75 protein-coding genes (1 of these 75 cut by a window edge) are annotated in these 83270 nt (G+C 69.5%); 35 read left to right on the top strand and 40 right to left on the bottom strand.

Annotation, left to right across the window (positions count from 1 at the left end; translation table 11 throughout):
• Window positions 1-535: 535 nt before the first annotated feature.
• Window positions 536-1357 carry an ESX secretion-associated protein EspG gene (locus tag ABEB12_RS35855; RefSeq protein WP_185065251.1) on the top strand — a complete coding sequence of 274 codons (822 nt, stop codon included), beginning with the start codon at window positions 536-538 and terminating at the stop codon, window positions 1355-1357.
• Between the two features lie 41 nt (window positions 1358-1398).
• Here the strand turns inward: ABEB12_RS35855 and ABEB12_RS35850 are convergent, their stop codons facing one another.
• Together ABEB12_RS35850 and ABEB12_RS35845 are read right to left on the bottom strand one after the other, a co-directional pair.
• Window positions 1399-1947, bottom strand: coding sequence for a GNAT family N-acetyltransferase (locus tag ABEB12_RS35850; protein WP_185065250.1), 549 nt, complete (start codon window positions 1945-1947; stop codon window positions 1399-1401).
• The gene (locus tag ABEB12_RS35845; RefSeq protein ID WP_185065249.1) at window positions 1944-3215 is read right to left on the bottom strand and encodes a helix-turn-helix domain-containing protein; all 1272 of its coding nucleotides are present in this window, start codon (window positions 3213-3215) and stop codon (window positions 1944-1946) included. The genes ABEB12_RS35850 and ABEB12_RS35845 overlap by 4 nt, the downstream gene beginning before the upstream one ends.
• A gap of 482 nt (window positions 3216-3697) precedes the next feature.
• On the opposite strand from ABEB12_RS35845, the gene ABEB12_RS35840 reads away from it, so the two are divergent.
• The gene (locus ABEB12_RS35840; RefSeq protein WP_185065248.1) at window positions 3698-3949 is read left to right on the top strand and encodes a hypothetical protein; all 252 of its coding nucleotides are present in this window, start codon (window positions 3698-3700) and stop codon (window positions 3947-3949) included.
• Window positions 3946-4362 carry a hypothetical protein gene (locus tag ABEB12_RS35835; RefSeq protein WP_185065247.1) on the top strand — a complete coding sequence of 139 codons (417 nt, stop codon included), beginning with the start codon at window positions 3946-3948 and terminating at the stop codon, window positions 4360-4362. The genes ABEB12_RS35840 and ABEB12_RS35835 overlap by 4 nt, the downstream gene beginning before the upstream one ends.
• Window positions 4363-4782: 420 nt before the next feature.
• Here the strand turns inward: ABEB12_RS35835 and ABEB12_RS35830 are convergent, their stop codons facing one another.
• Window positions 4783-6840: a BTAD domain-containing putative transcriptional regulator gene (locus ABEB12_RS35830; protein ID WP_185065246.1), complete on the bottom strand. Its 2058-nt coding sequence runs from the start codon at window positions 6838-6840 to the stop codon at window positions 4783-4785.
• Here ABEB12_RS35830 and ABEB12_RS35825 point away from each other — a divergent pair.
• Window positions 6830-7651, top strand: a complete 822-nt coding sequence (locus ABEB12_RS35825) for a hypothetical protein (protein ID WP_185065245.1) — start codon at window positions 6830-6832, stop codon at window positions 7649-7651. The two genes, ABEB12_RS35830 and ABEB12_RS35825, sit on opposite strands and share 11 nt — an antisense overlap.
• Window positions 7652-8108: 457 nt before the next feature.
• Here ABEB12_RS35825 and ABEB12_RS42300 read toward each other — a convergent pair whose 3' ends face one another.
• The 4 genes from ABEB12_RS42300 to ABEB12_RS35810 all read right to left on the bottom strand — a co-directional run bounded on the left by ABEB12_RS42300 (window position 8109) and on the right by ABEB12_RS35810 (window position 11311).
• A complete protein-coding gene (locus ABEB12_RS42300) occupies window positions 8109-8714 on the bottom strand; it encodes a DUF3558 domain-containing protein (protein ID WP_185065244.1) in 606 nt (201 codons plus the stop codon).
• Window positions 8711-9253, bottom strand: coding sequence for a PE domain-containing protein (locus tag ABEB12_RS35820; RefSeq protein WP_185065243.1), 543 nt, complete (start codon window positions 9251-9253; stop codon window positions 8711-8713). Before ABEB12_RS35820 ends, ABEB12_RS42300 begins: the two co-directional genes overlap by 4 nt.
• Window positions 9254-9822: 569 nt before the next feature.
• On the bottom strand, window positions 9823-10569 hold the full coding sequence (locus ABEB12_RS35815) for an ANTAR domain-containing protein (RefSeq protein WP_185065242.1): 747 nt from the start codon (window positions 10567-10569) through the stop codon (window positions 9823-9825).
• Window positions 10570-10582: 13 nt separating this feature from the next.
• Window positions 10583-11311, bottom strand: a complete 729-nt coding sequence (locus ABEB12_RS35810; protein WP_185065241.1) for a GAF domain-containing protein — start codon at window positions 11309-11311, stop codon at window positions 10583-10585.
• Between the two features lie 494 nt (window positions 11312-11805).
• Between ABEB12_RS35810 and ABEB12_RS35805 the strand changes: the two genes are divergently transcribed.
• Together ABEB12_RS35805 and ABEB12_RS35800 are read left to right on the top strand one after the other, a co-directional pair.
• Window positions 11806-12114, top strand: a complete 309-nt coding sequence (locus ABEB12_RS35805; protein ID WP_185065240.1) for a hypothetical protein — start codon at window positions 11806-11808, stop codon at window positions 12112-12114.
• A gap of 487 nt (window positions 12115-12601) precedes the next feature.
• Window positions 12602-13687, top strand: a complete 1086-nt coding sequence (locus ABEB12_RS35800; RefSeq protein WP_425572305.1) for an RNA polymerase sigma factor — start codon at window positions 12602-12604, stop codon at window positions 13685-13687.
• Between the two features lie 514 nt (window positions 13688-14201).
• Here the strand turns inward: ABEB12_RS35800 and ABEB12_RS35795 are convergent.
• Entirely contained in the window at window positions 14202-14564 is a 363-nt protein-coding gene (locus ABEB12_RS35795; protein WP_185065239.1) for a hypothetical protein, read from the bottom strand.
• Window positions 14565-14747: 183 nt separating this feature from the next.
• Between ABEB12_RS35795 and ABEB12_RS35790 the strand changes: the two genes are divergently transcribed.
• Window positions 14748-16205 carry an amino acid permease gene (locus ABEB12_RS35790; RefSeq protein ID WP_185065238.1) on the top strand — a complete coding sequence of 486 codons (1458 nt, stop codon included), beginning with the start codon at window positions 14748-14750 and terminating at the stop codon, window positions 16203-16205.
• Window positions 16206-17203: 998 nt separating this feature from the next.
• Window positions 17204-17608, top strand: a complete 405-nt coding sequence (locus ABEB12_RS35785; RefSeq protein ID WP_185065237.1) for a hypothetical protein — start codon at window positions 17204-17206, stop codon at window positions 17606-17608.
• A gap of 556 nt (window positions 17609-18164) precedes the next feature.
• Here the strand turns inward: ABEB12_RS35785 and ABEB12_RS35780 are convergent.
• From ABEB12_RS35780 to ABEB12_RS35760, 5 genes are all read right to left on the bottom strand, one after another.
• Window positions 18165-18542: a DUF6401 family natural product biosynthesis protein gene (locus ABEB12_RS35780; RefSeq protein WP_185065236.1), complete on the bottom strand. Its 378-nt coding sequence runs from the start codon at window positions 18540-18542 to the stop codon at window positions 18165-18167.
• Between the two features lie 157 nt (window positions 18543-18699).
• Window positions 18700-19593, bottom strand: a complete 894-nt coding sequence (locus tag ABEB12_RS35775) for a mechanosensitive ion channel family protein (RefSeq protein ID WP_185065235.1) — start codon at window positions 19591-19593, stop codon at window positions 18700-18702.
• Between the two features lie 607 nt (window positions 19594-20200).
• Window positions 20201-20584, bottom strand: a complete 384-nt coding sequence (locus ABEB12_RS35770) for an STAS domain-containing protein (protein ID WP_185065234.1) — start codon at window positions 20582-20584, stop codon at window positions 20201-20203.
• 443 nt (window positions 20585-21027) lie between these two features.
• Window positions 21028-21480, bottom strand: a complete 453-nt coding sequence (locus tag ABEB12_RS35765) for an ATP-binding protein (RefSeq protein ID WP_185065233.1) — start codon at window positions 21478-21480, stop codon at window positions 21028-21030.
• 90 nt (window positions 21481-21570) lie between these two features.
• On the bottom strand, window positions 21571-21969 hold the full coding sequence (locus ABEB12_RS35760) for an anti-sigma factor antagonist (protein WP_185065232.1): 399 nt from the start codon (window positions 21967-21969) through the stop codon (window positions 21571-21573).
• Between the two features lie 183 nt (window positions 21970-22152).
• On the opposite strand from ABEB12_RS35760, the gene ABEB12_RS35755 reads away from it, so the two are divergent.
• Together ABEB12_RS35755 and ABEB12_RS35750 are read left to right on the top strand one after the other, a co-directional pair.
• Window positions 22153-22320, top strand: coding sequence for a hypothetical protein (locus ABEB12_RS35755; protein ID WP_185065231.1), 168 nt, complete (start codon window positions 22153-22155; stop codon window positions 22318-22320).
• Between the two features lie 328 nt (window positions 22321-22648).
• Window positions 22649-23092, top strand: a complete 444-nt coding sequence (locus ABEB12_RS35750; protein ID WP_345703430.1) for a hypothetical protein — start codon at window positions 22649-22651, stop codon at window positions 23090-23092.
• Between the two features lie 245 nt (window positions 23093-23337).
• Here ABEB12_RS35750 and ABEB12_RS35745 read toward each other — a convergent pair whose 3' ends face one another.
• The 10 genes from ABEB12_RS35745 to ABEB12_RS35700 form a co-directional block, all read right to left on the bottom strand.
• On the bottom strand, window positions 23338-23505 hold the full coding sequence (locus ABEB12_RS35745) for a hypothetical protein (protein ID WP_185065229.1): 168 nt from the start codon (window positions 23503-23505) through the stop codon (window positions 23338-23340).
• A gap of 464 nt (window positions 23506-23969) precedes the next feature.
• Complete coding sequence (locus ABEB12_RS35740; protein ID WP_185065228.1) at window positions 23970-25883, bottom strand: amino acid permease; 1914 nt, start codon at window positions 25881-25883, stop codon at window positions 23970-23972.
• Window positions 25884-25981: 98 nt separating this feature from the next.
• Window positions 25982-26773, bottom strand: a complete 792-nt coding sequence (locus tag ABEB12_RS35735; protein ID WP_185065227.1) for a DUF4118 domain-containing protein — start codon at window positions 26771-26773, stop codon at window positions 25982-25984.
• Entirely contained in the window at window positions 26709-28166 is a 1458-nt protein-coding gene (locus ABEB12_RS35730; protein WP_185065226.1) for an NlpC/P60 family protein, read from the bottom strand. Before ABEB12_RS35730 ends, ABEB12_RS35735 begins: the two co-directional genes overlap by 65 nt.
• Entirely contained in the window at window positions 28163-30088 is a 1926-nt protein-coding gene (locus tag ABEB12_RS35725; protein WP_185065225.1) for a TraG/VirB4 family ATPase, read from the bottom strand. The genes ABEB12_RS35730 and ABEB12_RS35725 overlap by 4 nt, the downstream gene beginning before the upstream one ends.
• On the bottom strand, window positions 30085-31200 hold the full coding sequence (locus ABEB12_RS35720) for a PrgI family mobile element protein (protein WP_185065224.1): 1116 nt from the start codon (window positions 31198-31200) through the stop codon (window positions 30085-30087). The genes ABEB12_RS35725 and ABEB12_RS35720 overlap by 4 nt, the downstream gene beginning before the upstream one ends.
• Window positions 31201-31309: 109 nt before the next feature.
• Window positions 31310-32677: a hypothetical protein gene (locus ABEB12_RS35715; RefSeq protein WP_185065223.1), complete on the bottom strand. Its 1368-nt coding sequence runs from the start codon at window positions 32675-32677 to the stop codon at window positions 31310-31312.
• Between the two features lie 464 nt (window positions 32678-33141).
• Complete coding sequence (locus ABEB12_RS35710; RefSeq protein WP_345703429.1) at window positions 33142-33720, bottom strand: hypothetical protein; 579 nt, start codon at window positions 33718-33720, stop codon at window positions 33142-33144.
• Between the two features lie 155 nt (window positions 33721-33875).
• Window positions 33876-34517, bottom strand: coding sequence for a hypothetical protein (locus ABEB12_RS35705; RefSeq protein WP_185065221.1), 642 nt, complete (start codon window positions 34515-34517; stop codon window positions 33876-33878).
• A 708-nt stretch (window positions 34518-35225) separates the two neighbouring features.
• A complete protein-coding gene (locus ABEB12_RS35700) occupies window positions 35226-35387 on the bottom strand; it encodes a hypothetical protein (RefSeq protein ID WP_185065220.1) in 162 nt (53 codons plus the stop codon).
• A 4-nt stretch (window positions 35388-35391) separates the two neighbouring features.
• Here ABEB12_RS35700 and ABEB12_RS35695 point away from each other — a divergent pair, with 4 nt between their 5' ends.
• From ABEB12_RS35695 to ABEB12_RS35685, 3 genes are read left to right on the top strand one after another with little or no spacing between them, the layout of a single operon-like run.
• Complete coding sequence (locus tag ABEB12_RS35695; RefSeq protein WP_345703428.1) at window positions 35392-36789, top strand: hypothetical protein; 1398 nt, start codon at window positions 35392-35394, stop codon at window positions 36787-36789.
• Window positions 36786-36983, top strand: coding sequence for a hypothetical protein (locus ABEB12_RS35690; protein ID WP_185065218.1), 198 nt, complete (start codon window positions 36786-36788; stop codon window positions 36981-36983). The genes ABEB12_RS35695 and ABEB12_RS35690 overlap by 4 nt, the downstream gene beginning before the upstream one ends.
• Complete coding sequence (locus tag ABEB12_RS35685) at window positions 36980-38593, top strand: type IV secretory system conjugative DNA transfer family protein (protein ID WP_185065217.1); 1614 nt, start codon at window positions 36980-36982, stop codon at window positions 38591-38593. Before ABEB12_RS35690 ends, ABEB12_RS35685 begins: the two co-directional genes overlap by 4 nt.
• 51 nt (window positions 38594-38644) lie before the next feature.
• On the opposite strand, the gene ABEB12_RS35680 is transcribed toward ABEB12_RS35685, so the two are convergent.
• Window positions 38645-39904, bottom strand: a complete 1260-nt coding sequence (locus tag ABEB12_RS35680) for an IS110 family RNA-guided transposase (protein WP_185065216.1) — start codon at window positions 39902-39904, stop codon at window positions 38645-38647.
• 177 nt (window positions 39905-40081) lie between these two features.
• On the opposite strand from ABEB12_RS35680, the gene ABEB12_RS35675 reads away from it, so the two are divergent.
• From ABEB12_RS35675 to ABEB12_RS35630, 10 genes are all read left to right on the top strand, one after another.
• Window positions 40082-40891 carry a hypothetical protein gene (locus tag ABEB12_RS35675; RefSeq protein ID WP_185065215.1) on the top strand — a complete coding sequence of 270 codons (810 nt, stop codon included), beginning with the start codon at window positions 40082-40084 and terminating at the stop codon, window positions 40889-40891.
• 209 nt (window positions 40892-41100) lie between these two features.
• Window positions 41101-42171, top strand: a complete 1071-nt coding sequence (locus ABEB12_RS35670; protein WP_345703427.1) for a replication-relaxation family protein — start codon at window positions 41101-41103, stop codon at window positions 42169-42171.
• On the top strand, window positions 42168-42617 hold the full coding sequence (locus tag ABEB12_RS35665) for a hypothetical protein (RefSeq protein ID WP_185065213.1): 450 nt from the start codon (window positions 42168-42170) through the stop codon (window positions 42615-42617). Before ABEB12_RS35670 ends, ABEB12_RS35665 begins: the two co-directional genes overlap by 4 nt.
• A gap of 635 nt (window positions 42618-43252) precedes the next feature.
• Window positions 43253-44002 (top strand): hypothetical protein, encoded by a 750-nt coding sequence (locus ABEB12_RS35660; RefSeq protein WP_185065212.1) that lies wholly within the window; start codon window positions 43253-43255, stop codon window positions 44000-44002.
• Window positions 44003-44047: 45 nt separating this feature from the next.
• The gene (locus ABEB12_RS35655; RefSeq protein WP_185065211.1) at window positions 44048-45025 is read left to right on the top strand and encodes an ArdC-like ssDNA-binding domain-containing protein; all 978 of its coding nucleotides are present in this window, start codon (window positions 44048-44050) and stop codon (window positions 45023-45025) included.
• A 193-nt stretch (window positions 45026-45218) separates the two neighbouring features.
• Window positions 45219-45863, top strand: coding sequence for a hypothetical protein (locus ABEB12_RS35650; RefSeq protein ID WP_185065210.1), 645 nt, complete (start codon window positions 45219-45221; stop codon window positions 45861-45863).
• A gap of 325 nt (window positions 45864-46188) precedes the next feature.
• Window positions 46189-47562 carry a PLL family lectin gene (locus ABEB12_RS35645; RefSeq protein ID WP_185065209.1) on the top strand — a complete coding sequence of 458 codons (1374 nt, stop codon included), beginning with the start codon at window positions 46189-46191 and terminating at the stop codon, window positions 47560-47562.
• 373 nt (window positions 47563-47935) lie between these two features.
• Window positions 47936-48160 (top strand): hypothetical protein, encoded by a 225-nt coding sequence (locus ABEB12_RS35640; RefSeq protein WP_185065208.1) that lies wholly within the window; start codon window positions 47936-47938, stop codon window positions 48158-48160.
• 1183 nt (window positions 48161-49343) lie between these two features.
• Window positions 49344-50273 carry a hypothetical protein gene (locus ABEB12_RS35635; protein WP_185065207.1) on the top strand — a complete coding sequence of 310 codons (930 nt, stop codon included), beginning with the start codon at window positions 49344-49346 and terminating at the stop codon, window positions 50271-50273.
• Window positions 50274-50888: 615 nt separating this feature from the next.
• A complete protein-coding gene (locus ABEB12_RS35630; RefSeq protein ID WP_221498755.1) occupies window positions 50889-51134 on the top strand; it encodes a hypothetical protein in 246 nt (81 codons plus the stop codon).
• A gap of 62 nt (window positions 51135-51196) precedes the next feature.
• Here the strand turns inward: ABEB12_RS35630 and ABEB12_RS35625 are convergent, their stop codons facing one another.
• The 8 genes from ABEB12_RS35625 to ABEB12_RS35590 form a co-directional block, all read right to left on the bottom strand.
• Window positions 51197-52057: an alpha/beta fold hydrolase gene (locus ABEB12_RS35625; protein WP_185065206.1), complete on the bottom strand. Its 861-nt coding sequence runs from the start codon at window positions 52055-52057 to the stop codon at window positions 51197-51199.
• Window positions 52058-52517: 460 nt separating this feature from the next.
• Window positions 52518-54344: a hypothetical protein gene (locus tag ABEB12_RS35620; RefSeq protein WP_185065205.1), complete on the bottom strand. Its 1827-nt coding sequence runs from the start codon at window positions 54342-54344 to the stop codon at window positions 52518-52520.
• A 435-nt stretch (window positions 54345-54779) separates the two neighbouring features.
• Window positions 54780-55754, bottom strand: a complete 975-nt coding sequence (locus ABEB12_RS35615) for a hypothetical protein (RefSeq protein WP_185065204.1) — start codon at window positions 55752-55754, stop codon at window positions 54780-54782.
• Window positions 55755-56347: 593 nt separating this feature from the next.
• Window positions 56348-57892, bottom strand: a complete 1545-nt coding sequence (locus tag ABEB12_RS35610) for a recombinase family protein (RefSeq protein WP_185065203.1) — start codon at window positions 57890-57892, stop codon at window positions 56348-56350.
• Between the two features lie 75 nt (window positions 57893-57967).
• The gene (locus ABEB12_RS35605) at window positions 57968-58999 is read right to left on the bottom strand and encodes an aminotransferase class V-fold PLP-dependent enzyme (RefSeq protein WP_185065202.1); all 1032 of its coding nucleotides are present in this window, start codon (window positions 58997-58999) and stop codon (window positions 57968-57970) included.
• A complete protein-coding gene (locus ABEB12_RS35600) occupies window positions 58999-63471 on the bottom strand; it encodes a hypothetical protein (protein ID WP_185065201.1) in 4473 nt (1490 codons plus the stop codon). Before ABEB12_RS35600 ends, ABEB12_RS35605 begins: the two co-directional genes overlap by 1 nt.
• Window positions 63472-63496: 25 nt before the next feature.
• On the bottom strand, window positions 63497-64303 hold the full coding sequence (locus tag ABEB12_RS35595; protein ID WP_185065200.1) for a hypothetical protein: 807 nt from the start codon (window positions 64301-64303) through the stop codon (window positions 63497-63499).
• Window positions 64303-65769: a hypothetical protein gene (locus ABEB12_RS35590; protein WP_185065199.1), complete on the bottom strand. Its 1467-nt coding sequence runs from the start codon at window positions 65767-65769 to the stop codon at window positions 64303-64305. Before ABEB12_RS35590 ends, ABEB12_RS35595 begins: the two co-directional genes overlap by 1 nt.
• A 45-nt stretch (window positions 65770-65814) precedes the next feature.
• On the opposite strand from ABEB12_RS35590, the gene ABEB12_RS35585 reads away from it, so the two are divergent.
• Window positions 65815-66225, top strand: coding sequence for a secondary thiamine-phosphate synthase enzyme YjbQ (locus ABEB12_RS35585; protein WP_185065198.1), 411 nt, complete (start codon window positions 65815-65817; stop codon window positions 66223-66225).
• 50 nt (window positions 66226-66275) lie between these two features.
• Window positions 66276-67298 carry a hypothetical protein gene (locus ABEB12_RS35580; RefSeq protein ID WP_185065197.1) on the top strand — a complete coding sequence of 341 codons (1023 nt, stop codon included), beginning with the start codon at window positions 66276-66278 and terminating at the stop codon, window positions 67296-67298.
• Between the two features lie 316 nt (window positions 67299-67614).
• Here ABEB12_RS35580 and ABEB12_RS35575 read toward each other — a convergent pair whose 3' ends face one another.
• The gene (locus ABEB12_RS35575; protein WP_185065196.1) at window positions 67615-69363 is read right to left on the bottom strand and encodes a proline--tRNA ligase; all 1749 of its coding nucleotides are present in this window, start codon (window positions 69361-69363) and stop codon (window positions 67615-67617) included.
• Window positions 69364-69420: 57 nt separating this feature from the next.
• Between ABEB12_RS35575 and ABEB12_RS35570 the strand changes: the two genes are divergently transcribed.
• The 6 genes from ABEB12_RS35570 to ABEB12_RS35545 all read left to right on the top strand — a co-directional run bounded on the left by ABEB12_RS35570 (window position 69421) and on the right by ABEB12_RS35545 (window position 75806).
• Complete coding sequence (locus ABEB12_RS35570; RefSeq protein ID WP_425572304.1) at window positions 69421-69792, top strand: VOC family protein; 372 nt, start codon at window positions 69421-69423, stop codon at window positions 69790-69792.
• 10 nt (window positions 69793-69802) lie between these two features.
• On the top strand, window positions 69803-70558 hold the full coding sequence (gene yaaA, locus ABEB12_RS35565; protein ID WP_185065195.1) for a peroxide stress protein YaaA: 756 nt from the start codon (window positions 69803-69805) through the stop codon (window positions 70556-70558).
• A 154-nt stretch (window positions 70559-70712) separates the two neighbouring features.
• Window positions 70713-71420, top strand: coding sequence for a PIG-L deacetylase family protein (locus ABEB12_RS35560; protein ID WP_221498909.1), 708 nt, complete (start codon window positions 70713-70715; stop codon window positions 71418-71420).
• Window positions 71421-71632: 212 nt separating this feature from the next.
• Window positions 71633-72604, top strand: a complete 972-nt coding sequence (locus ABEB12_RS35555) for a serine protein kinase RIO (RefSeq protein ID WP_345703426.1) — start codon at window positions 71633-71635, stop codon at window positions 72602-72604.
• 113 nt (window positions 72605-72717) lie between these two features.
• Entirely contained in the window at window positions 72718-74082 is a 1365-nt protein-coding gene (locus tag ABEB12_RS35550) for an FAD-dependent oxidoreductase (protein WP_185065193.1), read from the top strand.
• A 431-nt stretch (window positions 74083-74513) separates the two neighbouring features.
• Window positions 74514-75806 (top strand): diguanylate cyclase, encoded by a 1293-nt coding sequence (locus tag ABEB12_RS35545; protein ID WP_185065192.1) that lies wholly within the window; start codon window positions 74514-74516, stop codon window positions 75804-75806.
• Between the two features lie 5 nt (window positions 75807-75811).
• Here ABEB12_RS35545 and ABEB12_RS35540 read toward each other — a convergent pair whose 3' ends face one another.
• A complete protein-coding gene (locus ABEB12_RS35540; protein WP_185065191.1) occupies window positions 75812-76519 on the bottom strand; it encodes an alpha-ketoglutarate-dependent dioxygenase AlkB family protein in 708 nt (235 codons plus the stop codon).
• Window positions 76520-76557: 38 nt separating this feature from the next.
• Here ABEB12_RS35540 and ABEB12_RS35535 point away from each other — a divergent pair, with 38 nt between their 5' ends.
• Window positions 76558-77043 carry a hypothetical protein gene (locus tag ABEB12_RS35535; RefSeq protein ID WP_221498754.1) on the top strand — a complete coding sequence of 162 codons (486 nt, stop codon included), beginning with the start codon at window positions 76558-76560 and terminating at the stop codon, window positions 77041-77043.
• Between the two features lie 349 nt (window positions 77044-77392).
• On the opposite strand, the gene ABEB12_RS35530 is transcribed toward ABEB12_RS35535, so the two are convergent.
• Both ABEB12_RS35530 and ABEB12_RS35525 read right to left on the bottom strand, forming a co-directional pair.
• Window positions 77393-78061 carry an FCD domain-containing protein gene (locus tag ABEB12_RS35530; RefSeq protein WP_185065190.1) on the bottom strand — a complete coding sequence of 223 codons (669 nt, stop codon included), beginning with the start codon at window positions 78059-78061 and terminating at the stop codon, window positions 77393-77395.
• A 2-nt stretch (window positions 78062-78063) separates the two neighbouring features.
• Window positions 78064-78588 carry a peptide deformylase gene (locus ABEB12_RS35525; protein ID WP_185065189.1) on the bottom strand — a complete coding sequence of 175 codons (525 nt, stop codon included), beginning with the start codon at window positions 78586-78588 and terminating at the stop codon, window positions 78064-78066.
• A 24-nt stretch (window positions 78589-78612) separates the two neighbouring features.
• Between ABEB12_RS35525 and ABEB12_RS35520 the strand changes: the two genes are divergently transcribed.
• Complete coding sequence (locus tag ABEB12_RS35520) at window positions 78613-79566, top strand: pyridoxal-phosphate dependent enzyme (protein WP_185065188.1); 954 nt, start codon at window positions 78613-78615, stop codon at window positions 79564-79566.
• Here the strand turns inward: ABEB12_RS35520 and ABEB12_RS35515 are convergent.
• From ABEB12_RS35515 to ABEB12_RS35505, 3 genes are all read right to left on the bottom strand, one after another.
• Window positions 79563-79829: a hypothetical protein gene (locus tag ABEB12_RS35515; RefSeq protein ID WP_185065187.1), complete on the bottom strand. Its 267-nt coding sequence runs from the start codon at window positions 79827-79829 to the stop codon at window positions 79563-79565. The genes ABEB12_RS35520 and ABEB12_RS35515 overlap by 4 nt on opposite strands.
• A 630-nt stretch (window positions 79830-80459) precedes the next feature.
• A complete protein-coding gene (locus tag ABEB12_RS35510) occupies window positions 80460-81146 on the bottom strand; it encodes a hypothetical protein (RefSeq protein WP_185065186.1) in 687 nt (228 codons plus the stop codon).
• A 127-nt stretch (window positions 81147-81273) separates the two neighbouring features.
• Window positions 81274-81585 carry a hypothetical protein gene (locus ABEB12_RS35505; RefSeq protein ID WP_185065185.1) on the bottom strand — a complete coding sequence of 104 codons (312 nt, stop codon included), beginning with the start codon at window positions 81583-81585 and terminating at the stop codon, window positions 81274-81276.
• A gap of 150 nt (window positions 81586-81735) precedes the next feature.
• Between ABEB12_RS35505 and ABEB12_RS35500 the strand changes: the two genes are divergently transcribed.
• Together ABEB12_RS35500 and ABEB12_RS35495 are read left to right on the top strand one after the other, a co-directional pair.
• On the top strand, window positions 81736-82071 hold the full coding sequence (locus ABEB12_RS35500) for a carboxymuconolactone decarboxylase family protein (RefSeq protein WP_185065184.1): 336 nt from the start codon (window positions 81736-81738) through the stop codon (window positions 82069-82071).
• A complete protein-coding gene (locus ABEB12_RS35495; protein WP_185065183.1) occupies window positions 82061-82642 on the top strand; it encodes a carboxymuconolactone decarboxylase family protein in 582 nt (193 codons plus the stop codon). The genes ABEB12_RS35500 and ABEB12_RS35495 overlap by 11 nt, the downstream gene beginning before the upstream one ends.
• Here ABEB12_RS35495 and ABEB12_RS35490 read toward each other — a convergent pair.
• Window positions 82639-83270: the 3' portion of a TIGR03084 family metal-binding protein gene (locus ABEB12_RS35490; RefSeq protein WP_185065182.1), read on the bottom strand. 157 nt of this gene lie beyond the right edge of the window; only the last 632 of its 789 coding nucleotides appear in the window; its start codon lies off the right edge, out of view — the gene reads right to left on this strand; it ends in the stop codon at window positions 82639-82641. The two genes, ABEB12_RS35495 and ABEB12_RS35490, sit on opposite strands and share 4 nt — an antisense overlap.

The raw sequence follows: 83270 nt of genomic DNA, 5'->3' as shown, positions 1-83270 counted from the left end.
GCGCTCGATGATCAGCTAGCATCGCTCCAACAGGCTGGTGTTGCGTCCACCGGTTGAATTCGCCAAGTGGAAATGGCTCAGTGTGTCCACCCCTTGTGGAGAAAGGTGTGTGTCGTCATGAACCGGCCCCCTGACCGCCTTCCCGCAGCCCCGCCCCGGCCGCTCACGCACGACCCGACTCCCGCCGCGCCCCGGCCCGCGGGCGCACCGGGCTACCAGGTGACCCCGGAGCTGCTCATCCAACGGGCGAACAGTTGCGTGAGGACGCGATCCGACCCGACGACCCGGACATGCCGCTATTGACCACGTTCCCGGACCGCTCAAGAGGCATTCTTAACGGTACTTAGATCCGCACGCCTCTGACCTGGACGTCCGTTGAGTTGGCGCCGGGCATGAAGTCCATTTCGGATGCGTCGTTGGTGGTTGCCCCGGGCTCTCTTAAGCTCATCCCCTCCCGCCCTTGAAGGGCGAGCGAGAAGCTAACTACGTGGCCAAACGGCCCAACTGATCAATGCCGCTGGACGATACTGCTGGCATGACCAGCCCAGCAATATCTAGCGCGGCCGCTGAGGGTGACGTGCTGCTCTCCGATCTGGAGTTTGACATCTGTTGGGAGCTGCTCAGGCTTGGGACCACCCCGGCGACGCTTGAGCTGCCGAGCCCGGGGCGAACCTGGCCGGAGCGTCGTCAACTCGTCCACTCCGTCCTTGAGGCGCTTCGGCGCCGGGACATGGCGGGGCCGTCTGGGCTGAGCGCCCGCCTGGCTAGTGCTCTGCGGCTGCTCGCCGCCCCGACGCTACAGCTCGACCTGCGCCTACAGGCGGTTCACGGGGACTCGACGGTTGTCATTGGCGCAGTGGCCGATAGCCAAGGCGTGTTGGTGACCAAGCACCGCGACGAGATCACCTTGCAACCGATTCGAGCGCCGCGGCTGGCGACCGAAGTGACCGAGAGAATCGGCCCGATCAACGTCGGTATCGGCCGCACGGTCCACTTGCCGACCGAGGTACTCGACGCTGCCCGGGAGGCAACGGCCGGCGACTCCCTGTGGGCCATGGCTGACTACCTCGCCGATGAGCTGGGAGTGACAAGACTGGACGCGCGCGCGTGCGCGCGTATGTGCACCGACGTCGAGGTACTCGGTCAGATCGGCACGACGTTCTACACCAATGGGACGCCGTGGGTCGGCCCGTGGGTGATCGGCTTTCACCGCACCCGCACCGGCCACTACCTGCAACTTCGTAAAGCGGGCACAGTCACGGTCTGTCCCCTGAGCGATTCGCTGCTTGCACAGGTCCTTGACCAACTCATCGCCGAGGGTCCCGCAGCAGCGCTCAGGGCGTCGGGCCGATCATAGGGCGAGGCCCATTCGCGGCAGCTTGCCAGGCGGCCGCCGATTCAGGACTGGGTCAGGTCAAGGATCAGCGCGTCGTAATGGGGGGAATCCGGGAATGGCTGAAGCTTCCCGAGCTTTCGCCACCCCCACTTGAAGTAGGCCGCGCGGGCGCTCTCGTTGTCCTCACGGACGAGCAGCGTCGCACGGCGTTCGGGGCGGTTATGTAGGAGTTCGTCGTGGACCTCATGGGCGATCCCTCGGCCCTGCCAGTCCGGGTGAGTCATGATCTCGCACAGCGCGAATGTCCGGGTGCCGTCCTCGGTGATGAACTCGGCGTCGACCGGAGTAGTAAGCCCGTCCCACCAGCGCGCACCGGTCGGCAGTGTGTAGCCGAGTGCCAGCCCTACCGGCTCAGCCTCGCGATAGGCGACGACGAGTTCGAAACCCGGGGCTCGGGCGTAACCACGTATTCGCTCAACGAACCGGTCGGCCGAGTAAAACGACGTGTCGAGCACCTCGCTGTGCGTGGCTACGTATAGCCGGGTGACCGCGTCTTCAAGCTCCGTCATGGCGTCCGAACCGAGGTGAGCAAAAGTGAGTGCCTCGGTCACGCGGATGCTCCGAGCAGTTCACGGGCCTGCCTTACCTCAGGAAGCCCGGCCGCGCGTTCAGGCAGCGCACGTAGAGCGCGTACTGCCGAAGTCTTTACAAACCCACGCCGGAATGACGGGTCGAGCGATTCGAGCACGTCCACCACGTGACGGACTCCGGTTGTCGGATCACCGGAGACGATCATGGACATGGCCTGGTGACAGCGAACCTGCGCTGCCCCCAATGAGCTGGGGTATGTGTAGAGCGCGAGCGCCGCGTCTTGGGCGTCGGCGGCCTCTCGCGCTCCGAGATGTGAGTGTACGAACGACTGCACGTGGCGCAGCCTGGTCTCGGGCCAACTCCATTCCCTGTGCCCAGGGCCTCGCGTGACATCGTCGTCCAGTCGGTCGAAGACCGCCTCAAGATCGTTTAGAGAGTTGCGTGCTCCAGCGCGGTCGCCTTGCATCGCGAGCACCTGGGCGCGGGTAGCGAGTGCGCTCGCCGTGCCGGCATTCGGCTGGCCGTCACTCCAGGCCAGCGCGTCAGATGAAAGGGCAAGCGCCGTGTCCGGAGTGCTGCCGGGCGCGTAGAGACTGAACACTGAGCGGCGGCCGCCGATCACGCAACTCAGCGTACGGTCGCCGCTCAGGCGGGCAGCGCGTTCGGCGAGCCGCCAGTACCGTCCGGCTTCACGCCAGTAGCCCGCGCCGACCAACGACAGGGCCGCAATCCCGCCGAACAGGGCGCACACCCGCGCGAGCCGCGGCTTGAGCCTCTCCGGTGCGCGGTCGAGGTGTTGGCGGGCGTCGTCTAGGTCGACCAGCAGTTCCGGAAGGAGACGCTGCGCAGGTAGTTGGTTGACCAGTAGGGCATATTCGTCGGCCGCACGTTCCCACTCAACGGCGTCATGCTCGGCGACCGGGCCACCGAGCGCGGCCTCGGTGTCGCGGCGTACTGGGTCCAGAGCGCTCAACGCGCCGCCAAGCACGGCACCGCCAGCGCCCGCAAGCAGGGCTCGTCTGCGCATGTCCTCCTCCTCTCCAGGGTCATCCGGCCACGACAAGGACTGGGCCTGATCGGCTAAGGCGCGCAGGGCGCCACCAGCGTTGAGCAGGTCGTCCAAGCGCGAGGCTGTAACCAGATCAACAGACTGTGAGCCGGATTCATAGCGGGACAGACTCGCTTGGGAGACGTGGATCTGGCCGGCGAGCTGAGGCTGGGAGAGGTTCGCCCGACGACGAAGTTGCCGCAGAGCACTCCCGAATAGCTTTCGGGTGGCCTCGTCCATGTCGACCTCTCAGCGGTCGCCAGCCCCTGTGGCCCGGTAGTGGCAGGTACCGGGCGTTCCTATGAACGGGGATCTTACCGGGATGGCGATCCCAGGGCCGTTGTTGATCTCCGAATAGTTATACGTGATCTATACACATAGCCGCGTAACCCCTGGTCAGCGGGCTACTTCGGCTCTTAACGTCCCGGTTCATGGTGGACCACGGGGTGATGACCACCCGCGAGTTACTACGGTATGGCGTCGGCGTTCGCCTGGACTCCTGGCTTGGTCGGCGCGCACGGGCGCGGGCGGAACGGCGCGAGGCGCATTGTGCAAGGAAGACCGGCGGGCGCGTCACTGCTGACTACCCACTGGTCCTGGTCCGGGTGCGGAGGACCTGGTGGTGGCGTGGTCCCCGTGGGGTGTGCCGGTGATCGCGTCGAGTGTCATGGGGGAACAGGCCAGCCTCGGCAAGGCCGGCATAGCGGCGGGGTGGGCCGGCCGTGCCTGATCGGGATAGCGAAATGGTCGTATCGTCGCCGGTCGAGGAGTTGCGTGCGATGGCTGACGGCGTGATCGCGTTGCTCGTCGAACGCGGCGAGGCGGAAGCGGACAAGGTGATCACAATTCACTCTGTCCGCGGCTACGGGGATCTGTGCTTGAGCTGCCACTCGCCGAAGAATCCATGCAATTGGTATGAGTGGGCGACCGAGGCGAAACGACGCATATACAGCGAGTCGGACGCGGGAACGTGAAAGCTGATTGGAAAGGTGTCGCCGAGGAGGGCGCATTCTCGGACACCGCGTGGCGCGCTGCGTTCGAACAGGTCCTCCGGCACCCGTTTGCGCCCCAGTTTCTGGCGCTCAACGAGTTCAACAGTTCCGACCGACTGGTGGACGGCACGGCCGGGGAATGCGGGAAACGGCGCTACCGGTCGCGTGATGCGACGGAGCGAGCAGCAAGAGATTTCGAGATCGACACGGGTCGACCGAACGGCGTGATGACGATCTATCGCTGTGATAGTGGCTGCCCGCCGGGCACCTATCATCTCCGTAATCAGTCGAAGAAATACCGAGGAGTCGACGGCCGGCATTACCGTCGCCTGAGTGGTGATCTGTCGCTCGGCTCGCGGTTAGCCCCGACAGTCTTGGCGGCTATCAGCGCTTGAATTTCTGACCTGCCCAATAGCTGATCCAATTCAAGATGGCCTTTGCGCTAATGTCCACGTGGGAGCTTTTGATGGGTGAAGACACTTCTCCTGGCCGTTCCGAGCCTGCTTTCGGGATCTATGGGTCGCCCAATCCTGAATGGGTTTTGTACATGATGGACTCGGTAGCCTTCGGTCTGATCACGCGGGGACAAGTGGATCTTGTGCTCGACGAAGTACATGCGGTCGATGAGAGCGGGTGCTGTGTGCGTTGTGGCCTAGTGGGGTTGTTCGGGGGACCGTGTTGGATGCACCGGATAGCGAGCTACGCGCGTTATCTGATCGAGGCGGGAGTGGACGTTCAGAGATGGGGGCGAGCGATATAAGCGGGGGTGTCGGCCGGGAATCGGCAGTTTGAGCGGCCGGCTGTCGCGGTCTCGGTCATTGCCACAGTAGGCGGGTGGTTTCGGGTAGCGGTTCGATGCCGAGTTCGCGGTCGAGTTCGCGTTCCAGTGTCTTGTATCGCTGGATAGCCGCGTCGCGGCGGCCGAGTTTGAGCAGGAGCCGGATGAGGTGCTGATAGATCGGCTCGTGCACGGGGTCAAAAGCGACTGCTTGGTCGAGTACGGCGAGCGCGGTTTCAGGCTCGTCGTGGTTGTTGGTGAGTTCGTACGCGAGGTTGATCGCGGCTTTGAGCGCTTCCTGTTGGGTGTTGGCGCGGTGCTCGGTGATCCACTCGTCGTGGATGTTCCCGGCGAGGTCCCCCTTATAGCTGGCGAGCGCGTTTTGGTAGGCGCGGGCGCGGTCCGGCGCGTCAGCGGTGCTGCGCGGGTCGGTCGCGTCCTGGAATTCCCAGTAGTCGACCTGGAACAGGTCGGGCCGCAATTCACATGTGCCGTCCTCGTGGTCCTGGATCAGGTCGGTGATCGCGCCGTTCGTTTCTTTCTGGATGAACTGACGCAACCGGGTCCGGTAGCTGTTGAACGTGTTGGTCGGCCGGTCGATGTTCGTTTCCGGCCACAACGCGGCCGCGACGGCGGTGCGGCGCTGCGGGCCTCGGACCAAACCGAGCTTGACCAACATCCGGACCAGCGCGCGCCCGGACGGGGTGATGTTGACCGGCGGTGTGCCCGCGTCCGGCGAGATCAGCGTGAGCCGGGGCGTGTCCATCAGGTCCAACCGGCACACGAGCCCGCTGTTGGTGTCCGGGCTCGGTGGCGCCGCAGAGTTGTCTGGCACTGTGGCGGGCCCGGCCGGGGCGGTGGTGGCAGGCTCGGCCGCTTCGGCGCGGTCGGCCGCGGTGGGGCTGCCCGGATCAAGCTCGCCCGGAATGCTCGCGGCGGCCGGATCTCCCGCCCCGGGCAAGGGCGACACGGGCACGGGCGACGTCACGGGCTCGGCCGGCGAGCTGGGCGCGACCGCCGCGGCGCCGGTCGCGTGGGTGACGTCCGCGCCGTCCAGGCTGTCGCCGTCTGCGCCGTTGTGACCGGTGTCCGGCGCGGTGTTCGACTGGTGATCGAACGTGCCTGCGGCGGGCCGTGTAGGCCCCGTGTCGGGTGGCTGAGTCCGGGTGGCGCTGGTCGCGTCGGTCTCGGTTGCGTGGGTCTCGGTCTGGGCGTGCGCCGGGTCCGCGGTGGTGGTCGTGGTTTCGTTCGCGGCTCTACTCGCGCGGTGGGAGGCGACGCGGTTGCCGTCGTCGATGCGCCGGCACACGTCCAGCACGCGGGCGGGGGGCCAGTGGGCCAGGCCAGCGCCGGTGAGGTGACCGACGGCGTTGCCGCGGGTGGCGGTGACCCGGAACTGCGCGTCGATATCGATGCTGGACCCGACTGGCCAGTCACCGCCCATGAGCGCGGTCACTCCGAGGCGGTGCCCGGTGCGCAGCAGCGCGGCCAGCTCGGCCGCTTTGGTGGGGTCGGCGGGTGGGTCGGCCAGCATCAAGACCACTAGCGGCAGCGTCGCGGTGGCGGCACGGTTCGCGAGGCGCTGTGCGATCTCGGTGTCTAGCGCGGCGAGCGCGTGTTCCAGATCGGCCAGCACGTACAGGTTTTCCGGGCTCGGGTCGGGCCGGGTGGTGCCCAGTAGCCGGACGGCGTCGGGCTCGGGGATGATCACGCGGCCGGGTGGGCGTTGGCCGGCCCGCAGCAGGATCGACAAGAACGTGGAACACAGCGCGTGGTGCGCCCCGGGTCCCCGGAAGCCGCACCCGGGCGTAGCGGTCAGATCCAGCCACGCCGGTTCTGATCCGCTGCCGCCGATCTGCAACGCGCGAGGACCCACATCGGGCAGCAGGGACGCCCATCCGCCGTGTGTGCTGGGGTTTCCGTAGCTCGACAGGTCTTCGCCCTGGTCGCGTGCTTCGCCCGTGGCTTGCTGGATGCGGTGCTCGAAAGCGTCGAGCTGAAACGGCTCGTTGGCGGCTTTCTTGCGGTTGTGCGCAACCTTGGCCGCCACAAGCCCGCCCCCGATTCCGAGCAACACCGCCGGGGTGGCCTTCACCGCGAAGTCGCCCAGGTCGAACCCGTCCCCCTCGGTCCGGCCAGGTTTCGGGTTGCCGCGCGGCCGGGCGCCCGGGGCACCGCCCCCGGGCGACCCGAACGGCCCCATCGGGCCGGGGGTCTGCTGGATCGGTGGTTGCGCCGTGCCCGGCGCCCCGCCCGGCGTGCCGGGTGCTCCCGGCGGGGGTGTCCCGGGGAACGGGGACCCGGGAACCGGCGAGCCCGGCACCGGTGATCCCGGCATCGGCGACCGCGGGGTCGGGGTGCCGGGCGCGGACGTGCCCGGCGGCAAGGTCGACCCGGATGGGCCGGGAGGCCGGGCCGGGCCCGGTTGTCCCGGAATACCCGACCCGCCCGGCGGTACCGGTGGCAACGGGCGCCCGTACCGGTCCCGAGGCCCCCACTCGGTCCCGAACGGCGGTATGCCGGTCGGCTCGGGGGCGGCGGGTCCAGGGGCTTGCCGGGTCGAGGGCGTGGTCGGGGGCGTGGTCGGGGGCGACGGAACCGGTCGGGCCGGTGCTCCGCTGGGCTCCATCGGCGCCGACGGCGGGCTCTGCGTACCCGGTGACACCCTGTTCTGCCCACCCGGCGCCGGCTGGGGTGCCGGCCCGCCAACCGGTGGGGGCGCTGGCCGGGGCCCACCCGGCGCGCCGGGTGCGGGTGTGCCGCGCGGTGGCGGCTGGGTGGGGGCCGGGCCGGGGCGGTTGCCGTCCGGGGGCGCGTCGGCGGCGTTGAGCTTGGCCAGGGTCTCGCGGGTCGTGCGGTCGTGCTCAATCAGTGCCCGGTTGGCCTCCGCGTCGGCGGCACGGTAGGCATCGAGTCGTTTGCGGTAGTCGGACTGCACGCCGAACACGTCGCCGGTCATCGAGTTGAACTGATCGACCGCGCGCCCGCCGAAACTGTTCTCACCCACCTCAATCGGCGCAGGGATGCGGCTGCGGGTGTGCGCCCACGAATCGCCGTAGCGCTCCACCCCGCCCCCCGCCCCGCGGCTGGCCTGCGCGGGCACGCTGGCCGCCTGGGCGGTGCGCTGGAGCGCCTCGGTCGCCGCGTTCGCCGTTTCGCCGCGCCATTCCAAACCGGCACCCATGACCGTCTTCCGAAGGGACTCCGTTGATTCGGCGAACGTGGGGGCAAGCGCATTCAGTGCCCGCGCGGCCGGTTCGGTCGCACCGGGGCCGAGACCCCCTTTCGTCCACGCGTATTTCTCCGCCAGCGTGTAGCCCTCGTAACGTACTGGCGGAAGTGGGTCACTCACGACAACGTTCCTTACCGAGACCGCGATCGAAGATTCTGGAGCATGAGGCTGGCGCCACGTGTCGCTTGCGCGCAGGCACGCTCATGCGTCATGAGCGGATCGGTGCCGCCGCTGTTTTGGAATTGCACTAAAAAGCTCTGTCCCAGGGCAACGTCAACGAGGACTATGCAGCTCCATCTCGAATCAACCAGCGGCGACGTAGTCTCAACGGCGGAAAACCCGTCAATCTGAATGATATGAGCGCCTGTGACGCTGCGCAGGGCGTACTCGGCCCCTCGTGCCGTATCCGTCCGTGCGAGCCACCCCATATCTGGGCCGGTGCCTGGAGGATTCGACCAAATGCATTCCTCACCAGCTCCCTGGTCATTGATTCCCGGTCGACCCTCGGCCATGCCGAGTTGAGAGATTTGGGCCTCAGTCAGCAAGGCGCACGGCCGTATGCCGTCGAGTCGCAGCTCAGAGGGGCGTGGCGGCAGTGCGGGGGCGGCTTGAGGGTGTGGCGCGGCCTCCGGTTTTGTGGGTGGTTGCGAGGGTGTGACCGCGCAGCCAGTGAGGCCGAGGACCAGCGCCGCGCACACTAGGAGGCGCCGCGTTGATGAGTCGGTTGGAGTGGTCATGACGGCCCTTTGGGCAGGTTCTGCCCCCCTTCCGGGGGCGGTGGCGGCGCTGGTGGCGGGTCGAGGATCTCGCGTTGCAGTCCGGGCAGCCGCGCGATTCGGTCGTGACCCTCCTGCACGTCCCGCCATTCTTGCTGCCGAGCCTTGACGTGCCGCTCGAACGACTGCTTGATTTCCTGCTCGGTATGACCGTAGGAGCGCGCGGTCTGAGATAGCTTGTCCCCTTGCGTGCGCAGTTGGTTCACATAAGCCTGGCATTTCGCAAGGGTGAACTTGATGTGTTCGTTGAACACATTCGCGGCCGGCTGCGACAGCGGGTCGCCCCCAACCGGCCCCACCACGATATTAGCCGCGTGGTGCCGGAGCGCATCCTGTAAGCGTTGGGCCTCGCCGAGGAAGCCGTTGCGGACTTGCAGCACCGTCTGCGGCGTCACCTGCAAGGCGAGCTGCTCAAGCTGCCGGGCCACCGCGCGCTCATACGCTGCGAGATTTTCGCTGTGGGGCACTCGGCCCGGCCCTTGCTCCCATGGCGTGGTCACAGCCGACCACAATAGAGCTAACCGGCCATCGCTCGGGGCGTTTTCGCGAATCTGGTTACCGTGACAGTGTTGATGCCACTCATTCCTTGCCCGCCGTTGAGTCTATTGGGTGAGTAGTTACTCGGCTTGCGCGCTTCGCGGGAGGGAGGGCGAACGTGCCGGTCCCGCTCGGCCGCGACCGTTGGGGGCCTTTCGCGGACGGTCGCGCGGGGGCAGCTGGCGCAGTGTAGGTATTCGTACCTGGTCGTATTCCTACGGTGGGGTCTGAGTGGTCGTGGTGGTTGGGCCGATCGGCGGGTGGCGCTTGGTTGTGGGTGTCTCTAGCGTGGTGTGGTAGCCAGAGCCGGTGACTCACCTAGACCCTGTGGGTATTCGGGTGGGTGCTGTGGCCAGTGTGTTTGGTGGTCGACGGCCGGTTCGCGGGGTCCAGCCGAGTGTGTGCCCTGGTTGCGGCACCCTGGGCAGGAAGAAGGTGGGCGGTCCGTCGCTAAACCCCTCGGTGGCGGGCTGTCCGCCGCTTTGCGCCCCTGGACTCGCGGGGATCTGGAGTGTGGCTCACCCTGGTGGGATCACCGTGTTGGTGGGATCACCGTGTTCGGGTCGAGTGTTCGTTGGGTGAGGTCGCGGGCGACTTGGGCGAGGCGCTGGTTGTGGGTGCGCGCGTAGCGGCGCATGAGGTCGAATGCTTGGTCCATGGGGAGTGTGGCGTGCTGGGCCAGCACGCCTTTGGCTTGTTCGATGATCACGCGGCTGTTCAGCGCGCTCTGGAGCTGTTCGTTGAGCACTTCCGCGCGTCGGATCGCTCGTTCTTGCAGGATCGCGATGGTGGCCACGTCGGCTAGTGCTTGGCCGAGGACGAGGTCGTCGGTGCGCATGGCGACGGTGTGGTGGTGCCATAGGTTCAGCGCGCCGATCGCTTGTCCGCGTAGCCGCAGTGGCAGCGCGTGAACCGCGCGAAACACCGGCCGGTGCGTTGCGGCGGCGACGAATCTGGGCCAGCGCTCGGTTGAGGCGGCGATGTCGGCGACGTTGACTGGAGTGCTGTGGTGGTAGCAGTCCAGGCAGGGGCCTTGGTCATTTTGCAGCTGCATCAGCTCGGTCAGTCGGGCGTCCTCGTTGGAGGCGGCGACGACGCGCAGCACATCGTGGGGGTCGGCCAATAGGATGCCGCCGGCGTCCGCGCCGAGTAGCTGGATGCCGTAGCCGACCAGCCGGGTCAGCAGCTCGATCACGTCGTATTCGTCGACCAGGGTGTCGGCCAGTGACACGAATGCCTGGGCGACGAGTTGTTCGCGAGTGGCGTCGGTTTGACTCATCGCGTGTACCTCATCAGCTGTCTCGTTCGTTGGTGAAGTCGAGACGTCTGGCCACGATGTCGCGGGAGACGTCGATGAGTAGGCGTTGGTGGCTGAAGGCGTGGGCGCGCATCCGGGCCAGCGCGTCGGCCGCGTCCACGCCCAGCTGAGTTGCCACCATTCCGGTGGCCTGATGGATCTCGGCGCGGTTCGTCACGGCGGGTTCCAACCACGATGCGGTATGACCATCCAGTTCACCGGGGTCGGTGCGCAGGGTCAGCATCATCAGCGCCGCGGTGTCCGCTGCCGCGAGGGCATCGCCGCGCTGGTGGTCACTGAGGCTCCCCGGCTCGCATCGGTACAGGTCGAGCACACCCAGGTTGCTCGACCCCCATTGCAGTGGCAAGCACAACAGCGCCCGTACCGGGGTTTGTTCGAGGACCGCACGGGTAAACGCCGGCCAGCGGGCCAACTCGGTCGGGTGGCGGAGATCGTCGACCAGTACCGGGCTCCCGGTCCTCGCCGCTTCGATGCAGGCGCCCTCGTTCAGGGTGAGCTGCAGCTCCTCCAGCAACTCGGCGGTGGCGTCGGTGGTGTGCAGTGTCTGGCGGGCCACGCTCGCGGTCAGCAGCGACAACGCCGCCCCGTCCACGTCCAGCCCGGCCACGCAGGCTCGACAGATCAGAGCGGCCAGCGCGCCGTCATCGGTGACCTCGCGGGCGATCGCCAGCAACGCCGAGGTGACCTCGCCGGACCTAGCCACCGGCTCGACACTGGGGCATGGCCCACCAGCCGCAGATACTGGTCATTCCCAAGACCCCGATCCATCCCGCGGCCGACCAGGACAGGGACTGGATCGAGAGTCGACGATGCGCGTGCCCCACGCTACACGTAACTCCATCAACCCCAGCGTCACTGCTCGTGCGCTGGGGCGTTGCGAATGGCCGGCCCGCCCGGGTTTTCTGGTGATCGGTCGACGTTTTCGTGGTGCGCGGCACGCCGGGCCAGGCGGAGTGGCGGACCGGCATTTGGAGGCAATTTCTTGACCGCGCGCGGACCCGTGTCCAGACTTGGTCGACGGCTCGCTCCAGACCTCGGCGATTCGCCTCACTACGAGGAATTGATCGAAGCGCCGGCAGCGTGGTGACCAGCGCCCTTATCTGGAGTCCGGTGGTGTGCATGTCACGTTCCGGTAAGTCCGCCAACCAGTCGATATCCCGCTCGCCGGAGTCTGACGCGGCGGCTACCCAGGACGTTATGACCAGATTCATCGGCTGGTTGGACGGCCGCGAGATCCCGGCGGAGCAGTCCGCGTGCATCCAGCGGGCCGGGGCCCGATTCCTTCGCTGGGCATTTCAACACCACCCCGACGGTGACCCGTTCTACCTGCAAATACAGATCGAGGTGCACGCCTGGGATTACTGGGGCTGGATGCGGGCCAGGCAAGCCTTGACTGGCGAGCTCACCGACGCCGGACGCGCACTGGGCTGGCTATGGCTCTACACCCAAACCACTCACGGCCACCACACCCCAGCCATCGCCGCGCGGGACACATGGCCGAACTAGTCAGGGTCTTGTTCGGCGGGAATCGGCAGACGACCAGCGCCCCTGCCCGTCGCCCGGGAACCGGTGTTGGTGCCCGTCACGTTTCGTCCGCCCCGCCACATCGCGCCCCGATGCCGCCGTTGCGCTGGATGCCACAACGTCGCATCCAGCCAGAAGTGCCCGACGGGTACCTCACCGCTGGCTGCGCGGCCACATTGAGCACCGGCTCTACCTGCGGCGGTGATGGTCTTTGACACCGTGTGGTCGGCGCGTGGGGCGGTGAGCGGCGGTGATCGGAGAGCCCCGGGAGCTGTTGGGTCGCCCCGGCTTGGGCGGGTCCCGTTGCCGCGATGGCCGCAGGAGATGAAGCGCCTTCATAGAGCACTATCGGTCGAGGTGGGCGTTCGGAGGGTGTTCGCGCATCGTGCTCCCGCTGGTGCGGAGGCACGCCGCCTGGAGCGCGCGACTGCTGCGGGCCGCTCGGTGGCCAGGATGTGGCGGTGAGGTGGTGGCCAGCGGCGCCGGTGAGTCTCCTCCAGTGTTCGCCTGGGATGTCGAGGGCGGGCTGAGCGCCGGGTTTGGCGGGGACGATCTGGAGTCCCCGGAGTCCGAGGCGCTGCGCCGGGCGCGTAAGGAAGCGGAATCGACGCTGGACGCGGATTCGGTGCGGGCGTATCTGACCCGGATCGGGAAGGTCGCGCTGCTGACGGCTGAGGCCGAGGTGGCTTTGGCCAGGCGGATCGAGGCTGGTGTGTTCGCCGGGGACCGGCTCGCCGATATCACCGGCGGCGCGGGTGAGGGACCGACCGGTCGGGACGGGTCGGTTGTGCGGTTGCGCCGGGATTTGGGCTGGATTGTGCGTGATGGTGAGCGGGCGATGATCGGGCTGGTGGAGGCCAATTTGCGGTTGGTGGTCTCGGTGGCCCGCCGCTATACCGGTCGGGGGATGCCGTTGCCGGATCTGATCCAGGAGGGCAACTTGGGTTTGATCCGGGCGGTGGAGAAGTTCGACTACGCGAAGGGCTTCAAGTTCTCCACCTACGCGACCTGGTGGATTCGCCAGGCCATGACCCGCGCTTTGGCTCATCAGGCCCGCGCCATCCGTGTGTCGGCGGACATGTTCGAGGCCATGAACATGCTGTTTCGGTTGGAACGGGAGTTGCTCGTTCAGCTGGGCCGCGAGCCCACCACCGGCGAGCTGGCCAGCGGATTGGACATCACCCCGCAGCGGGTGCTGGAGATCCGGGCGGTGGCGCGCGAACCGATCTCGCTGGACCAGACCATCGCCGGTGAGGGCGATACCCGCCTCGGTGAGATCATCGAGGATGGCGGGGCCGTGGTGGCGGTGGACGCGGTCGCGTTCACGCTGTTGCAAGAGCAGTTGTGCTCGGTACTGGCCACCTTGAGCGAGCGGGAGGCCGGAGTGGTTCGGCTGCGCTACGGGCTCACCGACGGCCGGGTGCGCACCCTGGACGAGGTCGGCCGAGTCTACGGAGTGTCCCGCGAACGCATCCGGCAGATCGAATCCAAGGCCATGGGCAAACTGCGCCACCCCGCCCGATCCGAGAAGCTGCGCGGCTACCTCGACGGATAGCGCCCGCGACCCCCGCCCCTCTGCTCCGTCGGCGGGTCGGACCCCGGCTTAGAGTCACGCCTCCCACCCCCAGACCGGGCCAGAAACTATGAAGAGGCCGCCAGAGTCTTGTTACGGTGGATGCATCATTGTTGCGGCTGTTTTGTCGTCCCAGCTGTCCCAGCTCGGTGCCTTCCACAACCTCGGGAACATGCCGGGGTGGAGCAGCCCCACCAGCAAGAATGCGGATCACTCCACCGACCGAAGGTTGTGTCTGTTGCAATATATCCTGCTTAGCTGGTGGACGGTGGGTATTCGAACCATGTCGAATGCTGCCGTTCCGGAGGGCCGTTGTTGAGCGTCTCTCGCCGTGGAGACGTCGCGTCATTGGCTATGGGGACGGGTTTATGGATAACTTGGCGTTGCTCCCGCTTGATCGGCGCCGACACGGTGACTCTGTAGCCGACACGATGACTATGTAGTTGGTGGTGTACCCGGCGATCGGGCTCCCCGCTTGGCTGGGCCGGCATCTCGGTCAGGGCTGGGGTGTTGCGCGGCGTCGCCGGGTCGTGATCGAGCGCAGGGCCGCCCACACGAACAGTGCCGAGGCGGCGGCTGAGTAAATCAGATTGATGCTGACCGCGAGGGTGGGATCGATCCCCAGGGCCAGCAGTTCGCGCGTCTTGGCGGTGTCGAGGGGGTGGGCAAGTTCGAACACCGTGCCCACCACGGCGACTAGTTGACCAGCACATCCGACCAGGCCGATGAGCAACGCCCACCGTGCCCGGCGCAGCGTGCCCACGGCGAGCACGACCAGGCACACGGCCACCGCGATAAACACCAGGGCGGACCCAACGCTGACCCGCCAGGCCGCCAGCGGCGCGGTGAAGCCGGCCATTGCGGCTCCCAGTAGCCACAAGCACGCCAGAGCGACCCGCAGCGGGCGGTGAACAGTACCGGCAAGCACCACGAGGCGAGCGTAGAGCGTGCTGGTGGCCCGAGATCCGGGTAGCGTCCTGGTTTGGTGTGCCGGGAAGTCTGGTCGGCGTCGGGGTTGTTGTGCGTGTGGAAGGCCGAGCCGATGAGCACCAGGCATGATCGTCGCCCGGACCGCGCCACCGGCGGCGGGGCGGTGGTCGGGGTTTGGGGGCGGGGGTTGCATTCCCGTCCGGTGTTGTTGTTCGCTTTCGCGTTCGCGGTGATGGCCGATCCGGTCTCGTCGGTTGCGTATGCCATCGAGGCGGCGCTGCGTGCGTTGGGTGGTGAGCTGGCGCTGCTGGTGCCCACGATGGGGCTGGTGGTGGCGGTGATCGCGGTGGTGGTGGCGAACTACCTGCAGATCGTGGGCCGCTATCCGCGCGGGGGTGGGGCGGCGGCCGCGACGGGGGAGGCGTTCGGTGAGGGTGTCGCGTTCGTGCCGATTGGGGCGTTGATCGTGGACTTCACCTTGACCATCGCCATCTCCTGCGCCGCTGGCGCGTCAGCGCTGATCGCCTATCTACCGGCGCTGGCCGGCTGGCGGGTCGTGCTGGCGCTCGGGTTGGTGGCCGTGGTGGCCGCCGGCACCTGGTTCGGGCATGTCGGTCGGGCGGTGTTCGCGCTGCTCACCACGGGGTTTGTGGTGCTGGCCGCGGCGGTGCTGGTGTTTGGCGCGACCGCCCACCCCACCGCCCACTCCAGCGCGCAGCCCGCCATCCCCGCGACCGCGGCTGGCGTCGCGTCGCACGGCCCGGTGCTGGCGGTAGCGCTGGCTTTCCCGGTGGCGATGGCGCTGGCCACCGGTGTGGAGGCGCCGTCCTCGGCGATCGCGCAGCTCGGCCAGCTCGACGACCCGGGACGGCGGCGGTTCGGGCGGGTCACCTTGTGGGCGACCCTGCTCATCGTCGCCACGCTCACCCTTGGGCTGGCCGCCGAGGCGGCCCGCCTGGGCATCGGCGTGCCCACCGCCGAGAGCACCCAGATCGCCGAGCTGGCCCGCGCGGTCGCCCCCTACGGCGTGTTCGCCGCCTTTCAACTGGTCACCGCGATGCTGCTGCTGTCCGCGGCCAGCTCCTCGTTCGCCGCCGGTCCCGGCCTGCTCAATGCACTGGCCCGGTACCGCCACCGCGACGGGCACCACAGCGGCATCCTGCCCGGCTGGCTCGGGCGCACCAACCACCACCACACCCCCTACTGGGGTGTGGTGGTCTTCGCCCTCACTTCGGCGGCTGTCGTGGTCGCCGCCGGCGGCCTCGACCAGGAACTGGTGTTGTTCTACGCGGTGTCGGTGTTCGTCAGCTTCCTCGCCGGGCTGTGCGCCATGGCCCGCTTCTCCCTCACGGCAAGGTCCTGGTCACAGCTGGCGCTGAACCTGCTCGGCGCGCTCGCGGTCGTGTTCACCCTGGCGGTCAACCTGACCCGCCCGGACGCCGTGGTGTCGCTGACCGCCGCGCTCGCGCTGGCGGCCGGGCTGTACTGGGCGTGGGTGCGCGCCGGACGTCCCCGCGGCGTGCGCGACGCCGTCGCCAACGCAGAAACCGAGACAGAACCGGCAGCGTGACCACCGCCTCTCAGCGGTGCCACGGATACGGGCTACTGGACCTTCTCCGACGGATACCCACCGCTCGTCGGCAGCAAAGCGCCAGGCGTCACCCCATCCAAGCCGGAAACCAGCGCGGCCACCGACGCGCGCCCATTATTCGACGCCACACCGTCAACACTCGGTCCCGCGGGCGCTCCGCTGGCGGGAGGAAGTGCCGCGGCCGAGGCGTCGCCCCCAGCCGAGAGGCCGGACGACGCTCCGCCATCAGCCGGCCCGCCAGCGCTCCCAGCGGCCGGCTCGGGCACGCAGCGCGACCCGAGGCCGGACCTTGTACACCGCCGCCCAGGACAACCCGCATCCCAAATCCCTCAAGGTGGCGTCGATGCGGCCGGCGTCAGGCGTCAGGGTGGATCGCGGCGAACGCCATTTCAGCGGCCGGACTCGACACGGGCACGCTGACGTATCACCTGGACCCGGCCCATCGCCACCTCCGTTGATCGTCAAGGAGAAGCGCGCTGAGCAGAGTGCCAGACCGGTACGACAACTTTGACCAGCCTTAAGCCGGACAGGCATGTTCATCGATGTCTGGGTCCGTATGTGGGCGGAAACCGTGATCGAAACCCGGTACGCGCCGGAGGCCCAGGCCCAGGCGCGGCGTTAGCCGAGCTTGACGGCACATCGCCGGTGACACCGGAGCCACCGTGCATATCGAATTCACTGACAGCGAGTCCGCCGCGGCATGACCGGCGGCATGCTGGCCTCTCGACCTGTCGAGGGTCTGGGTGCGTGAGCCGCGCCGGACACGGTGTCATCGCCGGGGCGCTATCCCCGACGGCGCGTCGCGCAAGGGGAAGCGTTCAAGGTCAAATCGCCCGCGGCGGCGTTGCCCGGCGAGTAGCGTCTACTCGACCAACGCCGCGACGCGCATCCAGACGCGGCACGATCGACAACAGGGGTGGGGATGGGTCGGCCTTCGAGATCGGTGCGGCGGGGACACGCCGTGTCCATCTCGCCCCGTGATCGCCGATAGCCCTGCCCGCGCGTGGATGGAGCGGTGGTTGTACTGGCACGCACGCTCCCGGCTTGCCGCCGTCGAAGCGGGCGTGCGCCGTGACATGCGCCGGGAACGGTTGTCGAGCACGCTCGCCGCACTGAGCGCGTGCGTGCTGGTCGCCCTCGCCTACTTCCACGTCCTGCCCGGATTCCAGAAGCTGATCATGGCGGGAACCTTGATCGCGTGTGGGCTGATCTTCACCCACGGGGGACGATTGTGGGTCGCCCAGGGCCAAGAGGAAATCGTGCGCGAGTGGCGCGAGGCACTCGAAACCGAGGAAGTGGGCGTCGCGCGGTGGATCAACTGCATTCGGCTCCCGGACGGCGGTCTCATCTACCGCGACGCGGGGATGCAAACGCGCCGCTGAGCTTTCCCGCGCTCAGGGCGACACGGCCACCAGTGATGCCGGGTTGTCAGGCAGCGATGCACCAGGCTGCGGCCTGGCCCGCTAACACCGGCGTCGGGTGCCCGCCCCCCGTGTGGCTGGGTGCGAGTGTCCATCGCCGCACGACGCGCATCTGCGCCGGTTGCTCCCGTCGGAAACGTCGCGCGGCAATCCGGCCGGGCACTCACCAGCGCGTCCGGCCCACCGTACCCGGGCGTCGGCGCCGTGCTGGGTGCGATCGCGCATCGGTACCTGAGCGAATGGCACGTACACGAGGGCTTCTCCCAGTCCGCCCTCGCGGCCGAGTACGGCGATACCGAGCTGGCCCGTCGCCTCGCCTCCCTCGCGGCGACCAGCGAGCATGTCTCTTGCACGGTGCGCAGATACCTCACCGATTCCTTGGCCGACGAGACAGGGTGAGCCGACCGTCGAGGATTTGACCGGGTGTTGGTCGGCGTGCGCTGGGCGTGGAAGTGGGCAGGCGTTTCATGGCGCGGGCTCGGCCGGCCCTCGCTGTGCCGCGCGGGTCGCGCCGGATTTACGGGTTAAGCCGCGGGAGGGCTGGTGAGGTGTTGGGTGTGCGGGCGAGCGCGCATACCGCGGTCAGGCGCAGGCTGGTCCAGTCGGCGGCGCGCCAGCGGCTCGGGTGGGGGTGTGGTGGTTGCCAGCCGTGTTCGCGGGCGTGGGTGAGCACGGCGTGGCCGTAGCTGGCTAGCAGGACCACCCCGGCGACCGCGGCCGCTTCCAGCCCGAGTGTGGTGGCGTCGCGTACCGCGGCGGCATGTTGGTCGAGTACGGCGGACAAGCCAGGTACCGCCGCTGCGGCGGTCAGCCCGGCGGCGCCCACCTCGTGGTGGAGCCGGTTGAGCCACCGCCGCGCGGAGAAATGGGTGAAAACCTCAGGACCGGCAGACACGCGCGCGATGCTACCCAACCCTGCGGTTCGACGGCCTGCGCGCCCGCTCAGCCCTCACCCGGCGGGTTTGACGGACCGGGCGTCGGGGCCGCCGACCGCCCAGGTCGCGGCACGTCCTGGCTGCGATAAGGCAGTGCGGGGATGCCCCGAGGGAAGGTTAGGGCGCCAGGCCGGGCCCCCCGCTGGAGGGCTGCTGGGCCGGCCCTGGCGGGGCCGGTGTCGCCGGTTCGTCCGGGGGCCGGTCGGTTCCGTGTTGCGGGGTCTCGGCGCGCGGGTGGGCGCGTTCGGCGTCGCGTTGGCCGCGTTCCCGGGCGAGTTGGGCGTCCTGGCGCACGGTGTCGGCCTGCTGCTGTGCCTTGCGGTAGCCGGTGTGGATGATCTCCGCGGCCACCTCGCGCCCGCCCAGGCCGAACGCCAGCGCCGAGCCCAGGGCGAGGGCGCCGACCAGGGCGATATAGGTGGTGGTCACGATCACAGGGGCGATCCCCAGCTGGGTGAGGATCATGAACACGGCGATCGCCATCACCAGCGCCGGGGCGGCGGTGCGCACCATGCTGCCGGTCGGGGTGTCACCCATCGTGCGGTGGGCCAGGCCGCTGATCGCGCCGGCCACCGCGACCGCCACCAGGAAAATCAGCAGAGCGGCCAGCACGTTGGGCAGGTAGCTCAACACCTGGTTCATGAACCCGGTCAGCGCCGGGATGCTCAGCGTGCTGATCGCCGAGGAGATCACGAACAACATGATCACCCAGAACACCACGCCACCGACCAGCCGAGCGGGGCTGCCGCCCGGGCTGACCTTTTCCACGAACCGCCCCCCCGACGGGGAGGTTAGCCGGCGGTCCAGCTTGGCCCGGCGCAACAGCTTGGTGATCACCACGTTCAAGATCTTGGCGATGATGTAGCCGACCACCAGGACCACGATCGCCCCGAGGATCTGGGGCAGGTAGTTGACGAACGTGGTGAACGCGCTCTGCAGGCTTTGCAGGACGTTGAACCCACCGCCGGTATCGGGCGGTGGGGCGGGGGGTTGAGCAAGTAGCCGCACCATCACAGAAGTCCCTTCACGCCAGACGTGAGTAAAACGCTCTTAGCCGACGGATACCCGCTGTGATGGCCGCTACACATGCCGAACACGCGGGCGACGCCTCGCGGCGACAGACCCCGACCGGCGCACCTGCGCGGGGTCGGGTCTGATCAGGCGGACACGTCGGCGCTCTTACGCCTTGGCGCCCATTCGGCGCGGCACGATCACCGCTCGCCGTGGAGCCCCGGAGCGGGCAAGAAAGGGGGTTGACGGTGGCACGTGCGGGTGCTAAAAAATGCGCCGTCAGTCGGAAAGAGCGATACGGAAGCGCCGCAACGGCGGCGCGACGGTAAGGGAACGAAGGATTGTAGGAGGTCGAGTAACCGTCGAGAAGGAGGTGGTCACCGCGCTGTTTCGGTTGACATCATTCTGGAGACAGGTTCATTCCCTCTGAGTGGGCCGGCCTGGCCATTTCGCTGGGCCGGCCCCTCCTTTTTCCTGTGCAGGCGCATTGCCGGCTCAGCCGAGCTGGTTCAGGCTCCGTCGCCCCCGCGCCCCTGGGGGTTCTGTGACCTTCAGGTGCGCCGGGGGGTTCGGGCTTGCGGCGGGCCGCGTTGCGATCCAGGCGCCGTCAGATGGTGAGCGCTTCGTCGAGGTCGTGGCACACGATGAGCACCTCGTCGCGTTCGGTGATCTGGATCGGGGGCCGGACGCATTGGTTGTGTTCGACCACGATGCGCAGGGGTTCGCGTCGCCGTTTGGCTTGCCGCGCGGCGTGGTCTAGTGCAGTCAGACCGGCTGAGCCCAGGTGCGTCACCCCGCGCAGATCGACGACCACGCGGCGGGCCGCCGCGGCGTGCAGCGCACCGTTCATCGCCGCGGAAAATCGCGGTGCGGTCAACGTGTCGACCGCACCGCGCACCGCCACCACGATCGCGCCGCGTTGCGCGCGCATCTCAACGGTGAGCGGAGGCTCTCCGGACGGAGGACGCCGCACCTCAGCGTGCTCGGACATGACAAGCAGCCTAACCCGCCGATACGAGCCGCGAGCCGAGCATTAGACCAGCAAACCCGAGCGAGCCAGGGTCGGTTTTCCCACGAGCAAGGAGCCGCCCGGTCGGAGCGTCGATCGGGTGTCCGTGCGGTGCCAGGTCCGTCGTCGGCGCCGAGATCTTCGCGCCGCCTCGTCCGGGCCGTCCAGGCCGTCATGAGCACCCGTGCGCCAACGCCCAGCACGATGAGTCCAATACGGTCGCGCTGGCAAGCATGACGGTGTTCATGTTTCGAATGCCCACAATCGGCCGCGTCAAATCCCCCGCTGCATATTCGCGACTATTAAAAGTATTCGTGGCCGCTAGAAATGTGAACCCGATATGCCGCCGGGGCAAAGGGGCAAACCGACGGAACAGCATCATGCGTGTCGCGGCTTCCCTGTAGCCACGTGTTACGGCAAAACGGTCAGGTGGATTGGGCGTACAGCTGGTGCGCGCTCACCGGGTGCGGTAGCGGGGCGGGGCGGCTAGTCATGGTGACCCGGGTGCCGGACGCCGTGGTGTCGATGGCCAGCGAATCGGTGCAGGCCCGCATCAGCCGAAGTCCTCGCCCTCGGTAGCCCGGGTCGGCGGGCGGGGGCCGCCACTGGCCGGCGTCGGCGACCTCGATGCGTATCCGCGGCCCCAGCGGGCTGGGCACGCATTCGGCGGAGACCCGCACCAGGCGGTATCGCTTGCGATGCAGCTGGGTGTAGGCGTGCTCGACCACGTTGGCCGCCGCCTCGTTCAGGGCAAGGATCAGGTCGTCGGCTTCCTCGGCGGGCCAGCGCAGCGCGCGCAACCATTCCCGGAACGCCCGGCGCAGCGTCGATGGTGTCTCCGGTTGCGCCCGCATTACCCGCGTGAACTGTGCTGCCATTCCCGCCGCACCCCCCACAACCGATCACTCTCGGCGATCTGCCGTGTCTGTGGGGTACCCGGCTTTCACTCACGGTAACCCCGGTTGTGGTCAGAGAGTGAGTGCCTGCTCGAGGGTGTGGCACAGCATGAGCACGTCATGGAGGTCGGTGATCTGGATCGGGCGGACCACCGGGCGGTTGTGATCGACCACGATCCGCAGGGGCCCGTGTCGCTGCTCGGCGTGGCGGGTCGCGGCCACCAGCGCGGCCAAGCCGGCCGAATCGAGGAAGGTCACCCCCAGCAGGTCGACCACCACGCGCCGGCCCGCCGCGCGCCGCAGCACCCGGTCCAGGGCCGCTTGCAGGCGCGGAGCGGTCCACATGTCGACCTCACCGCGCACGGTGGCCACGACCGCTTCGCCCCGGCTATCCGGGCTGGGCACGGTGCGGACAGCCACAGTGAGCAGCTGCTGCTCCCCGGAAGGTGGGTCCGCCTCGTGGGTCGACATGAACTGACCATAGTCGGGCGGGCGGATCACGAGGTGAAATGTCGCTCAAGATTGTGCCGAGGAAGCGGCACGTGTCTCCTCACAACCTGGGCACCAGCCCGTTTTCCGTCCCGGTCGTGTTTCGTTTCGTGTCGGCCGGGTATTCACCGTCACATGGAGGGCCGACGAGTACAGCGTGAGCGGGTGTCGGCCGCCGTGGTGGTCGCGCGGCTGCTGGACCGGCCCGGACTGCGCCATCTCACCGAACTCGCCCACGCCATCCAGACCGGCAGCGGCAACGCGCAATCCCGCGGGCCTGGCGGATCGGGCCTGCCAGTGCCTGGCGTGCATCCCAGCGGCGCGCCCGGCTAGCCCGGTTCCCCCGGCGACAGGCGGCGTGCCGTCCACGCGCTCGGTCCCGCGCCGCCTGGCGATGGATCGGCGTTCCCGCGACGGGTTGTTCCACGGTGCCGGTTATGCCCCATTCTTGCTCCCCATATGACGGAGGCCGACGCGAATGGCCCACAGTGATCCCGCCCGCTCCCTTGCCCCCGTCTGGCGCTGTTGGATGGCCGCTGGGGCCGGGCTCGGCGTTTCGCTGCTCGCGCCGGTGGCTGGGGTGGCCGCACCGGCATGGGCGGGCGTGCCGGGAGCCGCGCCGTCGCTGGCGGGCGGTCTCCCCCCGCGTTCCGCTGGCGGGATGGACTGCACCAGCGGCGCGGACGATGACGACGACGATGAAGATCTCGTGGAGGCCCTCACCCGCGCCGAGCCCGGCGACCTTGTGTGCGTGCCTCTCGACTACGACGAGACCCGCGAGGACGAGAGCGACGAGGCCGACGAACATTTCCAGGACACCGACGAGGAGGACCCGGCCGGGCACGCCGGTTCACGGCACCGCCCGCGCGGGCAGGGTGCGGCGGACCAGCCCGCCCACCACGACCATGAGCAGGATCAGTATCGGGGGCGACACCACCTCGGCGGCAACTCCGATCACATGGCCATGGGCGAGCCTGGGCAGCGAGCAATGACCAGCGGCGAACGGCAGTATCGCAGCGGCTGCCGACACGGCTACATTGCCGAGGACTGCGAGCGGTTCAGCACCCGGGGCCTTTTACGGCTGGGCATCAACCCCAACTCTTAGACCAAGGCCAGATCGCCAGCGACACCCGATATAGACAGCGATTTGCTACGCCGCGACCTAGCCCGTGAACAGTTCACCGTTGCTCAGGTTGAACCGAACGTAGTTTGTGCCGGTGATCTCGGGCGGTCGGCGACCTGTAGCGACCGCAGGATGATCGGCCCGTTGGCCACGAGCTGGAGATCGGGGCAGGTTGGCCGCGTTCACCAGGACCGCGAGTCCTAGGCTGGCCAGGAAACAAACCTCCGTCAGGTCGATGACGATCCGGTCGGTTGGCGGCGGACCTGTTCGGCGATCACCTGCTCCAACCCGCCGATGCTGACCAGGTCGACCTCTCCCCGCACCGCGACCACCACGACGCCCAGTGCCGGGTGTTGCACGCCGACGGCATCGGAGGCGTTCGGCCGCTCGACCATGGGTTAGCGGCCCGAGGCGCCGATCCCGCGGTGCTACTCGGTTCCGGCGGCGGCGTTATCGGCATCTCGGATGCAGGTTTCAGACACGACACTCTCCAAAGACTGGGACACGGCGCGCCGCTGGCACACGTCGCCAGAGCGCGTAGCGATTGGTGACGAAGACGAGAACCTTGCGGGTTTCGGACTCGCGGGATGTCTGAGCGATGTCTGAGCTAGCTGAGTGTGACTCGGCTCTCACATGCGGTCAACCAAAATGGCGGCCTGGACTCCAGCCGTCAGGCCATCATCGGGACATCGAACCCGCCCCGACACAGCCCATCCCCCTAGGTGCAGCCCGATCCGATGATCGCCATAGGCCCGATCACTTGACGAGCCACTGTCCGCACTGCTAGCCGCCGACGGAGGGGAGGTGGCACGTAGCCGTTGCTGCTACGGCCGCGTTGTCGAGGGTGCTGTGTGGGTGGTTAGCGGGTGGTTCGGAGTTGGTCGTTGCCGAGCCAGCCTTGGCTGGCGACGCCGAGTTGGTAGGGGACGTTGATCACGATGACGCCGGGGGTGAACAGGAGGCGGGCTTTGATGCGTAGGGCGCTTTGGTTGTGGAGCAGGGTTTGCCACCAGCGGGTGGTGACGTATTCGGGGATGTAGACGGCGATGACCGCGCGTGGTTGGTCTCGGCGGAGGCGTCGGATGTAGTCGAGTAGTGGTCGGAGTAGGTCGCGGTAGGGGGCTTCGAGCACTTTGAGTGGCACGGTGATCTCGTGTTGTTCCCAGGTTCGCCGTAGTTCGCGGGTTTCTTCGTCGTCGGTGGCCAGGGTGAGGGCTTCGAGGACGTCGGGGCGGGTGGCTTTGGCGAAGGCGAGCGCGCGTAGGGCGGGTTTGTGGAGTCGGGAGATCAGGACCACGGCGTGCACGCTGGCGGGCAGGGTGAGCGGTGTTTGGTCTGGTGCGACCTCGGCGCTGACTCGGGCGTAGTAGCGGTTGATGGCGCGCATGAGGAAGAACAGCACGATCATCGCGGCGACCGCGAGCCAGGCGCCGTGCTCGATCTTGGTGGCGAACACGACGACGAGCACGACGGCGGTGACGAGGGCGCCGACCAGGTTGGTCGCTTGGGCGCGGCGGATGCGGCGACGCTGGCGCGGGTCTGGCCCGGTGGCCAGCTCGCGGTGCCAGTGTTTGACCATGCCGAACTGGCTGAGGGTGAAGCTGGTGAACACGCCGAGGATGTAGAGCTGGATCAGCTTGTCGATGTTGGCGTCGAAGCCGATGATCAGCGCGGCGGCGGCCGCGGCGAGTAGCAGGATGCCGTTGGAGAACACCAGCCGGTCGCCCCGGTTGTGCAGCTGGCGGGGCAGGTAGCGGTTGCGGCCGAGGATCGAGGCCAGCACCGGGAAGCCGTTGAACGCGGTGTTCGCGGCGAGTACCAGGATGGCGGCGGTGGCGGCCTGGTACAGGTAGAACAGTGGTGAGCCGGCGCCGAACACGCTGCCCGCGATCTGGGAGATGACCGAGGGGTTGCCGTCCGGGTTGGCGTGGGCGTGCAGCGTGACGGCGAGTGCGGTGATCCCGCCGAACATGACGATCGCGATGGCGCCCATCGCGCTCAGGGTGAGCGCCGCGTTGCGGCTTTTGGGTTTGCGGAACGCGGGCACCCCGTTGCTGATCGCCTCCACCCCGGTCAGCGCGGTGCAGCCGGACGCGAACGCGCGCAGCAGCAGGAGCAGGGTGAATATGCCGCCGAACGCGGTGGTCGGGGGCAGCGGCTGGGCGGCGGTCTCGGCTGGTGGCAGCGTGCCGCCGAGGCCCCGGATGGCGCCGATGAGGAACATCAGCAGGGTGAGGCCGATGAAGCCGTAGGTGGGTACCGCGAACACCCGCCCGGATTCCTTGGTGCCGCGCAGGTTGGCCAGGGCGAGCACCAGCACGAACGCGACCGACAACGCGACCGCGTGGGGTGCCAGCGACCGCAGCGCGGAGGTGATGGCGACCACCCCGGACACGATCGACACCGCCACTGTCATCACGTAGTCGACCAGCAGCGCGCTCGCGGCCACCAGCGCCGCCGACTCGCCGAGGTTGTCCCGGCTGACCACGAACGCACCACCGCCGTTGGGGTAGGCGTAGCAGGTCTGCCGGTAGGAGGTGACCACCACGATCAGCAGCGCGGCCACCGCGACACCGACCCACGGGGTCAGCCGCAGCGCCGCCACCCCACCGGCGGCGAGCGCCAGCACGATCTGCTCGGTCGCGTACGCCACCGACGAGATGGGGTCGCTGCAGAACACCGGCAGCGCCAACCGTTTCGGCAGCAGCGTCTCACCGAGCCGGGCACTGCGCAGCGGCCGGCCCACCAGTAATCGCTTGACAACCTCGAACACGGGTAGAGCGTGACGACCCGCCCCACACCCGGCCAATCTCTTGACGGGTTCTTAACGCCCCCATCCCGGCTCCGTCGGCGTGACCGGCTCGATCGCGGCTACAGGTCGATCGTGTCGGGTGCGTTGGTGGTGTGGGTGGCCAGCGCGGCGCCCACCTGATCCGCGAGCGCGGCCGCGACCCGCAATTGCTGACGGGATGGCCGGACCACGCTCGTGGCCGCGGTGAGGAGGAACCGGCCGTGCACCACGCCCCGGCTTCGGGCCACGAGTGCGATCTCGGTGTCGGTGGGCAACCCGAGCCGGGCGACATCGATGCGGTGCCCGTTGTAGCTGACGGTTCCGTCCTCGTCGATGCTGGCCAGCGCCGAGCCGTTGCCCGGATCGAACCGGCAGCGGTCGACCTGAAGCAGATCCGCCACCTGATCGCAAACGTGGCCGATCAACGTATCGACCGAAGACCGGCCAGCGCCGACAGCGGCGGCCGTCCTCAACACGCCGTCCAGGTACCCCTGCTCCCGGCTGGCCCGGGCTTGCTGGCGGCGGCCCCACAACGCGACCTCGGTGACCGCGGCGCCAACCAGCATGAGCAGCACCGCGGTCTCGATGTCGGCCCGTTTGGTGATCGCGAACCGGTCGTAAGGCTCAGTGAGGAAGTAATCGAACCAGGCCGCGCTCGATAACGCCGCGAGCAGCCCAGCCGACCGAACCCCGGTCGAGGCCGCCGCGACGATCACCAGCACCAAAACCAGCGCGGCGTTGGTATTCGCCACACTGTCACGAAACAGGCTCAGCACCGCCGAGACCGCCAACGGCCCCAGGAACGCACTACCAACAACCCACCGCCGGTAGGCCGTCGACCACAAACCCAGGCTCCCACCCTGCACGCCCATACCACCCAGTGTGCGCCCCACCGGCCCAACCCGGGCCCCAACCAACCGTTAAAAACCCGTATCCATGGACCCCGCCCGGACGGCACATTTCCCGGCCCAGTGGCGGACCCCTCACCCAGTGACACCACCACCGGTCGGCCATCCGGCGTGGCTGCGGTCCCCACAGGCTGGGCGATATACCGGCACCGGCGACAGGAGGGCTCGAAGCGCCAGAAACCTGTTGTATCGGACGCATCATCGTTGCATCGACTGAGAAGTCCCTGGTCGGCCCTTCTCCACTCGGCACGCGGCTCGGTCGCGCACTGGCTCTACCAGCAGAGACACTCATGCTCGACCCCGAACGCCGTTGCACCTGATGCAATAAATCCTGTTTCGCTGGCCGGGTCGCGCCCACGTAGTCCCTGGTCGGGAGAGGCACCTCTTCCACGAGCTTGCCGCGGTCGGGAGCGTGCACGACCTTGCCGTTGCCGGCGAACAGGGCAACATGAGTGATCTTTGGTGCGCCGGGTGCACGGTAGAACACGAGGTCGCCCGGCTGTAGGCCTTGGTCGGTTGGGAGGACTGGTCCGGAGCGGTACTGGGTGTCGGCGGTGCGGGGCAGGGCGATACCGGCCGCCTGGTAGGCAGCGTGGGTGAGTCCGGAACAGTCGAACCCGGCTTGCCCGGCCTCCGGTCCGTTGCCTCCCCACTGGTACGGCAGGCCGAGCTGCTGGCGGGCGTACGCGATCGCGGCGGCGGCCGCGGGCGACGTGCCGGGGGCGGGTGTGCTCGGGTCGGCGCCGGGCGCGGGTGGCGCTGCCTGGTCCGGTTGCTGTGGGGGGCTGGCCGCGGCGGCCGCGTAGCGGTGTGCCTGTTCGAGTACTTGGGCGACGTATCGGTTGTCGTGATTGTAGTTCCAGATCGCGGCGGACAGGTTCCGTCCGTCGCGGGCGCCGTTGTCACAGAGTAGGAATGCGGCGGCGTGGACGGCGTCGCTGGGGTTGTACGGCGACGGCGGGGACGCACCGCCGGCCGGTAGGGGGTGTTTCGCGGTGACCGCGTCGAACGTGGGTTGGAGAAACTGCATCGGCCCGCGTGCGCCAGACGCATTTTGTGAGGAGTGGACCCCGGGGAGGTTCGACCGGCCGTGGTCCGTCTCGATCTTGCCGATCGCGGCGAGGATCGACCAGTCCAGCCCTGGGCAGTTCGCGGCCGCCTGGGTGTAGAGGGTCAGGTAGTCGGCCGGGATGTCCGCCACCGGCCCGGGGACCCCGGGGGCCGGCCCGCCCGCCGGGGTGTCGCTTGTCGAGCTGTTGAACGGGTTGAGCGAGCCGATCAACACCACAAGCACGGAGACCACCCCGAGGAACCCGGCCAGGGGGATCAGCACGATCGCGACGATCTTCCCGATCATGGCGACCACGGGTGGTCGGGCGGGCCGGCCGGGGTGTGGTGCTCGGCGCCGCTGCCGTACTCGGCGAGCTGCGCCGGGTCTGTGGTGATCAAGGAATCTTCGACCGGACTGGCCACGATCCGCACGGCTACCCGGCGGGTGGCCGTGATGAGCAGCGCCTCACCCACGCCCGCGCGCAGCAGGAACGCTTGCTCTCCGGCGGTGAGCGCGTAGACCCGGGCAAGTTCATCGATGGTTTGCGGTTGCTGACGGGTCAAGATCGTGGTGGCGGCGTTGGTGAGGATCGCCGCGCCGAGTTCGCTGGCCAACGCGTCGCCCACGTGCTGAGTGATGAACCGGAGCGCACCCCACCGTTTGCGGTTGCTGCGCACCATCGCGGCGATGAACTGTTGCGCGATCGGCTGGGTGAGGAACCGCCACGCCTCGTCGATCACCACGATCCGCGGGCGGCGCTGGGTGGGGTTGTCGAGTTGTCGCCAGATGTGGTCCAGCACGACCAGGGTCGCCGGCCCGCGTAGTTCGTCGGGTAGCTCGCGCAGCGACCAGGACACGAGCTGCCCGGCCGGTTCGGTCGTGGTCGGGCCGTTGAACAGGCCCGACCACGCCCCCACGGTGTAGGGGCCCAGCTGAGTTGCTAGTTCCGGCCCGGCCGGGTCGGGGTGGTCGGCGAGGGTGGCGGCGAGATCGGCCAGGATCGACGCCGGCCGCCCCCAGGTGGCCGGGTCGGCGGTGATTCCGGCGCGGCTGTAGGTGTGGGTGATCGCCTCGTCGAGTACCGCCCGGGTGGACGGGTCGATCTCCCGGTCGAGTAGTACCGCGACGAACGTGTGTAGGAACAGGGCACGGCGGCGCAGCGCGTCGGGCTGGGCGTGGCCCAGGTCGAACGGGTTGATCCGTACACCGGGTGCGCCGACCCGTACGACCGCCCCGCCTACGGCGTGGGTGAGCTGGGTGTATTCGTCCTCGGGGTCGACCGCGATGGCTTGGATGCGGTGGCCGGCGACATCCCGATACAGCGACCGCAACAGGGTCGCCTTGTTCAGATACGACTTCCCGAACCCGCTCGGCCCGAGGATGACGGTGTTGTAGTTCTCTGCGGTGAACTCGTCGTGGAAGATCAGGCCGTTGGTGTCCAGGGCGAACCCGTGGAACACCCCGTCCGGCGCGGCGTCCGAGGTCGGGTCGGGTCCGGGTAGCTCGTCGGAGGCGAACGGGAACGCGGCCGCGATTGGGTCGGTGTCCATCACCCGGTGCACCCGGACCTGCTCCAGCGCGAACGGCAGGCACGCCTGCCAGCCGTCGAGCTGCCGGTAGGACACGGGGCGCACGTCGAGCATGAGCGAGGCAGCTAGCCGGCGTACCGCCTCCACCTCATCGGCGAGGGCCTCGATGTCGGTGGCGTGCACGGCGAGGTAGATCCCGACCGTGTAGAGGCGTGCTTCGGCGCGGGCGATGCGTGCGGCGAGTTCGGCCGCGCCGTCGTCGGCGGCTTCCCATAGGGGGTCGGGGATGCGGCCGGTGCGGGCGTCGTGGTCGAGGTCGGCGACCAGCCGGGCCCGGCGGCGTTTCAACCGCTCCGCGGCGGTGATCGGGTCCACCGGCCCGATGTGCATGCTCACGTCCAGCCGGCCCGGATGGTTGAGCAGCGGGGCCAGCCAACCGGGGTAGGCCATCGCCGGATACCCGGTGACCGCGAGCACGGAGATCACGCCGTCTCCGGCGCGGATCACCCGGGCGCCCAGGGCGAGCCCGTCGGGCGTGAACAGACCGGCCGTGGTGCCGGTAGCGGCCGGGGCGCCGGCCGTGCCCGGCCCGGCGGGCAGCGCACCGGGCGCCATCCCGATCGGGCCTGCCGCGGCGCCGGGCGCCGGCCCGGCGGCTGCCCGGCGGGTAAGGCGCCGCAGGATCGACTCGGGGATCACTGCCGCTCCCCGGGTAGCAACGGGTGCCCACCGTGGTCGGCACCCGGCGGACGCCCGGCCGCCACCACCGCGCCCACCCCGTCCAGCTCGGCGCTGTACCGACCGGCGCCGTACAGCTCGGCGGGGTTAGTGCCGCCGGGGTGTGCGGTGGTGGGCTGGTGGGGGCGGCACGCGGCGTAGAGCACCGCTTCGGCCTGGTGGGCGTCCAGCGCGGTCACGGCGAGCCCGGCGGGGGCGAGCAACGCGGCGGCGTCGGCGAGCTGTCGGCCGAGCCGGTTCAGCGCCGCCCGGTCACGGCGGGCCTGGCTGGCGGCGCTGGTGGCCGGGGTGGGCGGGTTGGGCTCGCGGAACACGAGGACGATCTGTCGGCGCAACAGGGTGTGCTCGGCGGCGAGCTGGGCAAGGTGATCGGCATGATCGGCCGCGGCGGCCGCAAGCGCCGGCTGCACGTGCCCGGTTGTGGTGGCGAACGTGTCGAGTCGGGCGATGTGGCCGGACAGGTCCAAGGGTGTGGCCCGCACCAGCAGATGCATCGGGGTGGCCAGCGAGTTCAGATAGCGCGCGAACGTGGCGACCAGCGCGGCCTGTTCGTGCTCGCTGCGCAGCGACCACGACACGGTAGAGACCACCGCGGCCGCGCCCATCCCGTGCGTGCCCAGGTCGACCACCCCGAACCCGCCGGCCTGGGCCACTTCGCGGGCGGCGAGCGTGACCGGCCGGGACGGGCGGCGTAGCCGGGTCCACCAGCCGCCGCGCCCGACCCGGCCCGGGTCCGCCTGCCCCACCTCAACCGCGCCCGCCCGGGTGTCCGGCTTGGCCTCGGCAAGGGCGCGCGTCGTGGTCAGGTGGATCACGGCGGCGAGTAGGTAGCGGTCGAGTGTGACCCCGTCCCTGCGGACCAGCGCCAACGCGAGCGCCACCACGATCACCGGCACAGCCACAACCGCGAACGCCCACAACGGCAACAGGTCGCGGGTGGCGGTGTAGGCGAGGTAGAGCAGGATGACCGCGCCCAACAGGATGATCACCTGCCGGCCGTTCAGATCAGCGACGATCTTGTCTTCCAAATCGATGTTCGCGGGGATCGGGACAGGCTCAGAACGTTGATCCATCGGGGCACCTCACAGAGCTGGTCGCACGGGTGGGGGCCGCTGCCTGGACGCGCGCCGGCAATGCGGGCGTCCAGACAGAGCAGCCAGGGCAGGGCGGGCCGGGTGGTGGCTAGCGCGGGCGGCGCCGCCCGGAGGGGTGAGGCGGCCTCGGCGAGACCGCCGGGCGTGCCCGGGGCGGGGTGGTGCGTCCCCCGGCACGCGGCGGGGCGTCGGTTCGCCTGACCGCGGGTCGTGGCGTCACGGTCGGCGGCGGTGCCGGGCGTGGCCCGCTGGTCCCCGGCGCCCTGGTGACCAGGGGGCGCGGGTTCGGGCGGGCGTCGTTGCTGGCACGACCGCCGGCCGCGCGGGTGTCCACCCCGGGCGGCGGTGGCTGCGCCCCGGGCCTGGGTAGACGCAAGGTGTGCGGCATGCCGGGCGGTGCCGCCGGCTGGCCGGGCGGCCGGAGCCGTCCCGGCGCGGGCCGCGGCTGGCCGGGCGCCTGGGCGCGGTGTGCCTGGCGGGCGGCGGCGAGACCGCGCCCGGCCGGGCCGGTGGCTGCCGCGTAGGGCCAGTGCCGCGGTCCGATGCCCGGGTGCCTGGGCACCCGAGGCCGTGTCCGCCCGGCGGCGGTGCGGCCACCGGCCCCCGTCGCGGCGCGCCCGGCTTTGACCGCCCCCAGGGTTTTGATCATGAGCACGGTGCGCACCACCGAGGACAGAATCGAGCTGCCCTGGCTGAGCTTGGCCGCGCTCATGACCCGGATCGGGATGATCGCCATGAGCACGACCACCCCGAGCGCGAGGAACACCCGCATGTCCTGCTCGGCCAGCACCCCGGACCCGGCCACCGCGCCCGGGGCAAGGAAGATCTTCAACGCCACCACCAGCGTGAGGGCTTGGGCGAACTGGGCGCCCAACAGGGCGGCGAACGCCCGCCACCACCACGCCGCCAACCGGTCCAACCCGGGCAGGGCGTGACACGCCAACGCCAGCGGCGCGGCCACGGTGAGGATCGCCAGCAGGGCGAGGCGCTGCACGTAGCCGATCAACACCAGCACCACCACCACGACGAACGCGGCGGTGACGAAGATCATCCAGGCGCCGGCCTGTTGGTCGCGCATCCCGGCGCCGATCAACTCCCGCAACGCTGTCTGCGCTGCGCTGGTGTCGGCCGTGCCGAGCACACTTGTAGTCAGGGCGTTACCGAACCCGACCGCGAGCCCGATGATCCACAGCGAGAGGTTCGCGGCGGCGAACCCCAACACCAGCCGCGGCGCCAAATCCCGGAGGCTGTAGCGGGTTTGCACGGTTTGGTGGCCCATCACGATCAGCGCGGCGGCGGTGATCAGCAGCCCGTACAGGGCGACCGCGATGGTCCGGGTGTGCCCCCACAACTCGACCATCCCCGGCATGCAGCGCGGGTCCGGTGCGTTCAACAACACCCCAGACAGCAGCCGCAAAAGCGGGTCCAACCCGGGCAGCACCACATGATCGGTCACCCACCCGGTGATCTTCGTCAGAACCTTGTCGACCCATCCAGGGTCCTGCGTGCTGTTCGGCGCCGCTGGGGCGCCGCCCGGCGCCGCTGGTGGCGCAGGCGGGGCGAGCGGGGATGCCGGGGGCGAGCACACCGCCTCCGCTCCGAACCCGGGCCCCGGCTCGCGTGGTGGTTGCGCCGGACGGGGTACGCCGAACCCGGCAGGGTGACCCGCAGCGGCCATGGCCACAACACCGCTACCAGCGACAACACGGCCCGCAGTGGCCGCGTGGCCATGGCCAGCCACCCTCTCGGACGTGGCCACCGGCTGGCCGGACATGACCATGACGAGACCAGCGAGCAGCCCGGCGACGACGGCTAGCGCTGCGGTGACCAGCCACCCGCGCGGCGCCCCGGCCGGCGACACGGCCACGCCGCGGCCGGGCGCGTGGGGGGCGTGTTGGGTGTGTGAGCGTGGCATGAGGTTCACCGCCCACCCCGCGACGTGAACAGGCTTTGCAGGGCGCCGAACAGTGCCGGGGTGAGCATCACGCCGAGGAACCCGTACAGCGCTGACTTCAGCGACTCTTTCGCCTTGCCGTACTCCTCGCTGTGCCCGCGGGCCGCGATCATGCGCACGAACCCGATCATGAAAAAGGTGATGGTCAACGTCGCCAGAAAGCCGACGATGAGCCACTGCACGTTCTCGGCGAACTGTTCGAGGGTGATCTGCGAACCGGGCAGCTCGCCCCGGTCGCCGGGTGCGGCGAGCACCACCGCGCCGAGTGCCTGTGCCGGCCGCCAGGCACTGACCACCGCGAACCGAACGGCCGAGACGATGGCGGCGACGTGAACGACGGGTTGCCCGGTGGCGGGCGCCGGCAGGCACCAGCCCAGCCCCACCAGCAGACCGACCACCGCGACGACGCGCGACGACACGCTCACCGTGGCGCCCCTGGTCGTGGCCGGTCCGTGGCCGGTGGCCACGGCAGCGGCCGTATGCCCGGCGCTGGTGGTGGTGCTGGCCGGTTCCCGGCTTGTGCTCGCCACGGTGACCGCGGCCATGTCCGGCGCGCTGTCCACCGTGTTGCCCACACGGTGTGTGGCCATGTCCGCGGCCATGTTGACGGCCATGTTTGCCCTGGTGGCCGCAGGTGTGGCGGGTTGTGCGGTGATGGCCGCGGTGCGGACATGGCCCACGGTGTTGGGCTTTCTGGGTGTCATGGCCGCACCTGCTCATCCCGCGCGTGCCCGCGACGACGCGCGGCGCGGGCCAGGCGTGCGCGCTGGCGGTCGCGCTCAACCGCGCGGGCCGCCGGCCACCCACTCCCGCCCCGCCCGCTACCCGGCGCGGCGTGCGGAGCGCCCGTGCTCACGACAGTCCCGGTACCCGTGCCGGTGCCGGTGCCGGTGCTGGTGGCGGTGCCGGTGCTGTTGGTGGGGGTGTTGGTGGTGTCGCGCAGGGTGCGGGCGGCGCGGTAGGCGGCCATGAGCAGCCGTCGCCGGATCCGCGGGTCGTGGGTGTCCTCCAGGTCGGTGCGGCGTAGCTCGGCGTAGAACCCGCCGAGCGCGGCCGCCTCCAGGTCCCCGATGTCAGACGCCCGCCCGGCCGGCCGGTGAAACAGGGTGGCCACCATGCGCACCAGGTCGGGCAGCGCGATCCCGGCGGCGGCGATGGTCCAGTCCGGTTGCCGCGCACCCGGGGTGCGGGCCCGGGCGACCAGGTAGGACCAGATCGCCGCGCGGCTGGCCGCGCTCACGGTGGGGCTGGCCAGCCGTACCCGAAGCTGGTGCAGCGACAACGGCCGGTCCGGCAGATCGGTGAACCCGTGCGGGTGCACGGTCACCGGCAACGGCCCCACAGAAACCCACCAAAACGCTGATTCCAACGTCTCGAATACCGTCGCGACCTCATACAGATCACCATTGTCGAGATTGTCGGGATTGCTGTGTCCTGCGCTCGCGGTCATGAAATGCGCCTCCTCGGCGGGAGTCCGGGTGGGACGTGAACGCCGATAGGAAGCCACACCCGCTAATGCAGTTCGCATGCAGCGAACCCGACCCGACCGCCGCCTGATCGAGTGGCTGACTGCCGCACTAATGCAGATGCAATGCAGATGGAATGCAGCGCCGGCGCCGACGTGCCCGCCGACGAGGCTGGCCGGCCGCCCCGTGACTCGTGCCGCCGGCCGGGCGCGCAGCGTTGCGCCTGGTCAAAGGGTGCTGCATTGCTGCTGCATTACTTCTGCATTGCAGGCACACCCTGTCACCCGTTCGTGTCGCCGGGCGGGGGCGGTTGCGTGCATTCCATCTGCATTAGGCGCCGGTCTAGAAATGACTCGCTCACCACAAGTCGCCCGTCCCGCGACACGGTCGCTTCTCTCTAGCCGCACGCGCACACCGCGCCTGAGCCCCTTTCTTGGGTTGCATCTTCCGAAAGGAACTGTCGTGATCCGATGCTTTGATCGGCCGCAATGGAAGCGTCCCGGCTTCCGCTTGTGGGCGCCGATCTCGTTTACCGTTGTATTGCCGCTCATCGCCGGATGGGTGTTTTCCGTGGCGCACCGTATTTACGCCTCTGGGGTTGCGGGTGCCGCGCTGGTGGCGAGCGTGTCGACGGTGCCGGCCAGCTCGCCGGGGTCGGCGGGGTCGGCGGGGTCGGGGGGCGGGGCGTCGGAGTGCCCCGACTTCACGGTTGCGCGGGTGGCGTGCGAGGCGTCGGGGTGGCTCACCTGGGTGATGACGGGGCTGGCGGACTGGTCGGCCTCCGGTTGGCCGCTGGCCGCGTTGGTCTCCGCGGCGATGGTGGCGGGTGGGCTGGTGGTGTTCGCCCGCGCGATGAGTCGGCTGCGCGCGGCCGGGGACGCGGTGTGGCTACGGATCACCCCACCCGCCACGATGGCCGCGGGCGGCGCCGCCGGGTTGTGGCGGGTGCTGTCCGGGTGTCTGCGCCACGCCCCCCGCGGCTGGCCCTGGGCGCCCCGCCCGCAACTGTCGGTGGAGTGGTGGGCCGACCCGTCCGGGCTGCACGTCGGGGTGTGGGTGCCGCCCAAGGTGCGTCCGCAGCGGGTCGCGGACGCGATCACCCGCGCGTGGCCGGGCGCCCAGGTCCAGCCCACGCACCCGCCGATGTGGCACCGGTACCCGGCCCGGCTGCTCGAGCTGACCCCCGCCGCTGGTCCGTGGGCGCCGCTGAACCCCGCCGGCAGCACAGCCACCGGCACCGGTCTGGGCGTGGTCGACCAGTCGGAGGAACCGTTGCGCGCGGTGCTGGGCGCGCTCGCCGAGCGTGCCCCGGGCGAACAGGCCAGCGTGCAACTGATCGTGTCGCATCACCGCGACCGCGACCGGGTCACCAGCGGCCTGGCCGGAGGGTTGCGGGCCGTGCTGCCCTCGCTGTTGGGCACTCTCGCGGGCGCACTGGCCCACCTGGTCGTGACGGTCCTGGACGTGTTCACCTCCGGCACCAGCACCCCGACCCGCAACCGGACCGGCAGCGGTGCGGCGGGCGGCCGCTGTGACGACACCTCGGGTGACCCGGTGGCACGCGCGGCGGTCGCGAAACGCGCCCAGGGTCCGCATCTGCGGGTGACGCTGCGGGTGGCGGTGAGCGTGCCCATGCCGCACGACTGGCGGCACGACCGGGCGTGCGCGGTCGATATCGCCACCGGCTACGAGCTGGTCACCAACGAGCTGCGCCTGCGGTGGCGGCGCCTGTGGGCGGCCGAGTACCTCACCCTGCGCACCCACGGCCACACCTGGATCGCCACCCTCGGCGAGCTGGGCGCGCTGTTCCACCTGCCCGCCGACCCGGCCCGCTACCGGCTGGCCGCTCCCGGGGTGCGGCGCCTGCCCACCCGAGGCGCCACCACCCACCTACCCCTGCCCACCGCCCCGCATGTCCCGCCCGCCGAGCCGCCGGCCGGCCAGCCGTGGCGCCCCGCGCACCGTCCCGGACACACGACGGGCGGCCCGGACCGCGACACCCCGCCGAACGGGCCGGCCAACACCGCGCCGGCCAGCACCCGCCCGGCCAACCGGCCCGCCGCGCGGGCCTCCCGGATGGCACCCACCCACGCGGTTCCCCGCCTGTCCCGCACCGGCCGGCCCGCCCACGGCGGTGAGAACCGATGAACCCCCACACCCCTACCGGCACGCGGCGGCCGGCGAAATCCGTGTGGCTGGCCGGCCACCTACTCGGCGCGGCCGGGGCCGGGCGCGGGGTCGTGCTGATCGACCACTCCGGCGAGCTGGCCCGCACCGTTCTCGACCGGTTGCCCGCCGAACCCGGGACGGGCTGGCCCGCCCATGGCGGTGAGGACCGGTGAACCCCGGTACCCGCGCGGATGTGTCCCCGGGCGCCGGCTGGTCGGGACTGGTCCGGCCCTACGCCCCCTGTCCCATCCCCGCCGACCCCGTCCGCGGCCGGTCGGAGTCCGGCGGCATCGGCGGTGACGACGGCGACGGAGAGCTGCCCGGCCACACGACGGCCGGGCAGCGTGGGGCGGGTGGGCGCGGGTTGTTGCTGACCCCGCCCGATCACCCGGCGCGCGCTCTGCCGCGGGTGTTGGGCCGGGCGAACGCCGGCCCGCCAGACCTGATCGCTCTCGACAGCCCGGACGCCCGCTATCACTTCCACGTCATCGGCCGCACCGGGGTCGGTAAGTCGACCTGGCTGGCCAACTACGTCCTCGGTGAAGCGCGGGCCGGGCGCGGGGTCGCGCTGATCGACTGCCAAGGCGACCTGTCCCGCAAAGTCCTCGACCGGCTCCCCGCCGAATGCGGGGACCGGCTGGTCATCCTCGACCCCGCCGAACAGGCGGCGCCCCCGGCCTATAACCCGCTCGCCCCAGACTGCGACGACCCCACCGGCCAAGCCGGCGAATGGGCGGCCGAACACCTGGTCGGCACCTTCCGCGCCCTCTACGCCGCATCGTGGGGGGCGCGGATGGAGGACTTCCTCCGCGGCGCTTGCCTGACCCTGGTCCGCCGGCCCGACTCCACCCTGGCGGACATTTTGGCGCTGCTCACCGATGCGCCGTTCCGCCGCGACGTGCTCGACCAGTACGGCACCCCGGAGGGGTTGGGGACGCTGTGGGCCGACTTCGAGGCGCTCACGCCGAGCGCGCGGTCGAACCTGTGCGCCCCGCTGGTCACCCGGCTGCGCGGCGTGTTGTCGCGGCGGTTCGCCCGCGAGCTGCTCACCCCGGCCGAGAGCACGTTGAACCTCGGCCAGGTCCTCGACGGCGGCGTGTTGGTCGCGCGGCTGCCCAAGGGCGAGATCGGCGCCGAAACGTCCCGGCTGATCTCCGGTCTGCTGATCTCCGGGTTGTGGGGACACACGGCCCGCCGATCCAGCCTCGACGAGGACCAGCGCCCGGATGCGTCGATCCTGCTGGACGAGGCCCAGAACGCTCTATCGCTGCCGGTCGATGTGGATCTGGCGCTCGCGGAAAGCCGCGGCTACCGGGTGAGCTGGGTGCTGGCGCATCAGCACGGCGACCAGATCCCGCCCAAGGTGGCGGCCGCGATCGCGGCGAACGCCCGTAACAAAGTCATCTTCTCCGTGGAGCCCGACGACGCGCGCAAGCTCGTGCGGCACGTCCGGCCCTGGCTGACCGAGCACGACCTGTCCGCCCGCCCGGCCTGGGAGATCTGCGCCCGCACCGTCGCGGGCGGGCACGACCAGCAGCCCTACACGCTCGACGCCTTGCCCCTTCCGGCGCCGATCGCCGGGCGCGCGGACTACCTGCGCGCCCGCGCTCGCGCCCGGACCGGGCTGCCACGGCGGCGACGCCGCGCCGGCCAGCGCCCGGCCGGCGCCCGGTCCACCGAGGCGGCCGCGGCGTCCAGCACGCCGCCGGACACCCGGCGGCGCCGTTCCCGGCTGGCCACCGAGCCGCCCGCGCACGACGCCAACCCTGCGCAACGCGCCTAGCCCGACCCGCACCGAACACCCACCGAAGAGGAAGGAATCTCAATGATCGTGTCAAGCCGCTGCGGTAGTGGGTTGTGGCGCGGTTGGTGTGAAGGTTCGGCCGTCACGCAGCAGTGCCCACAGTACGTCGACCAGGCGGCGCGCCAGCGCCAGCAGGGCCTGTGTATGGATGAGCCGTTCGCCGCGCTTACGGTCGTAGAACGCGCGCGAGGGTCCGCCGGCACGGATGCTGGACAGCGCGGCCATGTAGAACACTCGACGCAACCTGCGGTTGTAACGCTTGGGGCGGCGCAGGTTCCCGGTCACCCGGCCGGAGTCCTGGGCGACGGGTACGAGCCCGGCGTAGGAGGCCAGGCGGCCGGGAGTGGCGAAGCCGGTCAGGCTGCCGCCGGTGATCACGATGAACTCAGCGCCGAGGATGGGTCCGAGGCCGGGCAGCGATTCGATGATCTGTGCCTGCGGGTGGGCCCGGAACCGGGCGCTGATCAGCTTGTCGGTGTCTTTGATCTGTCGATCGAGGTCCAGCAACTGTTGGGCAAGGCGGGCGATGAGCACCGCCGTCGTGGTCTCGCCTGGCAACCGCACTGTCTGTGCCTGGGCCGCGGCCAGCGCGGTGGCGGCCATGTCGGGGATGGCTTTGGGCCACGCGCCGTGCTCGCGCAGGTAGACGGCCACACCGTCCTGGCCAACCGCACGGATCGCTTCGGGGGTTTGAAGGCCGGTGAGCAGGACCAGCGACGAGCGGGTGGAGTAGTCGAAGGCGCGTTCCAGCGCGGGAAAGATGCCGGTCAACAGCTCACGCAGCCGGTTGACGCCGCGCACCCAGTCGGCCATCAGGTCTTCGCGGTGCGCCGTCAGACGGGCCAACTCCACTACCAGGTCGTCGGTCGCGGTCACCGGGGTCAGGTCGGTGCGCATACGGGCGGTCTCGGCGATCACCCGCGCGTCTTTGGCGTCGGACTTGGTCTCGCCGCGAAACACGCCGCTCATCCGGTTCACGACCCGGCCGGGCACATAGACCACCTGCTGCCCGCTAGCGATCAGCACGGCTGTCAGCAAGGCGGCGGCGTTGCTGGTCAGATCGATCGCCCACCGCACCTCAAGGGCGGCCCCGCGGGCGCGGGCGACGAGCTGCTCGATCGCCGCCTGGTCGTTGGCGACTTTCCGCGAGAACACCACCTTGCCCGCCGGATCCATCGCGCACGCGTGGTGGTGGGCCTTTCCGACATCGATACCGACCCAGACCAGCGGCCGATCCGTCACGCTCGTTCTCCTGTTGTCGCAGGTCAACCCCGTGGACAACCCCGCCATCAGGTCCCTAAACAGCGACGATTCGCATCAGATCTCAATAAGTGGCCAGGGCGTCCAGAACGACAGGGCGGCCATTCCTTTCAAGCCACCTAGCGGCACACACGCCATCAGCCACACCCCATCGCCCTGGGCATCCAGGGCACCAACCCCAGACAAGATCAACCTTAGGGAACCGCCATGCCCACCAACCCCAACCCGACGCCCCCGCGGCGGCGCACCCGCCCGCGCGACCACCACGCCACCGAGCGGCGCCAACAGGTGATCCATGCCGTGCTCGTGGTTCTGGCGTTCGTCGCGACCATGGCCTACCTGTGCCTGGTACCCGCCCTGGTGCTCCACTTGCTCTCCAGCACCGCAACCCGCGCGGGTGTCACGGCGGCACCGACCACCACCGCGGCCGCTGAGGGGCCGCTCGCCGGCAGCGTCGCCGCGTTCGCCACCACGTCCAAGGCAGTTGTGTTGCAGGCGCCGGAGACCGCGCCCGAGACCGCGTCAGGGGCGGCGGTGAGCGTGCCGGCGACGGTGACGGCCCCACTTGCTTCGGTGGCTCCGGTGGCGCTGACGCACACGATCCGCGCGACGGAGGAGGACGGCTGCGGCAGCCGGGTACGCGCCGGCCTGGTCGACATCTGCCTCGACCTGGACCCGGACACCCCGCCCGGCGCGTACAGCGTCAACGACCGCGACAAGGACCGCGATCCGGACAAGGATCGGGACGGGGCACGGCGCTGCGCCTGCAACGACCGTGACCGTGACCGTGACCGTGACGGGGATGTGTACTACTACCCGGCGCCCGGCCGTGACGAGGATCCGCGACGGCCCGGCGGCTGGCCGAGCTACCGGCCCGGCTACCCGTCCAACCCCGGCCCGTACAGCTACCCGGGCGCGCCGAACCAGTCCGGTCCACAGGTCTGCCGGTTCTACCAGCCAGGCGAACACCGCGACCTGCCAGACGGCGGCGCCATCTGCACCCGCGTCACCCGCTGACCGACACCCGCCCACCTTCGCCGGGTGGCCCGGGTCGTGGTCGACGTGCAGTCGAGCTGCATTCCACCTGCATTCGGGCTGCATTAGTGCCGCAACACCCGGCAGTCACCCCGGAACTGGTGCGGCAGTCACCCCGGCAATAAGACCGCCGGGGTGACTGCCGCACCCCCACCCGCCAAACCCGCAGGTCAACCTCACTGGAGTTCGTCATGTCTTCGACCCGACTAACTAGAGTTACCCCTGACCACAACAACACCGCTGCCGCATCGGCCCTCGCCCCGGCCGATCCGTCCACCGCTCCCGCTCCCGGTTCGCCCGCGTCCCTCGCGGTGCGCCCTGCCCGCTCGGTGGTGAGCCGGGCGAGCAGGCGAGCCGGCGACCCCCTCGCGAAGATCGGCAAGGCCGGGGGGTGGGTGACCGATCGCGACCGGCGGGTGCTGGCGCTGCTGATCGAGCATCGGGTCGCGACCGCCGACCAGATCGCCCGTGTGGAGTTCCCGTGTCCGAACCGGGCCCGTGTCCGGCTGGAGCAGCTCGCCACACGGCACTTTCTGGCGCGCTGGCGCCCGTACGTCCGGCCCGGCTCCGCGCCGTACCACTACACGGTCGGCCCGGTGGGCGCCGCGCTCGACGCGGCCGCCAACGAGCGGCCCGCGCCCAAGCCGAGCGAGGTCGCCCGTGACGCCTGGCGGCTGGAGCACTCGCCGAACCTGGCGCATCGGCTCGGCGTGGTGGAGTTCTTTACCCGGCTGCACGGCCACGCGCGCACCTTCCCCGGTGCCGCGCTGGTCGAGTGGTGGTCCGAGGAAACCACCGCGCCCGAATGCATGGGCGTGCTGCGCCCCGACGGGTACGGCCGCTGGACCGAGCCCACCCGCGACGGGCAATGCGAGGTCCAGTTCCTCTACGAGCACGACCGAGGAACCGAACCGCTCGACACCCTGCTAGCCAAGCTCGACAAGTACCGCATCCTCGCCGAACGCCACCAGGTCAACCTGCCGGTCCTCATCGAACTACCCACCCACGTCCGGGAGGCCAACCTGCACCGCGCGATCGCGCGGCGCCGTCCGGCTGATGGCCCCTTCGTGTTCGTTGCGACCACCAGCACCGAGTACCTCGCCGCCGCCGGCCACAACCCCGCCGGCCCCATCTGGCGCCCCGCAGGGGCGAGCGCGGCAACCGGCTCGACCCGCTACCGGCTGGCCACCCTGCCCACCCGTGGAGACCTGGTGACCGCCTTGCCGGGCAACCACGGCGCCGACCTGGTCGGCCGGGCATGAGCGGCCAGCAGGGCGACGGCAACGCGAGCGACACCCACACATCCGCCCCGCACGCCGCCGCCCCCGCACGCCGTACCCGGCCACCCAACCGCCCCACCGACCACGACCAGCCCGCACCGGAGCGACCGGCCCGGCGCAAGAGCCGCCGACCGGCCCGCTCACCGGAGCAACCCTCGAACGCTAACCACGATCCCGACCAGCGCGGCACGGCGCGGCAACGCGCCGGTCGGCGCGCGGCGCTCGGCGACAGAACGATGCCCCCGGACAACGGCGTCACCATCCTGTCCCCACGCCCCGGGGAAACCCGCGAACAGTTCATCCGCCGGGTGTGCGACACCGCGCCACCACCCACACCCGAACTGCTTGACCTGCTCGCCCAGGTCTTGCCCCGACCCAAACCCGGAGCACCACCCCGCAACACACACCCCCGCTTCGGGCCACCCTGAACCGACCTAGTCAAACAAATGTTCGATAATCTGCTAGGTTTCGACGTCCATCGGAGACCAGCAAGGGGGAGCATGAACAACTGGCTAGAGGGGCAGATCTGCCCCGGCTGCGGCAACGTCCTCACCTGGCAGTGGGTCGACCCGCCGCGGGAGGGATGGTGGGAGTGCGGCGCTGGTGAGCAGTGGCAAATCGACCGGACGGGACGGCTCATGCCACGCGCTCAGGTGCCGACCACCGCTCCAACGAGCGACCGACGCCACTGATTGTTCGCCTCTTGATCGAGCGCTAAGGGGGCCGGCGGCCATAGTGCCGCTGGCCCCCTTAGCCGCGTGTGGCGAACCTGCGGTCTAGTGGTTGCGTGGCCGGTAGAGCGTGACGCGATCCTGCGCGGGTGCCCGGACCCCGCGCTTACCTCCCACGATGCGGATCTGTCCGAGTTGCTCGGGTGTGAACATCGCGCGCGCGGTGATCCGCCGCGCGCTCATCGGCGCGTCGGCTCACCCATGAGTGGACCGAATCACGGACGCAATGCCGACCCGCGCGGGTGGGCGCCCGAAACCGTTGACACAACCTCTCAAGACAGAGTATATTAAGAGTGTCGGTCAGTGAGGTTGAGGACAATTAGGAGCAGGTCATGCGGATCACCTTCGTTCGGGAGAGCGCCCAGTGCCCAAGCTGGGAGGTCGGGATCACTAGCGACGCGCGGGAGGTGATCGCGGACGCGGTCACGGCGGATCACCCGTGTGGACTGAACGGCATGGGTTCGGACAACACGTGCGATATCGCGTGGGCGTTGGAGCAGGGCTACCCGCTGGCGGCGGCGTACTTGCTGCGCTCGGCCGGCGAGACCCCGGCGCTGGATGCCGCGGTCGCCGCGATGGAGTTCAACGGCGCCGAGGTTCCCTTGTGTGGCGCGGAGTTTGACGAGTGGTGCGCGTCGCCGGATAGCGACTCGATCGCATGTCGCGGGTGCGGCGCGCGGGTGTACACCGACCATGACGCGGGGTGCGGTAGCTGCGGCGCGGAACTCGGCATCGATGTTGACGCGATGCTCACCGCCTACGTCGAGACCGCGTTGTGGTCGAGCACCGGCGACGACGGGGACACCCTGGACGGGCTCTACACGGCGGACGATCTGGACCCGGACGCGCTCGCCGAGATGCGTTCGGACTGCAAGGACTTCGCCCGGTCGAACATTGCCGACCTGGACGGGATGGACCCCGCGCAAGCCGGTCACGACTTCTGGCTCACCCGCAACCGCCACGGCGCCGGGTTCTGGTACCGCGGTCTCGGAGACCTGGGCGACCGGCTCACCACAGACGCGCACGCGTGGGGATCGGTTGACCTGTTCGTCGGCGACGACAACATCATCTACACCAGCTAACGAGTTAAATTAATAGCGTCGACTTCTGGATCGGAGACACCCGTCATGACCAGCGCCACCCGCACCCGCGCGACCCGCTCGACCACCCGTAAGCCCCACCCGCGCACCCGTGCCGGCCGGCCGGCCAGTCCGGCCGACGAGGCCGCGCGGACGGCACAGATCGAGGAACTCAACACCCAACTACGCGACGCGGTCAACGCGCTGGTAAGCGATGACGCGTGGCGAGACATGTTGCGGTTCACCGCGCGGTTTCACCGCTACAGCCTCAACAACATGTTGCTGTTGTGGGCGCAAGCCCAACACCGCGGCACCGTTCTGTCGGCAGTCATGGGCTACCGGAGTTGGCAGGCCGTTGATCGACAGGTCCGCAAAGGTGAGCGCGGATACAAGGTGATCGCGCCGATCCGCCGCCGCCTCACCGAAGAGGAGGCGGCCCAGCTCGGCCCGCGCGGGTACGACGCGACCGGGCGCCCGGCGCTCGCGGTGCGCGGGTTCCGCGTCGAGACCGTGTTCGACATCGCGCAAACCGACGGCGAGCCGCTGCCGACCGTCGCGGCCCCCGCCGAGCTTGCCGGCGACGGGCCCGTCGGACTGTTCGACCGGGTCGCCGAACTGGTGAACGCGCGCGGCTACACCCTCACCCGGGAGCAGCCGCTCAGCAGCCCCGACGCATACGGAGAGGTCGGCTACGCCCACCGCGTGGTGCGGGTGCGCGCGGACGTGGAACCCGCGCAAGCCTGCAAGACCCTAATCCACGAACTCGGCCACATCACCGCCGACCACGAACACCGCCGCGACACCAGCCGCGACCAGCGCGAAACCGAAGCCGAATCCATCGCCTACATCGTCGCCGCCGCCCACGGGCTCGACACCGCCGGCTACTCCGCGCCCTATGTCGCCCGCTGGAGCAACGGCGACCCCGAACTGATGCGCACCGCCGCCGAACACGTCCACCGCGCCGCCCACACCATCCTCACCGAACTCGACCCCACCACCGACCGCGAACCAACACCACACAGTTAACGAGTTATGTTAAAGTCGTCGGCTAGGTGGAGTCCGGGAAACCGGCCCACCTAGCCGACACGCGTACACCAGGCTGGACGCGCTCACAAACGCCCGGCACGCTCCGCGCCTAGCGTCAGCACGCCAAGGCACCGCAAAGGGGTAGGCCGGGCAGGCAGCGGCCCCTACCGGCCGCGCAAGAAGGGGGGACCGGATGGCAGAGCCAGGCCAGCCACACACGCCCGGCGGGCGACGGCTGATCACCCGCGCGGACATGGCGCACATCAGCGGGGCCAGCATGCCCACCCTGCACCGCTGGTACGCCGAACGCGAGCACAACCACCACCCCGAACCCGTCCACACCGAGGGCAGGCGGCTGTTCTTCGATGAGCAGCAATGGCGCCAATGGCACGCCGCGCACCTGGCGGCCAAGAAAGCCACCCTGACCACCGTGGACCGCACCGGCGACCCCGACGAACTGATCGATGTCACCGAGTTCGCCCGGGTGCTCGGCTACAGCGGCAACGACCCCGGCGCCACCATCCGCGCCTACGTCCGCAACAACCCCGGCTACCTCCCCGACCCCGACCACACCGAGCAAACCCCAACCGGACGCATCCGCCGCTACTGGCACCGCCACAGCGCGTGGAAGTTCGCGGACAGCCGCGACAAACGCGGCGGCGCCCGACCCGTCACCGACGAGCCGCCCCCGCGCTACTCGACACACCCACTCATCGACGCCGTGCGCGCCGCACTCGCCGAACCTGACCCGCCCACCGCCGCCCAACTCGCCCGCCAACTCGGCATCAACGAACGCACCGCCCAACGCCTCGTCAAGGCCGCACGTACCAACCAGTAGGACGTACCGCCACCACCGTGAGGGCATGCGTAGCCCCATCCCGGACGGGCGCCGGCAACCGGGGCCGCGCCTCCTCTCGCACGATCGCGCCGACGGAGCCTATGCATGGCGAGCGCGCGCGGCTGCGCCGCTGAGCACGCCACGCCGCTGAGCACGCCACGCCGCGGACTCCGCACAGAACGATGGCGCGTTGACAGCGCGTAGACAAAGCGTTGACGTCTACGCGGTTCTATGTTGCAACGCTGTCACGAAGACCATTCACAGTGCCGATTCCTGGACGGCGCCAGCCCAGAGTTTGTGCAGCCGAGCCACCTGGAGAGCCAACATGAAGCGCAGCGGTCAGAGCGTGGTTCGCTCCACTGACGATTTACCATTGTCGACTCGCCGCGAGGCACTCAAGCGGGTTGCCGGGCGCAGATCGTTCGCAGTAGAGACTTCGGCACCTCGAAAAGGCCACACCATGTTGCTGGCGAAATGCAGCCTCGTTGTCTCGATGGTTTTGGCAATGACGGCCCATCCGACGCTGTCTCCCTCGGAAGTAGTTCCTACCGCAAGTTCGGCGGATATCGTAGCAACCGATATAATTCCGATAGGCGGATTCCCGCCAGGTGCGCCGACCGCTGTGGCATTCCAAGGCGCAACCCAGATTGATCTATTCGCTGTCGACAACAACGGCGCTCTCAATGTGGCTTGGATTCCCGGCGGACCAGGAAGTCAACGCGCCTTGGGTCCTGTTGCTATCAGTGCTCCGGGTCTGTTTCCTTCTGGCGCGCACGTAGCTGCCGCGCAGCAGACCAATGATGTTCTCACGGTTTTCGCGGTCGATAAACAGGGCTTTCTCAACTTCGTGTGGGTGGTTGGTGGTGGGAAATGGCAGGGGCCACTGCGCCACGGCCCGGGGAACTTCCCACCCGGCGCGCCGGTAGCGATGGCCAAGCAAACCAACGACGTACTCACCGTCTTCGCGGTCGATAACCAGGGCTTTCTCAATCTGGCGTGGGTCATCGGAGGCGGCGCATGGCAAGGCCCAATCCGCCACGGGCCGGGGAACTTCCCACCCGGCGCGCCGGTGGCGATGAGCAAGCAAACCAACGATGTACTCACCGTCTTCGCGGTCGATAAGCAGGGCTTTCTCAACTTCGTGTGGGTGGTTGGTGGCGGGAAATGGCAGGGGCCGCTACAGCAGCAGCCCAACGTCTTCACAGCAGGCACACATCCAGCGATGATCCGCTCTGGAATATATCTTTACGTCTTCACCATAGCCAAGAACGGTGTCCTTCAGATCTCACTTGTTCAGGGCGGAGGTAAATGGATCGGCCCCCAATTTCTGGGATTCGAGCGAACACCGAATCCACCACCGCAGCCTCCACAGCCACCACAGCCACCACAACCACCGCCGCCATTGGTCAAGCCCGTAATCTCGGTGGTCTACAGCAAGACTGGACCCACATTTAAAGTATCTGGAGAGAAGTTCCAACCTAACCATGTGGTCCATATCCGTGTCGTCAACAACAGTAATTTTGCTACAGTATTCTTTGACGCCACTTCTGACGGATCCGGGGCCATAAGGGAATTTCCGATCAGCTTTGTGATAAACGTTCCACAGACATTCAGCTTCTCAGCTAATGACGCGCGTCGAGATCCAAAGGACCTCACGGGCACACTGTGGTCAAACACGGTGACGCTCACCGCCACATAACGCGCGGACTCCTGACGGCTGTACCGGCCGGGGCTCGGTCGTGTTCGTAGAGGTAATGCACGCAGTGACACGCCTAGCGCGGCGACATCTCAGGGGTATGGCCGCCCGACCATGCTGGCTGATCAAGGCTACGGAGCCTGCTGGCCGTGGTGCCGGCCGCTGATCACATTGATCCGCGCGCAGTCGCGCACCTCCCACCCATGACCCCGGAACAGCTCAACGCGGTCGCGCGGATCTTCCGGCAAATCGACGCCCGCCGGACCAACCCACCGACACTGGAGACCAAGAATGATCAACATGATACGAGAATTCGCCGCGCGGATTTCCTGATTTCGCCACGGCAGAGGTCACGCCCGGAGCACAATCGGGCGGTGTGGCTGATGTTGATCCCGCTCTCCTGGCGCGGATAGACCAGGGCATTGCGCACGTTGACGAGGCCGTACCCGACTATGTCGCCCATCTCGGCGACCTGATCGCGAAGCACAGCCGGGAGGCCGGAATCTCGCTGTTCACAAGGTGGTTACGCGACACACACGAGCGTGGCCCGATCGCCCTGCTGACGGCCGCCACTATGGCCCGGCTCGCCGAGACGCGCTGAACCACCGCGCCCGACACAGCGGCTAGCCCGCTCGCGGTAGCGGCTGCGCGAGTGAGACCCGCGGTTCCGTGGCCGGCTGCCGCCCGGGGACTCCCGACCAGACGGCGGCCAGCACCCACCGGGCCGTGCCCGTGAATTCTGATCGTGTGGACATCCCTGGGGCCGATCTCCTCGTTTCGCCACGGCGCGGACAATCGCTATGCCAGGCTCGTGTGCGTCGGGAGCAGCACGGGCACTCGGGCCCAAGCGAGAGCAGAGATCTACACGCCCGGCGAGGGCACCAGCGATCTTGTGGCACGATTCACCCGTGACACTGAATATCACAATTTTGACAAGGACGAGAATATACCAGTCCTCAGACTTTCGACTTTCAACACCTCAAGGCCCCTTGGATAGTCCAGCTATGAAGTTGGCTCGTCTCAGTTATCCAACCTTCGAAGCCCTTGTCTGCTTCACAGGCCTCGCGAAGCCGAGCATCTCTTCAGACGAAGATACAATTGACCAGGTCGTTAAATGGTTGGCCTCATCGAACGATGCTCGCTTATTCCAAGTAGTTGAGCGAATACGGGCAGGCGCTACCGAGTACGTGTCAGCCGTAGAGCGAGACACCGGCCAAAGGGAGCACTTAACAATCGTCGTCGCCGCATTCTTAGGCGAGCTGGTGCGAGTGGCAATTATATCGAACTTCCAAGACAGCCTCGGGCAGATCCCCCGGGGGCCCCTCTCCGAGCTAAGAGTGAGCTGGGAAAGCTTGCGCCCGGGAGAGACACCCAAAGTTCTGGTAACTGGTAACAGTCGGACGGTGACAAGGCCAGACCGGGATAGCTTGCTGGAGACAGTTTCCGAGGCCGGAGAAGACTCGGCACGGATTCGGGCATCCATACGCGACCTGAGCAGGAGGGCATCTAGGCATCCGGACGCAAATGAGACAATCAGCGAAGAATGCACCGTCGCCAGTATGGATTCCAGCGGGTCTGGCATGCAAGACATCGATGGGGTCCGAGGAACCGAAGTCAAGTACATTCACAATGGATTCCACTTCCCAATTGGTCAAGCGCTGGAGCAACTTGGACTCCAGGGCGCCGAGCTTGCTGACGCATCTTTCGGAACGAATAAGCCCACCACGAGAAGGCCTCCGAGCTGCTTGCGCGAACCGTGGGACGTCTCAGGCGCAGGTTTTCAGATGGTCGAGATCATCCATGCCACGGACCTGGACTGCTCGCCGCTTGGCCTATCTGATGGTGACATCGTTCTCGGAACGCACAGTGAGCCTTCAGATAGGAGTCGCCAGGTCTACTGGACATGGACGCCAGAGGACCCGGACCACATCCACGCCCTCGACTTTGAGCCAACTCCGGTGCATGGCGGGTGCATGAACGCGGCCGGTGTAATCGCCGTTATCCACGGCACCGGAGAACACCCGGAAGGGACGGTGCTTGATGTAGACGGCAGGTCGCGCCAACTTGAGATTCCAGCTGGGATGGGCGAGCCATCGCTCACCGCAATGAATACCAGCGGCGAGGTCTGTGGATCACTGTCGATAAACCTAGATTTTTCCGACAGCGACCGGAGCCGGCCCGCATTTTGGGATTCAAACGGCAAGGTGCATATCATGACAGCCCTAGCGGTTGGCACCAGTGGCAGAAGTGTTGATCTGACCGACGATGGCATCGTGCTCGTCTGGGAAAGCTACGGAGTGCTCGGCAGTGCCGTTACACTTTGGAATCCCAGAACAGGCGGCGTTAGCCAAGTGCCAGGGGCGATTATTCCAACGGCGCGGGCCGAGAGTGGGGAAATCCTCGGATTCAATCGAGAGAATGGTCGAGATGTAGCCGTGATGTCACGAGATTGCCAGGAGTGGTCCGACCTACCACTGAATAACGGCTTCGCCCCAGCAAGCCTCAATACGATACTCACGATTGTGGGCAACGTCAGATCTGACGGATACACCAACGGCTGGTTGCTGCGGCGGGGAGAAAACCATCCGAACCTGCTCCCGACCTTCCGCTACCACAATACGCGTCCAAGGCACATCAATGCGAAAGGGTCCATTGCCGGCCACCTGTCTACCGACAACGAGCAGCACGTTGTATTGTGGACGCCGTCAACGTGAAGCGGAAAGAAGCCGTTCGCCCGCTATCTCAGCAACCTTGCTTGGCGCCGGATTTAGATAGTTGTGTTCACGCGGCGGGAGCTAGCGCGCTCGGTACGGATCCCAGTGCGCTGTGCGCGAATATTGCCTCAGCTCCCGAGCTGAGCGTCTTCGCGGTCGCGGTAGCCGCATGTCCACCGCTGGCGTTGCTGCTTGCGGTCGAGCTGCTGAACCGTGCGCTCAAGCGCCAACGCGCCGAGACCATCGCCACCGAGACCAAGACCGACCGATCCGAACCAGCCGAACCAGGAGCCGAAGCCGAAGTCGGGGCTGCCGAGACCGGGAGCGAGACAGGAAGGGTGGTGTCTCTCGTTGCCGTCTCGGTCAGTCTCGGCCGCTGCGCCGCGACCGCCGAGCGGCGGATGTGTGGCTATGACAGCGTTGCGTGGCCCCGGGGTGACGGAGGTAGGTGGCCCCTCTTGCAGTGATCTGGCCAAGATCTGAGTGTCAGAGTTAGTTGGCCCCATCTGCGACACGCCCGGGACGACGTGACGGTGCTGTTTGGCCCCACCCCTGTCGCGTCGGCGCCATGCTGGCGGCGACCACGGGTGGGAGGGGCCGGATGTGGGGTCGCGGGTGCAGGTCTACGAGGCCATCCGCCGCGATCACCGCCGCGATGAACTCTCGATCCGGGAGCTCGCCGCCCGGCACGGGGTGCACCGGCGCACGGTGCGCCAGGCGTTGGACTCGCCGACCCCGCCACCACGCAAGCCACGCACGTTCATCATCGACCGACTCACCTTCGCCGGCCTGATCATCGAAACCGGCACCCAGTCCTACCGACTTGCCCACGCCCGCGCCCGACGAGGAGCGGCCTCCTGATCTTTCGGACCCTGCCGTGTTTCGCGGTCTCAGACGGCTCCGACTACCGGCCCGTCAGGGGCTTACTTGCTTGCTTGCACGATGGCGCTGGCGAATGTGTCGGGCGCCTCGACCGGGACGAAGTGGCCGACCCCATCCACGGGCTGCACGGTGACCTGTGCGAAGAACTCTCCGACACGGTCGGACCAGGCGCGCAGGAAAAGGGGGTCGTGCTCGGCCCATAGGAACGTCGTGGGGACCATGATCTTCTCGTCGGGGACCGTCTCGCCCAGGTAGCGCGCCACGACGTTTCCGGCCGCTCGGTAGTACCCGATCGAAGCAACGAACGCGCCGGCGGGGCCATACGCCGACGTCAGGTGCTCAAGCCGGGCGGCGTCCACGATGAAGTCAGGGCCGGACCAGTGGGTCCAGAAGTACTCCAGATAGTCCCGCACAGCGTCCGGTTTCCCGTCGAGGAGCTTCTCGGCCAGGTCGAGATGATGGAAGGACTGATACCAGAACTCGCGAATCGGACCTTCGCTGAGGATCCGTGACCCGACGCCTGGAGCTGGTGGCGTGATGACCATGGCGCTGAGCAGGTCGGGCCTGTCCTTCGCGAGCTGCTGACCGACCCTGCTGCCGATGTCGTAACCGCCCAGCACGACTTGGGAGAGCCCCAGCTCTTCGATCAGTCCCGTGACACTGCGGGCCTGGGCCACCAGGCTGTAGTAGTCGCCGGGGTCGCGGAGGTGCTTATCCGAGGCGCCGAAACCGCGCAGGTCCGGCACGACGACGTCGAACTCGTCCCCAAGCCTCTCGGCGACGGACGCCATGTCCGTCCGGTCCCCAGGCCAACCATGAAGCAGGACCACCGGCGGCCGACCAACCGATCCTAGACGGTCGAAGCTCAGGGTGAACCCATCAACCGGGGCGCCCGTCGACATAGAGAACACGCTCCTTCCAGCAACGCTCGCCCGCGACCCGAGCCGCAAGCCGACGCACGCTCTCGCGCGTCGAGCGACCCAGCATCGACGATCGCCTTCCGCGAACTCTAGTGGCTGGACGGACAACAACCGTCAAGATCAGGCCACTCCCTCACAACGGCAAGGCGGGCTCGTCACCCAGCACTACGAGCACCTCCGCCGCTGGAGCCAACTAGGACTGTCACCCCGGGGCCAACTTCAGTTGACATCGCCAGATGTGGGACTACTACCAGAGTCAACGCGCTCAGGGCCGAACGCCGACCGGCGCTGAACTCGATCGGATGGCCAAGACCAACAACTACGGCCGCCGAGTCCTTCGCCGCTGGCGCTCCGAAGGACGACTAGCGATCGCGATCCCCGTCCGCGAAGGACCGGTCAGGTGATTTGAATCCGGCACAACCCCCCCGCCCGATGGCTTAGATTAGTCGGAGTCTTTGGAAGAAAAATCACTTGGGCCTAGGTCGAAGTCGCGGCGGCTCCAGGTTCGTGAAAGCCATTCTTCGAGCTGGCACTCAATGTCCTTGTCGAACACTCCAGTGTTGGCGAGAAGGTTCCTGAGGCCGTCCGCTAGCCCGGGGGAAAGTTCGTCGAAAGAGTCGAGCAGGGTTTGTGCCCCCAAATGGACCACGGATTCTAAGGCGAATCCACGTCCTCTGTGTGGAGCGGTCGTCGGGTCCTCGTCTTCAGGCAAAAGGGATGACAAAAGTGCTCTTGCGCCAGTCCAACGCGAAGTTGCGCGTGTATGGGCCAATTCGCCAAGCGCGAGATTCAAAGCATGAAGGCGTTTCCAGCCAGCCGTCTTTAGCCAGTCTCGAGGAGAGGTCGAACTACGCGCCTCTAGTTTTGCGGCTTTTTGTGGGTCCCGGTGCCAAACTCGCAGCCGAGCGAGCGACTCCAATACAACTCGTAAGATACCCATCGCTCGGTCGTCGTCTTCTAACCAAAGCCAGAAGGCCGACCTTAAGCCGGACGAGCCGATCGCAGCCGCATTAGAGACCTCGGGCACTTCATGCCAGCGACCTAGTAACGCCAGAGCTTCGGCTACGAAAATGACCTTGGATTCCCGATTGGTCAAGCCAGCTAGATTGAATTGTTCGCCCAGTAGTAATGCCTCTGCTTCGAAGCTTGCTTCTGCGGTCGAAGCTGCGGCGGCCCGGCGCGATACAAAGAACAGTTCGGATATTTCATCGTCCCTGAAGAGTCGACCGGCGGGGCGCTCGCCGCGATGAATTGCGTCGATTTGCTCTCTGGCTAGCTGCATCTGGTTAACGACATCAGAAGATAGGCCGGTGTGTGGAACGAATGGCCATAGACTCCAGTTCGGATAGGGTGCGTGCCCAGCGTTCAGCTTAGAGCTTGATATCGCAAACGCTGACTTGGCGCGCTCTGGCTCCGATTGGGAAAGATAGCAGGTGCATACGCAGCTTCTGACTCTTTGTACAACTACCTCTAACACGTCAAGTATATGGTTTGCAACTCGAAATGATGAGTTGCGGTCAGGGGCTCGCAGCAAATCGAGCGCCTCAAGTCTGGCTGCGCTGCCATCAAGTCCACGGCCATGCAGAAACTCGGAGATGTGCACATACAGGCTGCCAACAGAGACTGTGCGCCCCGCAATTGGTAATCGCGTCTCGACGTTCTGGGCGCGTTCATCCGGTGGGACTATTTGCCAGCTTGTATCTAAGTCCACAGTCGACCACAGCCGATCGTAGTATGAGGCAGTGCTTTCCCCCGGAGTGTGCGATATCTGGGCCGTGCTTTCTAAGTTCAGCGCCCATCGCTCCAGTTGGAAACGAGCGATTTGCGCCGCTCCCACAAGTTGTCCAGCAGCTAGAAGTCGTAGGGCAGATACGACCCGATCAATACTCCAAGCTAAGTGGTCCAGCCAGCCCCTGCCTGAATAGATTGGCGGTCTTGAAGGATCGGCGCCCAGAAGTAAGAGATTGGTGTCGAGCGTGAACAGTTGGTTGACCAGGATGCGCATTCGTCGCCTGATCTCGAGCTGAACGTGGCCAACGCGTTCCATGCGCTGATTGTGACGGGAAATCAAGGCGGCGGCCAAGGAATCCTGGCCCCTCAGAGAAGCCGCCTCATAGTCGGCTACTCGGTTGCCGACGGTGCGCCCGAACTCCTCTGCCCGATTGGCCCTTTTGTAGGCACTAGCGGGATGCGACGTATCAAATCCACCCGCAGCCTGAGTCTTGTAGCCTTCGCGTCTTAGCCGTTTTCGGCGACTCGCACGTCCCATCGAAAAATCCTCACGCTCGACGCAAAACGCTAGTCTGATGTTGCGATTCTGTCGACAGATATTCTCTCTGACTGCGCCCAGTTGCGGGCGCCCGACCAGCGCGGTTGAGCCATGGCTAGCCGTTCAGCCTGTCGTGACGTGTGCGCGCTCGCCGCGCATCAGCCGCGCACACCGCCCGCAGCGACACCACCGCCAGCAGCCGCGCCACTTGGCGGCACACCGCGACTAACCCCGTCGGGGCGTTCGCCACCGCATCAGCGGCCCTCGTCAGCGGCGGCGGCCGGCTTGGTCGAGGGCTTGTCCGTCGTCGTTTCGCTCACGCTGTCCTGCTTCCTGCGGGCCATAGCGGACCTAACGCGGAGTCGGGCCACAATTTAATGTTTTGCTTGGCAAATTCCCTGATGAAGCTGATATATCTGCTTGTCATTTTGTCGGCTATCTCGGCGATTGCACCGCGGACGTCGAATTTAGCGCGCCCACCAATTTGCCGGCACTGTCGTCCGACATAATTCCGACACTCTCACACGCCTTGTAACAAACTTCTTGGACTATCCATACGCTGCCAAAGCATTGAGCTATGAGCGAGCCAGAAAATTTGGGGTCGAACTGAATATTCAGGAGATGCGCGCCAAACTGGATCACGTTTCGGAGAGATGTTTCATTCCATTTGTCAGCGTCGACCGCATCGATTCGCCCAGCCAGATCGCCGTGAAGCTGGATCAGGCGATCACTGCCGCGCCAGATGCCTACGATGACGAACCGGACAAGGCCGTCTTCAAAGAACGATTTGAGCGCTTGCGCGAATCGCTTCTGCGTTTCAGTCGCAAGTACATGAAACTCTTCGAGCACTACAACTTTCTGGAATCCGAGCTCTCTGAGCTTTGAGATCACCTGATTAACATCGCTCAGATCGACTGGCTCAGGATTGATCGTATCTGTCCGTTCGTCAGCATGGCCATGGCTCTTCTCGGTGCTCAATCCAGTCTCAAATAGAGTAAGCTTGCCTTTAGCGTCGAAGCGATCAGATGCGCGATTTTCATGTTTTTGAGCTGCGGTTTGAGAGGCGATCGGGACATAGCCCGCCGCTCTCAGTATCGCCTTATTGATGTCTTCCGCTGACCAGTGCTGTTGGCAACTCAGTACGATCGACTCGTCAGCTGGAATTGCCTCACGTCGTACACAGGTCTTCCCTTGCTTGCTACTTCCGTAGATCACGATAGGCCTTCTACGCGCAAGCGCGCGTTTGATGGGGCCGTCTACCTCTGCTCGCGCAACGTAGTTTCGGGGGTTTTTTCCGCCTTGAATTCCAAACACTTCACCCAAAAGCTCGATACGCTCCGGCTCGCTGAGCGGCTCGGGTCCTCGACCGAGAAACTCTGGTAGCCAACCGGGGGAGTCGTCACGCGCCACGTTGGTGCCTACCTTTCGTCGCGATTGCTAGCGCGGGAAAACGCTACAGCGAGCGCTTGGCGATTCGGCCAACGTCGCGACTCAGTCCCGACACGATCCTTGTTTACCGGGCATGCGTGGAGAGGCTCGTGCCACGAACGGCCGCCACTACCCTCGGCGTCCTCGGCCCCCGCTTGCTCGGCAGTCGCTCCAGGATCACCCGCGTGGACTGGGGCGGCGCGGTGTTCCACGAAGGTGTGTGACTCAAACACTTGTTCGAGTCTCTGCTAGGCTTCGGTGTCCGTCGGCGACCAGCGAGGGGGAGCATGAACAACTGGCTGGAGGGGCAGATCTGCCCTGGCTGCGGCAACGTCTTCACCTGGCCGTGGGCGGACCCACCGTGGGAGGGATGGTGGGAGTGCAGCGCGGGTGAGCAGTGGCGAATCGACCGGACCGGGCGGCTTATGCCACGCGCTCAGGTGCCGGTGACTAGACCGACGAGCGATCCTCGTTACTGATCGTTTGCGCCTGTCCAGCACTGTCGGCCGCCGACGCGGACCGCGCAACGGGGGCCGACGGCCACGGCGCCGCCGGCCCCCGTTTGCTGCGTGTGGCTAACCCGCGGCCTGGTGGTTGCTCGGCCGGTAGAGCGTGACGCGTTCCTGCGCGGGTGTCCGGACCCCGCGCTTGCCTCCAACGATGCGGATCTGTCCGAGTTGCTCGGGTGTGAACATCGCGCGCGCGGTGATCCGCCGCGCGCTCATCGGCGCATCCGCCCACCGCTGCCGAACATCGGCACCCGGCGCGATCATCCCGACCAGCGCCGAGGGGATCGTGAGCCGCTGGATCTCCTCCCTAGCCTCTTTGATCTTCTTGAGGTTCTTGCGCTCGATCGCGCCGGCCAGACCCGGGCTCATCTCCTCGCTGGACACCGCATCTTCCAACTCGGCGTTCAGCGACTCCCACCGGCCGATGTCCGCCTCCAGCTTGTCGACCCGCTCATCTTCCTGCTCGCTTCGAGCACGGATTTCCCGAATCACCCGCCGGTTCTCCAGGTGAGTGAGCAAGATGTCTTCGATGTACTCATCCAGCTCAACCATCAGCACCGACACGCAGCCCAGGTCATGACAGCCGTAGGCCATCACGGCATTGCTGCGCGGCCGCGCGCTCATCGGCCCGCCACACAGCGCGCACCGCGCGATGTAGGTCAACAGGTACTCGGCCTTGCCATCGCGCGGCGCCTGCCTGTCCTTGTCAGCGTGCGCCTCGCCGGCCGCGCGCATCCGCTTGACCACGTCGCGCCACTGCTTCTTCGTCACGATGCCCGGCCACTGCGCCGGGTACAGGTTCTTCTCCGTGATCTTGCGCGAGCCGCCGCCCGACACCCCCGGCAGATGCACCCGCAGACCCGCGTAGCACGGCCGACGCAGCAACGTACGCAGATGCTCCGGCGAGAACCGCTTACCGCCCTTCGAACGGACACCACGCTCAGCCCACTCCCGCGCGATGTCGTTCAGGCTCACCCCTTCCAAGTAGCGCTCGAACAACTCCTTGACCAGCGGCGCCGTGTCCGGGTCCAACTCTTGGCGGATCAGCTTCCCGGTGCGCTCGTTGTACAGCCGGCGATAGCCGAACGGGATTTGCCCCTGCGGGCGTCCCTCCCGCGCGGACGCGGCCATATCCCGCCTGGTGCGGGCAGAGGTCTTCCCACTCTCGTACTCGCTGTCAACCGCATCCTCCAACAGCGTCCGCCGATCCCGCGGGTTCGCCGGGTCATACAGCCGGTTGTGCGTGTGCACCCAGAAGTACACCTGGCGCAGCTCACACAGGTCGATCAGGCGCACCCACTCATCCACCCGGCGGCTGCCCCGGCTGCTCTCCCACAACAGCAGCACCCGCCCGCCGAACCGATCACCTTCAAGATCACTGATCAGCTGATCAAAGTCACCTCGAACATCACGGCTGTAGCGAGACGCACTCTTCGAGTTGTCCGAGTACGACGCGCCGTACTTCCAACCCCGGCTCTCACAGTCCGCGGCGAGCACATCGTTGGTCTGCCCGACCGACTTCGCCACCCCCGAACGGTCCTTGCTGACCCGCAGATACGCACGGGCCAACACCTCGGTTAACGCCTTGAGCACTGCATACGGGTCATCCATAGCCCGAAAGTACCGCTTACAAAGCCCCTCCGTGCCCAGATCCCCGACTCGCGGAGCGGAAGGGTGGGGTGGGGGTTACCTGGTCAGGGCTTGGAGGGCGTGGTGGACGTCGGCTTGGGTGTTGTAGAGGTGGAAGGCCAGGCGGGCGGCGCCGCGGCGCGAGCTGGCTACCACGCCGGCGGCGGTCAGGCGGTCGATGGCGTCCGCTGCGGCTACCACCGTGATCGCCGACTCGCCGGGCGGCAGGCCGAGGCCGGCGCGCAGCTGGTTGGCCAGGCCTACGCAGTGCGCCCGCACCTCGCCGAGATCCAGGCCGGCCAGCCAGGGCAGCGCCGCGGCCGCGCCGACGTGGCAGAACCAGGCCGGTGAGGTGTCCAGCCGGCGGGCGTCGGCGGCCAGTTCGGCGGGCAGCCCGTAGGTGCTCGCCCACGGGTCCTCACCCGCGTACCAGCCGGCGCTGAGCGGAACCAGCTCGCCCCGCAGCTGGTCGGACACCGCCATCCAGGCCACGCCCCTCGGGCAGAGCAGCCACTTGTACCCGGCGGCCACCACCGCGTCCGCCCAGGCCACGTCCAGCGGCAGCCAGCCGGCGGCCTGCGTGACGTCCAGCAGCACGCGGGTGCGGGTGCCCTCGGTGGCGGCGCGCAGCGCGGCCAGGTCCAGCACCGCACCGTCCGCCGACTGCACCGCGCTGACCGCGACCAGGTCCGCGTCGCCCGCCCGGGCCGGAATCTCGGCGAGCGGCGCCTCCACCACCGTCAACCCGCGCCCGGAGTGCACGGCGAACGGGAAGGTCACGCTGGTGAAGTCCCCCTCGGCGACCAGCACCCGCGCGCCGTCCGGAAGCGCCGAGGCGACCAGACCAACCAGCGCCGACACCGCGGGCCCGATGGCCACCCGCTCGACGCCGAAGCCGACCAGCCGGGCGAACGCCGCGCGGGCCACGGCCACCGGCTCGTCGAAGTCGTGCGCCCGGCCGGTGCCGACCCGCCACTGCCGCACAGCCTCCGCCACCGCCTCGCCCACCGCGACCGGCGGCAGCCCGATGCTGGCCGTGTTCAGGTAGCCCTCGGGTACGTCGAACCGCTGTCCGAACGCCGAACGCATCAGACGTTCGCCCCGGCGCGCTCGGGGCGCCGGAACACCCGCACGGCGGCCAGCCGGCCGGTGCCGTCCGAGGGCGGCAGCTCGTCCAGCCGCCGCGCGATCTGGTCGTCCACCGAGAGGTACTTGCGGCCCGCGCGCAGGTCGGCGTCGTTGCGCAGCCGGATAACCAGCGGGAACGTGCTCAACGCGCCGGCGTCGAACAGCCCGGTGGTGTACACCAGCTGCACCCCCAGCGCCTCGGCCACGCCGAACTGCAGCTCCAGCAGGTACCCGGCGGATGCCCGGCCGATCGGGTTGTCCAGGAACAGCACCCCGGCGTGCGGCCGCCGGCCCTCGCCGCGCTGGTTGGCGCGCAGCGCGGCCATCGTGCAGTACAGCACGATCGCGGCGGTGAGCTGCTGGCCGCCGGAGAACACGTCGCGGATCTCCGACACCCGCAGGCGCTCGGTGCGCAGCACCGCGTCCGGCTTGAGCATCTCCACCCGGACGCCCTTGGGCATCGCCGCGCGCACCCCGCGCAGCAGCAACGACATCCCGTCCCGCTGTTCCTTCGCCGTCGCCCCCGCACCTTCCAGGTAGCCCTCGGCGGTGCGGTCCACCACGTCGCCCAGGCGTTCCTCGAGCAGCGCGTCGTCGTCCAGCTCGTCGAACCGGATGCGCAGGAACTGCTGGCCGGACCAGTCGGAGAGGCCGTCGGGCAGCTGGGAGAGCCGCCCGGCCAGGCGCAGCGTGCGCAGCGCCTCCCCGACCATGCCACGCAGCCGGGTCACGATGCCCGAACGGTGCCGGCCGATGTTGGTCAGGTCGTCGGTGAGCGAACGCAGCCGGGGGCGCAACGCGATGGCCCATTCGCCGGCCAGCGGCGGCATCTCCGCCCGCGAGACGCCCAGGATGTGCCGGCGCACCGGGCTGGTGACCCCGCCGTAGCGGGCGTCCTGGGCGTGCTTGGCCACGTCGTCGGCGGCCCGCCGCACCGCGTCCTCCCCCGCCGCGCTGGCCGAGGCGGCCTCGCGCAGCGCGGCCCGGGTGGCCTTCAGCCGGTCCACCGCGACGTCCAGATCCCCGACGAACGCCGTGGAGACCGCGCCCGAGGCCGGCGCCAGCTCGTCCAGGCCGGCGACCAGCTGCCCGAAGCCCTCGGCCAGACGGGCGGTCTCGCGTTCGGCGGCCTCCGCCGTCTCCCGGCGCGCGCGGGCCTGCCCGGCGGCGGCCTCGGCGGCGATGCGGTCCCGGTCGGCCCGGGAAACCAGGGAGTCGCCGTGCTCGATGTCCTCCGGCGGCCCGTACGGGTCCAGCGACACCCGCTGCGGGCGGTGCTGGTCACGGGCGGAGCGGGCCATGGCCACCTCGGTGTGGGCGGCCTGCAGCCGGTCCCGCAGCTCGCGCAGCACCCGGACGGCCTGGGCCTCGGCGGCGCGCCGGGATGCCACGTCCGAGCCGTCCGGGCTGCGCAGCAACCCGTCCGCCCGGCGGCGCACCGGGTCCGGCAGCCCGGTGACCGCCCCCCTGGCCGCCTCCGCCTCCCGCTCGGCGGCGCGCAGCGTGGCGCGCAGGTCCGCGTCCACCTCGGCGGCCGCGTACGCGGCGTCCGCCCGCCGGTACTCGGCCCGCAGCACACCCAGCGGCTGCTCCGACTCGGGTTGCCCGGCGGCCACCCCGGCCACGTCGGTGGGCAGCTGGGCCAGTTCGTCGCACGCGGTGGCCACGGTCGCGGCGGCCCGGTCGGCCACCCGAACCTGCTCGTGCGCGTCCCGGTCGGCCTGCTCCGCCGTCTCCCGCGCGGTGGCCGCCCGGGCGTCGGCCTGCTCGGCCGCCTCGGCGTGTTCGCGCACCCGGTCGGTCAGCTCAGGGCGGCGGGCCACCTCGGCGCGCAGCGCGGCCAGCCGGGCGGCGGCCGTGCGGGCGGAGTTCTCCTCGGCCCGCATCCGGGGCAGCGCGGCCTCCAGCTCGTCCGAGCGGGTGTCCGAACCGGCCAGCTCATCGGTCAGCCCGGCGACCTTTTCAGCCGCGGCCTCGGCCGCGCGTACGGCGTCCCGGTGGACGTCGGCCAGCTCCTCCGGCCGGCCCGGCGGATGCTCGGCGGCGAAGGCGCGCATGCGCTCCAGCAGCGTCCGGTCGGCCTCCCAGCGGGCGTCCAGCGCGGCCATCCGCTCGCGGCGCCGATCGGTCTCCCCGGTCAGCTCGGCCCTGGTCCGCTCGGCCGCCGCCTCGTCGAACATGGCCGGGTTGGGCGGCACCACGAAGTCCACCCCGGCGGCCGCGCCGGTCACCTCGTGCAGGGCGCGGCTGGCGCCGACCGCGACGATCGCGCACGGCAGCAGGCGGGCCTCGGCCAGCGCCTCGCGGGCGCGCGGCGCGTCGGCCGGGTCGTTCAGCAGCACGCCGGCGACCAGGTGCCCCAGCCGGTCCAGTACACCGGCGCGGTCGGCCTCCTCCAGGCCGGCCAGGTAGCGCCAGCCGGAGTGCGCGGCGATCCCGGCCTCCTCCAGGGCGGCCAGTGCCTCGCGCACCTCGCCCGGCTCGGGCAGCAGCCCGCCCTCACCCAGCGCGGCCACCGCCTGGAGGTCGCGCCGCTGGGCGGCGCGCAGCTCGATCCGTTCCTCCTCCTGGCCGGTGATGGCGGCGGCCAGCCGGTCCAGCAGCGCCGGCGCGTCCCGGTCCGGGCGGACCTCGTCGGCGCCGAGCAGCTCGGCCAGCCGGGGCTCGGCGGCCAGTTCGGCGCCCGCCTGGTCGGCCCGCCGCCACCGCTGCCCGGCCGCCTCGGCTTCCGCCCGACGGTCGGCCTGCGCGCCGCGCGCGGTGGCCAGCGACTGCTCCGCCGTGCGCCGGGCGGCCCGCAGCGCGCGCTGTTCGTCCAGGGCGTGCTCGACGGCGGCGCAGGCGGTCCGCTCGGCCGCCTCGGCCCGCCGGGTGGCCTCGGCCACGTCCTCCTCGGCCTCCAGCAGGCCGGCGCCGGCCGCCTCGGCCACCCGCGCCCGGATCCGGCCGATCTCGGTGCGCGCCTGGTCGGCCGAGGAGCGGTGTTCGGCGGCCTCCCTGGTGTGCCGCAGTTCCTCGTCGCGCGCCGCCCGGCCGTCCTCCCGGGCCGCCTCGGCGCGCACCGTGGCGGCCCGGGCCTCCTCCTCGGCCGCCATGGTCACCCGGCTCAGCGCCCCGGCCAGCGCGAGCGCCGCCGCCTGCCGCGCGGCCAGCGCCGGCTCCGCCTTGCGCTGCTCGTCGGCCACCACCCGGCGCAGCCGGGCCGCCTCGGCTGTGGCCAGCTCCTCGCGCAGCACCGGCTCCACCGCCTGCCAGGCGGCCACCAGCTCGTCGGCCTCGTCCACCCGCTCGCGCAGCGCGTCGCGGGCGTCCTCGGCCACCCGGTGGCGCAGCTCGGCCACCCGCCGGCGCAGCTCGGTGCACACGTCCTGCAGCCGGCGTTCCCCGACGCCGGTCTCCTGCTCCGCCCTGGTCGCCTCGGTCAGCACGGACCGGGCGGTGGCCAGGCGCTCCTCCTCGGCCAGCCGGCGCGCGGCCAGCGCGGCGGACAGCTCGCCGGCGGCCCGGCGGGCGGTGCGCTCCAGCTCCCGGCCTTCCTCGGCCCGCCGCTCGGCCTCGGCCAGCGGGGCCAGCCGGTCCAGCGTGCCGGCGACGAACTCCCGCTCCAGCTCCAGCTCGGCCCGCTGGGCGATCTTCGCCGCGTACCCGGCGACCACCTCGGCCAGCCCGCGCGGTTCCTCCTGGTCGACCACCGCGCGCAGCAGGAAGTCCACGAACGCCTCGTCGCTGGGGAAGGCGAACGCCTCGGCCGCCTCACCCTCGCCGGCGTTCATCGCCCGCTGGTACCGGAAAAGCTCCGGATCCAGGCCCAGCTCGATGAGGTGCGCCGACCAGTCCCGGTGCACGGTCTCCCAGGCCAGCGCCAGCCCCGGCCGACTGCCCTGCGCCTCGTCCAGCCGTTCCTTGAAGCCGGCCATGGTGACCCGCCGGTTGCCCACCGCGAACGGCAGCTCGTCCAGGCCCAGGCCCGGTCCAGGGCGGAACGAGTACCAGGCGTCGATCAGCTTGGCCGGGTCGGTGGAGACCACGTGGCCGCGCCACTCGGACACCTTGCCGGTGACGATCCGCTCACCGGTCTTGGTGTGCATCCACTCCAGCGCGACGTGGGCCACGTCGTCGCCGAGCACGAACTTCTCCAGCACCCGGCTGTTCGTGGTGCCCACCACCTGCCGCCGGCCGGGCAGCAGCACCGAGAAGATCAGCTTGAGCAGCACCGACTTGCCGCCGCCGTTCTCCAGGAAGAGCACGGAGGCCGGCGAGGGGCGGCGGGGCGGCTCGGTCGCCGCGTCGGCGCCGGCGTCCACCGGGAACAGGTCGGACTGCACGGCGGTGCGCACCACCGGCCCGATGCCCCGGAAGTCCAGGCAGACGTCCTGGTAGCGGGCCCCGGGCGGGCCGACCGAGAACAGGCGTACCCGAGAAAGCTCGTACACGTATCTCCCCCTGGATCGGACCGGCTCAGACCAAGGCCTCGGAGTCGGTCACCCGCAGGCTGCCCTCGGCGGGCGCGGCGGGCAGCACACCCAGCTCGAGCAGCTCGTCGAAGGTCCGCTGGGCGGCCAGCTCGCGCACCTGGACCTGGTAGCGCGGGGTGGTGCGGTAGGTGCCGGAGTCGGCGCCCGCCCCGCCGACCGCGACCAGGAAACCCTGGTCGGCGAGGAACCGCAGCGCCCGGGCGACGATGCCCCGGGTGGTGCCGGAAGCCACCCGGCCGTCCTTGGTCGCGGCGGTCTCCGGCCGCCGCAGGTACATCCGCCAGACCCGTTCCAGCTCCGGCGCCTCCGACTCCGGGTCCGAGTTGACCGAGCCGCCGTTGGTGCGTTCCTCCAGCACCCGGCAGGCCTCCCGCACGGCGGCGTCCACCTGCTCGACCGAGACCCGGCCGACGTAGGCGTCGTTGCCGAGGTCGTCCGGCCGGGGGAAGGCCAGCGCGGCAACGGCCAGGTGGGCCAGGCCGTGCAACACCTTGTCCGCCTGCCGGTTCTGCAGCGCGGTGCGCCGGGCGTACTCGTCCATCTTGATCTCGAAGACGGACTCCTCGGTGGCCGCGAGCACCGCGCCGGACTGCGCGTTCACCGCCAGCACCACCAGCCCCAGGCCGGCCGCGACCCGGTGAACCAGGTCCTTGTAGACGTCGTCCTCGCGGTACCGGTTGACCAGGTTGGCGTACAGCGCGTCCCGGCTGGGCAGCAGCTTGGGCCGCATCCCCAGGGCAACCAGCTGAGCCGCCGCCTCCGCGTCCCCCGGCTTGATCTCCCCCGCCATCAGGCCACGTCCTCCTCTGCGAGCGCGCCCAGCTCGGCGACGGTGACCAGCAGGTCGCTGCCGCCGAACTCCGGGTCGTCCAGCACCTCGCCGTCGTCCACCGCCAGGCACACGCCCTGATCGTGCTGCCCGCGGGTGGTGGCCAGCGTGGTGCCCACCGCGTGCAGCACGCGCAGCGCGACCAGCCCGGGCAGTTCCGGGTCCAGCTCGCGGGCCTCGGCGAGCAGCCCGGACAGCCGCCGGCCGACCTGGGGCAGCCGGAGCAGCTCGTCGGCGCGCTGCCACTGCTCCTCGGTGTAGCGGTCCTGGTCCAGTGCCATCAAGTCCGGCTCGGGCATCGCCGCACCCAGCGGGTCCCGCTCCACCGACGGCACCAGCAGCGTCTCCACCAGGCCGCCCAGGCTGGGCACGCTGGGCACCCGGACGCCGGCGCCGGCACCGAAGAACCCGGCCGCCGGGGACACCGCCTCGGCCACCCCGAGGTCCAGGCACGGGCGCAGCAGCTGGCCGAACACGTCCACCGCCGACCGCCGGGCCCGCCCGGCGAACTGCTGGCGGTTCTGCTCGGCCCGGAACAGCTGCCCGGCCTCCTGCAGCCGGGCCTGCAGCTGGGTGTGCCGGCCGATGCACTCCTTCACGATCACCACCAGCTCGGCGGCCTGCTTGCGCCGCTCCGGCTCGGCGGTGTCGTCGCGGGCGTCGGCGATGTGGCTGAGGATGGCCGTCTCCGCCCGGTACCGGGACTCGATGTGCGCCAGCGCCTCCTCCAGCAGCTCGGGCACGCTGCTCAGCCAGTCCACCGAGCGCACGTCCCGCTGGGTGGCGTCCAGCTTGTGGCGCAGCGCCTCGGCATACTGGACGGTGCGGTAGCGGGCCTGCTCGGCGGCGAGCCGGGCATCCCCCAGCCGTCCCCGGCGGATCAGGTTCTCCAGCTTCACCTCGGCCGCGACCTGGGCCGACTCGACGTCCGTGTCCAGCGCGCCGACCAGCACGTTGATCGCCTCGTCGGTGGCCCGCAGGTAAACCCGGCCGTCCGGCGCGGCCAGCTCGACCAGCAGCTTGAAGTCGAACCGGCGGCGCACGTAGCGGCCCTGGCCGTCGAAGGTCCCGTAGTCGGCCTGGAACCCCCGGTCCACGCTGCCCACGTTGATCAGGTTCTCCACCACCCAGGCGCCCACGCCCCGGTGTTCGCCGGCGGACCGCTCCGGCGCCTGCGCGGCGATGAACGGGGTCAGCCGGCGCACCACCTGCTCCTGGTCGGCGCCGTGGTCGAAGTCCATCGCCAGGGTGACCTGGTCGATCGCCTGCAGCCCGATCTCCGCCATCTGGTAGCGGCCGGCGTCCAGCCATTCCAGGTGGGCCTTGCGGGTGTCCAGCCCATGGAGAGGCGCGGTGCACGCCAGCGCCTTCAGCCGCCGGGCGACCGCCTCGTCGGCCAGCGCCGGACCGCCATCCCCCGCAATCACGCGGAGCACTCTACGAGGCAGCCCATCGGCAACTACCGTCACGGTATGCGCAGCGAGGAGATCCAGGTACGCACCGGAGGCCGGGAGACCGTGCTCGACCTCACCGACCGGGTGACCGAGTTCCTCGCCCGGCACGGCGCCGAGGACGGCCTCCTGCACGTGTGGGTGCCGCACGCGACGGCCGGCCTCGCGGTGATCGAGACCGGCGCGGGCAGCGACCACGACCTGCTCACCGCCCTGGGGTCGCTGCTGCCCAAGGACGACCGCTGGACCCATCGGCACGGCAGCCCGGGCCACGGCCGGGACCACGTGCTGCCCGCGCTGGTGGCGCCATTCCTCACCGTGCCGGTCCTCGGCGGACGTCCCGCACTGGGCACCTGGCAGTCGCTCTGCCTGGTGGACACCAACGTGGACAACCCGGTGCGCACCGTCCGGCTGTCGTTTCTGGCCGGCTGATTTCGGCAAACCGACCACGCGGGCCGAGCCTCGGGGCTACCGTTCCCCGGGTGACGTCGTGGCGGCCTGACCAGGAGGAATCGGCGCGCGGCATCCATCCGTTCGCCGGTGTGCGCCCGGTCACCCGCTCGCCCGCACCACCCCGCCGACCGGCACCGCCGCCCCCGGCCGCACCCCAACCCCCGGCCGCACCGCCGCCCCGGGCCGTACCCCAACCCCCGGCCGCACCGCCGCCCCGGGCCGCACCGCTGCCCCCGCCGTACGGCCGGGTCCCGCCGGGCGCGCGCCGCCACCCGAACGAGCTGCTGGCCCAGCAGCGCCTCACCGAACCGCCGGCCGGCTTCGGCCACCCGCCACCGCGCTACCCGCACCACCCCGAGGCCGGCGCACCCGCCACCCGGCCCCTGCCCACCGACTCCGGCCGGCGTTGGCTGCTCGTCGGGGTAGCACTGGTCGCGGTGGCCGTGCTCGGCGTGGCCGGGACGTTCCTGGTGCTCCGCAAGCACGCGTCCGCCGACCCGCCCGGCAAACCGGTCAACGCCGCCGGCGTCAGCTACCGGGTACCGCCGGAGTGGGCGGAGGTGCCCGGCGCCCCGGGTACCACGATCGGCGGCGTGGCCCTGGACGGCGTCGCCACCGGGCCGCGCTACAGCTGCGCCGGCCACGGCCGCAACCGGGTGACCGTGGGCAGCACGCTGCTGTTCCGCCGGGACGGCTCGGAGCCGCGCCCGGAGGACGCGGTGCGCAGCTTCGGCCCGCTGTTCGCGGCCAGCTTCTACGGCGGGGCCGCCGAGGTGGTCGCCGAGCGGCCCGCGCCCCGGACGGTAGCCGGGGTGGCGGGCGCCGCCGGCCGGATCGAGGTGCGGCCGCCGGACCCGGGCGACTGCCCCGGCCTCACCGGCCGGCTGTACCTGCTCGCGCTGCCCACGCCGAAGCGCGGCGAGGACGGCCGCCCGGCGGTCGTGCTGCTGGTCGTGCAGCAGGACCTGGGCGGCGGCCCGCCCGAGGTGCCGACCATCGACGAAAGCACCGTCATGAAGATCCTGGACAGCGCCCGGGTAGCCGACCGGTAGTCGGCGCGCCAAGTCGCTGTCGGTATTTCGGTGCCCTCCGGGCGCTACCCCCGGGACCCTCCGAGGCCGCTATGGCTCTGCGCACAAATACGCGACACCACGGAGCTTGGACGAGGATGAGGCCGCTCCCCATGGTCAGGTAGCACGGAGAGACGTCGTACTAGTCAGTAAGGTCTCTCCTCGCGACCTCGGCGCGACAAGGCCGAGCCGCGCCAAACCCCCGGGGGCTGTTGCGTATGTGTGCGCAGAGCCATAGCGACTCCGGGGGTACCCGCGGGTTGGAGGCGGAGCGCTCGGGGTGCCGCGAGAACGCGCCTCAGCCGCTGACCAGCGCGGTGAGGTGGTCGATCGCCTCGGCCACCGGGATCTCGACGCGTTCCCCGCTGCGCCGGTCCTTGACCTCGATGACTCCGTTGGCCAGGCCCCGGCCCACCACCACGATGGTCGGCACACCGATCAGCTCGGCGTCGGCGAACTTGACCCCGGGGCTGACGTTGCGGTCGTCCAGGATGACCCGCACGCCGGCCGCGTCCAGCTCGCCGGCCAGCCGCTCGCCGCCGTCCTTGATCTCGTCGGTCTTGCCGGCGATCACCACGTGCACGTCGGCCGGCGCCACCTCGCGCGGCCAGATCAGGCCGTCGCCGTCGTGGCTCTGCTCGGCGATCACGGCGACCAGCCGGGATACCCCGACCCCGTAGGAGCCCATGGTGATCCGGATCGGCTTGCCGTCCGGGCCGAGCGCGTCGACCTCGAAGGCGTTGGCGAACTTGCGGCCGAGCTGGAAGATGTGCCCGATCTCGATGCCCCGCGCGGCCTCCAGGATGCCCTCGCCGTCCGGCGAGGGGTCACCCGGACGCACCTCGGCGGCCTCGATGGTGCCGTCCGGGGTGAAGTCCCGGCCGCACACCAGGTCGACCACGTGGTGGTCCGGCTTGTCCGCACCGGTCACCCAGGCGGTACCGCGCACGATCCGCGGGTCGACCAGGTAGCGCACCCCGTTGCCGGCCAGCGCGCCCGGCCCGATGTAGCCCTTGGTCAGGAAGCTGTTCGCGGCGAAGTCGGCGTCGTCGAGCAGGGCCACCTCGTCCGGGTAGACCGCGGCCTCCAGCCGCTTCATGTCCACCTCGCGGTCGCCGGGCACGCCGACGCCGAGCAGCTTCCACTCGGCGGCTCCCGGCGCCCTGGTCTTGACCAGCACATTCTTCAACGTGTCGGCGGCGCTGAAGCGCCGGCCGAGGCCGGCGGAGTTCAGGAAGTCGACCAGCGTCTCGATGGTCGGGGTGTCCGGGGTGTGGTGCACCTGCGCGGCCGGCTTGTCCTCGACGGACTGCTCCGGCGGGGCCGGGGTGGTCACCGCCTCCACGTTGGCCGCGAAGCCGGACTCGGTGCTGCGCACGTAGGTGTCCTCGCCGGTCTCCGCCTCGGCCAGGAACTCCTCGGACGCCGAACCGCCCATCGCGCCGGACAGCGCGGACACGATCACGTACCGCAGGCCCAGCCGGTCGAACAGCTTGATGTAGGCGTCCCGGTGCAGCTGGTAGGAGTTGTCCAGGCCCTCGTCGGAGAGGTCGAACGAGTAGGAGTCCTTCATCAGGAACTCCCGGCCGCGCAGGATGCCGGCCCGAGGGCGCTCCTCGTCCCGGTACTTGGTCTGCACCTGGTAGAGGATGACCGGGAAGTCCTTGTACGAGCTGTACTCGCCCTTCACCGTGAGCGCGAACAGCTCCTCGTGCGTGGGACCGAGCAGGTAGTCGCCGCCCTTGCGGTCCTTGAGCCGGAACAGGTTGGGGCCGTACTCGGTCCACCGGTTGGTCGCCTCGTACGGCTCGCGGGGCAGCAGCGCCGGGAAGTGGATCTCCTGGGCGCCGATGGCGTCCATCTCCTCGCGGACCACCCGCTCGATGTTCCGCAACACCCGCAGGCCCAGCGGCAGCCAGGAGTAGATGCCGGGGGCTATCCGGCGGACGTACCCGGCCCGCACCAACAACTTGTGGCTGGGCACCTCGGCGTCGGCGGGATCGTCGCGCAGCGTACGGAGGAACAACGAAGACATCCTGGTGAACACGGCTGGAAGCCTAGCGACGGTCCGGTTCTGTCGGTCCCCCCGGCTACCGTTCCATGCATGGGAACGAATGTGAGCCTCAACATCGCGATGGCCACCCTGGACTGCGCCGATCCCCAGAAGCTCAGCGCCTTCTGGGCCGAGGCGCTGCGCACCACGGTGGCCGGCGACTACGGCGAGTTCGTCATGCTCGCCCCACCGCCCGGCGGCCAGGTCGCGCTCGGCTTCCAGAAGGTGGCCGCGCCCAAGGCGGGAAAGAACCGGATGCACCTCGACCTGCACGGCGGTGCCGGCCGGGTGGCCGAGGTGGAGCGGTTGGTCGGGCTGGGAGCCACCGTGCTCTGGGACCAGGTGGGCGCGGTACCCGGCATCGACTGGACCACGATGGCCGACCCGGAGGGCAACGAGTTCTGCGTCGGCGAGGAGAGCTAACCTCGCCGACGTGCTGATCCTGCTGCCGCCCTCGGAGACCAAGAGCGACGGCGGGGACGGTCCGCCGCTGGAGCTGGATCGGCTGTCCTTCCCGGAGCTCACCCCGGCGCGCAAGGAGCTGGTCGACGAGCTGGCCGCGCTGGCCGCCGACCCGCCGGCCAGCCGGGCCGCACTGGGGCTGTCCGAGCGGCAGGACGCGGAGATCGCCCGCAATGCGGAACTGTGGTCGGCGCCGACCACGCCGGCGTTGCGGCGCTACACCGGCGTGCTCTACGACGCGCTGGACGTCGGCTCGCTGCGCGGCGCGGCCGCGGAACGGGCGGCCGAGCGGCTGGCGGTGGGTTCCGCGCTGTTCGGGCTGCTGCGCGCGGGCGACCCGGTTCCGGCCTACCGGCTCTCCTCGGGTTCCGCGCTGCCCGGCCGGGGCACCTTGGCCGCGTTCTGGCGCCCCGCGCTGGACCCGGTGCTCGCCGGGTTGACCGGTCTGGTCATCGACCTGCGCTCCGGTGGCTACGCCGGGCTGGGCCGGGCACCCGGGGCGATCAGCGTGCGGGTGCTCACCGAGCGACCGGACGGCAGCCGAGCCGTGGTCAGCCACTTCAACAAGGCGACCAAGGGCCGGCTGGCCCGACTGCTCGCCGGCACCCGCGCCGAGCCCACCGACCTGCCCGGCCTGCTCCGGGTGATCCGCCGCGCCGGCCTGCCGGTGGAACACGGCCGCAAGCCCGACGAACTGGACCTAGTCGTCCCCGACCTCCCCGGGTGAGATCACCCGGTCCAGATCGGCCACCCTTCGGGCGCGAGCATTTCAGCTCCAGTCACGCTCAATTCACCGGCGGTTTCGGCAACCACGGCAGTAGGCTACGACAACATCGCGCCCTGTTATCACGGAGGTCGTCTTGCCCGAGCCGTTGTTGCCGATGCCGGAGGACTGGGAACGGGCGCTGTGCGTCGTTGCGCATCCAGATGATCTCGAGTGGGGCACCGCCGGTGCCATCGCCGGGTGGACGGCGGCCGGCAAGAGCGTGACGTACCTGCTGGTCACCCGGGGCGAGGCGGGCATCGACGGGATCCCGCCGGAGCAGTCGGGGCCGCTGCGCGAGGCCGAGCAGCGCGCCGCCGCCGCCGAGGTGGGCGTGCACACCGTGGAGTTCCTGGACCACCGGGACGGCGTGATCGAGTACGGGCTGGCGTTGCGCCGGGACCTGGCCGTGGCCATCCGGCGGCACCGGCCGGAGCTGGTCATCACGATCAACCATCACGACTACTGGGACGGCGTCCGGTGGAACTCGCCGGACCACAAGGCGGTCGGCCGGGCCACCATCGACGCCGCCGGTGACGCCGGCAACCGGTGGATCTTCCCGCCGACCGGCGACGAACCCGAGGCCTGGCCGGGGGTGCGCTGGGTGGCAGTGAGCGCCTCGCCGCTGGCCAGCCACGCGGTGGACATCTCCGCCCAGCGCGAGCGGGCGATCGCCTCGCTGGCCGCACACGAGAGCTACCTGCGCGAGCTGTACGACAAGCCGCCCCTGGAGCAGGCCGCGGCGCTGGTGGACGACACCTCGGACACCGACCCCGCGCTGTTCGGCGGCCGCGCCTACCGCTCGTTCGAGCTGATCACCTACTAGCGGCCGAAAACTCGGTTGCCCTGCACCGCGCGATGGGGCACGGTGGCTCACGACCGAAACAGAGGTGCCGGCCGCGCCGGCGGAGGACGGGAGGGTGGTTCCAGTGGTGATGACTGCCGCCCGGGACGTGGCCGTTGCCCGTCCAGCCGCTCCGCCGAGGTAGTCAACCCGCCGGTGGGGCGGACCTTTTCCTCGGTCAGGAGACCCCACCAGTGCGTTCGCACGAACACTTTCTCGATGACGATTTCGCGGATTTCGACAACATGGCCGGCAGCGGCCGGGGCGGCCGGCGCGCCGCCCGCAACCACCAGAGGTTCGACGACGAGCCGCCGCGGCACCGGCGGCCCGGCACCGACCCCGAGTTCGAGCTGGAACGGGCGGACGCGGAGGAGGACCTGGCGCCGCCCGACGGCGACCGCTGGTCCAGCTGGGACGGCGCGGAGCACGGCCCCCGGCCCTACCCGGAGTGGCTGGTCACCGACTCGGGCGCGGTGGACGCCGAGCTGGGCGCGCTCAAGTCCGGCAAGGAGGCCGACGTCTTCCTGGTCCGGCGCGCGCTGCCGGACGGCGGGCGGGAGTGTCTCCTGGCCGCCAAGCGGTACCGCTCCGACGAGCACCGGATGTTCCACCGGCACGCCGGCTACCAGGAGGGTCGCCGGGTCCGCCGGTCCCGGGAGACCCGGGCGATGGCCGGCCGGACCGCGTTCGGCCGTTCCCTGCTCGCCGACCAGTGGGCGGCCGCCGAGTTCGGCGCGCTGACCCGGCTGTGGTCGGCGGGTGCCCCGGTCCCCTATCCGGTGCAGAGGATGGGCGGCGAGGTGATGCTGGAGTTCCTCGCCGAGCCGGACGGCTCGGCCGCGCCCCGGCTGGCCCAGCTCCGCCCCGAACCGGACGGCCTGGCCGACCTGTGGGCCCAGCTGGTCGAGGCGTTGCGCCTGCTCGCCCGGGCCGGGCTCGCGCACGGCGACCTCTCCGCCTACAACCTGCTGGTGCACCGGGGCCGGCTGATGCTGATCGACCTCCCGCAGGTGGTTGACCTGGTCGGCAACCCCCGGGGCGACGAGTTCCTGCGCCGCGACGTGCGCAACATCGCCGGCTGGTTCGCCGCGCGCGGGCTGCCCGCGTCCACGGCCGACCCGGAGGAGCTGTTCCGCCTGCTCGTGGCGGAGGCGTTCGGGATGTGAGACGAGACGCCCGCCGGGCCGACTCCGGGTGAACCTGGCAAGGTGTTCGCCGAGCCCACCACCGATCGGGCCCGGCCCGATCGCTCGATCACCTTGCGCGGGATGTGAGATTCATGCCGGTCGAAAGTCCGCTGAACGTCGCCGTCGTCGGTTCCGGCCCGTCCGGGTTCTACGCCGCCGGGGCGTTGCTGGACACCGAGGACCTGGACGTCCGGGTGGACATGTTCGAGCGGCTGGCGACTCCGTGGGGGTTGGTCCGGGCGGGTGTCGCCCCAGACCACCCGAAGATCAAGTCGGTGTCGGCGGTGTACGCGAAGATCGCCGCGCAGGAGTCGTTCCGGTTCTTCGGCAACGTCGAGGTGGGCAAGGACGTGCTCCGCGAGGAGCTGACCGAGCGGTACGACGCGGTGATCTACGCCGTGGGCACGCCGACCGACCGGAAGCTGGGCATCCCGGGCGAGGACCTGCCGGGCAGCGTGGCGGCGGTCGACTTCGTCGGCTGGTACAACGGCCACCCGGACTTCGCCGACCTCACCTTCGACCTGGACACCGAGCGGGCGGTGGTGATCGGCGCGGGCAACGTGGCGCTGGACGTGGCGCGCATCCTGTGCTCGCCGGTGGACCGGCTGGCCCGCACCGACATCGCCGACCACGCCCTCGAGGCCCTGCGCACCAGCCGCATCACCGAGGTGCTCGTGGTCGGCCGGCGCGGCCCGGCCCAGGCGGCGTTCACCACCCCCGAGCTGAAGGAACTGCCCGAGTTCACCGAGTCCGGGGTGGACGTGGACCCGGAGCAGGTGGCCGAGGGCCCCGGCGACGAGGAGCTGTCCCGGGTGGCCAAGCGCAACCTGGGCGTGCTGCGCGAGTACGCGGCCGGCGGGCTGGACCTGGGGCAGCGGCACATCAAGCTGCGCTTCCTGCGCTCCCCGATCGAGCTGCGCGGCGACGGCCACGTCCAGGAACTGGTACTCGGCCACAACGAGCTGCGCACCGACCCGGAGGGCTGGGTGAGCGCGCGGGACACCGGGGTGCGGGAGGCGGTGCCCACCGGGCTGGTACTGCGCGCGGTCGGCTACCGGGGCCTGCCGCTGGACGGACTGCCCTTCGACGACCGAAAGGGCGTCATCCCGAACGACCGGGGTCGGGTCGAGCAGTCCGAACGGGAGTACGTGGTCGGCTGGATCAAGCGCGGGCCGACCGGGATCATCGGCACCAACAAGAAGGACTCGGTGGAGACGGTCCACCGGTTGCTCGAGGACCTGGCCGACGGTTCGGTACGCCGCCACGACCGGGACCACTCCTTCGAGGTGGAGCCCTGGCTGCGGCAGCGCCAGCCCAACCTGGTGACCGAGTCCGGCTGGCAGCTGATCGACGCCGCCGAGCGGGCCGCCGGGGAACCGCACGGACGGCCCCGGGTCAAGTTCTGCCGCACCGACGAGTTACTCGCCGTCTCGCGCGACCAACAAAGCCCGGGCTGACCGCTCCTCAATTCGTGACACCAGTCACACTTCACCAGTTCCAGTTGTCCCCCACGGGAATTCACCTCCCCATTCCGCCGCTCCGGGGTGCGCAGGTGTCTCACCAGTTCCAGTTGTCACACATCACACACACCTCCTTTCACCCTCACCGAATTACCGATTCGCCGGGATAATCACTGCGGGTAGAACGCACTGGGCCGAGCCGGCCGCTTGGTCCGTCCGATTGGAGCAATCCGGTCGCTACTGCCAGTTCCAGTTGGTCACCCTGTGCCCCCTTCTCGTTGACATCCAGCGGACAGCGATGACAGGCCGTCATCACCCGGATACGATCGCGTTACTCGCACCTAGGCAATATGAACCGTCAACGCCAGGAGGGGTACCAGCGGATGCCACTCTCACCAGGGAGAAGGCCTTCGCTCACCCATTGGGCCGTGTGGGGACTACCCAGTCGGCTGATCGCGGCCGTCCTGCTGGTGGAATGCACCGCCGTCGCGTTGATGGTCGCGGACGTGGTCGCGCACCCGCTCGCCATGCCGTCATTCCTGGTGATCGCGCTGCTCATCGGCATGGCCATCGCCCACACCGAGATCACCCTCGGCGTGGAGCGGATGCGCCGGCGGGTGGCCGGCACGCCCCACATCGACCTCAGCTCGGTGTGGACCTTCGCGGCCGCGCTGCTGCTGCCGCCCGCCTGGGCCAGCGGGGTGGTGCTGGTCATCTACCTGCATCTGTGGTTCCGGGTGTCCAGGCCCACCCGCGTTCCGGTGCACCGTGTGGTGTTTACCACTTCCACGGTTATTCTCGCGGTACACGCGGCCGAAGCCACGATGAACTACTCACACCTCGAGGTCGGCCAATTCGGCACGCCCCAGGGCCTTTTCATCGTGGTTTTGGCGTTGCTCGCCTATACCACCGTCAACACCTGCCTGGTCATCGGCGCGATCGTGATGTCCGCGCCGGACACGAGGTTGCCGCAGGTCATCGGCAACGGCGATGAAGTGGTGCTGGAAATAGCCACGCTCAGCCTCGGCGGATTGGTCGCCGCGGTCATGACCTCGGCGAATATCTGGTACGTCGTACTGGCCTTCCCGACGCTGCTGGTGCTGCACCGCGCGGTGCTGGTCCGGCAGTTGGAGGAGGCGGCCAGCACCGACTCGAAGACCGGCCTGCTCAACTCGGCCGGCTGGCACACCCAGGCCAGCCGGGTGCTCCGGCGCGCGCAGCGCGACCGGCAGGGCACCGCCGTGCTGATGCTCGACCTGGACCACTTCAAGTCGGTCAACGACGACCACGGCCACGTGGCCGGCGACCAGGTGCTGGGCGAGGTGGCCGCCGCGCTGCGCGACGAGGTGCGGGACGGCGACCTGGTCGGCCGGTTCGGTGGCGAGGAGTTCGTCATCCTGCTGCCGGGCATCGACCCGACCTCGACCGGCGACTCCGAGGTGCACGCCATCGCGGAGCGGATCCGCCGCCGGATCAGCGGGCTGTGCGTGGTGGTGCCCACCCCCGACGGGCCGCTGACCGTGCAGGACCTGACCGTCTCCGTCGGCGGCGCCACCCATCCCCGGGACGGGGCCAGCCTGGACCAGGTGCTCCGCGCGGCGGACGCCGCCCTGTACACGGCCAAGCGGGCCGGCCGCAACGCCGTGCGCTTCGGCCCGGCACCCCCGGTCAGCCAGCCCGCCACCCAACCCATCGGCCGGCCGGACCCGGACCACCGCTGAACCCCTCAGACGGGCAGGCCGGAAACCCGGAGGGTGATGTTCAGGCGGCCGGCGGGGAGGCCGATCTCCGGGGGCGCGGTGCCGGGGAGGGTTTTCGGCACCCCGTGGTAGGCCAGCCGGCTCGGGCCGCCGAACACGAACAGGTCCCCGGACCGCAGCTCCAGGTCGGTCCAGGGCCGACCCCGCCGCTCCGGGTTGCCGAACCGGAACACGCACCGGTCGCCGAGGCTGAGCGAGACCACCGGCTCGAGGGCCAACTCGTCCTTGTCCTGGTGCAACCCCATCTTCGCCGCGTGGTCGTAGTAGTTGACCAGCGCGATGTCCGGCCGGTACGCGGCACCCGCTGCCGGGTCCCGGTACGCCTCGGCCACCGCGCGGCGGCCCAGCTCGGCCAGCCAGTCCGGGAACGGGGTCACCGGCGCGCCGTCCTCGGTGGTGCGGGAGTACCGGTAGGGGCGCCAGTGCCAACCCAGGCAGACCGTGCGCACGGACATCACCCCGCCGCTGGGCAACCGGGTGGCCCGCATCCCGGCCGGTTCGCGCGCCCAGTCCCGGCAGGCCCCGACCAGCCGCCGCTGCTCTCCGACCGTCAGCCAGTCGGGCAGGTGAACCGCGCCGCCGGCGACCTCGGTCCGCTCCCGCCGGGACGACTCCACGGGCAGCGGCAACGGCAACGGCAGGGGTATTGGCAGGGGCGCGGCGGGCTCGGGCATGGCGCCCGCCACGCTACCTATCTGGAATGCTGGCGGCCATGAGCGCCTTGATCGAGAGAACCGGCGGGAAGCGCCTGATCGGGAACTCCGCCGTGGCCGGCTCGATCGCGGTGGACCGCTCGCGCGCCGTGGCCGGCTCCGTGGCGACGACGGGCAGCATCGCGGTGGCCGGCTCGGTGGCCACCGCCGGGAGCGTCGCGGTCGTCGGGTCGGTGGCCACGGCGGGCAGCGCGGCGGTTTCCGGGTCGGTGGGCACCGCGGGCAGCGTGGCGGTAGCCGGCAGCCTGCTCACCGCCGGCGGCATCGCCGTCGCGGGCAGCATCCTGACCTGGCTTTCCATCGCGATCAGCGCGTGCATCGGCTGCCTGCTGTGCATCGGCTGCACCCGGAGCATCGGCTGCCTGGCCTGCGTCAACTGTTCCGACTGCGTGGGCTGCATCGGCTGCGTGAACTGCTCGGGCCTGCGCGGCGCGGTCGGCCTGCGCAACGTGCACACCGACCCCGAGGAACGCGGTTCGGACTGAGCACGACCCCGGTGATCAAAGAGCGGCCTGGACGGCACGGGGAGGAACCCTGCCGCGGCTTGGGTGCCGCCTCGTCCGTTCGTTTCCGGCGCCGGCGCCCCGGGGACTTCTTGATCATCAGGCAGCCTGGGTCGTTCTCGGCTGCCAAACCGCCCTCATTGCCTGATGATCATGGACTGGCCGCCAGAGCCGCACCAGCGATCACACTGGTTACGCGAGCAGGCTCATACGCCGCGCTGTCCAGGCCGATCTCTCTGAACCGGCACCGACGATGTCGTGAGCTGCCCCGGTCGGTGTGCGTTCAGCGGAACGCGGCGGCTACGCGGCGTGGGGACCAACCCCCGGCCGTCTAAGACCGGCCCTTGATCCAGTCCTGGATCAGCCGCATGCCGCCGTACCAGTGGTCGCGCAGCAGCTCGGCCGCGCGATCGCCCTCCCCGGCGCCGAGCGCGGCGAGGATCTCCCGGTGCTCCCGGTCGGCCGCCGCCCGGGAGCGCACCTCGCGCATGTAGGTGAGCTCGTACCGGGACAGGTTGGTGCGGATCCGGGTGACCATGGACGCGAGGTGGCCGTTGCCCGACGCGGCCACGATGCCGGAGTGCCAGGCGGTGTCCAGCCGCCACCGGCGCACCGGGTCGGTGCACGCCTCCAGCTCGGCCAGGGTGGCCGCCAGCTGGTCCAGGGTCGCCGTGCTCACCGGCACGGCGGTGGTGACGGCCAGGCTCTCCAGGGCGGCCAGGATCGGGTACAGCTCGTCGGTCTCCCCGCGCAGCAGCGGCCGCACGGTGAACCCCCGGGCCAGGGCGGACTGCAGCACCCCCTCCGCCTCCAGGCGGAGCAGCGCCTCGCGCACCGGCGTGCGGGACACGTTCAGCGCCCGGCTCAGCGCCGCCTCGGTGATCGCCGCGCCGGGCTCGTAGTCGCCGCTGCAGATGAGCCCGACCACGCGGGCGTACACCGCGGCGCGCAACGGCTCGGCCCGGGTGATCGGGTCGTCCGGCACGGGGTGCTGGGGCATGGTCATGAACGGTACGGGCTGTCCGCCCGGTGCCGCCCTTCGAACTCGCCCCGGGTGCACATCGTGTCGCGCCGCATCCGGTCCACCGTGAGCACGCGGTCCAGGTGGTCGATCTCGTGCTGCAACAGGTGGGCCAGGTCCCCCTCGGCGCGCAGCCGACGCGCCGAGCCGTCCGGGGTCAGGTAGGACACCTCGACCCAGGCCGAGCGGGGCACCCGGCCGAACAACCCGACCGACAGGCTCAGGCAGGTCTCCCACGGCTCCCAGGCCGGCTCGCCGCGCGCGGTGATCACCGGGTTGACCAGCACCGGGTCCTCCCCCAGCCGGGCGTGCACCAGCCGGACGGAGTGGCCGATCTGCGGCGCCGCGATGCCCCGGCCGTAGCCGGTCCGGTCCACCCAGTCGGAAAGCGTGTCGCGCAGGTCCTCGGCCATCGCCCGCACCTCTGGCGCACCGGGATCCGCGATCTCGGCGCAGTGCGCACGCAGCAGGGGGTCACCGACCTGGACGGTATTCCGCACAACCATGCGAGTATCGTATACGATACGCACATGTCCGTCGACACCGCGAACGACCTCAGCCTCGCCCGCATCGAACAGGCCAGCCGCCTGATCGACCCGGTCTTCCGGAACAGCCCGCAGTTCCGCGACCTCACCCTGTCCCGGCGACTGGGCCGGGACCTGCTGGTCAAGGTGGAGTCGGTCAACCCGGTGCGCTCGTTCAAGGGCCGGGGCGCGGACTTCTGTGTGAGCCAGCTGCCGGCCGGCCGGCGGGTGGTGTGTGCGTCGGCCGGCAACTTCGGCCAGGCGATGGCGTACGCCGGCCGCACGCACGGCGTCCCGGTCACGGTGTTCGCGGCCACCGACGCCAACCCGAACAAGGTTGCCCGGATGCGCACCCTGGGCGCCGAGGTGGTGCTCACCGGACACGACTTCGACGCGGCCAAGGCCGCGGCCAGGGAGCACGTGGCCACCCGGCCGGAGAGCCTGTTCGTGGAGGACGGTGAGGACCCCCGGATCGCCGAGGGCGCCGGCACCATCGGGGTCGAGCTGGCCGCCGAGGCGCCGGACGCGCTGCTCCTGCCGGTGGGCAACGGGGCGCTGGTCGGCGGCGTCGGCCGCTGGCTGAAGGCGCACTCCCCGGCCACCCGGATCATCGGGGTGTGCGCCGAGGGCGCCCCGGCGATGGCGCATAGCTGGCGGGCCGGCCGGCCGGTGGCCACCGACCGGGCCGAGACGATGGCCGACGGCATCGCGGTGCGGGTGCCGGTACCGGTCGCCGTGGGCTGGATGGGCCGGTACATGGACGACATGCTGCTGGTCGGCGAGGAGGACATCCCGCCCGCGCTCGAGCTGGTTCGGGACACCCTGGGCCTGCTGTTGGAGCCGGCCGGGGCGGTGGGCGTCGCCGCCGTGCTCCGGCACAACCCGGAGGGCAAGAAGCTGGCCACCGTGCTGACCGGCGGCAACTTCTCCCCCGAGCTGCTGCGCCGACTGGCCGGCTAGCGCCCGCGCCGGTCCAACACCATGCCGAGGAAGAACCTCAAGCCCACCAGCAGCACCCGCTCGTCGATGTCGAACCTGGGGTGGTGGTGCGGGTAGTCGGTCCGCTCCGTGCCACCCGCGCCGACCAGCGCGAACACCCCGGGCAGGTGGCGCTGGTACCAGGCGAGTCCTCGCCGGCCATGACCGGATCGACCTCGGCCAGCGCGTCCGCCCCGGCCCACCACCCGCCGCGCGGCACCGGCCAGCTCCGCGTCGTTGCACACCGGGGCGAGCCGTGCCGGTAGTCCACCCGGGCCTGGGGAAAAGACTATTCCCAGGTGACTTGGTGCGCATGTCCAGTCCCGGCGGCAGCGACACCTGACCGCTGTAGCCGGGGGTGAACGTCAACGGTGTCTCCGGGGTGCCCGGGAAGCGCACCTTGTAGGACCAAACCTGGCCAGGCCACAGCGGGTACCTCCATAGCCCTGAGGTGGTGGTTTCCTGGGTGGGAGTCGACACCGTGTGGTAGTCGATCTGGTAGGGGTAGCGGTCGCTGTTGTTGCGGATGGTCACCCTGGCCGTGCACTCCCCGGCGTCGCATACCGGCCGGGTGATGGAGATGAAGATGTTCTCCCCTGGCGTGTAGGTCTCCCCGTAGTTACGGAGGAGCGGCTCGTCCCACGCCCGGTAGCCGCTCGATGTTGCCGGTTCGGTGAGGTGAGGGGCGGCCACGGCGAACACGATGAAGCCGACACTCATGACCAGCAGCAGCCACCGGAGCACCCGCCAAACCCTCGGGGGTGTGACGGGAGGTGGGAAAGCGGAGCCGGGTGCCTGGTGCATGATCGGTCACCGTGTTTCTGCCAGGTCAGGAAGCGATGATGCGGAGTTGTCATCCGAAGACGGGATGGGGGCTACTGGCCAGGCGGGCGGATGCCCCGGATCTGCAATAGCCGTTCTGTGAACCGCTGCCACTGAACGCTAGCTTGCCGCAGGTTGCTACGCGCCGATTCCATCCGCGAGTAGTCATAGTTGTACTGAACGCTCGCCAGGCAGTCCGCTGCGGCAGTCTGGACGTAGCTCAACCCCGCCGACCAGTACTGCTGCCCCAAATCGTCTGGGAACGGCTCATAGTCCCGCGCACGTTGGGCGACGACCGAGAGGTGCCGACAGCGGTCGAACAGCGACATGCTGCTCGTGCTGTTAGCGGCGAGGACTGCCGCGTCAACAGCCTCCGCGCGCTCCCGGCCGCCACCGTTCGCCCACTTGTCGAACGCCGCCGCAGTGCCGGGAAGCGGCTCCGGCGTGGCGGCAACAACGAGCACGGACAAGCCAATGCCGAGGAAGGCCACGACGGAGACCACGATCCCCGCCACGATCCAGCCGAACCGCCGGCCGTGTTTGGTCTCTGCCTCGATGGCGTGGTGCCACGGTTCCATGCCGGCGGGCGCTTCCGGCACGACCTGCTGCAGCGGCGGGTTGTTCGCTGGCTGCGGGTTGGTCAGTCGTAGCGACGGCTCAACGCGCTGGCTGGGCACCTGCACCCACGGCAGCGACGGGTTCGGCCGGTTCGGAGGGGTAGGCGTGGTGGGGGTGGTCATGGATGACGCCTCCCGGTGCTGCGATGGTCCCTGCGCACAGCTGTTCGCTGAGTGTGAGGTTCGCGTTAACTCGTAGGCAGGGGTCGAACGGCCCCAATTTGGTCACAAGCTCGCGACGACGACCAGCTCAACGATTGCACCGGCGTGCTCGAGCGAGCCGGCAGATCAGCAGGTCAAATGCGCTCCCGGTCCGGGTCCCGGCGAACCCGCGCAACCGGCCGGTGGACAACAACACGGTGACCGCGAAGATCAGCAGAACCTGGATCAGGCCGCTCGCCCCGGTGGCGTCCGGGAAGAACACCGGCGCGAACACGGTGGAGAAGACCGCGTAGATGTTCCAGTCGTACCACTCGATCGCGTTGCCGAGGCTGGTGCCGACGACCGCGCGCCGGCGCTCCCCCGGGGACATCACGGGCAACTCGGTGACGTTCGCGCTCATCGCATGCACCTTTGCTCGACCGAATGTGCGTATCGTATACGATGAGCGATAGGTCAAGGCCTTGTCAAGGCGGCCGAGTGTCACGTCCGGCGCCTGCCGATGGTCTTATACGTCAGCGGACGAACCGGTCACCGAGAGGCGGAGGACACCGTGCCGGACGAGGACAGCAAGCGGGCAGCACATCGGTCCCTGGTGGAGCGGGTGCTGAGCGGGGACGGCCACGCGTCGCCGGAGCAGCGGGCGCGGGCCTTCGGCAACGACGGCCTGCCCCCGCCGCTGGACGCGGTGACCCAGAAGCTGGCGGACACACCGGTGCGGGTGACCGGGACCGACCTGGCGGCGGCGAAGGCAGCGGGCTGGACCGAGGACCAGCTCTTCGAGCTGATCGTTTGCGCGGCGGTGGGCCGATCCGCCCGGTTGTACGAAGCCGGACTGGCCGCCCTGGCCGAAGCGACCGCGACGGGAGGGCCGGACGATGCGTCTTGACATCCTCAACCACGGCTACGACCGGGGCACCAAGCTGATGTTCGCGCTGATCCGGCTGTTCTCCGGACACCCGGTCCCGGATGCCGCCAGGCTGGTCTTCTACCGACCGGACTTCTACGGCGCCCTGGCCAAGGAGTTCACCCACCAGGCGATGCGCGGGCCGTCCGACTGGTCGGTGGGCGACCGGGAGCTCATGGCGGCCTACGTGTCCAAGGTGAACGGGTCCGCGTTCTGCGTCGGCGCGCACACCGCGACCGCGAGCCGGGCCTACCGGGACGGGCCGCTGGTCACGGCGGTGCTGGCCGACCTGGAGTCGGCACCGATCACCGAGCCGCTGCGGGCGACGCTGCGCATGCTGGGCAAGTTGACCAGAGAGGGAAGGGTCGGCGCCGAGGACATGCGGGAGGTGTTGGCCGCCGGCACCTCGCCCCAGCAGGTCCGGGACGCGCTGGCGGTGTGCACCGCATTCGACACCACCGGCCGGCTGGCCGACGCGTTCGGCTTCGAGGTGCCCACCCCCGAAGGCTTCGAGGCGGGTGCCAAGTACCTGCTCAAGCGGGGTTACCGCTAGCTCAGGGGCGGCCGCCCCGGCCCGGGGGCGCCGGCGAAGGCCTGCGCGAAGGAGGTCCACTCGGTGGCCACCGGGCCGGTGACCTCCAGTGTCAGGTCGTCCAGGTGGCGGCGCTGGGTGACCAGCAGGCAGAAGTCCAGCGCCGGGCCGCGCACCGCGTTCTCGGCGTCCGCCGGCCCCCAGGTCCAGGTCTGCCCGTCGGGGGCGGCCAGCTCCACCCACACCGGCGCCTCCGGCACCGCCAGTCCCCGGACCAGGTAGCTGAACGGCAGCGCCCGCACCCCGATGTGCGCCACGTGCCGCAGCCGGGCGGTCGGCGCGCGGGAGGCGCCCACCGTGTCGAACACGTCCTGCCCGTGCGCCCAGGTCTCCATGAGCCGGGCGGTGAGCGAGGAGACCGCGCTCATCGGCGGGCCGTACCAGGGCACCCGAACCGCCGGGTCCAGCCGGCCGAACACCTCGATCAGCTCGGCGCGGGCGGTGTCGAACCAGGTCAGCAGCTCGGCGGCCGGCATGTCCCGGTACTGGGCGGCGATCTTGTCCGGGTCCAGCTCGCCGGTCTCCACCAGCCGCCGGGCCTCGGCGGCGAACCGCTCCGGCTCGGTCGTGGAACGGACCGCCTGCTCAT

This window comes from Actinospineispora eucalypti (assembly GCF_039543365.1).
GTDB classification, from domain to species: Bacteria; Actinomycetota; Actinomycetes; order Mycobacteriales; family Pseudonocardiaceae; genus Pseudonocardia; species Pseudonocardia eucalypti.
Note: the sequence above shows the minus strand (reverse complement) of the source record. Positions and strands in the feature narration are given on the sequence as shown.

Excerpts from the sequence above, each read along its gene's own strand:
- ABEB12_RS35790 (WP_185065238.1), top strand. The coding sequence starts at position 14,748 with ATGAGCACCAGGCATGATCGTCGCCCGGACCGCGCCACCGGCGGCGGG.
- ABEB12_RS35710 (WP_345703429.1), bottom strand. The coding sequence starts at position 33,720 with ATGGCCGCGGTCACCGTGGCGAGCACAAGCCGGGAACCGGCCAGCACC.
- ABEB12_RS35750 (WP_345703430.1), top strand. The coding sequence starts at position 22,649 with ATGGACTGCACCAGCGGCGCGGACGATGACGACGACGATGAAGATCTC.
- ABEB12_RS35655 (WP_185065211.1), top strand. The coding sequence starts at position 44,048 with ATGACCAGCGCCACCCGCACCCGCGCGACCCGCTCGACCACCCGTAAG.
- ABEB12_RS35680 (WP_185065216.1), bottom strand. The coding sequence starts at position 39,904 with ATGGCGGGGTTGTCCACGGGGTTGACCTGCGACAACAGGAGAACGAGC.
- ABEB12_RS35805 (WP_185065240.1), top strand. The coding sequence starts at position 11,806 with ATGACCAGATTCATCGGCTGGTTGGACGGCCGCGAGATCCCGGCGGAG.
- ABEB12_RS35760 (WP_185065232.1), bottom strand. The coding sequence starts at position 21,969 with ATGTCGACCCACGAGGCGGACCCACCTTCCGGGGAGCAGCAGCTGCTC.
- ABEB12_RS35690 (WP_185065218.1), top strand. The coding sequence starts at position 36,786 with ATGAACCCCCACACCCCTACCGGCACGCGGCGGCCGGCGAAATCCGTG.
- ABEB12_RS35585 (WP_185065198.1), top strand. The coding sequence starts at position 65,815 with ATGCGCAGCGAGGAGATCCAGGTACGCACCGGAGGCCGGGAGACCGTG.
- ABEB12_RS35520 (WP_185065188.1), top strand. The coding sequence starts at position 78,613 with ATGTCCGTCGACACCGCGAACGACCTCAGCCTCGCCCGCATCGAACAG.
- ABEB12_RS35550 (WP_185065193.1), top strand. The coding sequence starts at position 72,718 with ATGCCGGTCGAAAGTCCGCTGAACGTCGCCGTCGTCGGTTCCGGCCCG.
- ABEB12_RS35645 (WP_185065209.1), top strand. The coding sequence starts at position 46,189 with ATGAAGCGCAGCGGTCAGAGCGTGGTTCGCTCCACTGACGATTTACCA.
- ABEB12_RS35505 (WP_185065185.1), bottom strand. The coding sequence starts at position 81,585 with ATGAGCGCGAACGTCACCGAGTTGCCCGTGATGTCCCCGGGGGAGCGC.
- ABEB12_RS35675 (WP_185065215.1), top strand. The coding sequence starts at position 40,082 with ATGCCCACCAACCCCAACCCGACGCCCCCGCGGCGGCGCACCCGCCCG.
- ABEB12_RS35560 (WP_221498909.1), top strand. The coding sequence starts at position 70,713 with ATGCCGGAGGACTGGGAACGGGCGCTGTGCGTCGTTGCGCATCCAGAT.
- ABEB12_RS35815 (WP_185065242.1), bottom strand. The coding sequence starts at position 10,569 with ATGAGTCAAACCGACGCCACTCGCGAACAACTCGTCGCCCAGGCATTC.
- ABEB12_RS35595 (WP_185065200.1), bottom strand. The coding sequence starts at position 64,303 with ATGGCGGGGGAGATCAAGCCGGGGGACGCGGAGGCGGCGGCTCAGCTG.
- ABEB12_RS35660 (WP_185065212.1), top strand. The coding sequence starts at position 43,253 with ATGCGGATCACCTTCGTTCGGGAGAGCGCCCAGTGCCCAAGCTGGGAG.
- ABEB12_RS35625 (WP_185065206.1), bottom strand. The coding sequence starts at position 52,057 with ATGTCGACGGGCGCCCCGGTTGATGGGTTCACCCTGAGCTTCGACCGT.
- ABEB12_RS35510 (WP_185065186.1), bottom strand. The coding sequence starts at position 81,146 with ATGACCACCCCCACCACGCCTACCCCTCCGAACCGGCCGAACCCGTCG.
- ABEB12_RS35495 (WP_185065183.1), top strand. The coding sequence starts at position 82,061 with ATGCGTCTTGACATCCTCAACCACGGCTACGACCGGGGCACCAAGCTG.
- ABEB12_RS35635 (WP_185065207.1), top strand. The coding sequence starts at position 49,344 with ATGGTCGAGATCATCCATGCCACGGACCTGGACTGCTCGCCGCTTGGC.
- ABEB12_RS35735 (WP_185065227.1), bottom strand. The coding sequence starts at position 26,773 with ATGGGCGTGCAGGGTGGGAGCCTGGGTTTGTGGTCGACGGCCTACCGG.
- ABEB12_RS35570 (WP_425572304.1), top strand. The coding sequence starts at position 69,421 with ATGGGAACGAATGTGAGCCTCAACATCGCGATGGCCACCCTGGACTGC.
- ABEB12_RS35745 (WP_185065229.1), bottom strand. The coding sequence starts at position 23,505 with ATGGTCGAGCGGCCGAACGCCTCCGATGCCGTCGGCGTGCAACACCCG.
- ABEB12_RS35620 (WP_185065205.1), bottom strand. The coding sequence starts at position 54,344 with ATGGGACGTGCGAGTCGCCGAAAACGGCTAAGACGCGAAGGCTACAAG.
- ABEB12_RS42300 (WP_185065244.1), bottom strand. The coding sequence starts at position 8,714 with ATGACCACTCCAACCGACTCATCAACGCGGCGCCTCCTAGTGTGCGCG.
- ABEB12_RS35795 (WP_185065239.1), bottom strand. The coding sequence starts at position 14,564 with ATGGCCGGCTTCACCGCGCCGCTGGCGGCCTGGCGGGTCAGCGTTGGG.
- ABEB12_RS35720 (WP_185065224.1), bottom strand. The coding sequence starts at position 31,200 with ATGGATCAACGTTCTGAGCCTGTCCCGATCCCCGCGAACATCGATTTG.
- ABEB12_RS35845 (WP_185065249.1), bottom strand. The coding sequence starts at position 3,215 with ATGGACGAGGCCACCCGAAAGCTATTCGGGAGTGCTCTGCGGCAACTT.
- ABEB12_RS35525 (WP_185065189.1), bottom strand. The coding sequence starts at position 78,588 with ATGGTTGTGCGGAATACCGTCCAGGTCGGTGACCCCCTGCTGCGTGCG.
- ABEB12_RS35650 (WP_185065210.1), top strand. The coding sequence starts at position 45,219 with ATGGCAGAGCCAGGCCAGCCACACACGCCCGGCGGGCGACGGCTGATC.
- ABEB12_RS35770 (WP_185065234.1), bottom strand. The coding sequence starts at position 20,584 with ATGTCCGAGCACGCTGAGGTGCGGCGTCCTCCGTCCGGAGAGCCTCCG.
- ABEB12_RS35605 (WP_185065202.1), bottom strand. The coding sequence starts at position 58,999 with ATGCGTTCGGCGTTCGGACAGCGGTTCGACGTACCCGAGGGCTACCTG.
- ABEB12_RS35535 (WP_221498754.1), top strand. The coding sequence starts at position 76,558 with ATGAGCGCCTTGATCGAGAGAACCGGCGGGAAGCGCCTGATCGGGAAC.
- ABEB12_RS35670 (WP_345703427.1), top strand. The coding sequence starts at position 41,101 with ATGTCTTCGACCCGACTAACTAGAGTTACCCCTGACCACAACAACACC.
- ABEB12_RS35855 (WP_185065251.1), top strand. The coding sequence starts at position 536 with ATGACCAGCCCAGCAATATCTAGCGCGGCCGCTGAGGGTGACGTGCTG.
- ABEB12_RS35765 (WP_185065233.1), bottom strand. The coding sequence starts at position 21,480 with ATGGCAGCACAGTTCACGCGGGTAATGCGGGCGCAACCGGAGACACCA.
- ABEB12_RS35775 (WP_185065235.1), bottom strand. The coding sequence starts at position 19,593 with ATGGTGCGGCTACTTGCTCAACCCCCCGCCCCACCGCCCGATACCGGC.
- ABEB12_RS35530 (WP_185065190.1), bottom strand. The coding sequence starts at position 78,061 with ATGCCCCAGCACCCCGTGCCGGACGACCCGATCACCCGGGCCGAGCCG.
- ABEB12_RS35665 (WP_185065213.1), top strand. The coding sequence starts at position 42,168 with ATGAGCGGCCAGCAGGGCGACGGCAACGCGAGCGACACCCACACATCC.
- ABEB12_RS35540 (WP_185065191.1), bottom strand. The coding sequence starts at position 76,519 with ATGCCCGAGCCCGCCGCGCCCCTGCCAATACCCCTGCCGTTGCCGTTG.
- ABEB12_RS35730 (WP_185065226.1), bottom strand. The coding sequence starts at position 28,166 with ATGATCGGGAAGATCGTCGCGATCGTGCTGATCCCCCTGGCCGGGTTC.
- ABEB12_RS35610 (WP_185065203.1), bottom strand. The coding sequence starts at position 57,892 with ATGGATGACCCGTATGCAGTGCTCAAGGCGTTAACCGAGGTGTTGGCC.